Raw genomic sequence first — 110,170 nt, 5'->3', positions numbered from 1 at the left:
CCCTGCGGATCCTGCGCCAGCGAGGTCACCATGGCCACGCTGTCGCTGCCCGCCGGCGGATTGAAGCCCGGCAGCAGGTTCGACAGGTCGGACCAGGAGCCGCCGCCGTCGCGCGACACCGCCAGGTAAGGCTTGTGATTGTGCTTGTCGAAGCCACCGACCACGATCGTGTCCGGGCTGCCGTTCAGGGGCAGGATCGACTTGATGTACGGGTAGGCCTTGTTGCCCTCGACCGGTTCCTGGATCACGAACTTGAAGCTCTTGCCGCCATCTTCGCTGCGCAGCAGGCCGCCCTCGACGCCGACGAACACGCGCTGGCTGTTCGGCAGCGACTCGATGAACTGGATGTTGCGGTTTTCCAGCGCCGGCACGGTGAGCGCCAGCTTGTTCTGGCTGGCCAGGCTGACGCCGTCGGCGCCCAATTGGTAGGCCTCGAGGAAGGCGAAGTCGAGCGGACACTCGCCGCCCACCAGCACGCGGTCGCCGATGATGTGGAAGGCGGTATGGGTGCACATCATGCTGTCGAACTGGCCGCGCATGACTTTCCAGCTGGCGCCGTTGTCGTTCGAACCGAACAGGTTGATGCCGGCGCCGGCGTTGGTGTACAGGCGCGAGCCGACCCCTTTCAGGTCGGTCATCGACAGCGTCGAGCAGCCGTAGTCGAAGCAGGCGCGCAGGCCCTGGTCGCGCGGCGCGAAGCTGGTGGCCTGCGCGGGCATGTTGCAGGTCGAATGCTCCTCGGCGGCCGCGCCGTCGTTCCACGGCTGCATCAGCCAGATGGTGTCGCCGACCAGTTTCAGCTTCGGCGCGCGCACGATGAAGTCGCCGACCGGACCGAGGCCGCAGCTGCCCAGCGCGACCGGGGCCCAGGTCGAATTGCTCGCCAGCGGCAGGCTCGCCTTCAGGACCGCCGTGCCCTCGGTCGCGCTGTTGGCCAGCGAGACATAGGCGCTGCCGCCGCGGAACACGATGCTTTCCATGCCGCGCGCCGTGTTCGAGACGGCATCGATGCGCGACACCGCCGGAATTTCGGGCTGGACGACGACCTCGTCGAGATTGCCGCCGCCGCAGGCGGCCAGGAGCAGCGCGCAGGCGGCCGCGCCGAAGTGAAGTCTGAAGCTGTGACGCATGCATGTCCCCATTGAAAAGAAGGGAGAAATTCTAGGCGTCGCATTCACCGCGTATTGCGCGTTATTGTCGGGAGAATGTAGCGAAACTGTAAGCGCCGGCATCAGCCTCCGTTGCGCTCCACGGTGAGCACCAGCTTGCCCCGGATATGCCCGCGTTCCGCGCGCGCATGCGCCAGGGCCGCGTCCCGTAGCGGGTAGCTGCTGTCGATCGCGACGCGGATCGTGCCGTCGTCCAGCAGGGGAGCAAGCTGCGCGAGCTGGGCGCCGTTCGAGCGCACCTGGGTCGACGAGACCGTGAAGCCCTGGCGCGCCGCCTCTTCCTGTCCCGTGAAGCCCAGCGGGTAGACCGGATACAGCGCGCCTCCTGGTTCCAGCACCTGCAGGAAGCGGCCGGTTGCGGGCCCGCCGACAGTGTCGAGCACCACATCGACGCCGCGCACCTGCTCTTCCACGTTGATCTTCGTGTAGTCGACGATCTCGTCGGCGCCGATCCCGCGCAGGAAGGCTTCGTGGCTGCTGGATGCGACCGCGATCACGCGCGCCCCCTGCGCCTTTGCCACTTGTACGCCGAGGTGGCCGACGCCGCCCGCCGCGCCGTTCACCAGCACCGTCTTTCCCGCAAGTAGAACCGGACGGTGCGGCGTCGGCTGGAAGGGATTCGCTTCCCCATGCCCGAGTTCGACCAGGAACTGCCAGGCCGTGAGCAGGGCCATCGGCGCCGCCGCGGCATGCAGGTGGTCGATGCCGGCGGGCTTGCGCGCCAGGTCGGTGGCCGGCGCCGCGACGTATTCGGCATAGGCGGCGCTGGCGCCGAAGCTCGGAAAGCGCACCATGCCGAACACCGCGTCGCCGACCGCGAAGCCGTCCACCCCGGGGCCGACCGCCTCGACCACGCCCGAGATGTCGGAGCCGGGAATCGCGGGCAGGGGCACCGGCGGGCGCCAGTCGGCCGGCAGGGTGCTGTAGCCGTCGCGCAGGTACCAGTCGGGCGGGTTGATCCCGACGGCGTGCACGCGCACCAGCACTTCGCCGGCTGCAGGCACGGGTTTGGGCGCATCCTCATGGCGCAGAACGTCGGGGCCGCCATGGCTGTGCAGGCGGACGGCTTTCATGGTGTGAACGTCGGACATGACTTTCTCCTTGAATGGAAATCGGGTATCGTTACGGAGCACTGCTCCTTTTATATGGAGCGGTGCTCCATTTAAGTTCCGAATATATGGAGCGGTGCTCCACTTGTCAAGAGAAAGTATGCGGGCAGACGCACGAAAGAATTACGACCAGATCCTGGCGGTGGCGCGCGAGGTGTTCGCGGCCGACGGCGCCGAGGCATCGCTGCGCGACATCGCGCGCAAGGCGGAAGTGGGAATGGGCACCTTGTACCGGCACTTCCCGACCCGGGAAGCCTTGCTGGAAGTGATCCTGCGCGAGCGCTTCGAGGCGCTGGCGGCGAGCGCCGATGCGCCGGCGGATGGGCAGCCGCCCGACGCGGCGTTGCTCGCCTGGCTGCGCGAGATCATCGCCTTCACCCACCAGCACAGCGGCGTGCTGGGCGCGATGGCGGCCGCGATCGACGCCCCGGAATCGGCGCTGCATGCTTCCTGCGTGAGTTTGAAGTCGGCCGGCGCCCGCCTGCTGGCGCGCGCCCAGGCCGCGGGCAAGGCGCGGCCGGACCTGGAAGGCATCGACCTGTTCGCCTTGATCAGCGCAATGGCGTGGCTGTACGACCAGCCGGCGTTCGCGCACCGCGCCGATCACCTGTTCGCGGTGATCACGGGGGCGGTAGTCAAGCAGGGAAAGGCCTGAGTTCTTTCCTGCGCCCGGCGGCCCGCGCTCAGGCGGATTCCGGCTCCCGTTCTTCTTCCATGCGCGCGTCATAGGCCAGCTGGGCCGCGCCGATCGCACGTCCATGGTCCTTGGCCCAGCCCACCAGCGCCACGAAGGGATCCTGCAAGGTCTGTCCGAGCGGGGTGATCGCGTATTCGACCGCCACCGGCGAAGAGGCGATCACGCGCCGGCTGACCAGGCCATTGCGTTCCAGGCGGCGCAGGGCTTCGGTCAAGGCCTTGTGGGTGATCGGGTCGAGGCGCCGCTTGATCGCGTTGAAGCGCGCCGGGTGGGTGCAGATCACGGTGAGGATCAGCACCGACCACTTGTTGGCCACCTGTTCCAGCACGGGGCGGGTCGCATTGATTTCTGCCAGAAGAACGTCGATATCGGGGTTCACCAGGTTTCCTTTCCTATATCTGCGATATACATGGTGCGTAATTGACACCAAATATACGGAATGTATCATCGCTTGTCCACCCACCATCAGGAGCAAGCATGAAACTCGAAGGAAAAACCGCCCTCGTCACGGGCGGCGGCAGTGGCATCGGCCTCGCGATCGCCCGCCGTTTCGCGAACGAAGGCGCACGCGTCTTCATCACCGGACGCAATGCCGCACGCCTGGCGCAGGCAGCCGCGCAGATCGGCGAGCGCGCCCAGGCCATCCCGGGCGACGTTACCAGCAGCGCCGACCTGGACCGCCTGTTCGATACCATCGGCGCCAGCGCCGACAGGCTCGATATCCTGGTCACTTCTTCCGGCGTGGCCGAGCCCGCGACTTTGGAAGAGACCAGCGAGGAGCATTTCGACAAGACCTTCGACCTGAATGTGCGCGGCATGGTATTCACGGTGCAGCGGGCGCTGCGCCGGATGGGGGAGGGAGGTGCGATCGTGCTGGTCGGCTCGATCGCCGGCGAGATCGCGAATCCGGGTTACGGCGTCTATTCGGCGAGCAAGGCGGCGGTGCGCTCGTTCGCGCGCGCCTGGACCCACGAACTGGCCCCGCGCGGCATCCGGGTCAACACCCTGAGCCCGGGGCCGACCGACACCCCGATGTTCGACGGCGTCAGCGAGGAATTCAGGGCCGCCACCAGCGCACGCATTCCCTTCGGACGCCTGGGGCATCCGGACGAGATCGCGGCGGCCGCCCTGTTCCTAGCCAGCGACGAAAGCCGCTACGTGGGCGGCGTGGACCTGACCGTCGATGGCGGACTGGTGTCCTAGTGAATCTCGAAGCCGCGCCAGCCGAGCACGGGTAGCAGCTTCTGGGCGAACTTGTAGGCCGAGACGACCGCCGTCACCGACCCTACCGCCCATTTCGGCCGCGTGATGAACAGGCCGGCAGCCACCCCGCCCACGATCAGCGCCGCCTTCTTGTGGCGGATCGCATACGCGGGAATCAGGCCGAGGGTCTGTGGCGAGGCGAGCTGCTCATACTCGTGCGCCAGCAGGGCGCGCTGGTCGCCGCAGCGGGCGACCAGCGCCTCGCGGCGCGCGGCGAGGCTGGGGGAATCAGACGCCATGTTCCGTTTCCCCCTTGAGCGCGGCGGCGTCCTTGCGCAGCTCGCCCAGCGTGGCCGGCAGGAAGGGCGGACGCGCGGCCAGGCCGGCGCGCAGCTTCGTCACCGCGACCAGGCAGCCCAGCGCGAACAGCACCGTCATGCCGCCCACTGCCGCCAGACGATGGGTGTCCCAGAACAGCACCAGCACGAACAGCACCGCCAGGGCCAGGGTGAACAGGCCCAGCACCGCCGCGGCGGCCGCCCAGGCCAGGTAGCCGAACAGGCGATGCGTGCCTTCCTGGAGCTCGATCGTGGCCAGCTCGATGCGCGTGCGCACCAGGTCGACCAGGTTGGCTCCGAACTGCCGGAGCGCCGCGGTAATCATCTCAGCGACGCGCGATGAGCAGGCCGATCACGACGCCGACCGCGGCGCCCAGGCCCACCGATTTCCACGGATTGTCGTGCACGTATTCGTCGGTGACGCGCGCCGCTTCCTTGGTCTTCTCGACCACGGTCTGCTGGTATTCGGACAGGCCTTCCTTGGCCGCCGAGATGGTCTGCTCGAACTTGGCCTTGGCCGCCTTCAGTTCGTCGCCGGTCAGCTGGCCGCCGCTGCGCAGCCAGGTTTCCGCGTCCTGGATCACGGTCTTCAGGTCGGACAGCAGCTGGTCGCGGGTGCCGGTTTGGGTCGGGATCTTTTCCATCATGGTGGGGGCCTCTTTAGGGTTGAAGGAATGCTTTTTGTGCAATATTACCTGATTGCATAGTCGAGTGCGACACCGCTGAACAGTGCGGCCCCCAGCCAGTTGTTGTGGCGGAAGGCCTTGAAGCAGTCCATGCGGTCGCGTTGGCGGATCAGGGTGTAGTGATACAGGGCCATGCCGGCCGCCACCACGACGCCGCCGACGAACCACCAGCGCAGGCCGAGGTACCAGCCGCATACCAGGTCGATGGCGAGCGCCGCGCCGTAGCACAGCATGACGGCGGCGACGTCGAAGCGCCCGAAGGTGATGGCCGAGGTGCGGATGCCGATCTTGAGGTCGTCGTCGCGGTCCACCATCGCATACTCGGTGTCGTAGGCCACGGCCCAGAACACGTTCGCCGCCAGCAGCCACCAGGCCACCGCCGGCACCGTGTCCTGCACGGCGGCGAAGGCCATCGGGATGCCGAAGCCGAAGGCGATGCCGAGGTAGGCCTGGGGGATCGCGAAGAAGCGCTTGAAATAAGGGTAGGTGCCGGCCACGATCAGGGCCAGCACCGACAGCTGCTTGGTGAGCGCGTTCAGCGGCAGGATCAGGAGGAAAGAGACGAAGGCCAGCACCGCCGCCACCATCACCGCTTCCCAGCCGCGGATCTTGCCGCTGGTGAGCGGGCGGTCCACCGTGCGCTTGACGTGCTTGTCGAAGTCGCGGTCGGCGTAGTCGTTGATGGCGCAGCCGGCGGAGCGCATGAGCGCCGTGCCGACGACGAAGATCGCCAGCACCTGCCAGTCCGGCACGCCGCCGGACGCCATCCACAAGGCCCACAGGGTGGGCCAGAGCAGCAGGAGGATGCCGATCGGCTTGTCGGCACGGATCAGGCGGAAGTAGAGCGCCAGCTTGTTCATGGAATCGTCGCGTCTTGGCAGGCAAGAACTGTTGAGCAGAAGACAGCGATTCTACGGCTTTTGCGGCTGGCGCGCCGTCACGGCAAGCCGTTCAGTTGGCGGGCGTCCTTTCGCGCACGACCGCGTCGGCCGTGATCAGGGCTTCGTTGCCGTCGTGCGTGTGGGTGCCGGGCAGGTTCTCGGTATTCGCGACCAGCCAGTTGGATCCGAAGAAGGAAACGGTGCGCACCTGGTTGCCGCGTGGGCCGGACGGGACTGCCAGGCGGGTCGGGGCGCCTTCGCCGGCCGGCAGGCGCGCCAGCAGGGGCGCACTGGTTTCCGACACGCTTTCGCCGGTCCTGTTCTGGGTGTAGCCGGTGGCGCCGGCCAGCAGCACGCCGCCGTCGGACAGGGGCAGCAAGTCGAGAATGGCGTCGCCACGATCCACATGGATCGTGCGGTAGTGTGCGAGACGCTGGCCGCCGTTGTCCAGGCGCGCGAACCAGCCATCCCAGCCCTCGGGATCGTCGGGACGGTTGAGGCGCACGCGTCCACCCAGCAGCACCGCGTCGCCCGCCCATTTCACCGCATGCAGCTCTCCTTTGGCGCCCAGGTCGAGCGGCACGGTGCGCAGGCGCTGCCCGCCTGGATCGATGGTGGTGAGCAGGACGCCGTGCTGCAAGGTGGCGGGAATGCCGTCGCCGAACCACGCCGCATGCGCCTCGACGGTATCGCCGCGCGGCGAGGCCAGTACGCCGACGGCCATGCGGCCCGCCGCATCCACGTCCATGAAGACCTTCCAGTGATTTTCGACGCCTTCGAAGGGATCGAAGCTGCCGGTGGTCGGCCGCAGCGCCTCGAGGTGGGCGCCCGGTTCGACCAGGGTGCGCCAGCGCTGCCGGAAGGCGCCGGACGCGTAGTCGATCCCGTAGGCGACCACATTGTTGCCGCCGGCGCGGATGACGAGGCCGAGCGCTTCGCCGGAGGGCGCCAGGCGCGCGCCGTCGCGCGTCTTCCAGGGCGCCAGGGCGGTCCGGTCGCGCACCGAGTTCGGGCCGCCGTAGTAGCGGTCGAGCGCGACCTGCGGGTCGGCCAGCTCCCAGGTCGTCAGGGTCTTGCCGGCGGCGTCGATGCGCGCCAGGCGCAGGCGGGCGCCGTCGGACAACACCACGCTGGCCTGGCTCGAGGGATGCAGGGCGAAGTCGGCCAGCGTCCAGCCGGACGGCGGCGTCCAGGTGTACAGGACCTTGCCGGCGCCGTCGAGCGCGCTCAGCGTGCGTTCCATGACCGTCACGTCCATGAAGGCATGCGGCTTTTCCGTCAGCGCCAGCACGGCGCCGGCGTTGGCGCGCAGCTTCAGCACGGTGGCGCCGCTGAAGCGCGCCTCGATCGGCGCGCGCGGCGCCGGCGGGTTCGGGGGCGCGGAACCGCCGTCTTCTCCGCCGCCGCCGCCGCAGGCTGCCAGCAGCAATGCGGCGGCGCAGGCAGCCAGGGTTCGGGGACGGGGAAGGGCAAGGCGGATCGGCATGACGGGCTCGGGAAAAGAGATATGGGCAGTGAAGTGTAAGGACGTCGCGGGCCGCGCTTGTCGGGACTTGTTCACGCATCGGTCATGGAATTGCCCCGGTCTGTCGTGATGTCGTTACATGGACATCTGCATGTCTCAGGAAAAAGTTGCCATTTTGTTGTCACGGAATGGACATCTTCGTTTGTTTTAATGCATCGGCCGCACAGACCGCCGGGATGACCGGCCCCACCCCATACTGGAGATGCACGATGACTGACAAGGACATGTCGCCTGGCCGACGCAATCTGCTCAAGGGCCTCGCCGGCTCGACCGCGCTGCCCTTCGTGGGCGCTTTCGCCGCGCTGCAGGCGCAGCAGGCCGGCGCCGCCAACGGCGCCACCACGCTGGTCGACAGCCCCTACGGCCCGATCGCCCCGGCCAACGACATCACGACCGGCCTGCCGCTGCTGCAGCTGCCGGCCGGCTTTACCTACAAGAGCTTCGGCTGGCGCGGCGACCTCATGACGGACGGCCACGCCTGTCCGGGCGGCCACGACGGCATGGGCGTGGTCCTGTCGCGCAAGGTCGGCCGCAGCACCGAGCTGGTGCTGGTGCGTAACCACGAGATCGGCGGCGTCGCGCCCGCCAACGTGCTGAACGCGAGCGGCGTCTATGATGGCGGCGCGACCAGTACCGGCTCCTCGAACCGCTTCGGCGGCGGCACCACCAACCTGCTGTTCCGCGACGGGAACTGGGTCGGCATGACCCCGAGCCTGGGCGGCACCCAGACCAACTGCGCCGGCGGCATCACGCCCTGGGGCACCTGGCTCAGCTGCGAGGAAGTCGGCTCGGACAGCGTCAGCGCCGGCGGCAAGAAGCACGGCTATGTGTTCGAGGTGCACCCGGACCCGCGCCTCACCACCGGCCAGCCGATCGTCGGCATGGGCCGCTTCGCGCACGAGGCCGCGGCGGTCGACCCGGTCACCGGCATCGTCTACCAGACCGAGGATTCCTCGGGCAAGTCGGGCTTCTACCGCTACGTGCCGGACATCCGCAGCGGCGCGCCGGGCAGCCTGGCGCGCGGCGGCGTGCTGCAGATGGCCAAGGTCAAGGGCGTCAACAACGTCAACCTGGCCAACGTCCCGGTCGACATGAAGTTCGAACTCGAATGGGTGACCATCGCGCGGCCGGACGCCAACCGCGGCGACGCCACGGGGCCCGGCGGCATCCGCATCACCGGCGCCGCCGGCCCCTTCGTGCAGGGCTGGGAGCAGGGCGCGGCGCGCATGAACCGCGGCGAAGGCATCTGGTACGCCGAGGGCAAGATGTACGTGATGGACACCTCGGGCGGCGCGGTGCAGCGCGGCAGCATCTGGGAGCTCGACCTGGTGAGCCAGGTATTGAAGTGCATTTACTCGAGCCCGAGCGTCCTGGTCGGGAATATGGGCGACAACCTGACGGTCAGCCCGCGCAACGCGATCCTGATCTGCGAAGACGCGTCCAGCGCCGCCACCGACCATTTCGGCTTCGGCCAGCGCCTGATGGGCATCACGAGCCTGGGCGACGCCTACATCTTCGCCAAGAACAACGTCAACCTGACGAGCGGCCAATTGTCCGCCGCCGGCAAATCGACCGCGCTCGCCGGCGATGGCCGCGGCAACGAATTCGCCGGCGCCTGCTTCGACCCGACCGGCCGCTACCTGTTCGTCAACATCCAGACCCCGGGCATCACCTTCGCCATCACCGGTCCGTGGGCCAAGGGCCCGCTTTGATCATCATCGGAGAACACCATGAAACTGACTAAACTGTTTGCCTTCGCTGGCGCCCTGACGCTGTCCTGCGCCGCCAATGCCGCCCTGCTGAGCGGCAGCACCGGCTCGAATGCCGTCACCAACTGGAGCAGCGCCGGCGCGGTCGCGTTCGACCTCGACCTGGCGAACTTCAGCGCCACCCGCATCACCTTCACGCTGGAAGAGGACGACCTGCTCGGGCCCCTCAGCTTCGACGCCCTGGTGCGCAACTATGCCGGCGCCGCGCTGAGCCGGTTTACCTTCAGCCTGCAGGGCATCCGCTTCGCCGCGCCCGCCGGCACCGTGACTCCCTCGTTCGGCAGCGTCGGCTCGATCGACAGCGGCGCCGGCGCCGTCGGCATCAGCTTCGCCAGCCCCGAATATGCCGAGTTCCAGTTCGGCGACGTGTTCGGCGACGCGGGCGCCGCCGACTGGCTGCTCGACACCAGCGGCCTGCGCGCCGGCGACACCTTCACCATCAGCGCCACCGTGCCGGAGCCCTCGTCGGCCGCGCTGGTGCTGCCGATGCTGTGCATGGCCGGCCTGATGGCCGCGCGCCGCCGCAAGAAGGACTGAGGTGGCGGAAGGCTTGCCGGTACAATCGGCGTTCTACCGACAAGCCTTCCACACACATGCACATCTGGGTCGATGCCGACGCCTGTCCCGGCGTAATCAAGGACATCCTGTTCCGCGTGGCCGAGCGCCTGCAGATCGAGGTCACGCTGGTGGCGAACCAGTTGATGCGCGTGCCCGGCTCGCGCTTCATCCGCGCATTGCAGGTGCCGTCCGGTCCGGACGTGGCCGATGCCGAGATCGTGGCGCGCGTGCACGCGGGCGACATCGTGGTGACGGGCGATATTCCGCTGGCCGCGCAGGTGCTGGACAAGGGCGGCCTGCCGCTCAATCCGCGCGGCGAGTGGTATACCAAGGATACGATCGCCCAGCAGCTGAGCATGCGCGCCTTCATGGAAGAGCTGCGCAGCGGCGGCGTGGAGACCGGCGGGCCGGCGGCGTTCAGCCAGGCCGACAGCCGGAATTTCGCGAATGCGCTCGATCGCCAGCTCGTGAAGTCACGCCGTTGACGTTCGCATGCCGCGCATTCACGCGGCGGCCTCCAGCGTCACCATCTCGATCCCCGGCAGCTTGCAATCGCTCACCGCCTGCGCCACCGCGTCGATCGCCGCGCGCCGGGTGAAGCTCTTGCGCCACAGGATCACCACGCGCCGCGACGGCGCCGGATCGGAGAAGGGCACGTAGGTCAGCAAGCCGTTCGGGTCCTTCATGTCCGCCACCGAGGCGCGCGGCAGCACGGTCAGGCCGATGCCGCTCGCGACCATGTGGCGGATGGTCTCCAGCGACGAGCCTTCGAAGGTGCGCTGCATGCCGTTGCCGGGCGACGAATAACGCGCCATCTCCGGGCACACTTCGAGCACCTGGTCGCGGAAGCAGTGGCCGGCGCCCAGCAGCAGCATGGTTTCGAGTTTCAGGTCGTCGGCCGGGATTTCCTTGCGCCTGGCCCAGGGGTGCGAGCGCGGCATCGCGACCACGAACGGCTCGTCGTACAGGGTCTGCATCGACATGCCGTGGTCCGGCAGGGGCAGGGCCACGATGGCGGCGTCGAGTTCGCCCTGGCGCAGCAGCTCCAGCAGCTTATGGGTGTAGTTCTCCTGCAGCACCAGCGGCATCTGCGGCACGTTGTCGATCAGGTTCTTCACCAGGGGCGGCAGCAGGTAGGGCCCGATGGTGTAGATCACGCCCAGGCGCAGCGGCCCGGCCAGCGGGTCCTTGTTCTGCTTGGCCAGCTCCTTGATGGCGGCGGTCTGCTCCAGCACGCGCTCGGCCTGGGCCACGATCTGGGCGCCCAGCGGCGTCACCGAGACTTCGGAGCCGCCGCGCTCGAACAGGGTCACGCCGAGCTCGTCCTCGAGCTTCTTGATCGCGACGGACAGGGTGGGTTGGGCTACGAAGCAGGCTTCGGCGGCGTGGCCGAAGTGTTTGGCGCGCGCGACGGCGACGATGTATTTCAGCTCGGTCAGTGTCATAGTTATTTTGCCTGGTTCAGCGCCGATGTATTGACGCAATCCTGACACAATGTTGGCTTTTAGTCAGCCATGATTCCATATTCTATCGAAATCGACCGCGTCGCACTTCATCGACGTCTATATAATTGCCGGGCAGGAAGTTAGCCTGTGTTCTCGCGAGGTAAACCATGTCGTCGACCTTCGGCCCGGCGGAAGCCCAGGCCTATATCCACAAGCTGCTGACGGTGATGCACCACCAGGGCGGCTCCGACCTCTTCATCTCGAGCGACTTCCCGCCCAGCATGAAGTACCAGGGCGCGATGAAGCCGCTGAGCCAGCAGCGCCTGTCCGGCGACGTCACCCGCGCGCTCGCGCTTTCCTTGATGAACGAGCGCCAGCGGCTCGAATTCGAGACCGAGATGGAATGCAATTTCGCGATCTCGCTGCCCGGCGTGTGCCGCTTCCGCGTGAATGTCTTCGTGCAGCAGCAGAGCGTCGGCATGGTGGTGCGCACCATCGCGTCCGAGATCCCGAACTTCGAAAAGCTCGACTTGCCCGAGGTGCTGAAGGACGTCGTGATGACCAAGCGCGGCCTGGTGCTGGTGGTCGGCGGCACCGGTTCCGGCAAGTCCACCACGCTGGCGGCCATGATCGACTATCGCAACAGCAACTCGGCCGGCCACATCATCACGGTGGAAGACCCGGTCGAGTACGTCCACAAGAACAAGAACTGCCTGGTGACGCACCGCGAGGTCGGCGTCGATACCCACTCGTGGCACAACGCCCTCAAGAACACGCTGCGCCAGGCGCCGGACGTGATCCTGATCGGCGAGATCCGCGACACCGAGACCATGGAGCACGCGATCGCCTTCGCCGAGACCGGCCACCTGTGCCTTGGCACGCTGCATGCGAACAATGCCAATCAGACGCTGGATCGCATCATCAACTTCTTCCCCGAAGAGCGCCGCAACCAGCTGCTGATGGACCTGTCGTCGAACCTGCGCGCGGTGGTGTCGCAGCGCCTGATCCGCACCGAGGATGGGAAAGGCCGCAAGGCGGCCATCGAAATCCTCTTGAACACGCCGACCATCAGCGAGATGATCCTGAAGGGGAACTTCCAGAACATCAAGGAGATCATGCACAAGTCGCGGGAGCTGGGCATGTGCACCTTCGACCAGGCCTTGTACGAGCTGTATAACAAGGGCTACATCGGCTACGACGAAGCCATCCGCAATGCCGACTCGGCCAACGGCCTGCGCCTGCAGATCAAGCTGTCGGGCGAGCGCAAGGGGCCGGGCGAGGGCGGCGGCGCCTCGACCGCGCTGTCCATGGCGATCGAGGAAGAACCGAAAGACGACGCAGCACCAACCTGAACTTCTATTTATGCCAGCATTCGAAACCAAGATCTGCACGCGCGCCGAACTGGCGCAGCGTATCGCCGCATTGCCGAAACCGGTGGTGCTGACCAACGGCGTGTTCGACATCCTGCACCGCGGGCACGTGACCTATCTCGCCCAGGCGCGCGAGCTGGGCGGCTCGCTGGTCGTGGCCGCGAACACCGACGCCTCGGTCAAGCGCCTGGGCAAGGGCGACGACCGCCCGCACAACACCCTGGCCGACCGCATGGCGGTGCTGGCGGCGCTGGAATCGGTCAGCCTGGTGGTGGAGTTCGACGAGCCCACCGCGCTGGAAGTGGTGCTGGAGGCGAAGCCGGAAATCTATGCCAAGGGTGGCGACTACGACATGACCGCCATTCCTGAAGGCCAGGCGGTGCTGGCCTACGGCGGCCGCGCGGTGGCGATCGATTTCGAGCATGACCGCTCGACGACCAAACTCGTCGCCAAGATCCGCGGCTGACCGTAGGGTGGGCAATCCTACGCCCACGCGTCCAAGGATATAACGCGTCGCCACAGGGCATCCGTGAGTTGAATGCGTGGGCGGGGACCGCCCACCCTACGACTGCATTTCGGCGCGCACTTGCTGAAGCAGGATCCCCAGCCGATTCAGCCCGCTGCCGTCCTGGCCAGCGCCCCAGAAGTAGTCGACCGGCGAAGCTTCGACCAGAAGCCGGTCGCCGGTCGACAGCAGCAGTTCGCGCGCAGGGCCCTTGGCGAACTTGATGCGCAGGGCGTGGAGCATCACGCTTTCGCGCACTTCGTCCCAGTCGTCCCGGATCGGATGGAGGCGGCTGCGGCCCAGTTCACGCGCATCCTTGGGCGTTGCGGCGCGGCGGATGCGCTCGCGGTGCGCGCCGTCGGAAAATTTCTGGGCCTGGAAGTAGTGCTCCACGGTCGGCCAGTACACGCCGCCGTCTTCCACCCCCGGCGGGCAGAAGTTCGATAGCTCGAACCATGGCATCGACCGCGTATAGAAATACACGGGTTCGAGAGACGGATCGTCCACCGCCGGTTCAGGCCCGCAGCAGCGGATCGAGCGGCTTGCCCGGCTTCGTGCTCGGGAACAGGACGCGCGCCATCTTGCCCGGATCGGCCTTGAACGCTTCCGCGCACACCTGGGCGATCAGCGTGTCCAGCCCCAGCGTCGGACGCAGGTCGCGGCCTTCGTACAGGTCGGCAGGGGCGAGGCCCGGCCAGTCCGCCACCACCCGTCCGCCCTTGACCGCGCCACCGAGCAGCATGGCCGCCGCGCCGGTGCCGTGGTCGGTGCCGCCGGTGCCGTTGGCGGCGGCGGTGCGACCGAATTCGGTGGCGACCAGGATCACGGTCTGGTCCCAGACCGGCCCCAGGCCCTGGCGCAAGCCCGCGACCAGATTGTCGAGGTTGCGCAACTGACCCGCCAGGCGCCCGTTCTGGCCGCTGTGCGTGTCCCAGCCATTGGTCTCGATCATTGCGATGCGCGGGCCGTCGGCGCGGGCCAGGAAGCTGGCGGCCATGCGGCCGGTTTCCTGCGGATTCTGGCGCGCCTGGGCGGCGGCCTCGCCGGCCATGGAGCGGGCGTCCTGGGCCGCGGACCACAGCGCGTGCAGCTGCGCGTCCTGGCCGTAGAGCTGCTCGATGCGCAGCATCAGGTCCTCGTTCGCGTGCGGCAGGTTCGACGGCGCGTAGGAGCTCACTTCGAGCTTGCCGCGCATCGCCATCGGCACCGTGGGCGAGAAGGCGATGCCTTCGCGGCCCTTGCGCGACAAGGAAGCCAGCAGGCGGTTCATCCAGCCATCTTTCAGCGCATACGGCGCCGTGCCGCCGGTCTCCAGCACGTTCTGGCCGTCAAAGTGCGAGCGTTCGCGGTAGGGCGAGGCGACCGCGTGGAAGAAGGTGGCCTGGCCGGCGTCGTACAGGGTCTTCATCTCCGCCAGCGAGGAATGCAGGGCGAAGGTGCCATCGAGCTTGGCCGCCGCATCGAGCCCGATCGCGAGCTCGCCGCGCAGGGAGGCGTAGGCCGGGTCGGCGTAGGGGATCACCGTGTTCAGGCCATCTGCCGCGCCGCGCTGGAGGATGAAGACGAAGCGGCGGCTGGTCGGCGCCTGGGCAAAGGTGATGCGCGGGGCGGCCAGCAGGGCGGCGGCGCCCAGCAGGAAGTGGCGTCGGTTCGTCATCGTCTTACCTCCTCAGGAATTCGGGGCAGGCCAGCAGCAGCGCCAGCGCGGTGGCGGGGCTTTCGGCATTGGCGATCGCGCGTTTCGTCATGTCGCCCAGCGCGCCGGGCAGGACTTGCGGCGCCAGCTGGCGCGCGTCGCGGTTGCCGCCCGCCTGGGCGGCCAGGCGCTGCGCGGTTTCGACGCGCCGCACCAGCGCATCGGGCGCGGCCCAGGCGCCGGCGGTATCGCCGTAGCCGGCGGGCGAGCCCGGCTTCCACACCGGCTGGCCGAGCTGGTTCATCAGGTTGTTGGCCTGGTTGCCCGGCATCTCGCGCCGCCCGAAGGCGCGCATGCTGGAGATCGACCAGTCCCACGGCGACTTGAACTTGCCGCCGCCATCAAGCCAGGCTTCGGGCGACAGCACCAGGGTGCGGTAGACGGAGGGCAGCTCGCCGCCGCTCTTTTGAAAACTGTCGGCCAGGCGCGCGACCAGCGCCGGCGGCGGATCGTCGGCGACGAAGTGGCGCGCCAGTTTCATGGCGATGTGCTGGGCGGTGGCCGGCGCCGCGGCGACGTCGCGCAGGATCGCGCGCGCCTGCTCCTCGCCGCCCTCGGCATAGCTGCGGCCCAGGACCACGCGCTTGCCCGGCTCGTGGGTGCCGGGACGGAAGCGGAACGGGTTGCCCGGCTCCATGCCGTCCGCCGCGCCTTCGCCGGCCACGGTCCAGCCGGTGAGGGCGCGCGCGAATTCGGTGACGTCTTCCTGCGTGTAGCCGCTGCGCACGCCCAGCGTGTGCAGCTCGAGGATCTCGCGCGCCAGGTTTTCGTTCAGGCCCTGCGGCTTGGCGCGGCGCTTGGCGGAGCGCTGTCCGACCTGGCTGGCGGGGCCGACGGAATTGGTCTGGTCGAGGTAGTAAAGCATGGCCGGATGGCGCACCACGGCCAGGAGCATGTCCTCGAAGCGGCCGGTCACGTGCGGCCGGATCGCGTCGGTCTCGAACGCGCCGGCCATCAGCAGCACCTGCTGCTTCTCGGCCGAGATCGCGAAGTGGTTGGCCCAGAAGTGCGCCATCCGCTCCATGAAGGGCGTGCCGCTTTGCAGGGCGCTGGCGGCGCGCGCGCCGACCGCGGCCTGGTAGGTCTCGCGGGCCTGGCGTCCGAAGGCGTCGCGCATGGCCTGGCGCTCCGCCTCGGGCGCGGCGCGCAGGGTGCGCTGCTGCACCGCCCATTCGTGCTGCAGGACGTCGGTGCGCGGCAGTTTCTGCCACGGCGGGGGCAGGGCGTCGTAGGCCTCCAGCTGGGACAGCAGCCAGCGCTGCGGGTCGCCCGGCGGCGTGTCGTCCGGCCTTGCGCCGAGCCCGAAGCGGTTGAGGGCGATGGATTCTTTACTCATGGGCACTCTCTTTGTATGGCCATAGTGTATTCCTTTAGCCGGCCTCAAAAGTTCCAATTATTTTTCAAGATGTAAGTTCAGGATAGACGCCTGACGAGCTGGACGCAATGTTGCGACATTATCACGCATGCCTGCTGGACGGCCGGCGCCGGCTCCTCAGCCGGTTGCCGCTTCCTCGCGCGGGGCGCGTGCGATCCGCAATTCCGAGTCCGCCAGGCGCACGGTCTGGGTCGGATAGGCGAAGCCGATGCCTTCCTGCTCGAAGCGCTCGAACAGGGCGATGTTGATGGCCTGCTGGATGTCCATGTAGACGCCGAAGTCCGGCGTCTGCACGATGTACACCACCTCGAAGTCGAGCGAAGACGCGCCGTAGGACTTGAAGTGGGCGCGGTCGAACTTCGCCTGCGGCTGCGCCTCCACCGCTTCGCGCAGGATGCCCGGGATCGCCAGCAGCTGCTGCTTGCTGATCTCGTAGACCACGCCGATGCCGAACACGATGCGGCGGGTCTGCATGCGCTTGTAGTTGCGGATGCGGCTCTGCAGCAGGTCGCTGTTGGAGAACACGATCTGCTCGCCGCCGAGGCCGCGGATGCGGGTGGTCTTCAGGCCGACGTATTCGACGGTGCCGGAGAAATCGTCGACGGTGATGAAGTCGCCCACCACGAAGGGCTTGTCGAGCACGATCGACAGCGAGGAAAACAGGTCGCCCAGGATGTTCTGCATGGCGAGGGCGACGGCGATACCGCCGATCCCGAGGCTGGCCACCAGGGTGGTGATGTTGACGCCGAAGTTATCCAGGATCATCAGGGCGATGATGGCCCACAGCAGCACCCGCGCCACGAAGCCCAGCGCCGCGGTGGAGGTGGTGCTGGCCGCGTCCTGGCCGCCGCGGCGGACGCGGTAGTAGTGCAGCCAGCCGTGCACCGCGACGTCGCCCCAGCGCGCCATCTGCAGCAGCAGGGCGGCGATCGCCAGGTTGGACAGCATGGCCTCGTTCTTCGCCGGCATCGTCAGCCAGTGCGAACCGGCATACAGGCCCAGCGCCAGCATGAACAGCGGATGGGTGGCCGCCAGCACCTTGGCGGCGAGGTCGTCCAGCCAGGTCGTGGTGTGCGCGGCGAAGGCCGCGATGCGCGTCACCAGCAGCTTCCTGGCCGCATACAGCAGCAGGAAGGCGGCGAGCGCGATGCCGGCGGCAATCGACCAGGCGAGCAGATCGTTATTCCAGAGCGTGTAATTCATCGGTTTCCTTTCTGTCGGGGCGTTCGGCCCAGGCTGCCACAGCCGGCAGTGGGCATGCCGCGCGCCAGCCGGCGGGGCGTGGCGCGAAGTGAAGGTGAGTGCGTGAAGGCGGCGGCTGCCAGGGAAGGGGGGCGGGGAAAGGTGCCGGAAATGTCGCGGCAACGCCACGCTACGTCAAGAAAACAGTGTAGCGGAAATAACATATTCATACAAATTCACATGCATTTTTGGAAATTTGATGAGTGAAGGGATTTTTCTGCCGTTCAGCGCTGGTATCATGCCGGCTGCCCGCGGCCCCGGCCGTCCCGCCCCTTCGCTTCCCGCGAGTACGACATGAGTGAATCCGACAAGACCTTCGCGCCCCAGACCGAGGCGCCCATGACCATTGCACAGCGTTTCAGCCTGCTGCACGACAAGGCCGACGACGACGTCATCGACGCCAGCCTTCGCTCCGGCGTCGAGCTGCGCGGGGCCACGCCCTGGATCCTGATGTTCGCGATCCTGGTGGCCTCGATCGGCCTGAACATCAACTCGCCGGCCGTGATCATCGGCGCCATGCTGATTTCGCCGCTGATGGGGCCGATCACCGGCATCGGCTACGGCATCGGCATCTACGACTTTCCCCTGATCCGGCGCTCGCTGCTGAACCTCGGCATCGCGGCCGCCATCAGTCTCGCGACCTCGACCCTGTACTTCCTGGTCACGCCGCTCGACGAAGCCCAGTCCGAACTGCTGGCGCGCACCACGCCGACCCTGTGGGACGTGCTGATCGCGCTGACCGGCGGCCTGGCCGGCGTCATCGGCATGACCCGGCGCGAGAAATCGAACGTGATCCCCGGCGTGGCGATCGCCACCGCCCTGATGCCGCCGCTGTGCACGGCCGGCTACGGCCTGGCCAACGGCCAGTGGGCGGTGTTCGGCGGCGCCTTCTACCTGTTCTCGATCAACTGCGTCTTCATCGCGGTGTCGACCGTGATCGTCATCGAATTCCTGCGCCTGCCGCACCGCAAGTTCGTCGACAGCGTGGTCGAGCGGCGCGTCAAGCGCACCCTGTGGACGGTGGTGCTGCTGACCGCGCTGCCCAGCATCTACCTGGCGATCCAGCTGGTGGACAACGAGGTGTTCGGCCACCGGGCGCGCCAGTTCGTGCGCGCCGAGTTCGGCGACGCGAACATCCACGTGGTCGACGTCCAGCTCGACCCCCTGCTGCGCCAGGTCGAACTGACCCTGATCGGGCCGCGCATGCCGCAGGCGGCGATCGGGGCGATCGAGAAGCGCCTGTCCGGGGCCGGCCTGGCCGGCGCGCGCCTGGTGGTGCACCAGGCCGAGGACAGCCGGGTCGACGTCGGCGTGCTCAAGGCCGACATCCTGGCCGACATCTACCGCGACACCCAGCAGGGCCTGCGCGACCGCGACGCCACCATCGCCCAGCTGCGCGAGGAGCTGGCCAAGCGCGACGCCCGCCGCGACGCCTGGCGCGAGACCGCCTTCGACATCCGCAACGAATTCGTGGCCCAGTATCCGGCCTGCGCCGAGGTGCTGATGGGCGTGGCCCTGGTGGCCGCGGAAGAGGGCAAGACGGCGGCCGAGGCGCCGCTCCTGACCGCCACCTGCAAGCGCGCGCTGGCGCCGGCCGATGCGCAGCGCGCGCGCACCTGGCTCACGACGCGCACCAAGTCGGCCAGCGCCCAGCTGGTCCTGATCCCGGCGCCGCGCCGGCGCTGACACGCCGGACCGCTACTTGCGCTTGCGCCCGCCGCCGGCGAAGGCTTCGATCTTCCTGGTCGGGCCGGACACGATCAGGAGGTCGGCCGGCAGGATGCGGGTCTCGGGCAGGGCGTGCTGGAAGTCCTCGTTGGCGCGCTTGACCCCGACCACCGTCACCCCGTGGCGCGAGCGCACGTGCGCTTCCGCCAGGGTCTTGTGATGGGTCTCGGCCGGCGCGTTGATCTTGGCGATCGCGAAGCCGTCCTCGAACTCGATGAAGTCCATCATGCGCCCGGTGATCAGGTGGGCCACGCGCGCGCCCATGTCGGCTTCCGGATACACCACGTGGTGGGCGCCGATGCGCTGGGCGATCTGGCCGTGTTCCGGGGTCTTGGCCTTGACCCAGATGTCCTTGATTCCGAGCTCGGTCAGCACCATCAGGGTCATCAGGCTGGCCGACAGGTCGGAGCCGATCGCCACGATGGCGTGCGAGAAATCGGCCACGCCCAGCTGCAGCATGACGTTCTCGTTGGTGGAGTCGGCCTGCACCGCGTGGGTCAGGCGGTCGCCCCAGAACTGCACCAGGTCTTCCTGCTGGTCGATGCCCATGACGTCGTGGCCGAGGCGGATCAGGGACTGGGCCACCGAACCGCCGAAACGTCCCAGGCCGATCACGACCACGCTGTCGCTCGCGGAAAACGCGAACTGCTCTGTAAAGATCCTACCCAACAATTGGATGTTCCTCCGGATAACGGTAAGGCATGCGCCGCTCGCCCAGCACGAGCGAGGTGGCGAGGGTGATGGTGCCGACCCTGCCCATGAACATCAGGAGGGCCAGCAGCAGCTGGCCGGCCACCGGCAGGTCGGGCGTGATGCCGGTCGACAGGCCGGCGCTGCCGAAGGCGGCGATGACCTCGAAGATGATCTCATTGGTCGGCAGGTGGGTCAGGCGCAGCATGATCACGGTGGCCACCGCGACCACCAGGCTGCCCAGCACCAGCACCGTGACGGCCTGGCGCTGCGCCGGCGCGCCGACCCGGCGCCCGAAGGCCTCGGTGTCGGCGTGGCCTTTCGCTTCGGCGATGACCAGCAGCGCCAGCACCGCGATGGTGCCGACCTTGACCCCACCCGCGGTGCCGGCGCTGCCGCCGCCGACGAACATCAGGAAGTAGTGCACCGCCCAGGTCTCGTGGGTCAGCGCCCCGATGTCGACGGTGTTGAAGCCGGCGGTGCGCGCGGCCACCGACATGAACATGCTGTTCAGGAGCTTGTCCGCCAGCGAGAACGGGCCCAGGGTGAGCGCATTGTCCCACTCGAACAGCAGCACGGCGAGGAAGCCGCCGGCCAGCAGGATCGCGCTGCCGCTCAGGGTCAGCTTGGTGTGCAGCGACCAGTGGCGCGGATCGCGCAAGCGGTGGCGCAGGTCGTGCAGCACCGGAAAGCCGATGCCGCCGATGACGATGGCCAGCATCATGGGCAGCAGGATCCAGGCGTCGCCGGCATAACGCACCAGCCCGTCCGCATGGATCGAGAAGCCCGCATTGGTGAAGGCGGACACGCCGTGGAACAGGCCGCTCCAGGCGGCGTCCGCCCACGGCTGGCCGTGGCCGAAGTGCAGCCGCAGCGTCAGCGCCACGGCCAGCGTCAGCTGGCAGGCGGCGGTGACGGCGATCACGACGCGCGCGACGTTGGCGACGTCGCCCAGGCCGAGGCTGCGGCTTTCGGCATGGGTAAACATGCGGCTGCGCAGCCGCGGCGAGCGGTTCACCATCAGGCCGAGCAGGGTGGCCGCCGTCATCAGGCCGATGCCGCCGAGCTGGAACAGCACCAGCAGCGCGACCTGGCCGAACGGCGACCAGTAGGCGCCCGTGTCGACGATCGCCATCCCGGTCACGCACACCGCCGATACCGCGGTGAACAGCGCGACGTTCCAGGGCGCGCCCACGCCTTCGCTGCGCGCCGCCGGCAGCATCAGCAGCAGCGTGCCGGCCACGATCGCGAACAGGAAGGCGAGGGCGACCGCGCGGGCGGGATGGATGACAGTTTTCATGCGCGAGTGTTGACAGTTCCGGATCGATGGCGTCGGGATCGGCCGCGAGCGCGGCGCCCGGGGCTTTCAGCCAGGTGAACCCTAGCACATCCGCGCACCGCCATGCCGCGAGAATCGCCGTCCTGGCGGCGCGCTTGCGCCGCGCATCAGCCGGACTTTCATGCGGCATGGGTGATAATAGACATTATAGTCTAGTTACCCTTGACGGCTACAGGCGGGAGATGCAGTATGGCGACTGGATATAGACATCTTTGTCTATTTCCGGTCCCGAGGAGAAGACGAGATGCAGCACCGCTTCACGATCGCCATCGCCACCCTCGCCGGCGCCGCGTCCGGCCCGGCCCAGGCCTGGCAGCAGACGCCGGCCGCGCCGGCGCCCGCCACCGTCGAGTTCAAGGCCGACGCCGATACCCTGCGTGGGGAAGAACGCCGGGGAGCTCAAGCTGGCCTACGGCGCCGGCGGCGGTGCGCGCACGCCGGCCCTCACGCTGGGCCATTCGGGCAAGAACGGCAAGGCCAGCCACACCGTCGGCGCCACGCTGACCCGGTCCGATCCGACCACCTGGGCGCGCGACCGCGAGCGCGCGCTGGGGCCGGACGGCGCGCTGCGCGAACTGCGCGAAACCAGTTCGGCGTACGAGCGCAGGTTCACCGCCGTGAATGCCAACGCACGCCTGTCCTGGGCCTTCTCCGAGGGCGATAGCCTCAGCTGGCAGAGCTTCTTCAATGACGGCCGCTCGCGCGGCACGGAAGCGAACCGCACCGAGACCTTCGCCGGCCCCGCCTATCCCTACCCGGAGATGCCGGCCCACTTCGCCATCGACAACCGCAGCCTGCGCACCGAGCTGGCGCTGGCCCGGCGGCTGCAGGGAGGCGCAAGGCTCGACGCCAAGCTGGGCGTCAATGCGGCGCGCAGCGAGCGCTTCATCGCACGAGAGGGTTTCCGCGCAGGGCAACTGGTGCTCGACAGCCGCGACGACAGCAGCATCCGCGAGCGGGGCGTCACCAGCACCGGCAAATACCTGGTACCCCTGATCGAAGACCACGCCTTCGCCTTCGGCTGGGACGCCGGCTGCGGGCGCTATCGACAGCGCGACGTGCGGGGCGACTGTGCCCTGGCCGGCGCCGCGGCCGTCGAATTCGACAACGGCTTCGCCGCCACGCTCGACCGCCTCGCCGTATATGCGCAGGACGAGTGGGACGTGCGACCCGGCTGGTCGATCTACCTGGGGGCGCGCTGGGAAGGCGTGCGGATGCACACCACGGGCGACGGTTTCGCGCCGGCCCGCTCGCGCTACCACGTGTTCAGTCCATTGGCGCAGACGGTATGGAAGATCCCCGGCGCCAAGGGCGACCAGCTGCGCCTTGCGCTCACCCGCACCTACCGCGCACCGCCGCCGTCGAACCTGGTGCCGACCCTGTTCCACCAGACCTTCAACACCGAGGTCTCGCCCGACTTCGTCGGCAACCCGGCCTTGAGGCCGGAACTCGCCACCGGCGTCGATGCGGCATGGGAGCATTACTTCGCCACCGGCGGCCTGGTCTCGGTGGGCGCCAGCAGCCGCGCGATCCGCGACTTCATCCGCAGCACCGTCACCTACGACGGCGCGCGCTGGATCTCGGCGCCGATCAACCAGGGCGATGCGCAGGTGCGCAGCCTGTCGGTGGAAGCCAAGCTGCCGTTGAAAACCCTGGGAGTCGACTGGCCGTTGGAAATGCGCGCCAACGCCAGCCGCAACTGGTCGAGCGTGGACGCCGTGCCCGGCCCCGGCAACCGGCTCGACCGCCAGCCGCGCTGGAGCGCCAACCTGGGCGCCGACTACAGCGGCCGCACCATTGCGGGCGGCGCCAGCTTCAGTTTCGCATCCGGCGGCTGGACCCGCAGCTCGGTATTCCAGTCGCGCTATGGCGCGGCGATGCGCGACCTCGAACTGTATGCGCTCTACAAGTTCAGCTCCTTGCGCAGCCTGCGCTTCACGGCCCTGAACCTGCTGGCGCCGGACCGCATCGGCGCCTCGCGCTACGCCGACGCACGTGGATTGCGCGAGAGCGAAACCGTCGGCGCGAGCTATCGGAGCTGGCGCCTGCAATACGAGCAGAAGTTCTCGCCTCGTTGAGAATGTGTACACTTGGGGCCTCTTGAAACGCGACGAGACCCCCGATGCGCATCCTGCTGGCCGAAGACGACACCTCGCTGGGTGAGACCATCCAGGCCTGGCTGCGCCTGGACCAGCACGCGGTCGACTGGGTGCGCCGCGGCGACCTGGCGCAGACAGCCCTCGCCACCCACCACTACGACTGCGTGCTGCTCGACCGTGGCCTGCCGGGCCTGTCGGGCGACGCCTTGCTCGCATCCCTTCGCGCTAGGGGCAATGCGGTGCCGGTCCTCCTGATCACCGCCTTCAATGCATTGGCCGACCGGGTCCAGGGCCTGGACCTGGGAGCCGACGACTACCTCGTGAAACCGTTCGAGCTGGAAGAGATGTCGGCGCGCATCCGGGCCGCGGTACGGCGCGGCGCCAGCCAGGCCAGCAATGTGCTGGCGCACGCCGGCATCGCGCTTGACCTGGAAACGCGCCAGGCCAGCCTGCACGGCGAGCCCGTGGCCCTGACCGCGCGCGAATACCATGTGCTGCTGGCGCTCCTGCAGCGGCGCAGCGCCATCGTCACCCGTGCGCAGATCGAGGAAAGCCTGTACGGCTGGGGCGAGGAGGTCGAGAGCAATGCGATCGAAGTCTACATCCACAACCTGCGCAAGAAGTTCGGCAGCGACAGCATCGTGACGGTGCGCGGGCTCGGTTACAGGCTCAAGGAAGATGGCGCGGGCTGATACCGTCAAACCCTGGTCGCTGCGCCGGCGCCTGCTGGCCGCGATCCTGGCCGCCAGCGCCGTGCTGTGGCTGGCCAGCCTCGGGACGCTGACCACCATCGCCTGGCGCGAAACCGGCGAAGTGTTCGACGATGCGCTCGAAGAGTCGGCCTATATGCTGATGGCGGCCACGACCAGCCTCGATGCGCGCGGCCTGCTGGCGCGCCAGAGTCCCCTGGATGGCGACGAGGTGCGGCGGGTCGACATGCAGTACCAGATCGTCGCCGGCGGACGGGTGGTGCAGCGCACCGCGGATGCGCCGCCGCGGCCCTTCGTGAGCGATTTCGACGACGACCACGGGTTCACGAACCTGATGGTGGACGACGAGCGCTGGCGCGTGTTCGTGGTGCGCGACGAGGCGCGCCGCTTCGAGGTGCAGGTCGGGCAGCGCTTCGACAAACGCTTCGACATCCTGGAAGAACTGGCGGAAGCCCTGTGGCTGCCGGTGCTGGGCTTCCTGCTGCTGCTGGCGCTGGTGGTCTGGTGGCTGACGGGGCGGGTGCTGGCGCCGCTGCGCCGCACGGCCGCCGCGATCGGCGCCAAGACCCCGGACGACCTGGCGCAGGTGGATGCGCAGGGGCAGCCGCGCGAACTGCTGCCGATCGTGGGTGCCTTGAACGACGTGCTGGCGCGCCTGGACGCGGCGCTGCAGGCCGAACGCCGCTTCACGGCCGACGCCGCGCACGAACTGCGCACGCCGCTGGCGGGCCTGCACATGCACGTGCAGCTGCTGCAGCGCCAGCATCCGGAACTGGCCGCATCGTTCCAGAAGCTGCGGACGGATATTGGACGGCTGACGGCGCTGGTCGACAGCCTGCTCACGCTGGCGCGCCTCGATCCGCTGGCGCGTGCGCAGCTGGCCGGGCAGGAGGTGACGTTACGGCCGCTCTTCGATGAGTTGCAGGCCGGGTATGCGCAGGAAGCCGGGCGGCGTGGCATCACCCTGGCGCTGCGCTCCGAGATCGATGCAGTACGGGCAGATCCGCAGATGCTGGGCATCGTGCTGCGCAACCTGATCGGCAATGCGCTGCGCTACTGCCCGGCGGGCAGCCGGGTCGAGGTCGTGGCGGGTCTGCATGGGGGCTGCGCGCGGATCGCCGTGCGCGACGATGGTCCTGGCGTGGACGAGGCCAGCCGGCGGCGGCTGACGGAGCGTTTCTTCCGGGTGCTGGGCCAGGAGGAGGGCGGCAGCGGCCTGGGACTGTCGATCGTACGGCGTATTGCCGAGCTGCATGGTGTGGGGCTGGCCTTCGGGCCGGGGCTGGACGGGCGCGGGCTGGGGGTGACGCTGGATTGGCCATCTTAAGATCGGTTTAATGTCCGCTGGGTGTAATGCTCCCGTTAGCCAATCACACCAAGGAGCCACCATGAAACGCATTCTCCAGATTTCCGCCGTCACCACCCTGCTGGCCGCCTCGGCCTTCGCCGTTGGGCAGACCAGCGGCTATACCGGCCCGTCGACCGGCAAGGCCGCCCCAGCCGCACAGGCCGGCTACACCGGGCCGTCGAGCGTGCCGCTGATGAAGGCGAAAGATCTGCTGGACAAGGGCAAGGACGACCAGGTCGCTCGCCTACAGGGCAAGATCGTCAGCCACAAGGGCGGCGAGGATTACGAATTCGCCGACGCGAGCGGCAAGATTACCGTCGAGATCGACGCCGAGCATTTCCCGGCGGGCGTGACGATCGACCAGAATACCGTGGTCGAGCTGACCGGCGAGTTCGATAAGGAAACGTTCGGGGATTCGACCTTCGAAGTCAAGGGGCTGAAAGTCGTCGGTAAATAATCATGTAGGGTGGGCGCTCCCGCGCCCACGCGTTCAACGACATGATGAATATGCGACGACGCGGTTCATTTGGAATATGAACGCGTGGGCGGAGGACCGCCCACCCTTACGAAAAGCGCTCCGAGCGCTTTGCACGCCAACCCAGCCCGAGCAGGCCGGCCACCAGCATCAGCCAGGTATGCGGCTCCGGCGCCTGCGACATCATGGTCAATTGCGTCTCGCTGGTCCAGTACAGATGCCGCTCGGTCGTCGTGGCCGGATTGAACTCATAGGCATAATGCTGGTCGCCGGTCGTGATCAGGCGGCCGCCGCCGACCCAGCCTTCGGGGTCGATGCCATAGCTGCCGACGCTGAAGTGTAGTCCGCTGTCGGGAGAAAAGGAAAACCCGGTCGCGCCGCAGAAATAATAGGTATTGCTGGTCGGTGCGCAGGCGACATAATCGAGCTCGCCGACCACGAGCGACAGCAGCTCGTCTTTCTCCAGCAGGCCGTCGTTGTCCAGATCATTCCCTTTGAACGATCCGGAAATCACTTCATCAGGCAGGAAGCTGTTCGACACGCTGTCGTAGAAGCCGTTGAAGGAAAATCCCCACGAGATGGGGTCAGCATGGGCAGCGGTGCAGCAAAGCAGCAGGGCGCCGGTGGAAAGCAACTTTTTCATGTGATACCTCGAGCAAATGGCGCCAATCAATGTGTTACGTGACCAGCCTACTCCTGCGCTAGTCAGCTTTGCTGTGCTCCGGCTCACATTTTTGCATTGTGTCTTGATGGCGCAACAATGTAACATTGCTGCGAAGAATGTCCTCTCCCTCACCCGTGGCCTTTGATTGACAAAGCCGCCGGCCTTGGGAAAAATCGCGCCTCCCTTCGAGAGGCCGCCACATGACCATGTTCACGATTTCCCCCATCCCGCCGACGCTGATCCACGGTGCAGTCGAGCTCGAGCATACCGAGGCAGGCGTCCTGCCGCACCGCCTGCCGGTCTGGGCGCGCGCGCAGTGCCGGGATGCGCAGCTGGCGATGGCGCAGTCGCAGCCTTCCGGCGTGCGCCTGGCCTTCCGCACCACGGCCAGCATGGTCGAACTGGTGACCCTGCCCACCAAGCGCCGCTACCGCGCCATGGCGCCGCGGCCGGACGGCGTGGTCGACCTGCTGGTCGACGGCGTCTTGCTGCAGCAAGCCAGCGCGGCGAGCGGCACGATCTTGCACATCGACATGGTGAGCGGCGCGACCACCGTCGAGCCCGGCACACCGCAAACCCTGCGCTTCGCCGACTTGCCGGAGGGCGACAAAATGGTCGAACTCTGGCTCCCGCACGACGAAACCACCGAACTGGTGGCGCTGCATGCGGATGCGCCGATCGCACCCCTGCCGCGCGCGGGCAAGCGCCGCTGGCTGCACCACGGCAGTTCGATCAGCCAGGGTTCAAACGCAACGCACCCCACCGGCATCTGGCCAGCGGTGGCGGCCGGCCGCGCCGGCGTCGATTTGCTCAACCTCGGTTTCGGCGGCAGCGCACTGTTGGACCCGTTCACGGCGCGCACGATCCGCGACCTGGAGGCTGACCTGATCAGTCTCAAGATCGGCATCAACCTGGTGAACCTCGACCTGATGCGCCTGCGCGCCTTTGGTCCGGCGGTGCATGGTTTCCTCGATACGATCCGGGAAGGCCATCCGAGCACGCCCTTGCTGGTGATCTCGCCGGTGTTTTGCCCGATCCATGAAAACAACCCGGGCCCGACGCTGGTCGACGGCAAATCCTTGGCCAAAGGGCAGTTGCGCTTCCGTACGACGGGCACCGAGGCCGAAGTCCGGCAAGGCAAGCTGACGCTGGCCGTCATCCGCGCCCAGCTGGAACAGATCGTGCGCGAACGGGCGCAACACGACGCTGCCATCCACTATCTGGACGGCAGGGAGCTATACGGTGAGCAAGATAATGCGCGCCTGCCGCTGCCGGACGAACTGCACCCCGACGCCGAAGCGCACCGCCTGATCGGCGAACGCTTCCACGACAAGGTCTTCGCCGGCGGCGTGTTCGGCGCGCGGGGCGGAGTTCACGCGCCGCCGGCGTAACCGTTCTGGCGCCAGGCCTCGTACACCACGACCGCCACCGTATTGGAAAGATTCAGGCTGCGGTTGTCGGGCATCATCGGCAGGCGGATGCGCTGGCCGAGTGGGAAGGTCTCGCGCAGGGCCGGGTCGAGGCCGCGCGATTCGGCGCCGAAGACGAACACGTCGCCCGGCTGGAATGCCGCGTCCGCAAACGGCGCGGAGCCGTGGGTGGTGAGCGCGAACATGCGCGCCGGGTCCGGTTTGGCATCCGCCAGGAATGCTTCCCAGTTCTTGTGCACCTTCATGGTCGCATAGTCGTGGTAATCGAGACCGGCGCGGCGCATCTTGGCGTCGTCGAGAGGAAAGCCGAGCGGCTCGATCAGGTGCAATTGCACGCCGGTGTTCGCGCACAGGCGGATGACGTTGCCGGTATTCGGCGGGATTTCCGGTTCGACCAGGACGACGTGGAACAAAATCTTTCTCCTAATGGCTATGCATGGGGCGGGGTGCGGGCGAACACGAAGTTCGTCACGCGCGCCGCGCCGGCGGCTTTCAATACGCCGGCCAGTTCATCGAGTGTGTGGCCACTGGTCATGACGTCGTCCACCACGCCGACATGCCGTCCCGCCAGCGGCAGCTGTCCGTCCGCCAGCGCAAAGGCGCCGCGCACGTTGCGGCGCCGTTCGCCGGGCGCCACCCCCGACTGGGCCGCCGTCTCGAGCACGCGCTCGAGCAGGCGCGGCGCGAGCGGGATGCCGAGTCCTTGCGCCAGCGGGCGCGCCACCTCCAGCGCCTGGTTGTAGCCGCGTTCGACCAGCCTGCGCGGCCCCAGCGGCACCGCGCACAGCAGGTCGGGCAGGGGAGCGCCGCTTGCCAGGGCCGCCTTGCGCAGCCGCGCCGCCATCCAGGGCGCCAGCGCCAGCCGGGCGCTGAATTTCAATCCCAGCACCAGGCTGTCGAGCGGCGCCGCATAGTCGCAGGCGGCGACGGTGGCGTCGAAGGCCGGCGCGTCGGCCAGGCAGGCGCCGCAATGCCGCCCGGTGTCGCCGGCGGCGGCCGGGTTGGCGCAGCAAGGGCAACGCGGACGTCCTCCAGCGGCATAGGCCAGCGAGCAGGCCCGGCACACCGCCGCGTCCTGCACCGCGCCGCACAGCGCGCAGCTGGAGGGCAGCAAGGCCTGCAGCAATAGCCGGGGCAGGGCGCGCAGGCGAGATGTCGGGGAAAGCATGGGCATCGGCTGAACTATGCGCAACCATGTACACTCCGCCATTATCTCATTTGTCCGCTTCACCACCATGGCCGCACCACAATCCCCTTCCAAGATGAGCGCGCCGATCGACCCCGATCGCGTCCGCACCCTGTTCGCCCGCCCGGAGCGCGTCGCCCCGTCCGACTTCCTGCGCCGCGAGATCGCCACCCGCATGCACGAGCGCCTGCAACTCGTGAAGATCCTGCCGAAGCAGGTGCTCGATGCCGGCTGCGGCGCCGGCGCCGACCTCGCCTTGCTGCAGAAGACTTATCCTGCGGCCCAGATCCTCGGCATCGATGCGGCGCCGGCGATGGCGGCCGCCGCCAGGGCGCCGGCCCCGAGCACCCGTTCGCTGAACCAGATGCTCAGCCGTTTGCTGCCGGCCAAGGCCGGCGTCGACATCCTGTGCGGGGACTTCGGCCAGCTGCCCTTCGGGGCGAACTCGCTCGACCTGCTGTGGTCGAACCTGGCGCTGCACTGGCATCCGCAACCCGACCGCGTGTTCGCCGAGTGGCGCCGCGTGCTGCGCGTGGATGGCTTGCTGATGTTCTCGAACTTTGGCCCCGATACTTTCACCGAACTGCGCAGCGCCTTCGCCGCCATGGACGAGACGCCGCACACCTTGCCCTTCGTCGACATGCACGATTTCGGCGACCAGCTGGTGGAGGCGGGCTTTTCCACGCCGGTGATGGACATGGAGCGTATTACCGTCACCTACGATACGGCGGCCAGCCTGCTTGCGGACGTGCGCGCGATCGGCGGCAATCCGCTGGCCACGCGCAGGCAGGGGCTGGTCGGGCGCGCGGCCTGGCAGCGCATGCTCGATGCCCTGGAGGCGGGGCGGCGTCCGGACGGCAAGCTCGGCCTGACCTTCGAGGTCATCTATGGCCACGCCTTCCGTCCGGCGCCACGGGTGACGGCATCCGGCGAAGCCATCGTGCGCTTCCAGCCGCGCAAGCCGGACTGAGCCTGCTTTATTTATGTTGCATTGCACCTACGGAAGAGACATACCCAGGATGCCCCGTTGCTCCCCGGCGGGTGGATTTTCCTTGAATAAAAATTACTGGTTTGGATATAATCAATCGCTATTTTTGTCGCCAAGTAAGAAAAATCGCTGAAAAATCGAGCACTTCGCGGCACAAAATAGAATTGAATTGCAGCATTAGCAGAGCCGCCGGCGACCCCGGCGTGGAGGTTGACCCACCGTTCCGCAGCGCAATTTCGCGGTATTGGTATGTGCCTTTCTGCGAACACGTTTCGGAGCGGCGGCAGTTCGTTCATGGAGCTGCCGACCGTTAAAAATATTTTTATTTTGGGTGGTTGGGGACAACATGACATATGCAACGCGACTTGGGGCCATGCTGTTCGGCCTCGCAGCAACGGCCGGCATCCCAGCATGGGCAGCCGATCCGAACATCACGGGCCGGCCGCAGGAACACCAGTTGAACATGCAGACCCCCGTGAGCGCTGTCGGCCACGACATCTACGACCTGCACAACTGGATGATGATCGTCTGCCTGGTGATCTTCGTCGGCGTGTTCGGTGTCATGTTCTATTCGGTGTTCAAGCACCGCAAGTCGCTCGGCCACAAGCCCGCCACCTTCCACGAATCGACCGCCGTCGAGATCGCCTGGACCATCGTTCCCTTCCTGATCGTCATCGGCATGGCCTTGCCGGCCACCCGCACCGTGGTCGCCCTGAAGGACACCTCGAACGCCGACATCACCATCAAGGCCACCGGCATGCAGTGGAAATGGGGCTACGACTACCTGAACGGCGAAGGCGAAGGCATTTCCTTCCTGTCGAACCTGTCGACCCCGCGCAGCCAGATCGGCCTGCCAGGCGAAGCCGCTACCGAAAAGAAAGGTGAAAATTACCTGCTGGAAGTGGACAACGAGATGGTGGTCCCGGTCGGCAAGAAGATCCGCATGGTGTTCACCGCCAACGACGTGATCCACGCCTGGACCATCCCCGCCTTCGCCATCAAGCAGGACGCCATCCCCGGCTTCGTGCGCGACGGCTGGTTCAAGGCCGACAAGGTCGGCGTCTACCGCGGCAACTGCGTCGAGCTGTGCGGCAAGGACCACGCCTTCATGCCGATCGTCGTGCGCGTCGTCTCCGCCGAGGATTACACTGCCTGGGTGGCCGGCGAGAAGAAGAAAATGGCGGCACTGGCCGACGACCCGAACAAGGTCTGGACCATCGATGAACTGAAGACCCGCGGCGAGCAAGTGTACGCCGCCAACTGCGTGGCTTGCCACCAGGCCAACGGCAAGGGCATCCCGAACGCCTTCGCGTCGCTGGACGGCTCGCCGAACGTGCTGGGCGCCAAGGCGCACCAGATCGAGATCCTGCTCAACGGCCAGGATACCCCGGCCTTCCCGTCGGCAATGCCGGCCTGGAAGCAGCTGTCGGACACCGAGATCGCCGCCGTGATCACCTATACCCGCAACACCTGGTCGAACAAGGCTGCGGAAAACATCGTGCAACCGGCCGAAGTGCTGGCCGCACGCAGCAAGTGATTAGCTCTTCAGCTTCAGGGAAATCGACATGACTACCAGCACCATCGACCACGGCCACGACCACGCGCACGATCACGCTCATGATCATGCGCACGACCATCCGAGCGGCTATCGCCGCTGGCTGTTCGCCACCAACCACAAGGACATCGGCACCCTGTACCTGTGGTTCTCCTTCATCATGCTGCTCTCGGGCGGCGTGCTGGCGCTGATGATCCGCACCGAGCTGTTCGAGCCGGGCCTGCAGTTCTTCCGCCCCGAATTCTTCAACCAATTGACCACCATGCACGGCCTGGTGATGGTGTTCGGCGCGATCATGCCGGCCTTCGTCGGCTTCGCCAACTGGATGCTGCCGCTGCAGGTCGGCGCTTCCGACATGGCCTTCGCGCGCATGAACAACTTCTCGTTCTGGCTGCTGCCGCCGGCCGCGATCCTGCTGGCCGGTTCGTTCTTCTCGCCGGGCGGCGCCACCGCCGCCGGCTGGACCCTGTATGCGCCGCTGTCGACCCAGATGGGCCCGGGCATGGACATGGCGATCTTTGCCATGCACATCATGGGCGCCTCGTCGATCATGGGTTCCATTAACATCATCGTCACCATCCTGAACATGCGCGCACCGGGCATGACCCTGATGAAGATGCCGATGTTCTGCTGGACCTGGCTGATCACCGCCTTCCTCTTGATCGCCGTGATGCCGGTGCTGGCGGGCGCGATCACCATGACCCTGACCGACCGCCACTTCGGCACCTCCTTCTTCAATGCGGCAGGCGGCGGCGACCCGGTGATGTACCAGCACATCTTCTGGTTCTTCGGCCACCCCGAGGTCTACATCATGATTCTGCCGGCCTTCGGCATCGTCTCGCAGATCATCCCGGCCTTTGCCCGCAAGCCCCTGTTCGGCTATGCCTCGATGGTGTACGCGACCGCGTCGATCGCGATCCTCTCCTTCATCGTCTGGGCCCACCACATGTTCACCACCGGCATGCCGGTGACCTCGCAGCTGTTCTTCATGTACGCCACCATGCTGATCTCGGTGCCGACCGGCGTGAAGGTGTTCAACTGGGTCGCCACCATGTGGAAGGGCTCGATGACTTTTGAAACCCCGATGCTGTTCGCGGTCGGCTTCATCTTCGTGTTCACCATGGGCGGCTTCACCGGCCTGATCCTGGCGGTGACCCCGATCGACATCCAGGTGCACGACACCTATTACGTGGTGGCGCACTTCCACTACGTGCTGGTGGCGGGCTCGCTGTTCGCCCTGTTCGCCGGCTATTACTACTGGGCGCCGAAGTGGACCGGCTATATGTACAACGAACTGCGCGGCAAGATCCACTTCTGGCTGTCGCTGGTCACCTTCAACATCACCTTCTTCCCGATGCACTTCCTGGGCCTGGCCGGCATGCCGCGCCGCTATGCGGACTACGCGACCCAGTTCACCGACTTCAACATGATCGTGTCGATCGGCGCCTTCGGCTTCGGCCTGTCGCAGGTCTACTTCCTGTTCGCGGTAGTGCTGCCGAACATCCGCGGCGGCAAGAAGGCGGAAGCCAAGCCATGGGAAGGCGCGGAAGGCCTCGAGTGGACCGTGCCGAGCCCGGCGCCGTTCCACACCTTCGAAACCCCGCCGCTGGTGAAATGATCATGAATCAGGACCCGCGCAAGGCGAGCAACCTCAAGACCGCCCTGGTGCTGGGCGGGATCGCGCTGTTCTTCTTCGCCAGCGTGTTCGTCAAGTTCACGCTGTTGAGCTGAGATGACGCCGATCAGCAGCCGTGTCAGGCGCCTGAACCGCTCCACCCTGGGGAAACTGGTGGTGGTGGCGGTGATGATGTTCGGCTTCGGCTATGCGCTGGTGCCGATGTACCGCCAGATCTGCGAGGTGCTCGGCATCAATGTGCTGACCCAGAAGGGCGACTTCGTCGAGGCGCCGGTGAATTCCCAGATCGACAAGACGAGGAAGATCGTCGTCGAGCTGGACGGCAATGCGCAGGGGCCATGGCGTTTCCGCCCGACCCAGCGCACGATCGAAGTGCACCCGGGCGAACTGGCCACTGTGACCTATGAGGTGGTGAATACCCAGGGCAGGGCGGTCAAGGCGCAGGCGATTCCGAGCTACGCGCCGCAGGCGGCGACGCCGCACTTCATGAAGGTGGAGTGCTTCTGTTTCCGCGAGCAGACCTTGCAGGCGCATGAGGCGCGCCAGATGCCGGTGGTATTCTTCATCGACCCCAAGCTGCCGCGCGAGGTGAAGAACATCACGCTGTCGTACACCTTCTTCGAGATCGGCGGCATGACGAAGACCGCGGCGGCGCCGGCGGGGACGGTGGTGAAGTAAATGAGCGACAACCCGCTCCAGCGCAAGGCCAGTTTCCTGGCCACGATGAAGGCCGTGTTCTGGTCCTTCTTCGGGGTGCGCAAGCGCAGCGATTACGAGAAGGATGCGGCCAACCTGAATCCGGTGCACGTGATCATCGCCGGCCTGATCGGGGCCGCGGTCTTCATTGGATTGATCATGCTGGCGGTGCGGTTCGCGGTAAGCGCATAGAACACGATCGACGTCGCCGCAACTGCGATGCCGATACCTGACACAACGTCGCCCCGGCGCAGGCCGGGGCCCAAGTTTCGCGATTCAGAGTTACCGATAATTCAGAAGAGTTGAGGAGATGAAGATGAGTTCGCCACAAACCGCGCCCCACTATTTCGTACCCGGTCCCTCCCGCTGGCCGATGAGCGCCGGCATGTCGATGCTGGTGACCATGATCGGCGCATCGGCCTGGGTCAACAGCGCCGCCTGGGGCCCCGCCGTGTGCCTGGCCGGCATCGCCGCGATGCTGGTGGTGCTGTATTTCTGGTTCGGCGACGCGATCGGCGAATCCGAATCCGGCATGTACAGCCGCAACATCGACCTGTCCTTCCGCTGGTCGATGAGCTGGTTCATCTTCTCGGAAGTGATGTTCTTCGCCGCCTTCTTCGGTGCGCTGTTCTATGCCCGCGCGATCACCATGCCGTGGCTGTCGGACCTCGACCACAAGATCCTGTGGCCGGACTTCGCGCCGACCTGGGGCAATACCGGCCCGGCCGGCGTGGTCGACGGCTTCCAGACCATGGGCCCGTTCCCGATTCCGACCATCAACACCGCGCTGCTCCTGATGTCGGGCGTCACGCTGACCATCTCGCACCACGCGCTGCGCGCCGGCCACCGCGGCAAGACCGCCTTCTGGCTCGCCGCCACCATCCTGCTGGGCGCGGTCTTCATGGGCTTCCAGGTCTATGAATACATGCACGCCTACCAGGAACTGAACCTGAAGCTGACCTCGGGCATCTACGGCTCGACCTTCTTCATGCTGACCGGCTTCCACGGCTTCCACGTGACCATGGGCGCGATCATGCTGTCGGTGATCCTGTACCGTGTGCTGAAAGGGCACTTCACGGCCGACAACCACTTCGGCTTCGAAGGCGCGGCGTGGTACTGGCACTTCGTGGACGTGGTGTGGCTGGGCTTGTACGTCGTCGTCTACTGGCTGTAGTTGTAGGGTGGGCGGAGGACCGCCCACCCTACGATGAAGCGGCAGGCAAGCAGCCGGTAGAGGCCAGCCCGTTCGTTGGAGATGCAATCCCTTATCGAATACCCGTCGGCGCAATCCACCCCATCTTGTAGGCGCCGAGCAGGCACAGGAACAAGGTGATCGACAAGCCGACCCGCATCGCCAGCGCATGCACGGTGCGGTTGCTCTGGCCCTTGTCGCGCATCAGGAAGAACAGGGCCGAGCCGAGGCTGGCGAGAATCAGGATGAAGGCAATGGCAACAAGCAGTTTCATGGTCGGCCCGGGAAAGGTTGAGGCTTCATTGTAATGCGCTTCCGTTTCCAATTTCGCCTTATTCCATTCATCGCCGCATTGCTTCTTGCCCTGCTGGGTATTGCACTAGGTAACTGGCAACAGGGCAGGGCAGCCCAGAAACTGGCGGTGCAGGAAAAGCTCAGCGCCTTCGCGGCCGCGCCGCCCGTCGCGCTCGGCCCCACCATCACCCCCGCCGCCGCACTCGAATACCGCCGCGTCACCGTCACCGGCGAATTCGTCGCCGGCTGGCCGCTGTTCCTCGCCAACCGCCCGATGGCGGGCCGCTCCGGCTACTACCTCGTGATGCCGTTTAAAATAGCGGGTTCGGGCACACATGTGCTGGTGATGCGCGGCTGGCTGCCGCGCGAAGCGGAATACGGCAAGCTGCCGGCATTCACGACCCCGGGCGGTGTGGTGAGGATCGAAGGCATTGTTGCAAGCTCGGCCGGCCACGTGATGGACATCGGCACGGCTGCGCCCCTGGCGCCGCGCGCCATCGTCCAGAACATCGATCCGGCGGCAATGGCCGGCGCCGCCGGCTTGACGCTGCAGCCCTTCTTCGTGCAGCAGACCGGGCCGGACGTGCCGGGCGAGTCCCTGCTGCGCGCCTGGCCGGCGCCCTCGAGCGGCATCGACAAGCACCGGGGCTATGCCTTCCAGTGGTATGCGCTGGCGGCGATGGCGGTCCTGTTCTTCGTGATCACCGGATTCCGAAGTGGAGCGAAGCGAGGACATGCAGGCAACGACAAACCAGGAACCCACCATGCAGGAAACCGTGAAGCAGGAAGCAGCGATGCAGGACGCAAGCAAGCAGGACGCAACTAAGCAGCCGGCACCCGATCCCGTCCAGGCCCGCAAGCGCGGCCGCTGGAAGCTGTTCGCCGTGCTGCTGGTGTGCGCGGCGCCGATGATCCTGTCCTACCTGACGTATTACGTCATCAAGCCCAGCGGTCGCACCAACTACGGCGCCCTGATCGACCCGCGCACGCGCCCGATCCCGGCCATGGCCAGCACCACCCTCGACGGCCGCCCGGAAACCCTGCAGGCGTACGCCGGCAAGTGGATCATGCTGAAGGTCGGCGGCGGCGAATGCCTGGAGGCCTGCCAGAAGCAGCTGTTCGCCATGCGCCAGTGGCGCCTGATGCAGGGCAAGAACATGGACCGGGTGGAGCGGGTCTGGCTGGTGACGGACGACCAACCGCTCGACACCATGACGATCCGCCAGTACGACGGCATGCACCTGCTGCGCGCTCCAGGCGACGTCGTGGCGAAATGGCTGCCGGCGGAGGGGGGCACCCAGCCGTCCGACCATATCTACCTGATCGACCCGCTCGGCAACCTCATGATGCGCTTCCCGGCCGACCCTGACCCGCGCAAGGTCTACAAGGACATCGCCAAACTGCTCAAGGCATCGGCGATCGGCTGACCGGCGGCCACCGCGCCAATGCACCAATGCACGAATACGCCGGCGCAGCGGCGCAGCGGCTTGGCGGCGCGGCAGCGTATCGGCGCACCAGCGCCGCCGCACATCGGCGCGCCGCTGCCGTGAGAAAATCCTGCCGCCCCACCGATTCACCGTTTCACTGCATCACCTCGGATAAACCATGCAAGCTTCCTCCCTGTTGCAACTCGCCCTGATGGGCATCCTCGTGGCGATCCTGCCGCTCTCGATGGTCTGGATGTCGGCCGACGCCAATAAATTCCGCAAGCTGGTCTGGGTCGCGGTCTTCCTGACCTTCGACCTGATCGTGTTCGGCGGCTTCACCCGCCTCACCGATTCCGGCCTGGGCTGTCCGGACTGGCCGGGCTGCTACGGCATGGCCAACCCCTTCCTGGCGCACGAGCAGATCTCGGCGGCCCAAACGGCCATGCCGACCGGCCCGGTCACCGTCGCCAAGGCCTGGATCGAAATGATCCACCGCTACTTGGCCATGGGCATCGGCGTCATCATCATGGCGCTGCTGTTCACCTCCATCGTCCAGTGGCGCAAGACCAGGATGCAGGCCTTCAAGCCGGCCATCCCGCTCGCGCTGTTCGTCTTCGTCTGCATCCAGGGCGCGTTCGGCGCCTGGACCGTCACCCTCAAGCTGCAGCCGGCGATCGTCACCATCCACCTACTGCTGGGCATGGGCCTGCTCGCGTTGCTGGCCTGGCTCGGCGGACGCGAAGACTTCCTGATGCAGCCGCCGGCGCCCACGACCGACACCGCCGCGCTACGCCGCATCCGCGTCCTCGCCATCCTGGCGGCCGTGGTGATCGCGGCCCAGATCGCGCTCGGCGGGTGGGTAAGCACTAACTATGCGACCCTGGCCTGCGACGAATTCCCCCTGTGCGATGGCTATGTGGTGCCGCCGATGGACTTCGAGCATGGTTTCCACCTGTGGCGCGAACTCGGCAAGACGGCGGCGGGCCACTATCTGCCGTTCTCGGCCCTGGTGGCGATCCACTGGGTGCACCGCAACTTCGCCATCGTCGTCGTGGCGGTGCTCGGCCTGCTGGTATGGCGCGCCTGGCGCCAGCCCTACCTGGCGAAACACGCGCGCCTGCTGGCGCTGGTATTGTTCGTCCAGCTGATGACGGGCGTGGCCACGGTCTACTTCGACTTCCCGCTCGCCATTGCTGTGATGCATAACGCAGGGGCAGCCCTGCTGGTCCTGCTGGCGACCATGTTAAACTACCGGGTGAAGTACCAATTAGACGTGAACCGCGCGAGGTCGGCAGTATGACGAGCCGCGCGATCCGGCCCGCGCAATCGCGTGCCGGCCCAGCCAGCTCCCCATCGATGACGACCCAGACAGCCCTCCACAAGCCTCCGAGCCGCGTTGCCCAATATTGGGCCCTGACCAAACCACGGGTCACGCAGCTGGCCGTGTTTTGCGCGGTGATCGGGATGTTCCTCGCCACCGACGGCTTCCCGGGCTGGCAGGTGCTGGTGGCCGGCACCGCCGGCATCTGGCTGCTGGCCGGCGCCGCCTTTGCCGTGAACTGCCTGGTCGAAGCCGAGATCGACGCCCGCATGGCGCGCACCGCCCGCCGCGCCACCGCGATGGGCGAACTCACCAGCAGCCAGACGATCACCTTCTCGGCGATCATCGGCGGCCTCGGCATGTATGTGCTGTACGCATTCGTCAATCCGCTCACCATGTGGCTGACCTTCGTCACCTTCGTCGGTTACGCCTTCATCTACACCATGCTGCTCAAGCCGGCCACGCCGCAGAACATCGTCATCGGCGGCCTCTCGGGCGCGATGCCGCCGGCCCTCGGCTGGGCCGCCGTCGCCAACGAAGTGCCGATGGAAGCCTGGCTGCTGGTGCTGATCATCTTCGTGTGGACCCCGCCGCACTTCTGGGTGCTGGCCATGTACCGCCGCGACGACTACGCGCGTTCCGGCCTGCCGATGCTGCCGGTCACCCACGGCATGGCATATACCGGCCTGCAGGTCTGGCTGTATACCATCGCGCTGGCCGCGACGACCCTGTTGCCCTGGGCTACCGGCATGAGCGGCCTGATCTACCTGGCCGCCGCCGTGGCCCTCATCATTCCCTACCTGCGCCACTCGTGGCGGGTACACCGCCACTACAGCGACATGGCGGCGCGCAATGCCTTCACCTATTCGATCGTCTACCTGTCGCTGCTGTTCGCCGCCCTACTGGTGGACCATTACTTCAAGTTCTGAGCCATGAAAAAACTCCTGACCGTGCTGGTGATGTCATTGGCCGTGCTGGCCGCCGGCTGCGACAAGCTGGCGAGCAAGCCGCTGGCCTTCAACAACACCGACGTGACCGGTCTGGACTACGCCAAGGGCTTTTCGCTGCTTGATCACACCGGCAAGCCGCGCACCCTGCAGGACTTCCGCGGCAAGCTCGTGGTGCTGTTCTTCGGCTATACCCAGTGCCCTGACGTGTGCCCGACCACGATGGCCGAGATGGCCGCCGTGATGAAGGACCTGGGCCCGGCCAGCAAGGACGTGCAGGTGCTGTTCGTCACGCTCGACCCCGAACGCGACACCCAGGAACTGCTCGCCGCCTACGTGCCGGCCTTCCACCCCTCGTTCATCGGCCTGTACGGCGACAAGGAAGCCACTGCGCGCACGGCCAAGGAATTCAAGGTGTTCTACGCCAAGGTGCCGTCCGGTGACGACCCGAAGAACTACACGGTGGACCACACCGCCGGCAGCTACGTCTTCGACCGCGAAGGCAAGCTGCGCCTGTTCGTCCGCCACGGCAACGGCCCGGGTCCGTTGGCGGCGGACCTGCGCCAACTCTTGTAAGCGACCCGAAGGCAAGCTCTTCCTGAGCCAGCCTTCCTAAGTCATCTTTAACAAGCGTCCTGCTATGATGGTGTAAACACCACTCGACAGGGACGGCATGGAACAACGTCAAGGCAGGAACTACACCCGCATCGCCATTGTCGTCCTGCTGACGCTGGGCTGCCTCTACGTCCTGAAACCCTTCCTGGCAGCGATCCTGTTCGCGGCCTGCGTCGTGATCTCTTCCTGGCCCCTGTACCTGCGCCTGCAGGTGGCGATGCGCGGCCGCCGCACCCTGGCGGCGCTGACCATGACGCTGTCGCTCACCCTGCTCATCATCATCCCGCTGTCGATGGTCGCCTACAACCTGGTGGACGACGTCGCGCGCGGCTTTTCCGAACTGCGGGTGGCGATCGAACACCGCGAACTGCTGCCGCCGGACTGGGTGCGCGAGATCCCGCTGGTCGGCGCATCGATCGACACCTACCTGCGCGAGCTGGTCGCCAGCCGCGAACAGATGGTGGCCCTGGCCCAGCGCATGCTGGAGCCGGCGCGCCGCTACCTGGTCACCGGCGGCCTGGTGCTCGGCACCGGCGTGGTTCAGCTCAGCCTGGCGGCTTTCGTCAGCTTCTTCTTCTACCGCGACGGCAAGGCCCTGCTCGAGGTGGTCAACGTGACCATGCGGCGCGTGATGGGCGAGGGCGCCGATTCGGTCTCGACCACGGTCAGCCAGACCGTGCGCGGCGTCATGTACGGTCTGCTCGGCACCGCACTGGCCCAGGCCCTGGTGGCGGCGATCGGCTTCGCCATCGCGGGCGTGCCGGCGGTGCCGCTGCTGTCGGTGCTGATCTTCATCTCGTCCCTGATCCCGGTCGGCCCGCCCATCATCTGGGGCGGCGCGGCATTCTGGCTGTTCCTGCAGCACGAGACCGGCTGGGCGATCTTCATGGTGGTCTGGGGCACCGTCCTGATCAGCGGCGTCGACAACATCGTGCGCCCGATGCTGATCAGCCGCGGCAGCAGCCTGCCGTTCCTGCTCACCCTGCTCGGGGTGCTGGGCGGCGTGATCGCCTTCGGCTTCGTCGGCATGTTCATCGGGCCGACCCTGCTGGCGGTGGGCTACAGCCTGATGACGGAATGGACGGGGACGCCGGACCGGGTCATCCGGCAGGACCAGAACACGGTCTGAACGGGATTAGCGAGGTATCCGCCGGGCGGAAACGCGTCGACCTCGTTCTGGAATCGCTTGATGGCTTGGCCGGATCGCTCTCCGCCCGAGCCATAGCGGATCCTATTGCTCGTCCTCCGGCCGCAGCGGCGAGTACTGCCAGTCGAAGTCCCGCAGCACGGCGGCCGCTTCCCCATCGCAGTCCGCGCGATAATGATGTTGGTGCGCAAACGCCATCGACGGCAAACCGTGTCCGAACCCCTGTGCGTGCAAGACAGCCTCGAAGGGCTCGAGCGGACCGTAAGCGTGGATCATGTTGTGCCGGTCCCAGACCACGGTCGCATTCTCGCTGAACGAGTGGGCCCAGAGATCGAACCGCGCGTCCGCGCGCAGTAAGCCGGCATGGCGCTCCAGGAAGGCGCGCACATCGGCGAGTTCGAGCTCGGGACTCTGGTAGCGGCCCGCCTCGCCCTCGCCGCGCGGCGTATGCAGCACATAGAGCAGGGCATACGGGCCGCCGACCGCTTCGACTAGGCTTAGCAACACGTTCGGGTCGCCGCCCGGCGCGGTCGCCACCAGGCGTTCGGCGCCGCCAGTGGTGTCCCTGGCACACACGGCCGGATGCGTGTGCTCGACCCATTCACCGCCGACTTGGTGCCACAGTTTTTGCATGCGCATCGGCCGCGGGCAGGATCAGGAGGCGCTTGCCGCGCCATCGAGCGCCGCAATGATGCGCGCCGCCAGGGCCTGCAGTTCGCCGATATCGGCCTGCGCGCTGGCATGCGGCTTCAAGGGCGCGGCCTGCTGGCGAGGCACGATGTGGAAGTGCACGTGCGGCACGGTCTGCCCCGCCGCGGCGCCATTGAACTGGGCCACCATGATGCCGGGCGATCCCAGCGCCGCCTTGACCGCCGCCGCCACCTTCTTGGTGGTGCGGATGCAGGCGGCCGCGCCGTCGTCCGACAGCGCGAACAGCTCCGCCGCCGGCTCCTTCGGCAGCACCAGCACGTGGCCTTCGGCCTGCGGCATGATGTCCATCATCGCGAGCGTGTGCTCGTCCTCGTAGACCTTTACGCAGGGCAGCTCGCCGCGCAGGATGCGGGCAAAGGGGTTGCCGGAATCGTAGTCCATGGGTTTCCTTTCGAAGGTCATGGGGCAGGGGGCGAAGCGAGCAGCAGCTGCTTCATGGTATCGCCGTTGAAGCGCACGAAGTCTTCCACGAACTGGCGGCTTTCCAGCGCAAAGGCGTCAGACCCGCGCCGCGAGGTATAGTTCAGCTTCAGGAACTTGCCGAGGCCGGTCGTCATCAGGATCAGGTGGGTTTGCCGGACGACGCTGCCATCGAGCTGCGCCATGTCGGAGGTGAACGTGCGCATCTCGGCCTTTGCCGCCCTGCCGTCGGCCTCGATCGACGGCGTTCCCGAGGCGATCTCCTTGCCGTTGCTGAACGGCGCCTTGTTGCTCGAGATGATGGTGCCTTGGACGGCAAGTCCGAGCGCTTCCTTGAACGGCGCGCTGTCCACGCCCGTCGGCAGGTTCTTGTGGCCCATATCGTAGACGCAGAGCTGGGCGCGCGCCTCCGGATGCGCGTACAGGACGCAGTAGCCGAGCTTGTCGTCACCGAAGGTCACCATGCGCTGGTAGCCGAGCTGACCCAGCATTTTCGGGAAACGCAGGCCGGTCGCCAGGTCGGCATACGATGCGGCTTCTTGTGCGCCTGCGCCTTGGGCGCTCAGGCAAAGCGCGGCGAGCAGGAAGGCCTGCCGCAGGACATTAGGACGCCGGGCTTTCGTCATGCTTGATTCCGTTTCAAGAGTGAAGAAGGGTGAACATGCAGCAGATCGTAGCCACCGCATCGACTCGCTTGTGCACGCAATGTCATGCCGGACCAGGCCCCAGCACGCTGCGCAGCCGCTCGAAATCGATCGGCTTGGTGAGATGATGGTCGAAGCCGGCGTCGAAGGCGCGCTGGCGGTCCTTTTCCTGGCCCCAGCCGGTGGCCGCGATCAGGCGCATGCCGCGCCCGTGCTCGGTCGCGCGCAGGCGCCGCGCCAGCTCGTAGCCGTTCAGGTCCGGCAGCCCGATGTCGAGCAGCGCGACTTCCGGCGCGAAGTCTTCGATCATGGCCAGCGCCTGCTGGGCGCTGTGGGCGGCGCGCACCTCGCAGCCGAACAGCTCGAGCGCCATCAAGAGCATCTCGGCGGCGTCGGCGTTGTCGTCGACCACCAGGATGCGCGCCGGGACCAGCGCGGCTTGCGCGGCGGGCGCCTCGCACGCCACGGCCTGCGCCAGCGGAAGGCGCACCGTGAAGCAGCTGCCGCAGCCTTCGCCGGGACTATCCGCCGCGATGGTCCCGCCATGCAGCTCGACGATGCCCTTCACCAGCGATAGCCCGATCCCGAGGCCGCCGCGCGAGCGGTGCAGCGCCGGCTCCAGCTGCGAGAACATGTCGAACACCGTCGCCAGCGCATGCGCCGGCAGGCCGATGCCGTTGTCGCGCACCGCCAGCACGGCGTGGCCGTCCTCGATGCCGAGGACGAGTCCGATGCGGCCGCCGTCCGGCGTGTACTTGGCGGCGTTGGTCAGCAGGTTCACCAGCACCTGGTTGATGCGGGTCGGGTCGGCGTCGACCGTGACCGGCCCCGCGGGCAGCGCGAGGTCGAGGCGGTGGCCGGCGTGTTCCATCATGCCGGCGGTGTCGCCGACGGCGGCGCTCGCCAGCAGGCACAGGTCGACCGGCCGGCGCCGCAATTCCATCTTGTCCTGGGTGATGCGCGAGACTTCCATCAGGTCGTCGACCAGGTGGGTCAGGTGGTGCAGCTGGCGGTCGAACACGGACAGCAGGCGCGCGTCCAGGGCGCTGCCGTCCTGCCGGTGCTTGAGCACCTCGACCGCGCTGCGCATCGGCGCCAGCGGATTGCGCAGCTCGTGCGAGAGGGTGGCCAGGAATTCGTCCTTCCTGCGGTCGGCGGCCGACAGGGCGGCGTTCAGGGCCTGCAGCCGGCGCTCGGCCACGCGTTGCGCCACGAGCGCGTCCTCGGCCTCCTTGCGCGCGCTGCGCAGCTCGCGCTCGTAGGACTGGCGCTCCGAGGCCATGAACAGCGCCCATTCGTCGCGCGGCTGGCCGTCCAGCGCGCGCCGCACCACGTTGACCAGCATCGGCAGCCGGGTGCCGTCGCGGTGGCGCAGGTCGATCTGCAGCTCGCCGACCGAGCCGCGCATCTGCAGCAGGGGCTGGCAGTGGGTGTGGTGGAACAGGCGCGCGCCGACCGTCATCAGGTCCTGGATGCGCACGATGCCGGCCAGCTCGTGCGCGCCGAAGCCGAGCCAGCGGCAGGCGGTGGCGTTGGCGCGCAGCAGCAGGCCGTCGGGGGTGCTGAGCAGGAGGCCGCAGGGGGCGTCGTCGTAAAAGGCGTCGGCAGGGAGCGGCGCGCCGTCCATGGCTCAGTGGCGCAGTTCTGCCAGGAAGGCGTCGATGGCGCGCGTGCTGGCGGTGGGGGCGCTCATGTGCGGGCAGTGGCCGATGTTGTCGATCACGTGCAGGACGCTGCGCGGCAGGTGCCGGTGCAGGTAGTCGCCGGCGCTCATCGGCGCGATCAGGTCGTCGCTGCACTGCAGGATCAGGGCCGGGGTGGTTGACAAGGGCAGGTCGGGGCGATGGTCGGACAGGAAGGTCACGCGCGCGAAGTGCCTGGCGATGGTCGGGTCGTTGCGGCAGAAGCTCTCGGTGAGTTCCTCGCGCAGGTCGGGCCGTTCGGGCGCGCCCATGATGGCCGGCGCCAGGCTGCTCGACCAGCCGAGGTAGTTGGCGTCCATGGTCTCGAGCAGTTCCTCGATGTCTTCGCGCTCGAAGCCGCCGATGTAGTCCTCGCCGGCGCGGTCATTGCGCCGGTCATTGATATAGCAGGCCGACGGCGCCACCATGACCTGGGCCGCGAAGCGCTCGGGCGCCTTGATCGTGGCCAGCATGCCGATCATGCTGCTCACCGAGTGGCCGACCAGGATCACCGGGCCGGTGGCGAAGGCGTCGACGATCTCGAGCAGGTCGTCGGCATAGCCGTGCAGGGTGCCGTAGCGTTCGGGGTCGTAGGCGGAAAGGTCGGAGCGGCCGCTTCCGGTCAGGTCGTAGGTGATGACGCGGAAGCGTTCGCGGTAGGCGGGCGCCATGAAGCGCCACATGGTCTGGTCGCAGCCGAAGCCATGGGAGAACACCATGGTCGCTGCACCGCTGCCGCTGACATGTACGCTGTTCCGGACCTGCACGCTCATTTGCCCCTCATGGAGAAGAGGGCAACATGCAACTATCGGTCGTTCCCTCAACGGCTAGTATGCGTCAGCGTTGTTGCAAGCGCAACAACTATATGCGGGTCAGTCGTGGTCCTCGTCCGGCTCCTCGCGCTCGCCGCGCGGATAGACCTTCACCAGCAGGATGCGCGGCCCGTTCATCTTCTTGACCACGATGTCGAACTGCGGGAAGCCGATGCGCTGGCCCTGTTTCGGGATGTCGCCGAGTTTCGCCATCAGGAGGCCGCCGACCGATTCGACGTCGTCCAGGCCCATCTCCTCGTTGTCGATGTCGATCCCGAGCAGGCGTTCGAGCGAGAAGATCGGCAGGCTGGCCTTGCCGATCCAGGTGCCGTCGGCCTGCGCCAGCCAGTCGTTCTCGTTCATGCGGAACTCGTCGCGGATCTCGCCGACCATCGCGCCCAGCAGGTTGTCGAGCGTGATGAAGCCGACCGGGCGCTTGCCCTTCTCGCCGATCAGGGCGAAGTGCGGGGCGCCGCTGCGGAAACGGCGGAAGATGTCCTGGGCCGGGGTGCGCGCGGAGATCGTCTCCACCGGACGCAGGTGCTGGGTGAGATCGGTGATGGCGCGGCCGGCCTGCTGGGCGAAGAACAGGTCCTTCAGGTGGATCACGCCCAGCACCTCTTCGCCCTCTTCGTCGAAGTAGGGGTAGCGCGAGAAGCGGTTGCGGCGCACCGTCTCCATGTTCTCTTCCAGCGAGCGGTTGGCGTACAGGGCGCTGACCTCGTTAATCGGGCGCATCAGGTCGGACACGGCCAGCTGGCTGAAGTCGAGCGACTGGGCCAGGATGTTGCGCTCGGCGTTCGAGAACTTGTCGCCCGGGGTGCTGGTGCGCAGGATCAGCTTGAGTTCCTCGGTCGAGTAGTGGGTCTCGTGCCCGCCGGCGCCCGAAAGGCCGGCGATGCGCAGCACCATGTTGGCGCTGGCGTTGAGCAGCCAGATCGCCGGATACATCGCCCAGTAAAAGGCGTAGAGCGGGATCGCGGTCCACAGGGCCACCGCTTCCGGAATGCGGATCGCCAGCGACTTGGGCGCCAGTTCGCCGACCACGATGTGGAGGAAGGAGATCACCGAGAAGGCGACCACGAAGGAGACGCCGTGGATCAGCTCGGGCGAGGTCACGCCGAGCAGGGCGAATACCGGTTCGAGCAGGCTGGCGAAGGCCGGCTCGCCGACCCAGCCCAGGCCGAGCGAGGCGAGGGTGATGCCGAGCTGGCAGGCGGAGAGATAGGCGTCGAGCTGGTCGTGGACCTTGCCCAGGATGCGGCCGCGCAGGCCGGCCGTCTTGGCGATGGCGCGCACGCGGGTCTTGCGGAGGGTGACGATACTGAATTCGGCGGCGACGTAGAAGCCGTTCAGCGCCACCAGGAACAGGGCGAGAACGACAAATAGAAAGTTTTCCATATCAAGGGTTGAGTTAACAAAAGGCAAAGCCGGCGTCCATTGTACAGCTCAGCCGCCAATCACGATCCCAATACACCCTGGTGAACGGCGGACAGGATGGCCTCGACGGCCGGATGCTTGATCTTGCGTTCGTTCGACACCGCATAGAAATGCTCGCGCACCTGCGGCACCCGCCCGACCAGCATGGCGCCGAACTGTTCTTCCAGGTCGTGCAGCAGCGCCGCCGGCGCGAAGAACAGGCCGAGTCCGCGCCGCCCGAAGGTGTTGAGCAGCGCGTTGTCCTCGAACTCGCCGACCACGTCGGGGCGCACGTGCTGCAGCTCGAACCACTCGTCGATCTTGCCGCGCAGGGCATTATTGCGCGTCGGCAGCAGGAACGGCGCGCCGTTCAGCGAGCGCGGGAAATCCAGTCCCCAGTCCTTCACCAGGGGCGGGGCGCCGACCACGATGGTCTCGCTGTCCGACAGCAGGTGGCTGAACACGCGCAGGGTGGTGCCGGAGCGCACCGCGCGGTCGGTCAGCACCACGTCCAGCTTGTGCAGGGCCAGGTCGGCCAGCAGCTCGTCGAATTCGCCCTCGTAGCAGACCAGGCGCACCGGGCGCGGCAGCTGGGTGGCGATTTCCAGCAGGCGGTAGGCGGTGAGCTTCGGGAGCGAGTCGGAGATGCCGACTGTCAGCCGGGTGCGCGCGCTGTCCGCTTCCGCCAGCGCTTCCTGCATCTGCTCTCCCAAAAGGAAGATCTGGTCGGCATAGTTCAAGGCAAGGCGCCCGGCCTCGGTTAAAGTCAGGCGCCGGCCCTGCTGGGTGAACAGGACCTTGCCCATGGCCTGTTCGAGCTGGGCCAGCTGGGTGCTGACGGTCTGGATCGCCAGGCCCAGGCGTTCGGCGGCGCGGGTGATGCTGCCTTCCTTGGCGACGACCCAGAAGTAGTACAGGTGACGGAAATTCGGGGGACTGTGGTTCATTTCTTCGGTTTTATAGGAGCAATTCTTCGAATATCTTCGCTTTTTTAATACGAGCCGAGACTCTACACTGCGTTGGTCGGTTCAACAACAACGAAGTCAACACTTAAAACTTCAACGAGAGGGAAACACATACATGAAGCACTTTACGTGGTCATTCATCGTGACCGCAGTCTGCATGGCATTGGCAGGCTGGTGGGGTTACGACCATGGCGGCATTGCGGGGATGGTGACGGCGCTCGGCGTCACGGCCATCCTGTCGGTCATGGAAGTCTCGCTGTCCTTCGACAACGCGGTGGTCAACGCCTCGGTGCTCAAGGGCTGGAACGAGTTCTGGCTCAAGCTGTTCCTGGGCCTGGGCATGATCATCGCCGTGTTCGGCATGCGCCTGGTGTTCCCGCTGGTGATCGTCGCCGTCGCGGCCGACCTCGGCATCACCGAAGTCTGGAACCTGGCCCTGACCAACCCGAAGGAATTCTCCTCGCACCTGACCAACCACCACGCTGAAGTGGCGGCCTTCGGCGGCATGTTCCTGCTGCTGGTGTTCCTGAACTTCCTGCTGGACGACGAGAAGGAAGTGCACTGGCTCGGCAATATCGAGCGCAAGCTCGGTTCGCTGGGCAAGGTGTCCTCGATCTCGGTGCTGGTGGCCCTGGGCGCGCTGCTGTACTCGGCCAGCTGGGTGCCGGAAGCGCAGAAGATGGTGGTGCTGGTCGCCGGCCTGTGGGGCATCCTGGTCTACATCGGCGTCGACATGATCTCCAGCCTGCTGGAAAAGAGCGAGTCGGATGAGAACAGCAACGTGGGCAATATGGTCAAGACCGGCGGTATCGGCGGCTTCCTCTACCTCGAAGTGCTGGATGCATCGTTCAGCTTCGACGGCGTGATCGGCGCCTTCGCCATCACCCAGGACGTCGTGATCATCATGCTGGGCCTGGCGATCGGCGCGATGTTCGTGCGTTCGATGACGGTCTACCTGGTGCGCCAGGGCACGCTGGACGAGTTCGTCTACCTGGAGCATGGCGCGCATTACGCGATCGGCATCCTGGCGGTGATCATGCTGGTCAGCATGCACATGCACGTGCCGGAGCTGATCACCGGCGGCGTCGGCGTGGCCTTCATCCTGGCTTCGCTGTGGAGCTCGATCAAGCACAAGAAGCAGCACGCGGCGATCGGCGCGTAAGTTTGACGGCGGGTGGCGATCCCACCCGCCCGCAGGACCGCACGCGGAGCGGCAGAACACCAACTCCGCATGCGTATCACCACGGTGTTCAGGCAGTACCTATTTTTAGGAGAGTCACAATCATGGCAATCAGTCTGCAAAAAGGCGGCAACGTCAACCTGTCGAAAGAAGCTCCGGGCCTCGTCAACCTGAAGGTCGGCCTGGGCTGGGATACCCGCGCCACCGACGGCGCGGCGTTCGACCTCGACGGCGCGGTGTTTCTGCTGAATTCGTCGGGCAAGGTGCGCGCGGATGGCGACTTCATCTTCTACAACAACCTGAAGTCGAGCGACGGCTCGGTGGTCCACTCGGGCGACAACACCACCGGCGCCGGCGACGGCGACGACGAGACCGTCTCGATCGACCTCTCGAAGGTCCCGGCCGACGTCGACAAGGTCGTGCTGGCCGTGACCATTCACGACGCCGAAGCGCGCCGCCAGAACTTCGGCATGGTCGGCAAGGCCTTCATCCGCTGCGTCAACGCGGCCAACAACAGCGAGATCGCACGCTACGACCTGTCGGAAGACAGCTCGACCGAAGCGGCAATGATCTTCGGCGAGGTGTATCGTAACGGCGCCGACTGGAAATTCCGCGCCATCGGCCAGGGCTTCAACGGCGGCCTCGGCCCCCTGGCCCGCAACTACGGCGTCAACGTTTAATCACACGCCCGCAGCCCGTACCGAGGGTGCGGGCAGTACCTGAAAGGAAGTCCAATGCCAGTATTTACCGTGACCGGGGACGTCGATCCCTTCCTGCATGTCTCGATGCGGCGCGGCGAAACCATCTATTGCGAATCGGATGCGATGGTGATGATGGAATCGACGCTCGACCTGAAAGGCAAGATGAAGGGGGGCCTCGGCAGCGCGCTGATGCGCACCTTCGCCAACGGCGAGTCGTTCTTCCAGCAGCACATCGAGGCGACCCGCGGCGACGGCGACTGCCTGCTGTCGCCGACCCTGCCGGGCGCGATGCAGACCATCGACTGCGGTCCGAACCAGTACATCATCAGCGACGGCGCGTTTGTGGCCGCCACCTCGGGCGTGGACCTGAAGGTGCGCACCCAGAGCCTGGGCAACGCGCTGTTCGCCCAGAGCGGCGGCTTCTTCGTCACCGAGACGACCGGCAGCGGCCAGGTGGTGGTGTCGGGCTTCGGCTCGATGTCGATGCTGGAGGTGGAACCGGGCAAGGACGCGATCATCGACAACTCGCACGTGGTCTGCTGGGACAGCGGCCTGCGCTACGAGATCTCGATCACGACCGGCCAGAGCGGCGGCTTCCTGGGTAACCTGATCAACAGCCAGACCAGCGGCGAGGGCATGGTGCTCCGCTTCTCGGGCAAAGGCAAAGTCTACGTATGTTCGCGCAACCGGATGGCATTCAAGGCCTGGATGCAGGCTCCGGCGCGCTAAAAAGGAGAAACAAATATGTCAGTCAATCTGCAGAAGGGCCAGAAGATCTCGCTGGACAAGGAAGCCGGCGGCGGCCTGTCGAAAGTGACCATGGGCCTGGGCTGGGACGTGGCCAAGTCGAAGGGCTTCTTCGGCTTCGGCGGCGGCGCCGGCCAGCCGGTCGACCTCGACGCCTCGGTCGTGATGTTCGACGAATCGAACCGTCCGGTCGACGTGGTGTGGTTCCGCCAACTGAAGAGCAAGGACGGCAGCATCACCCACACCGGCGACAACCGCACCGGCGCGGGTGATGGCGACGACGAGCAGATCATCGTCGAGCTGTCGCGCGTGCCGGCCACCGTGAAGTCGCTGGTGTTCACCGTGAACAGCTTCACCGGCCAGAACTTCTCGACCGTGGAAAACGCCTACTGCCGCCTGATCAACGCCGGCAACAACCAGGAAGTCGCGCGCTTCAACCTGTCGGTGCAGGGCTCGCACACGGCGCAGATCATGGCGAAGCTGTATCGCCATAACGGCGAGTGGAAGATGCATGCGATCGGGGAGAACGGCTCCGGCCGCACCTTCGACGATCTGATGCCGCTGATTACGCCGCATCTGTAAGAAGTGAAGCCGGGCTTGCCCGGCTTTTTTCATGTGCTACAACGGCAGCCAGACGGTGAAGGTGCAGCCGCTGCCGCTTCCCTCGCTGTGGGCATGCACCTCGCCGCCATGCAGTGTCACCAGGGTGCGCACCAGCGCCAGTCCTATTCCCAATCCACCCTGCGAGCGGTCCGGGGTGCGCTCGGCCTGCGTGAACAGGTCGAACACGTGCGGCAGCAGGGCGGCGTCGATGCCGATGCCGTCGTCGACGATGCAGAAGCGCAGGCGCGCGCCGTCCAGGGTCACGCGCAAGCTGATGGTCCCGCCGCGCGGCGTGTACTTGGCGGCGTTGTTGAGCAGGTTGGTCAGCACCTGCACCAGGCGGGTCGGATCGACGTCGACCCGCGCGCTTGCCGCCTCCGGCGCCACCTCGGCCACGAAGGCATGGCCGTGCGTCTCCATCAGGGGGCGCGACTGCTCGACGGCGCTGGCCACCAGGCTGTTGACGACCACCCGGCGCCGCTCCAGCTTGATCAGGCCGCGCGTCACGCGCGAGACGTCCAGCAGGTCGTTGACCAGCGCGGTCATGTGCTTCACCTGGCGCCCGATCACCTCGCTGGAGCGCTTGATGTGTGCGGGGCTGCTGGAGATCCTCAGCACGTCGGCGGCCGCGGATATCGGCGCCAGCGGGTTGCGCAGCTCGTGCGCCAGCATGGCGAGGAATTCGTCCTTGCGCCGGTCCTGCTCGCGCAGCGATTCGTAGAGGCGGGCGTTCTCGAAGCCATTGGTGGCGATCGCGCCCAGCTGCACCAGGATCGCCTCGTCGTCCTCGCTGAAGCCGCCCGGCTTGTCCCAGGCCTCGAGAATGCCGATCTGGCGCCCCTTGCGGCTCACCAGCGGCACCGAAAGCCATTCCGCATCCGGTGAAACGTCAGGATGCGGCTGCGGTTCGGGTCCCAGCGTGATCCGGACGTGTTCGACGCCGATGATGGCGCTGGCTTCGCGGACCAGGGCGTCGCGGATCTCCGCGGCGGAGACCAGGGTATGCAGGGCGCGCGTGGCGCCGGCTACTTTTGCGAGCAGGAGAGCCTGGCGCTGTTCGCGCTCGAGGCGCCCGGCCAGCTCGGTCTGGGCCATGACGATGTCATGGATGTCGCGGTTGGCGCCGATCCACTCGCGCACGGCGCGGTCGTTGCCCAGGATCGGTACGCCCTTGACGGCAGTCCAGCGGTACTCGCCATCGTGGCGGCGCAGGCGGTATTCGGTTTCGTAGACGCCGGCCTCGGCGACAGCGCGCTGGAACGCGGCCATGGTGCGCGCACGGTCGTCCGGATGGATGGCTTCCAGCCAACCGTGCCCCTTGGCGGCTTGCATATCCTGGCCCGTGAAAGCGCACCAGGACGACGACTCTTCGACGATGCCGCCATCCGGCCCCACGGTCCAGATGACCTGCGCGGTCGCCATCACGAGCGAGCGGAAACGCTCCTCGCGCACGCGCAGTGCAGCCTCGGCCTCGATGCGATCCGTAATGTCTTCGTGCATCAGCATCACTTCGAGGATGCGTCCTTCGCCATCCTCGATCGGGTGAGCACGCGCGGTCACCCAGCGCTTGCGGGAAGAGGCGCCGAGTACGCCGACGTCGTAGTGAATGGCTGGAATCTCCACCGATTCGCCGGCGATCGCGCGGCGCAGGAAATCCACAACGCCGCACTTCAGCAGTTGCCGATCCTCTAGCACGTTGTAGCCGCCGCCCAGCACCAGCGCATACAGGTCGCCGCCCGCGTGGATATGCCACAGGTCTTGCCAGGCCTGGTTGACGCGCAAGGTAAAGCCGCGCGGATCGAGAATCTGGATGCTCACGGGCGCCTGCTCGAACAGCTCGCGGAAGCGGACGTCAGGCGTGGCCTGCGGTGGTGGATGGTCTTGCTGTGTCATGGTCGGAGTAGGAGGCGCGCGGAACCGGGCGCTGGCGCATGATGTCACAGAATCAATATTGATGTCGCTCATCCATAGCGCATGGAATCGACGAAGGTTGTTGACGCAGGGACAATTCAAAGGTACTGTATTACTCAATTAATACACACATACGCCATGTCCACCCATACCGCCCAGCTGTTTTCCATCGTGACCGGTTCTTCCGAGCCGATCTACCGCCAACTGGTCGAGCAGGTCCGGCGCTTCGTCCTTGGGGGCCAGCTGGCGGCCGGCGATGAACTGCCCTCGGTGCGCGAAGTCGCGTCGACCCTGGCCGTCAACCCCATGACCGTGTCCAAGGCCTACAGCCTGCTGGAGGCGGAAGGGCTGCTGGCGCGCCGCCGCGGCCTGGGGATGGTGGTGGCGGAGCAGCCGTCCGCCACGGCCAGCAGCCCGGACCGCGCCGAACTGCTGCGTCCCACACTGGAGCGCGCGGCCCGCGAAGCGCGCGAGCTGGAGCTGGACCATGCAACCGTCCTTGCACTTTTCACCCACATCCTGAAGGAACCATCGTGACCGTACCCATCATCCAGATGCGCGACGTCGCCAAATACTTTGGCAGCGCCATCGTCCTGAGCAAGCTCGACTGGGAAGTGACCCAAGGTCAAGTCATCGGCCTGCTGGGCCGCAACGGCGCCGGCAAGTCGACCCTCATGGAATGCCTGCTCGGCCTGCGCGAACTGGACGGCGGCAGCGTGCGCCTGTTCGGCGAGGACGTGGCGACGCTGTCGGAGGCCGCCCGCGCCCGCATCGGCTACGTGCCGCAGAAGTCGAACCTGTTCGAGTGGATGACGCCGCTGCAGCTGCTCGACTACTTCAAGGCCATGTACCCGCGCTGGAACGCGGTCAAGGTCGACGCGCTGCTGGAGCGCTGGGGCTTCGATGCGCTCATGCTGGGCAAACCGATCGGGCGCCTGTCCGGCGGCGAGCAGCAGCGCCTGTCGATCATCCGCGCGCTGGCGCACGACCCGGAACTGCTGGTGCTGGACGAGCCGGTCTCCAGCCTGGACCCGGCCGGCCGCCGCGCTTTTCTGTCCGAGCTGGTGGACGGCGTGATCGAGCGCGGCACCACGGTGGTGTTCTCGACCCACATCCTGACCGACCTGGAACGGGTGGCGCTCGACGTCGCTTTCCTGAAGGGCGGCCGCATCGGGCTGCAAGGGCCGCTCGACGAATTGCTGGAAGGGGCGCGCACTACCAGCGACGGTCGCCGCGCGGAACCGGTCAGCCTGGAAGACCTGTTCATCGAGGTGACGCAATGAACACGCGCATGCAGGATTACCGCCTGTTATGGCGCGCCGCGGTTTCGCATGGCAATCCCTTCAATACCCCGATCGTGCGCTTCGGCGGACTAGTTTTCCTGCTGGCCGGGATGGCGATGCAGTGGAAACGCCATGGGGTTGCCGGGGCTCTGGCTGGCGCCTGCGGCTTGTTCTGCGCCATGCTGCTGATGGTCTGGGCCTATCGCTTCCTGCCGGGAGCGGTGAAGCTGGCCGCGCCTGCCAATGCGAAACTGGTGCCGCGCATGCGTGGGCGTCTGGTCGAGCTGTTCTGTCTCGTCTGGTTCGCCGGCACCGCCGGCATCGTCCTGGCCTCGTTCACCGAAGCCATGCCCGGACTGGTTCTGCTCTGGTGTGTCGCCATCACCCTCGGCAGCGCCCTTGCCGGGGCCGGGCATCCGGCCGGACTGCCGGTGCTGCTCGGCGTCGTCTTCCTATCGGTCTCCGCCGAGAAGTTCTTGCCGGCACTGGGTAGCATGCTGTCCCATCCGGCCAGCCTGGTCCTGGCAGTGCTGCTGTCGGCGGGCCTGGCCGTATTCGTAGCCGGGCTGGTGTTCCCCGAGGGCGGCGAAGGCCACTGGCGCATGGTTGCCCGCCGTGCCAGGATGGCTGACCTGGCCGTCAACCCGGGCGCCGAGCGTGACCGCTTCCCCGGCCTGCGCAGCCGGCGCTGGTACGCAGCCACCCTGCGCCGCGACAGCGCGCGCCGCGACAGCCGCCGGCTGGTGAAGCATGCACTGGGAAGTTCGCATCACGTGGACGAACTGGCGATGGGGCTGGTCATGCTGTCTGTCGTCGTGTTCGTGATCGGCACCTTTATCGGCTGGCAGGTCGGCGAAGAAGTCATCGGCGGGATCGGCTGGCTGATCGCCTGCAGCCTCCTCGCCGTGCCGTTCGCCACCAACCTGCGCCTGACCCAGCTGCTCACCGCCTATACCGGTGAACAGTCGCTGGTGCGCCTGGCCCCGGCGATGCCGTCTTCGGCGCCCGCGTTCAACCGCCACCTGGCGCTGGCGCTGCTGCGCGGCAGCGTCAAGGACTGGGCCCTGGCGGCATGCGCGGCCTTGGCTGTCGCCGCCCTCGGCGGCACGGAGCGCGACAAGCTGGTGAACCTGGCCTGCGTCTGCTGCCAGATGTTGCCGATGGTGGCGGCGCCGCTGCGCAACTACGCGGTGCGCAAGGCGGCTTCGCCGATGCTGCCGATCGTGCTGCTGCTGGCGGCGATCGGGGCGAGCGTGATCGTCGGCGTCGCCGTCGGCGCGGTGTTCGGCACCCCGGTGTTGCCGGTCGCCGCCGTGGTCAGCGTCGGCATCGCGCTGGCCGCCGTCCTGCGCGGCCTGCGCGTGATGGAAGGCGCGCCCTTCGCCTTTCCGGCGGCGCGGATGGACTGACGCGCTTCAGGCCACCGGCGCCGGCGCGGCGGTGGCCGGCTTCCGGCCCAGCACCACGAAGCCGAAGGCGGTCGCGAACACGTACATGGTGACCGAATAGATCGCCGCCGGCAGCATCAGCTGGAAGTCGTCCAGCACCGACAGCGCGACGAAGATCGCCAGGGTCGAATTGTGGATGCCGATCTCGTAGCCGATGGCGATGGCGTTGGCGCGGACCATGCCCAGCAGGCGCGGCACATAGTAGCCCAGGCCCAGGCTGGCGACGTTGAACAGGATGACCGCCAGGCCGATCGAGGCAAACGACGCGGTGATCGCATCCCACTCCTTGGCGATGGCCACCACCGCGAGCGCGCCCAGCACCGCCATCGAGAAACGCTTCATCGGCGTGTCCATGCGCGCGGCGAAGCTCGGCGCGCGGCGTTTCACGACCATGCCGATCGCCACCGGGATCAGGACGATGACGATCACCTCGACCACCTTGGCCGTCTGCATCGGCACCACCTGGCCGCTCTTCGCGAACGTGTCGATGGCGAAGTTGGCGATCAGCGGCAGGCTGACGATCGACAGCACCGTGTTGATCGCGGTGAGCGAGATGTTCATCGCCACGTTGCCGCCGAACAGATGGCTGAACAGGTTGGCCGATACGCCGCCTGGCGACGCCGCCAGCAGCATCAGTCCCACCGCGTACACCGGCGCCACACCGAGCAGCACGATCAGGCCGTAGCAGATCGCCGGCAGCACCAGCGCTTGCAGCACCAGCGCCAGCACCACGGCCTTCGGATGGCCGAGCAGGCGCCGGAAGTCGCCCAGGGTAAGGGACAGGCCCAGGCCGAACATGATCAGCGCCAGGGCGGCGATCAGGAGGGTGGGGAGGAGGGTGATGAAATCGTTCATGCGTGTCTCCAGGTTTTCTTGTTGGCGTGGCGGCACTTGCGGCCGTCTTTACAGTGTAGTGCAACTGTCGCGTGGCCGGCCAACCGACAATTCGCCGCAACGCATCTTGGAGTTGAACGCACGTTCGGCGGAGCGTGTTCCAGTCCACTGGACTGGAACACGCCTACGCTGGGATGGCTTGCGTATGCATGGAAGCGCCGGCGCGGGCGAACGACACGATGCCGCGCCCGCCGTGCTTGGACGCATACAGCGCATCGTCGGCCGCCTGCACCAGGCCTTCGAGGTCGCGCCCATCCAGCGGAAAGGACGCGGCGCCGATGCTGACCCCGACCGCGCCGGCCGCCAGCTGCGGATGCAGCGACGGCGCCAGGGCATGGATCAGGCGCTCGCCGAAGCGCGCCAGCTGGTGGCGCGAGAGCTCGCCCTCGATCAGGATCGCGAATTCGTCGCCGCCCAGGCGCGCCAGGAATTCGCCGCCGCCCAGCAGCGCCTGGAAGCGCACCGCGACCGCCTTGAGCACCTCGTCGCCGACGCCGTGGCCGTGGCTGTCGTTGACGTCCTTGAAGCGGTCCAGGTCCAGCGCCAGCAGGGTGAAGGGCTTGCCGCTGCGCTGGGATTTGGCGAGCAGGCGGCGCGCCCATTTGTCGAAGAAGCGGCGGTTCGGCAGGCCGGTGAGGACGTCGTGCGAGGCTTCCAGCGCCAGGCGCCTGGCCAGCTCGCTGTTGTTGCGCGCGGCCGCCAGCAGCGAGCGCCAGGCCTGCACCGCCATGCAGACCACGGTGGTCAGGATCAGCACCAGGATCACGGCGGCGCGCAGCAGGCGGTCGTTGAAGCCGTCCATGGTCGCGTCGCGCGCGATGCGCAGGCGCTCGACCTCGATGCCGATGATGTCGCGCGCCTGGCGCATCAGGGCCATGCCGTAGCCGGTGCGCACCACGGCCAGCGCCGCCGCGTCATGGCCCTGCCGGCGCAGCTGTACCGTGTGGTCGACCTCGGCCAGCTTGCTTTCGGCGAGCACGCCGAGGGCGCGCAGGTTGCGCAGGAAGTCGGGGTGTTCGTAGCCGGAGCTTGCGGCCAGGCGCAGGCTGTCGCGCACGGCGCCGCGGCCGGCGTGATAGGGCTGGAGGGCGGATACGTCGCCGGTCAGCAGGAAGCCGCGCTGCGCCGTCTCGACGTTCAGGAGGTTGAGCAGCACGTTGCGGAGCTGGATGCGCGCCGTGTCGTTGCGGCGCAGCTCGCCCATCGCGCGGCGCAGGTCGACGACCTCGCTCACGAAAAACACGCTCATCGCGACGATCATCGCGAACGCCAGCGCCAGGGTCGCCCCGCTGCGGCGGAGCGGCAAAGTGGTCGTGGCGTAGGACGGGGACATAAGGGGCGGTGGCAGCGTCGATCGCCGTATGTTAACCCAGCGTAAGTATATTCCTACAAGAACTTAACTTTCAGGCAAGAAAAGTGTAACAAATTGTGTACATTGCCCAACACGCATAGCTTTCAGGCCTTGGCAGCCAGCTGGCGGGCCCGGCGCATCCGGTCGAAGCCGACGGCGAGCAGGATCACCGCCAGCAGGCCGGACAGGATGTCGAGGCCGTCGGGCGCATCCGCTTCCAGCTGCGACCGTTCCGGGTGGGCCGGATCGTAGTAGACCTGGATGCGTTGCCCCTCCGGCATCTGCGCCAGTTTCGCCTCGGCCCCGTTCCTGCTTGCCGAACAGCCCCAGCGCCTGGCGCCGCCCTGGCGGCCGCCGTCGACCGAATAGCGATAGCCGACCCGCACGCACCAGTCGTGCGTCTTGCCGGTGCGCTCGACGATGTCGCTGAACACGACGGTCGCTTCGGCCGTCGGCCAGCGCCGCGTCTCCAGCTTGTCCCAGGCGCGCGAGAGCGCGAACACCAGCACGAGCAGGCCCAGCATCAGGATGCGAAAGCCGATCAGTTTCATGCGCGCCGCGGCCGGCGCGCCAGTCCTTGCGCGAGCCCCCATCAATGCCCCTTGCGCTGCACCAGCGCCGTGCCGACGCCGTGGCGCCTGGCTTCGCTGACGGCGGTGACGGTGCCGTCCGGATTGAACACCAGCGCATTGGCGGCGCCGATTTCTTCCGGCGCCGCTTCCCAGCGGTGCCCGAAGGCTTCGAGCGCGCGCGCCTGGGTGCTGCCGGGGAAGCCCGGTTCGATCGAGGTTGCTTCGCCATTGCGCTGCGACAGGCGCGGCGCGTTCAGGGCCTGGTCCATCGGCATGCCGAGGTCGAGGTGGTTGAAGATGGTCTGCAGCACGGTGGTGATGATGGTCGCGCCGCCCGGGCTGCCGATGGTGAAGGCCGGCTTGCCGTCCTTCAGCGCGATGGTCGGCGCCATGCTCGAGCGCGGCCGCTTGCCGGCTTCCGGCACGTTGGGGTGGGGGCCGCTGAAGTCGAAGTCGGTCATCTCGTTATTCAGGAGGAAGCCGTAGCCCGGCACCACGATGCCGCTGCCGCCCCAGGATTCGATGGTGAAGGTGTAGGACACGATATTGCCGTCCTTGTCCGAGACCGTCAGGTGGGTGGTGTGGGCCGATTCCGCCGGCGGCCGGCCGGGCATGCGAACCGGCGGGCGCGGGCGCAGCGGCACGCTTTCGTCGTTCTGGTAGGCGTAGGGGTCGCCCGCCGCCACCTCGCGCGCGGCGACCTTGCCGATCAGGGTGCGGCGCTGGGCCGCGAATTCCTTGGACAGGATGCCGGCGAGCGGCGCATCGACGTATTCCGGGTCGGCCAGGTAGGCGTTGCGGTCGGCGAAGGCCAGGCGGCTCGCCTCCAGGTAGGTGTGCTCGGCCTGGGCGCGCGGCATGCCGGTGAAATCGAAGCCTTCCAGGATGTTCAGCGCCTCGGCGACGGTCGCGCCGCCGCTGCTGGGCAGCGGCATGCCGTAGATCTCATAGCCGCGGTAGGTGGTGCGCAGCGGCTGGCGGATGCGCGCCTCGTAGTTGGCCAGGTCGGCCAGGGTCATGCGTCCGGCGCGCGCGGTCTTGCCGGGCGCCAGCGGCGGCTTGTTGACGGCGTCGACGATGGCGCGCGCCATCGGGCCTTCGTAGAAGGCCTTGACGCCGCCCGCGGCGATCTCACGGTAGGCCTTCGCCATGCCGGGATTGCGGATCAGGGAGCCCGGCTGGACGGCCTTGCCGTTGCGCAGGTAGAGCGCGCTGGTCGGTGCATAGAGCTGAAATTTTCTTTCATTTTCGGCCGTCAAATGAGAGAAAATTTCAGTGACTTGGTAACCTTTGTCGGCCACCGCGATCGCCGGCGCCAGCACCTGTTTGAAATCCATGCTGCCGTAGCGGCTCAGGGCTTCGTGCCAGCCGCGCACCGTGCCCGGCACGCCGACCGCGGCGCCGCTCGCCACCGCCGTCTCGAAATCGATGGGCTGGCCGTTTTCCAGGAAGGTGTGGGGCGTGAAGCTGCTTGGGGCCGTTTCGCGGTGGTCGATGGTGATGACGCGCTTGTCCTTGGCCAGATAAATGACCATGAAGCCGCCGCCGCCGATGCCGCAGCTGAACGGGTCGGTCACGCCCAGGGTGGCGGCGGCCGCGACCGCCGCGTCGATGGCGTTGCCGCCGCGGTTCAGAATCGCCAGCGCCGATTGCGAGGCTTGCTCGCTGATGGTGGCGACGGCGCCGCCGGTGCCGGTGGCCACCGGCGACTTCGCGGAAGCGGGCGCGGCCGCCAGCACGATGGACAAGGTCAATCCGCAGGCGAGCGCGCTTGCTTTCATGGGTTCCAGCCTTTTAATCGAATGATCGAAGCGCTTATTGCGCGTACATGTTGAAGGTCACCGGGTAGGAACCCGGGGACGAACCGGCCATGCCGCGCGGCGGCGGCGGGGTCAGGTGATCGAGTTCGATGCGCGAGCCGCGCAGCGCCGGCGACATGTAGCCGGGCTGGCCCTGCACCAGATAGAAGGCTTGCGCCACGCCGCCGACGCGCATGGTGAAGCGGTAGGCCAGGCGCCCCGGCCAGATGCAGCGCGCATTGTCCGGGCAGCGGCTGTCTTCCGCGCCTTCGTAGGTGACGCTCAGGCGCTCGGCCAGCGGCAGCGTCTGGTGCGCATTCAGGGTATAGCGCGCCTCGGGCAGGCGCTCCTGCAGGCTGGAGCAGCCGCCCAGCACGACGGCCGCCAGGGCGGCGAGGGTGGACACACGGAGCAGGGGAGGCATCGCTTCATCCTTTGTGTTTTTGATATGCCCATCATAGCAAAGCCGGGTCGCTCCGTCGCGTCCCGTGTCATTTGCGCCGTCATGAATCGAATGTTGGCGAGGTCATAAACCCGTCATATTCGCGGCTTAGACTTTGCCGCGTGGTCAAGAATTGATAACGGCCACCCCCTCAACCAGGAATAGGAATAATAAGCCAATGTTCAAGAAGATCCTCGCCGGCGCAGCCGCTGCGCTCGTAATGTCGACCTCCTTCGCCGCTGACATGACCGGCGCCGGCGCGACCTTCCCGTATCCGATCTACGCCAAGTGGGCCGAGTCGTACAAGGCCGCCACCGGCAACGGCCTGAACTACCAATCGGTCGGCTCGGGCGCCGGCATCAAGCAGATCAAGGCCAAGACCGTCGACTTCGGCGCCTCGGACATGCCGCTGAAAGCGGAAGAACTGGACGAGTCGGGCCTGATGCAGTTCCCGGCCATCATGGGCGGCGTGGTCGCCGTGGTCAACGTCGACGGCGTGCAGCCGGGCCAGCTGAAGCTGACCGGTCCGGTCCTGGCCGACATCTACCTGGGCAAGATCACCAAGTGGAACGCCCAGCCGATCGCCGCCCTGAACCCGGGCGTGAAGCTGCCGGACGCCGACATCACCGTCGTGCACCGCGCCGATTCCTCGGGCACCTCCTTCCTGTGGACCGACTACCTGTCGAAGACCAGCCCGGAGTGGAAGACCAACGTCGGCGCCGGCACCACCGTGAAGTGGGCCGTGGGTGTGGGCGGCAAGGGCAACGAAGGCGTCGCCGCCAACGTGCAGCGCATCAAGGGCGCGATCGGCTACGTCGAGTGGGCCTACGCCAAGAAGAACAAGCTGTCGCACACCCAGCTGAAGAACAAGGACGGCTCCTTCCTGCAGCCTGACGACGACGCCTTCAAGGCGGCCGCCGCCGGCGCCGAATGGACCAAGGCCCCGGGCTTCGGCGTGGTGCTGACCGACCAGGCGGGCAAGGCCAGCTGGCCGATCACCGGCGTGTCGTACATCCTGATGCACAAGACCCAGGCCGACGCAGTCAAAGGCGCCGAAGTGGTGAAGTTCTTCGACTGGGCCTTCAAGAACGGCGCTCCGGCAGCAGCCGAACTCGACTACGTGCCGATGCCGGCATCGGTCGTCAAGCTGGTGCAGGCCAACTGGAAGCAGCAGCTGAAAGACGCTTCGGGCAAGGCGATCTACTGATCTTCCCGATCTCGTAATGCGTAACACGTCCGGCGGCTCTGGCCGCCGGATATTCATTTGGACTCCCACATGACGACGGCTAACACGATCGTTCTCGTGGTCGACGACAAGCCGGCCATCGCGGAACTGCTCAAGTACTCGCTGCACGAGGAAGAGTGGATCTGGCACAGCGTCCCGAGCCTGGCGCACGCCTGGGATTTCATCGGACGTGAGCGCCCCGAACTGCTGCTGCAGGAATCGATGCTGCGCCAGGAAGGCGGCATGCGCCTGCTGGCGCGCCTGCGCGGCGCCGGCGGCCTGCGCGAAAAGCCGGTGATCCTGCTGGCCGCCGACTGCCCGGACGGCGAGCGCGGCGCCCCCGCGCCGGCCCCCGAATTCATCCCCCAGCCGCCGCCCGAGGAAGCCCCCGACGAGCGCCTGCTGCGCTCCGGCCGCCTGGTGCTGGACCCGCTCAGCTGCAGCGTGCGGGTCGGCAGCCACAAGGTCGAGGTGCGCCACGCCGAATACCGGCTGCTGCGTTTTCTCCTGTGCCACCCGGGCCAGGTTTTCTCGCGCGCCCAGTTGCTGGAACAGCTGTGGGAGGCCCACGAATCGCTCGACCAGCGCACGGTGGACGTGCACGTGCTGCGCCTGCGCAAGGCGCTGGGACGGGCCAAGTCGCTGATCAAGACGGTGCGCGGCGCCGGCTACATGCTGTCGCCGGCCTGAGGCCGGTCGGATTCAGACACCGGCGCCGCCGTGGCGCCTGAGCAGCCCGTTCAGGTGCAGGGCACGGACGATCACCCCGTGCGGGACACCCTGTTCCACCAGGATGGCTTCGGCGCGCTGCACGTTGATCATCTGGCTGATCCGGAGCGCCGCGTTGACGTAGGCCGCCATCACATGGCCGCGCCGGCGGCAAGCCGGACGCAGCTGGTCGGACAGGATGCTCATGCACGCATGGTACTGTGTTCCTGTCGGATGCCGTTTTGCCTGGTTTGTCCGTCGCTGGCGGGCAACACAGGGGCAGGGGCGGCTTGCCATCCGGCTCGCCGTCAGTTGATCATCGTCGTCATCGTCCCGACGATGCAGCCGGAACGCAGGATGGCATAGCCGGCTTCGCCCGCCAGGTCCTTCCATGATTGCTGGTCCGAGCTGTACTGGACCAGCTTGTCGCCCTCGCGCATCCTGGATTTGAAGGCGACCCACTTGGCGTTTTCGAATGCGAAGGGCAGCCTTGGCAAATCGTCCCGGATCTTCAGGAAGGCCATGGTTTTTTCCATCTCGGCATCCTCGACTTCCTTGATCGTCAGGGGCGGCGAAACCACATGGCCGCGCGAGAAGGTGGCGCAATGCTTCTTCGCGGCCTGGGCGGACGCCGTCGACGGTGCAAGCACCAGCAATGCCACCAATAGCAGTGCTCTCGTCATATTGGCTCCGGATGCGGCTCGATGAGTGCGATCAGCGCTTCTGCATATTGATCGCCTGCAGCAGCTTGAACGCCTCGCTGTCGATCGCCGGCTGCGCATCGGCCAGTTCCTTGCTCGCCTTGACGTAGGCGGCGCGCTTGCGCTCCTTCTTCTCTTCCGGCGGAACGGCCGCCGTCATGCCCGGCATCACGATCTGCGGGCCGCTGTTGTACTTGTTGTGGATGACCTGCTTGCCGTAGGGCGAGTTGTAGAAGCGGGTCATCTCGGCCGCGGTCTCAGTGGACACCAGCCGCGCCACCGGCGCCGCCAGGCGCTGGTACACCTCGGCCGGCGGGACCCGGTTCAGCTTGTCGAACACCGCCTTGCGCTGCGCCTCGCTCGGATAGCGGCTGCGGCCGGCGACGCTGCGCAGCATTTTTTCGGCCTGCATCGCGGCGAGCAGGTCCTGCACGGCCTTCACGTGCGCGGGGCTGGCGGCGGCGGCCTGGGTTGCGGCGGCAGGGGCGGCGGCGAAGGCGGGAAGGTCGATGGCGGCCAGCGACAGGCCCAGTACGGCGTAGACGGCAAGTTTCATGTTTTCTTTCGAAGGCAGGTGATTGGTTTCAATAATGATGCCACTGAGTCACTGAACATTGCGCACGCAAGCTCATGGCCGCTGGCGGCCGCGGCGCCGCGCGCGCACCCGCCGCCACGCCAGGTAGCCCAGCGTCCCGGTCGCGGCGAAGGGAAGCGCCGAGGCGACGAAGGTGATCAGCATCGCCACGCCCTGCAGCAGGTCGTCGCCGAAATCTTCCAGCGCCCGTTTCACGTTGCCGCGCTGCGCCGCCTTCGCGTGTTCGTGCAGGTTCACCGTCAGCAGTTCGGTATCGACCCGCCGGTGCAGCTGGGCGCGCGCCGTGTCCGCCTTCTCGATCTCGCTCTGCACCTCGGCCAGCTCGCGGTGCAGCTTGATCAGGGCGTCCGGATCGAGCCCGCGCCCGCCGGCCAGCGCCTGCAGCCGGTCGCGGTAGGTGGTCAGCATGCCCAGCTTGCGCTCGGCGTCGCCGATCGGTTCGGCCAGGTCTTCGCCCTTGGTGGACTGCCTCACCATCTTTCCGCGGCCATCCAGGGCGCGCAGGACCCCGTTGACGCCATCGGGGACCACGCGCATGCGGATGGTGGCGTCCGCCGCCTCGCCCGCGAGGATGGTCGTCTCCAGCAAGGTGCAGCCGCGCTGCGGCAGGGCGGTACAGGCCTTCTGGACGGCCTCGGCGACCTGGCGCACCTGGCCGATCGGCACCTCCTGCTCGACCGCATGTTCATACGCGACCCCGGCGGCGCGCTTGTGCTCGACCCGCGTCTCCGCCAGCGCGATGCGGTCGATCTTCGCCCCGTTCCCGCAACCCCCGAGCAGGCCCGTCATCGTCAACAGCACTATCCACCGGCGCATCGTCGCTCCCCCATGATCGTCGTCGCCCATGCTACGGCGATCATGCCCCTCGAAAATACGCGGTTTGTCACAGCGGCGCCCATCCATCCCACATGGCCGTGTCACGACCATGACATGTTTGCTGCGTAGACTTCCCGGCATCTTGCCAAATTGAAATACTACGCATGAACAAGCACCCCGGCCTCGTCTTCTCGCGCACCAACCGCTACCTCGTCGTCGTGTGGCCGGTGCTGGCGCTGCTGCTGTCGGCGGCGCTGTGGATCGCCACGGTGCTGCGCGCCGACGCCGAGCACGAACGCGCCGAAGGCCAGGCGCGCAAGGACGCCAGCGCCTATGCGGAAGCCTACGAGCAGTACATCACGCGCTCGGTGGGCCAGATGGACCAGATCACGATGCAGCTGAAGTTCAGCTGGGAGCACGGGCGCGACGCCGGCCTGATCGACGAATTGCGGCGCAACGGCATGTTTACCGACAGCGCCTTCCGCATGGTGGCGGTGGTCGACAAGAGCGGCATCGTGCGCGCCTCGACCCGGCTGCTCCTGATCGGCAGCGACCTGGCGTCGGCGCCGTATTTCGTCCAGCACCGCAACCACATCTCGACCGCGCTGCGGGTCGGCGCCGCGCCGCCGCGCTTCGGCGAGGGCGGCGACCTGGTGCTGTTCACGCGCCGGCTCGACACGAGCGAGGACGAATTCGACGGCATCGTCCTGATGGCCGTCGACGCGCGCTATTTCACCTCCTTCATCAGCCCCGCGACCATGGGCGCGGGCGGCATGGTGGCGCTGGCCGGAACCGAGAACCGCCTGCGGGTCGAGCAGCGCAGCGATGGCGCCGCCTACCTCGACAAGGGCGCCGCGGTGCTGCCGTTACGGAGCGACCTGTGGGCCAGCGAGCGCGGGGTGCGCAAGGTCGACGGCGAAGGCGGTTTCGCCGACGGCCAGGCGCGCGTGCTGGGCTGGCGCCATTCGACCGTGTACCCGCTGGTGGCGCTGGTCGGCATCTCGCACGGCACCGCCCTCGAGACGGCCGACCTGTACTGGCAGGAGAGCCGCGACCGCGCCATCGTCGCCACCAGCGGCCTGCTGCTGCTCGGCGCGATCGGGGCGGTGCTGGCGCGCCGTTCCCTGCGCCGCGAACGCGAGCAGGAGGAAGTGCAGCGCGCCTACCGCACCGCCACCGAAAGCGGCAACGACGGCTTTTATATGGCGGCCGCGGTGCGGGCGCGCGACGGCGGCATCACGGATTTCCGGATCGTCGACTGCAACGAGCGCGGCGCCTTCTTCTACGGGATGACGCGCGAGCAGCTGGTGGGGTCGAGCCTGGCGCGCATCGACGCCGGCCTGTTCGGCGAAGAGCTGATGGCGACCTACCGCAAGGCGATGGAAGCCGGCTTCTATGAGGACGACCGCCGCATGCCGCTCGATAACCGCCTGAACATCAGCTGGGGCCACCGGCGCCTGGTCCGGGTCGGCAACGGCCTGGCCGTGACCCTGCAGGACATCAGCGAGCGCAAGGAACACGAGTCGCAGCTCGAGCGCATGGCCAACGAGGACGTCCTCACGGGCCTGGCCACCCGCCACGCCTTCCTCAACGCGATGCCGGAGCGGCTGGCCCAGGCGCATGCGAAGAACGAGGGCCTGGCCCTGCTGTTCATCGACCTGGACGAATTCAAGGTGGTCAACGACACCCACGGCCACGCGGTCGGCGACCAGCTCCTGAAGAGCGCCGCGCAGCGCCTGCTGTCGCTGCTGCGTCCGCAGGACAGCGTGGCGCGCTTCGGCGGCGACGAATTCCTGGTGCTGCTGCAGCCGGTCGACGGCGAGCGCCAGGTGGCCTCGGTGGCGGCGCGCATCGTCGAGGCCTTCGGCGTGCCCTTCCTGATCGGCGACGACCTGCATGCGGTCGGTTCCTCGATCGGCATCAGCATGTTCCCGCGCGACGGCCTGGATGCCGAGACCCTGGTGCGCCACAGCGACATCGCGATGTACGCCGGGAAGAACGAGGGCAAGGGCCAGTACCGCTTCTTCGACCCCGCGCTGTCCAACACCCTCAACACCCGTGCGCGTCTGAAGCAGCACATGCTGGAAGCGATCGAGCGCGACCAGTTCACCCTGTACTACCAGCCGCGCGTGGATGCGAGGAGCGGCGAGCTGCTGTCGATGGAGGCCCTGATCCGCTGGCGCCATCCGGAGCTGGGCATCGTCTCGCCGGGCGACTTCATCCCGCTGGCCGAGAGCACCGGCCTGATCGTGCGCATCGGGGAGCTCGTGATCGACAAGGCCTGCGCCCAGCTGGCCGCCTGGCGCGACGCCGGGGTGGCGCTGGTGCCGGTGTCGATCAACGTCTCGCCCAAGCAGTTCCAGCGCGGCGGCGTGCAGCGCCAACTGAGCCGCGCCTTGAGCCGCTGGCGCGTGCCGGCCAGCCTGATCGAGGTCGAGATCACCGAGTCGGCCATGATGGGCGACCAGGAAGACATCCTGGCCGAACTGGCGGCCCTGCGCGCGCTGGGCGTGAAGCTGCACGTCGACGATTTCGGCACCGGCTACTCCTCGCTGTCGCAGCTGCAGCGCCTCAAGATGGACGTGCTGAAGGTCGACCGCGCCTTCACCTCGGAGCTCGGCAACTCGAAGGAGGGCAAGGTATTCTTCCAGGCCATCGTGTCGATGGCGCACGCGCTCGGCATGTCGGTGGTGGCCGAGGGCGTCGAGACCGAGGAACAGCTGGCGATCCTGCGCAAGCTCGATTGCAACGAGGTGCAGGGCTACTACATCGCGCGCCCGGTGCCCTCCGGAGAGATGCTGGAGATGATGCGGCGCCGCTACCTGCTGGCGCAGGGGCCGCTTGCGGAGCAGGGTGTTTCCTCCTAGAATGCGCATACCCGCTGGGAAGCAGCTTCCCGCGCCATGCGGGACGTCCCGCATCCAACTTTCCCAGCATGACCTTCACCGCCCTCGTATTCCTCGCCCTCGCGATGTCGACCGACGCCTTTGCCGCGGCGATCGCCAAGGGCGCGGCCCTGCGCACTCCCACCTTCCCGCAAGCCCTGCGCATCGGCCTGCTGTTCGGCTGCATCGAGACCATCACCCCGGTGCTCGGCTGGGCCCTCGGCTCGCTCGCCGCCGACGCCATCCGCCAGTGGGACCACTGGATCGCCTTCGCGCTGCTGCTCGGCCTGGGCGGGCGCATGATCTGGCTTTCGTTCCAGGATGACGATGAGGAGGAAGAGCAGGGCGGTTCGCAGAACCTGCTGGTGCTGGTCCTGACCGCGGTGGCGACCAGCATCGATGCGGCGGCGGTCGGCGTCGGCCTCGCCTTCGTCGACGTCTCCATCGTGCGCGCGGCGCTGTCGATCGGGGTGGCCACCACCACCATGGTCACCATCGGCGTGCTGCTCGGGCGGCGCCTGGGCGCGGTGGTGGGCCGCAACGCCGAACGCATCGGCGGCGTGGTGCTGGTGCTTGTGGGGACCACGATCCTGATCGAGCACCTGTCGGCCTGACGCTTTTTGCACGCGTGCTATACTGACAGCGTCATGTTGCCCCACTGTATGAGACGATTCTTCGTCATCTTCCTGATCCTGCTGTTCCCCCTGAACGTGTTCGCGCTGTCGATGTCCGCATCCGGCGCGCAGCAGGGCGATGCGGCTGCGCTGGTCATTGAAGACAGCAGCAAGGGCGAGGCCCGGGGCGACGTCGATCCCGACGAGCCGCCCTCGGTGGCCGACCTGCACGACATCGTCAACCACGAATCCTCGCTGCGCCTGGCCGCCTGGCCGGCCGGCGCCCTGCCGCCGCACGATGCGGCGCCACACTCCCACTCTTCTCCGCCGCCCCTCAAGCCGCCCTGCGTCGCCTGAGGCGGGCGCGCACGCCTGCCTTTCCTTCCTCCGACCCGGCAAGCGCCCCCGCGCCTGCCGCCGGCCGCGCGTTCCTGCGCGCCTGTCCGCGGCCCAGACAATTCTCATCAATTCATAAGGTATTCAACATGGAATGGCTATTTGACCCCGGCATCTGGGTGGGCCTGTTCACCCTGGTGTTCCTGGAAATCGTCCTCGGCATCGACAACCTGATCTTCATCGCGATCCTGGCCGACAAGCTGCCACCGCACCAGCGCGACAAGGCGCGCCTGCTCGGCCTGTCGCTGGCGATGGGCATGCGCCTCGGCCTGCTCACCATCGTCTCCTGGCTGGTCACGCTCACCACGCCGCTGTTCTCGCTCGGATCGTTCTCCTTCTCCGGGCGCGACCTGATCCTGCTGATCGGCGGCTTCTTCCTGCTCTTCAAGGCCACCATGGAACTGCACGAGCGCCTGGAGGGCGTGGTGCACACCCAGAGCGGCAACAAGGTCTACGCCAGTTTCGCCGCCGTGGTGGCGCAGATCGTGGTGCTGGACGCCGTGTTCTCGCTCGACGCCGTGATCACCGCGGTCGGCATGGTCGACGAACTGGGCGTCATGATGGCGGCCGTGATCATCTCGATCGGCGTCATGATCCTGGCCTCGAAGCCGCTGACGCGCTTCGTCAACGCGCACCCGACCGTGGTGGTGCTGTGCCTGAGTTTCCTGCTGATGATCGGCCTGAGCCTGGTGGCCGAAGGCCTGGGCTTCCACATCCCGAAGGGCTACCTGTACGCGGCGATCGGCTTCTCGGTGGTGATCGAGACCCTGAACCAGTTCGCGCGCCGTAACTTCCTCAAGAACGAGGCGCGCGTGCCGTTCCGCGAGCGCACCGCCGATTCGGTGCTGCGCCTGCTGGGCAACCGCAAGCGCGTCGCGCCGGAGGAGGGCGAGGCGGCGCCGGCGCCCGAGCTGGAAGCCTTCGCGGTCGAAGAGCGCAATATGGTCAGCGGCGTGCTGACCCTGGCCGACCGTTCGATCCGCTCGATCATGACGCCGCGCGCCGAGATGTCGTGGGTGAACCTGGCGCAGGAGCCCGCGATCATCCTGCAGCAGCTGCAGGAGACCCCGCATAACCAGCTGCCGGTGTGCCGCGGCGACGTCGACCAGGTGGTGGGCGTGGCGCGCACCAAGGACCTGATCGGCGCCCTCCTGACCCGGCGCGCCATCGACGAGACGGACGCCGGCCTGCTGCGCGCCCCCATCGTCCTGCCCGACACCGCCGGCGTGCTGAAGGCCATGGAGACGCTCAAGCGTGCCCACGGCCAGCTGGTGCTGGTGGCCGACGAGTACGGCGTGGTGCAGGGCCTGCTCACGCCGATCGACCTGCTGGAAGCGATCGCCGGCGAATTCCCCGACGAGGACGAGCAGCCGGCGATCCGCCTGCAAGCGCCGGGCAGCTGGGAAGCCGACGGCAGCGCCGACCTGCATCTGCTGGAACAGGTGCTGGAGACCGACATCCTGGTGAAGGATGGCGCCGACTACACCTCGCTGGCCGGCTTCCTGCTGGAGCGCTTCGAGACCCTGCCGGCGCCGGGCGAGGCGATCGAGACCGACGGCCTGCGCTTCGAGGTGCTGGCGGTCGAGGACCGCCGCATCGCGCGGGTGGCGATCCGCCGCCTGGCCGGCGAGCCTGCCGAAGAAACCGAATAAACCATTTTCATCTTCAAGGAATCATCATGAAACGCGTCCTACTTTTCCTGGCAACCAACGTCGCCGTGATGCTGGTGCTGAGCCTGACGGCCAGCCTGCTTGGCGTGAACCGCTTCCTGACCTCGAACGGCCTGAACCTGGGCATGCTGCTGGTGTTCGCCGCCTTGATGGGCTTCGGCGGCGCCTTCATCTCGCTGCTGATGTCGAAACCGATCGCGAAATGGTCGACCGGCGCGCGCGTGATCGCGCAGCCGGCCAACGCCACCGAGCGCTGGCTGGTCGACACCGTCGCGGCGCAGGCGCAGCGCGCCGGCGTCAAGATGCCGGAAGTCGCGGTGTACGAGGGCGAGCCGAACGCCTTCGCGACCGGCGCGACGAAAAACAGCTCGCTGGTGGCGGTGTCCACGGGCCTCCTGCAATCGATGACGCAGGAAGAAGTCGAGGCCGTGCTGGCGCACGAAGTGGCCCACATCGCCAACGGCGACATGGTGACGCTGACCCTGATCCAGGGCGTGGTCAACACCTTCGTCATCTTCCTGGCGCGCATCGTCGGCTATTTCGTCGACAGCATGCTGCGCAAGAACGACGAGGAATCATCAAGCCCCGGCATCGGCTACATGGTGACGGTGATCGTCTGCGAGATCCTGTTCGGCATCCTGGCCTCGATCATCGTGGCCTGGTTCTCGCGCCAGCGCGAATTCCGCGCCGACCGCGGCGCCGCGCAGATCATCGGCCGCCCGCAGCCGATGATCGCCGCGCTGCGCCGCCTGGGCGGCCTGGCCGAGGGCGAACTGCCGAAGAACATGGCCGCCTTCGGCATCTCGGGCAAGGGCGCGCTGGCGCTGTTCTCGAGCCACCCGCCGATCGAATCGCGCATCGCGGCGCTGCAGGCGTAAGGTTAATACGCGAACCGAGTGGGAGGGCGGGAGAGTCGTAGACTGGGCGTCCGTCAATACGATTTTCCTGCCGATGAAGCCATCCACTCTTTTCGTTCTGCTGCTCTCCGCCTGCTGCCTGCCCGCCTGGGCCAGCGTCGATACCTCGCCGAAGCCGGGCGGCGTCTACAAACTCAAGCCCGGCATCTACGTCGCCAGCGACATGGATTGCGGATCGCCGCCGAACGCGGCGATCCGCCGCTACGACGGCAAGGGCATCAGCACCGCCCACACCCGCGCCTGCCGCGCCACCGTGCAGTCCAGGAAGGGCAAGGTGTATACCGTCAGGCAGAGCTGCATCGACGCCGGTTCCGGGCTGGCGCCGCGCTTCACCCAGACCCAGAAGATCAGCGTGCCGGATGCGCTGACCTTCAGCCAGACGATCCGCGGCCACACCACCACCTACCGCTACTGTCCGGTCTACCAGTTGCCGAAGGAGTTGCAGGCGTACGCGCGCTAGCATCCAGCCGGCTTCATTCAGCCCTTGGCCCAAAGACCGTCGCACCGGCGAAGGCCGGTGCCCAATGTCTGCCAGCTTACCCATTGCTGTCGAGCGCATGAGATAAAAGCCGCCAGCTCGCCGCTATCCCCGCCGCGCCGCCTCGATCTTTGCGATATCGATCTTCGTCATCGTCATCATCGCCTCGAACACCCGCTTGGCCACCGCCTGGTCCGGGTCGGCCATCCCGTCGGTGAGTGCGCGCGGCGTGATCTGCCACGACAGGCCCCACTTGTCCTTGCACCAGCCGCAGGCGCTGGGCTGGCCGCCGTTATCGATGATGGCGTTCCACAGGCGGTCGGTTTCCTCCTGGTCGTCGGTCGCGATCTGGAACGAGAATGCTTCGCTGTGGGGGAAGATCGGGCCGCCGTTCAGGCCGATGCAGGGGATGCCGGCCACCGTGAACTCGACGGTCAGGACTTCGCCCTCCTTTCCGGCGGGGTAGTCGCCGGGCGCGCGGCGGACGGCGCCGACCGCGCTGTCGGGGATGGTGGCGGCGTAGAACCGCGCCGCTTCTTCGGCAGTGCCGTTGAACCAGAGGCAAATCGTGTTTTTGGCGACCATGGCGTTCTCCATTGAAGTGAGGGCATATCCAGAAGAAAGACTGCTGCGCACGACAGCATAGCGCATCTGGATTGCAAGATTTGAATTGTTATAATCAACAATCATTTCCATTCGGCGCGCCCCGGTTCGCCTTCCCGCAGGAGACAAGATGGCTACAGGCAGCACGCCGGAAGAGCGCGACGCGCTTCCGCTCGACGAGGCGGGACACGGCCAGAGCGCCGGCGTCCCCGCTGCCGCCACGGTGGAAGGCAACTCCTACAATCCGCTCGGCGACCCCGGCATCCGCCACTGGCAGGCCTCCCACATCTCGAAGCCCGGCTTCGAGGAACGCGGCAACATCTTCTTCGCCGCCATCGAGATGACCCGCATGCCGATGGTGGTCACCGACCCGAACCAGCCGGACAACCCGATCGCGTTCGTCAACCGCGCCTTCCTCGACCTGACACTGTACAAGGAAGAAGAGGTCCTGGGCCGCAACTGCCGCTTCCTGCAGGGCGAGCAGACCGACCCGCACACCGTCGACGAGGTCCGCCGCGCCCTGCGCGAGGAGCGCGCGGTGGCGGTCGACATCCTGAACTACAAGGCCGACGGCAGCGCGTTCTGGAACGGCCTGTTCATCGGCCCCGTGTTCGACGCCGAGGGCAAGCTGCTGTACTGGTTCGCTTCGCAGATGGACATCACGCGCCGCCGCGTCTCCGAACAGTCCTACCTGCAGGCGCAGAAGATGGAAGCGATCGGCCAGCTCACCGCCGGCCTGGCGCACGACTTCAACAACCTGCTGCAGGTGGTGGCCGGCAATCTCGAACTGGCCGGCTCCAGCATGGACGACCGCGAACTGCTCGGGGAGGCCATCGAGCGCGCCCGCCTGGCCAGCGAAAAGGCCGGCAAGCTCACCCAGCAGCTCCTGACCTTCGCGCGCAAGCAGCGGCTGGAGCCGAAGCGCATCAACCTGAATTCGCTGGTGGTCGAGTTCAGCGAGATGCTGGTGCGGACCCTGGGCGACAAGGTCGACCTGCACCTCGACCTGAAGCCCGGCCTGCCGTCCTGCACGCTCGACCCGACCCACATGGAGATGGCGCTGCTGAACGTCCTGATCAACGCGCGCGACGCCATGCCGGACGGCGGCAAGGTGACGGTCGCGACCTCGATCATGGACGACGCCGAGCGCCTCGAGCGCCATCGCTTGGCGCCGGGGCGCTACGTGATGATCTGCGTGATCGACCATGGCGAGGGCATGTCGCCGGAAGTGGTGGCGCGCGCCACCGAACCCTTCTTCACCACCAAGGGCCCGGGCACGGGACTGGGCCTGGCGATGGTGCACGGCTTCGTGCAGCAGTCGCACGGCCGCCTGGATATCGAGAGCACGCAGCAACAGGGCACGACGATCCGCATGATCTTCCCGCAGGCGGCCAAGACCGGCTTCGAGATGATGGCCGAGCGCGCGGGCGGCGACAGCCCGAAGTGGACGCCGGAGGCGATCCTGGGCCGGCGCACCATCCTGGTGGTGGACGACAGCAATGAGGTACGCGAGCTGGCCGAGCAGCAGCTGCGCGGCCTCGGCTACCGGGTGCTGAGCGCGGCCAGCGGCGAAGCGGCGCTCGAGCTGATGGACCGCTACGGCAGCATCGACCTGCTGTTCACCGACATCATCATGCCGGGCGGGATGAACGGCCTGCGCCTGGCCGAACTGGTGCGCGCGCGCCAGCCGGAGGTGCCGGTGCTGCTGGCGACCGGCTACATCGACAGCCTGCCGGCCCCGATCGGCGGCGCCACCACCTTGCCGCTCCTGACCAAACCCTACCGCCTGAACGAGCTCGCCGAGCGCGTGCGCCAGGCGCTCGAGGTCGACCAGCGCCAGCATCCGGCCGCCGGCTTCCAGCACGAAGGATGAGCATGCAGCACGCGCAACACGCACACCACGTTCTCCTGGTGGACGACGAGGAAGCGATCCTCTACGTCTTCCGCAAATACCTGGAGCGCGCCGGCTTCGCCGTGTCGACGGCCGCCGGCGCGATGGAGGCGATCGCCATCTTCGACGCCGGCCACGTCGACGTGCTGGTGACCGACCAGCGCATGCCGGGCATGCAGGGCGACGCCCTGGTCCAGCACCTGCGCGCGGCGCGCCCGAACCTGCCCGCCATTATCGTGACGGCCTACGCGGCCGAGTGCCGTCCGGACCTGCGGAACGTGCCGGTGCTGAACAAGCCGGTGCCGCCGGCCGACCTGGTCACGGCCGTGCAGCGCGCCCTGGCCGCCTAGTCGGCGACAAAAGCACGCACCTGGCGCTCAAAGGCGCCGGGCGCCGTCCACAGGATGAAGTGCGGCGCGTCCGCCACCTCGGCCAGCGTCACCTTGCCGGCCTGGCGCAGCGCCGCGACGTGTTCCATCGCCCCTTCGAAATGGGTCTTCGGGTCCAGCGTCCCATGCAGCACCAGCGTCGGCGGCAGCCAGGCCGGATGGCCGCCGAACCAGGCGTCGCGCGGGTACAGGGGCAGGCCGGATTGCAGCAACAGGCCGGGCAGGGGACTGCTGAACAGCAGTGGGTCTTCTTCCGCTTTCAAAGCCGCGGCGCTCAGGCCGGGCCGCAGGTTGTTCTCGGAGCCGCTGATGATGCCGACCAGCGGGATCGAAGGCGGCGACTGCGGATAGCCGCCGAGCGCGGCGCCGGCATCGAGCAGCCCGGCCGTCACGCGCGCCAGCTCTTCGCCCTTGCCTGCGTCCAGATCGCGCAGCAGATGAGGGATGCGTGCGCGCTGTTCCGGGACGTCGAGCAGACGGCCCATCAGGCGCGGCAGGCTGCCTTCCTTGCCCGGCTGGTGCGCGGCCAGCACGCGCCGGTACAGTGGCTCGACCGCTTCCTGCGCGACCGCGGCGCAGCGCGGGTCGGCGTCGCAGCGCGCCAGCACCTGGCGGCCGACGTCGTCGGTCACGAGGGAGCGGCGGCTCAGGTCCCAGCGCTCGGCGGTCTCCAGCGGCACCAGCGAATCGAGCACCAGGCCCTTGACGGGGAGCTCGCCGATCTGCAGGGCGCGCAGCACCAGCTGGGTGCCGTAGGAGACGCCGTAAACGTAGACCGGCTTGCCGTCGCGGTGGCGCAGGATCAGCCGGCGCAGGTCGTGCGCCGCGTTGGTGATCGTGAACTCGCGGGCGCGCCCGGGCTGCGCGTTCAGCTGCGCGAAACAGCTGCTCCATTCGGCCCCGGCCAGCGCCATGCCGCCCGGGCTGCCGGCCGCTTCCTCGGCGGGGCAGAGGCGGCTGGACAGGCCGGTGCCGCGGTGGTCCGGCGCCATCAGGTCGTAACCGGGGAAGCTGCGACGCAGGCGTTCGATGAAGGGGTAGAAGGAGGCGCCGGATTCGCCGGGGCCGCCGGCGATGAGCCAGACCGTGCCCTTGCTCGGGCCGTGCGCGGGAAGCTTGCGGATGAAGAGCGAGAGCTGTTCACCGCCAGGCGCGGCATGCGACAGCGGCGCGGCTTCGCGGGCGCACAGGCTGCCGGCCAGCGCGGGCTGCGTGCCGGCATCGTCGCAGGGTTGGAAGTTGGCGCTGTGTGCGGCGCCGCTGCACAGAAGGGCGAGCAGCAGCGCTGCGCCGGACAGGAATCGCTTGGGCATTGGCCTTCCTTCGGAAATGGAAAAGGAGGCCAGTGTCCGGATGCCCGCATCGAAGCGCCAGCACCAGGGGACGATTCGACGCTGGGGAGGAACGAGTTGAGGGTTTCAGTTCAGGTCGGAGGCGTCGTGGCGCTCCGGGACCTGCTCGCTCGGTTCGCCGCGCACGCGGTTGACCTTGCGGCCGCGCGCCACGGCGGGACGCGCCGCGATCTCGTCGGCCCAGCGCCGCACGTTCTTGTACTCGTGCACCGACAGGAACTCGCCGGCCTCGTACAGCTCGCCGCGCGCCATGCCGCCGTACCAGGGCCAGATCGCCATGTCGGCGATCGTGTATTCCTCGCCCGCGACGAAGCGGTGGTTCGCCAGCTGGCGTTCGAGCACGTCGAGCTGGCGCTTGGTTTCCATCGCATAGCGGTCGATCGGATACTGCAGCTTTTCGGGCGCATAGGCGTAGAAGTGGCCGAAGCCGCCGCCGACGAAGGGTGCGGAGCCCATCTGCCAGAACAGCCAGTTCATGGTCTCGGCGCGCGCCGGGCCGGAGGGCGGCAGGAAGGCGCCGAACTTCTCGGCCAGGTAGACCAGGATCGAGCCGGATTCGAACACGCGCACGGGTTCCGCGCCGCTGCGGTCGACCAGCGCCGGGATCTTCGAGTTCGGGTTGGCTTCCACGAAGCCGCTGGAGAACTGCGCGCCCTCGTTGATCCTGATGAGCCAGGCGTCGTACTCGGCGCCCTGGTGGCCGAGGGCCAGCAGCTCTTCCAGCATGATGGTCACCTTGACGCCGTTCGGCGTCGCCAGCGAATACAGCTGCAGCGGGTGCTTGCCGACCGGGAGCGCGGCCTCGTGCGTGGGGCCGGCGACGGGACGGTTGATGCTGGCGAAGGCGCCGCCGTTCGATGCGGGCGGGGTCCAGACGGCGGGTGGTACGTAGGGTTCGGTCATCGGGATCTCCTTGAATATGCCGGATGAAAGCGTTCATTCTAGCCAAGGCGGCGCAAATGCGTTTTCGACGGCCTGAAAACGCCGGCTGCCGGCACCGCTTCATGCATGCCGCATCAAAGCGGGCCGGGGTGGATACAGCGGCGGGAAGGCATGCTAGGTTTGACTGTTGAGTTCACCCAGCGGAAGCGCCATGCACGTCGAAGTACCCAAATCCCACTCGTTCAAGGAATTCGCCGGCGAGTACATCATGATCGTCGTAAGCATCCTGACCGCCCTGGCGCTGGAAAACGGCGTGCACCGTTATCACCAGTCGCACAAGGCGCACGAGGCGGCGCGCAATCTCGACGCAAAGATCGCGGTCAACATCGCCGAGGTGCATCAGGAGGTCCTGGATAACGAAGCCGAGATGAAGCGCCTGAAGCACTTGCGGGAGGTGCTGCTGAAGGACATCCAGGCGGGTCTCGGCGACAAGGACACCCTCAACCACGTGATGCGCGAATCGACGAACCGCTTCGACATCAGCTTCAGCGCACCGACGCTGCAGCGCGAAGCATGGGACGTGGCAGTGGCCAACCAGGCGCTCAGCTACATGCCGCAGGATCAGCTGCAGCGCTATGCGAAGGTGTACGCCCGCATGCGCGACATGCAGGCAACGTTCCAGGGCATGACAAATTCCTTCGCCGATCTGCCCGCCGTAGCGGACACGATGAGCAACCTAGAGCTCAAGGAAATCAGTCCGCAAGCCCTGTACCGGACATTCACGCAGATGACGTTCGTGCATGAGTCGAACCTCAACAACATGCGCGCACTCGAGAAGGTGCTGCGCGAAGAACAACGGCACCTGAAGCTGGCCGAGAGCTGAGCCGCCCGGCGCGGCCCGGCAATGAAAAAACCCCGCCGCAGCGGGGTTTCTTGTCGGTGCTGAAGACTTACACGTAAGCCGCCAGCGCGCCCTTCATCTTCTTCAGCGCCGCCGATTCGATCTGGCGGATACGCTCGGCCGACACGCCGAACTCCTCGGCCAGCGTGTGCAGCGTGGCGCCCGAACCGTCGTCGTTGGCCAGCCAGCGCGCTTCGACGATGCGGCGCGAACGCGGGTCGAGCTTGCCGAGCGCGCTCTCCAGGCCTTCGGACTGCAGGCGGTCGACCTGCGCCGCTTCCAGCACCTTGGTCGGCTCCTGCTGCTCCGACGACAGGTAGGCGATCGGCGCAAACTTGTCGTCTTCGTCGTCGGTCGGCGATTCGAGGGCGATGTCGCGGCCCGACAGGCGGGTTTCCATCTCGATCACTTCCTCGCGCTTGACGTCGAGCATCTTCGCCAGCTCGTCGACCTGGCCCGGGGTCATGGTGTCCAGGCTCTGCTTGTTGCTGCGCAGGTTGAAGAACAGCTTGCGCTGGGCCTTGGTCGTCGCGACCTTCACCAGGCGCCAGTTCTTCAGGATGTATTCGTGCATCTCGGCCTTGATCCAGTGCATCGCGTACGAAACGAGACGCACGCCCTGGTTCGGGTCGAAGCGCTTGACGGCCTTCATCAGGCCGATATTGCCTTCCTGGATCAGGTCGGCGTGCGGAAGGCCATAGCCCAGGTAGCCGCGGGCGATCGACACCACAAGGCGCAGGTGCGAGAGCACCAGCTTCTGGGCAGCGTCCAGATCGTTCTGGTCGCGCAGCGACTTGGCCAGCGAAACTTCTTCTTCGTGGGTCAGCATCGGCAGACGGTTGACGGCCGAGATGTAGGCGTCGATGTTACCGAGATTGCCGGTGAAACCCAGGTTGAGGGCACGACTGCCGGCAGGAACCAATGCGGATTGTGCGGACATATTCATTTCCCTTCTAGTAATCTTGCTGCACCCTCACTGTGGCACGGACCCCTGTCGCGCGCCACCAACGTCATACTTTGTTACCGGGTGCTCATCTTGATTTTCACTGTCTTCAGAACATATATTAGCACTCTCCCGAAGTGAGTGCCAGGCAAGCCATCGATTTGCCTGAATCGATTAAGTTTGGCTAAAGTATTGCCTTTAGGAATCAAAATCGTGTCGTCTCTACTGTAGAGCAGACGACCCTGATTTGATTGATTCAGCTCAAAAGTAAACCTGAAAACACTGTAAATCGCCGTAAGGACAGGTTACGGACGCTTGGACGCGGCTTCTGTTGGATGGCGCACGCAGACGCGGCGTGCCCTGTAGGAGGAGGGCTCGTCTGGGCGTAGGGAGGGACGGCTAAGCCGTATATGTGGTGCCTTATTGGCAATTCAAGGGCTGCTTGAACGCGCGCCAGGTGCCGTTGCACCGACAACATCGCGCCGATCAGCCCTAAACCGGCACTAATCGCCAGCAGCCCCGCAATCTCCAGCCCACCCAGCGGCGCCAGCTGGAACTCCGACGCATACAGCCGCGCGAACTCGGCGATCGCCCCATTCAGCGGCGTCAAGGCCAGGGCCACCGCCCCGAGCGCCACCCCACCCGCGCACAGCCCGAGCAGGGCGCCCGTGTAATAGAAGGGCCGGTGGATGAAATTATCGGTCGCCCCCAGCAGCTTCGACACCGCGATCTCTTCCTTCTGCGTCAGTACCTGCAGGCGAATCGTGTTGAACACCACCGCGATTACCACGATGCCGAGCGTGACCGCCAGCAGCAGCAAGGCCAGGCGCAGGATGTTGAGCAGGGCCGCGAGGCGCTTGACCCAGGCCGAGTCGACCTGCACGGCGTCCACGCCAGGCAAGGCGCGCAGCTGTTCGACCATCATGTCGACGTCGTTCGCCGCGCCGCCGCGCGCGAAGCCTTCCAGCTTCATCACATAGCTGTCCGGCAGCGGATTGTCGCCCAGCGTGTCGAGCACGTCGCTCAGGCCGCTCTTTTCCTTCAGCGACGCCAGCGCCTGCTCGCGCGGCACGAAACCGATGTTCGCCTTGCCGCTGGAGGCGACGATGCGGCGGATCTGCGGCGCGATCGCGTTGGCCTGCTCGCGCGTGGCTTCCTGCTGCATGAACAGGCTGATCTCCGGATCGACCGACAGCTGCTCGGACAGCGGCCGCACATTGTCGAGCAGGGTGATGCCGGCGAACGGCAGCATCAGCGCGAACGCGACCACCAGGACGTTGAACAGGAAGCTGCCCGGCGACTTGCGCACGGTGGACAGCGCGCCGCCAAGGGCGAAGCGGTGCTGGCGGATCCACGGGCTCATACGGCGCCTCCGATGAGTTGACCGTGTTCGAGGCGGATTACGCGCGCGCTGGCGCTGTCGAGCACCTGGTCGTCGTGGGTCGAGATCACGCAGGTCACGCCGGCGGCATGGAAGGCGCGCAGGGCGTCGAGCACGCGGTCGGCCGCGGCGCGGTCGAGGTTCGCGGTGGGCTCGTCGGCCAGGATGATCTGCGGACGGTTGACGATGGCGCGCGCCACCGCCACGCGCTGCTGCTCGCCGCCGGACAGTTCCAGCGGCATGGCTTTGGCGCGGTCGAGCAGGCCGACCTTGTCGAGCGCCGCGCGCGCGCGTCCCTCGGCCTGCGCCTTCGGCGCGCCGGTGACGAGCAGGGGCAGCATCACGTTGCCGAGGATGGTGCGGTCGTTGAGCAGGCGCTGGTGCTGGAAGATCAGGCCCAGGTTACGGCGCAGGAAAGGGATGCCGGCCTTCTTGATGCGGCCGATGTCCTGGCCGTTGACGGTCACCACGCCGCTGCTGGGACGCTCGACCGCCGCCACCATCTTCATCAGGGTCGACTTGCCGGCGCCCGAGGGCCCGGCCAGGTAGACCAGTTCGCCTTTGGCGATGTTCAGCGAGACCTCGCGCAGCGCGTAGGCGTCATGGGAATACTGCTTGGAGACGGACTGGAATTCGATCATGTGGGTTCTATTAGCCGAGCAGCGCGGTGACGAATTCTTCGGCGTCGAAGGGCTGCAGGTCGTCCAGCTTTTCTCCCACGCCGATGAAGTAGACCGGCACCGGGCGGGTGCGCGCGATCGCGGCCAGCACGCCGCCCTTGGCGGTGCCATCGAGCTTGGTGATCACCAGGCCGGTCAGCTGCAGCGCGTCATCAAAAGCCTTCACTTGCGCCAGCGCGTTCTGGCCAGTATTGCCGTCGATGACCAGCAAGGTCTCGTGCGGGGCGCCGTCCATGCCCTTGCCGATGACGCGCTTGATCTTCTTGAGTTCTTCCATCAGGTGCAGCTGGGTCGGCAGGCGGCCGGCGGTGTCGACCATGACGACGTCGACGCCGCGCGCCTTGCCCGACTGGACCGCGTCGAACGCGACGGCGGCCGGGTCGCCCGAGGCCTGCGAGATCACGGTGACGTTGTTGCGCTGGCCCCAGACCATCAGCTGTTCGCGCGCGGCGGCGCGGAAGGTGTCGCCGGCGGCCAGCAGCACGGACTGGTCCTCGCGCTGCATGTGCTTGGCGAGCTTGCCGATGGTGGTGGTCTTGCCGGCGCCGTTCACGCCCGAGATCATCATCACGAGCGGCTCGTGGCGGCCGAGTTCGAGGGGCTTCTGCAGCGGCAGCAGGAGTTCGACCATCAGCTCCTTCAGCGCGGCCTTGACGGCGGCGGCGTCGAGCAGCTTGTCTTCCTTGACCTTGCGGCGCAGGGCGTCGAGCAGGTGCTGGGTCGCGTCCATGCCGGCGTCCGACATCAGCAGCGCGGATTCGAGTTCCTCGTACAGGTCCTCGTCGATGCGCGCGCCGACGAACAGCAGCGACAGGTTGTTCGAGGTCTTGGACAGGCCGGCCTTCAGGCGCGCCATCCAGGACTGCTTCTTCTCGGCTTCGGTGGTGGGGCGCTCGGCCGTTTCGGGGAACAGCTCGCCGGCGTCCAGCGCGATCGGCGCCGCGGTGGCGACCGATGCGGGGGCCGGTTCGGGAATCGGCTCCGGCGCGGGGGCGGGCACGTTTGGCGCGACCGGCTCGGGAACGGGGGTTTCCTGCTTCTTACGCTTGAAGAAACTAAACATGGTGTGGTGGCGGATCCTGCGCACAAGCCGGCTGGCGCCGGCGATGAAAAAAGTAGCGAATATTTTACCAGAGCAGCAAGCCGGATCCGCCGTGCCCGGGTATTGACGTTTCAAGATGCGTTCAGGGAACTATCTGTTGCGTTATTGATGAAACCGATAGATTGCTCAACAGTGCTCGTCTGGAAAACGAGTTCGACTTGCGCTAAATTGAACACAGAGAGAAAACCAATAAACAAATGAGATAAACGGGGCACACCGTGAAAATTTCAAATTTCCTGAAGCGCCTCATCCATGGTGACAACGCCACGGATGGCGGCGCTGCGAACCTGCGCAACATTATCGTGTGGGCGTTCATCGCCCTCGTTGCCTTGTTCATGACCACGCCGTCGGGCGAGCCGGTGAGTTTCTTCGACAAGCCGATTCCGATGCCGGCGGAGCTGAATCTCGGCAGTTGACGTCATCGCAGCTGGCGCTTCGATCGATTTGCACCATTTACCAACGTCGCTCCCGCGAAGGCGGGAGCCTGATTTTGCATGGGTTTCGGTAACGCACGCAGAAATTGGGTTCCCGCCTTCGCGGGAAGTCGTAGGCCCCGGTGGGGCGTACGACGGTTTCTAGGGTAACAAACGAAACGAGTCGCGACCAATCAACGGCCTGCCTTCGCCGCTTCCGCATTCTTCCGAATCGTCTCCAGCGTCGCATTCGGCGTAATCAGATTGCCGTCATACCGCAGCTCGATCACCGCCGGCAGCTTCTTCCCGTTCGCGTGCTCCAGCGCGCGCTGCAGCGCCGGCCCGAATTCCCCGGTCTTCTCCACCACCTCGCCATGCCCACCATACGCGCGCGCCAGCGCCGCGAAATCCGGATTGTGCAAGGTGGTGCCCGACACGCGTCCCGGGTAATCGCGCTCCTGGTGCATGCGGATCGTCCCGAACATATTGTTGTTGAAGACCAGGATGATCACCCCCGCGCCGTACTGCACCGCGGTGGCCAGTTCCTGGCCCGTCATCATGAATTCGCCGTCGCCGGCAAAGGTGACGACGGTGCGCTGCGGGTCGATGATCTTGGCCGCGACGCCCGCCGGCACCGCATAGCCCATGGCGCCGTTGGTCGGCGCGAGCTGGGTGCGTTTGCCGCCGTAGCGGTAGAAGCGGTGCGCCCAGGTCGCGTAGTTGCCGGCGCCGTTGGTGATGATGGTGTCGCGTGGGGCCTGCGCCATCAGCTCCTGCACGCACTGCCACAGGTCGAGCGGCGCGCCGCCGTCCTTGAAAATCGGGGGCTGCGCCTGCCATGCCGCCAGGTCGGCCTTCGCTTCCTCGACCGTGCCCGCCCAGCTCGATGCATCGACCGGCGCCATCGCCGCCAGCATCGCGCACACCTGCGGCGCGCCGCTGGCGATCATCAGGTCGGCCTGGTAGACGCTGCCCAGTTCATCGGGATCGGCGTGGATGTGAATGAGCTTCTGGCGCGGCACCGGGGACGACAGCAGCGAATAGCCGCTGGTGGTCATCTCGCCCAGGCGCGGGCCGATCGCGATGACCAGGTCCGCCTCCTTCACGCGTGCGGCCAGCTTCGGGTTGATGCCGATGCCGACATCGCCCACGTAGTTCGGGTGCGCGTTGTCGAGCAGGTCCTGGAAGCGGAAGGTGCAGCCGACCGGCAGGCGGTTGGCTTCGGCGAAGCGGGCCAGGTCGGCGCATGCCTGTTCCGACCACGATCCGCCGCCGAGCAGCACGATCGGGCGCTGCGCTTCCTGCAGCATGCCGCGCAGCTGCGCGATCTGTTCGCTCGATGGCGCGGCCTGCACCGGCTGGTAGCGGCGCGCGTCCGCCACTTCCGCCTTCTTCACCAGCATGTCTTCCGGCAGCGCCAGCACCACCGGGCCGGGACGGCCGCTGGTGGCGACCTGGAAGGCGCGCGCGATGTATTCGGGGATGCGGTCGGCGCGGTCGATCTGCGTGACCCACTTGGCCATCTGGCCGTACATGCGGCGGTAGTCGATTTCCTGGAAGGCTTCGCGGTCGATGAAGTCGCTGCCGACCTGGCCGATGAACAGGATCATCGGGGTCGAGTCCTGGTAGGCGGTGTGCACGCCGATCGAGGCATTGGTGGCGCCGGGGCCGCGGGTGACGAAGCAGATGCCCGGCTTGCCGGTCATCTTGCCGTAGGCTTCGGCCATGAAGGCCGCGCCGCCTTCCTGCCGGTTGATCACGAAACGGATAGCCGAATCGTGCAGCGCATCGAGCACGTCGAGGTAGCTTTCGCCGGGCACGCCGAAGGCGGTGTCCACGCCGTGGATGTGAAGTGCATCGACCAGGATCTGGCCGCCGGTGCGGGAAGGGTGGGTCATGGTGAAGTCGTCCTTGTCAAAGAGGCTCCCGAGATTCTAGGCGAGCGACCCGGGAGCGGCTTTTGAAATGGCGACATCAAATTACAGAAAAGCCAGGTTCGGCTTCGCCGGGGATCGCTCCCCGGACAGCGAGATCAATGCACCGCTTTACCGCGGCGGCGGCTGGAATAACGCATCGAGGCAAGGCCGGCGGCAAGCAGCAGGATGCTGGCCGGTTCCGGCACTGGCGACGGATCGGCGTCCACCGTGTCGAAACCAATGGTGATGTAACCCGAATCCCAGATGCCGTCCCAGTCGGCGAAGTAGTCGTCGAACTCTTCGAAGAATTCCATGCGCAGGATGCCATCGACGCCGACGTCGAACGCAAGGCCCAGTTGAGTCAGATCGGCAAAGCCCGAGTATGTTGCATAACCGGGAAAGTCGTCGCCCAGCCCTGGCGTGAAGAACACACCGGCACTCTGTTTGCTGTTCTCGAACGCCACCACCATTTCGGACAGAAAGCTCGGCTGATCGGCATACAGGCCGAACGCGAATTCGATGCTGGTAATGGTCGAATTAGCGCCGACGTCCAGGTTCAGCACCGTATTGAACGGGCTGCCATACTCGTCCATGCTGTCGATATTGCTGACATCGACTGTCAGCGTCGTCGGAGCCGCGAATACCGACGAACATACGAGAAACGAGAGACCCACGAGCAGTTTATTAAGCGATTTGAACGACATGACAAACCTCCCTAGTTATTGGAACTTTATTGGTATGCAAATACTGTTCCCGCCGGAAAAAGCGGTGTAGATTATTGATTCCTATTAGAAAATTCCTGTTGCATAAACTGTCTTGACGCGTCTGTAAAATTTTTCGACGGAAGGCAAACTGAAAACGCGATATCATCCGGCATGATGTATTTCCTTTAAGAAAAAAGGAGTACGCGATGCGTACCGAGTCCTGGCTGTTGGCGCTGCTGCTGGCGGGGCCACTTGCGGTGTATGCGTCAAACAGCGACGCCGACGCCCGCTGCCGTGCCGACCTGGATGACATCGCCGCCTTCCTGCCGCTCAACGACGCCGGCGCCCGGGATCACCTGGTCAGCCATGGCGACCGGATCGAGCGGGCATTGCGCCAGGCACGCGAGGACGCCGCCCGCGCCGCCGACCCCGGCGCCTGCGATGCGGTGCTACACGCCTATCTCGAAGCGTGGCGGCCGGGGCACCTGAGCGTGTCCCACCTTGGCGCCGTGACTGCCGCCGCCCAGGTCCGGGCAGGGACGGCCGGCGATCCGCGCCTGCCTACCCTCGCCATGCTCGGCAAGGACTCGGTGCTGCTGACCATTCCCAGTTTCAAGGACCCGTATGCCGCGGCGGTGCGGACGCTGTTGACAGACCACCGCGCGCAGCTGGAAACGCACCGCAACTGGATCATCGACGTACGAGATAACGGCGGCGGGGCCGATCTCACCTATGCGCCGCTGCTGCCATGGCTGCTGGATGGAAGCTATTCCGTGCACCGCACCGAGTTCCTGGTCACGCCGGCCAACCTCAAGGCGCAGGAAGACATCTGCCGGCTGACCAGCGAGCAGAAGGCCTGCATGGAGATGATTGGTCCCATCGTCGCGAAGATGCGCGCCGCGCCGAACGCCAGCTTCGTGCTGAGTGGCGACGCGCGCGTGGGCGTTGAAACCATCGGCAAGCGCGAGGCGAAGGCGCCGGCCAAGGTAGCGGTGCTGGTGGACCGCGACTGCGGCGGCACCTGCGAGCAGTTCCTGCTCACGGTGCGCACCGGCTTCCGGGTGAAACTGGTGGGCCGTCCGAGCGCCGGCGTGATCGATGTCGCCAATATGCGTCCGCATCCGCTGTCGTCCGGGCGCGTGCTGAAATACGGGACTTCGCGTTCGACCCGTGCTTCCGACCTGCGCATCGACACCATCGGCATCCAGCCCGACATCCTGCTGCCGCGCCCTGCGGACGAAGCGGGGAAGCGGGCGGAAACCGCGCAGGTGCAGCGCTGGCTCGAGACCGGTTCCTGGCAGTGAGCGTCGCCGTGTCGCCACGGCCCCTGTCGATTGCGGCCGGATGGCGGCCCGCATCGGTTACAATGTCGGCCGTGAAGCAGGCCAGACAGCCGCTGGCCGTCATCTTCGGGTGATGGCGGGAGGAAGGTCCGGACTCCACAGAGCAGGGTGACGGTTAACGGCCGTCCGCTGAAAGCCTGGGTGAAAGCCCGGGTATAAGGCGAGGAACAGGGCCACAGAGACGAGCGTATTCAGTTACGGTGAAACGCGGTAACCTCCACCTGGAGCAATTCCAAATAGGCACGCGTTGATGTTGCTCGCGGAGCGTGCGGGTAGGAAGCTTGAGCGCTGGAGTAATCCAGCGCCTAGAGGAATGGCTGTCATAGGGGCGTCCCGCAAGGGAGACCACTACACAGAATCCGGCCTATCGGCCTGCTTTACACACATACTCTCTCCCGGGTGAGGCTACGATGCAGAAATTCATCCTGGCGCTCGACCAGGGCACCACCAGCTCGCGCGCCATCGTCTTCGACCATGAAGGCATGCCGGTTGCGAGCAGCCAGCACGAATATCCCCAGCATTTCCCGCAGCCCGGCTGGGTCGAGCACGACGCGCTCGACATCTGGCACAGCCAGCTCGCCTGCGCGCGCGAAGCGCTCGCGCAAGCCAATATCGCCGCTTCGCAGGTCGCCGCCATCGGCATCGCCAACCAGCGCGAAACCACCGTGCTGTGGGACCGCGCCAGCGGCGAACCGGTGGCGCGCGCGATCGTCTGGCAGGACCGGCGCACCGCCGGCATCTGCGAGCGCCTGCGCGAAGCGGGGCAGGCGGCCTTCATCCAGGCGCGCACCGGCCTCGAAGTCGACGCCTATTTTTCCGCGACCAAGCTGCAATGGCTGCTGGAGCACGTGCCGGGAGCGCGGGCGCGGGCCGAACGCGGCGAGCTGGCCTTCGGCACCGTCGACAGCTGGCTGGTGTACCGCCTGTGCGGCCGCCACGTCACCGACACCAGCAACGCCGCGCGCACCATGCTCTTCAATATCCACACGCTGCGCTGGGATGAGGAGCTGCTGGCGCTGTTCGGCATTCCGGCGGCCGTGCTGCCCGAGGTCGTCGCCAGTTCGGAAACCGTCGGACTGGCCGGCGAGGAATGGTTCGGCCACGCGATCCCGATTGCCGGCATCGCGGGCGACCAGCAGGCCGCCACCTTCGGCCAGGCCTGCCACCGCAAGGGACTGGTCAAGAACACCTACGGGACCGGCTGCTTCATGCTGATGCACGCGGGCGACGCGGCGCCGGTGTCGCGCAACCGCCTGCTGTCCACGGTCGGCTGGAGCATCGCCGGCCGCACCGACTATGTATTGGAAGGCAGCGTCTTCATGGGCGGCGCCACGGTGCAGTGGCTGCGCGATGGCCTCGGCATCATCCGGCAATCGTCGGATGTCGAGGCGCTGGCCACCAGCGTGCCGGACAGCGGCGGCGTGCTGCTCGTTCCCGCGTTCACCGGCCTGGGCGCGCCGCACTGGGACCCGCACGCGCGCGCCACCATCGTCGGATTGAGCCGCGGGTCGACGGGCGCCCACATCGCGCGCGCCGCGGTCGAGGCGATCGCCTACCAGAGCGCCGAACTCCTGGCGGCAATGCAGAAGGACGCCGACTGCGCCGTCACCGAGATCCGCGCCGACGGCGGCGCCGCGCGCAATGATCTGCTGATGCAGTTCCAGGCCGACCTGCTGGGCGTGCCGGTGGTGCGGCCGCGCGTTCTGGAAACCACGGCGCTGGGCGCGGCCTACCTGGCCGGGCTGGCGGTCGGCTTCTGGGAGTCAAGCGAGGACATCGAACGCCAGTGGCAGGTCGAGCGGCGCTTCGAGCCGGCCATGGATGCGGACCGGCGCGCCTTTCTCATGGGACGCTGGACGCGGGCGGTCGAGCATGCGAAGCTGTGGAGTAGTGACTGACTTGACGGGGAGGGAGGAGCATGGCGAAGAAATACTGGTTCTCGGCGAAACCGCCGGGCAATGGCTGGGGCTGGGGCCCGCCCTTCACCTGGCAGGGGTGGCTGGTGTTTGCCGCTTTCTTCGTCCTCCTGATCGGCGGCGGATTCCATATCACGCCGTACGGCGTGCATTACTACGTGGCCTACACCTGCGCGCTGGCCGGGCTCCTGATGCTGATCTGCTCGCGCAAGGGCGAGCCGCCCGGACGCTTCCCGACCGGCGAGCGCTAGGCCGAAAAGGGGATGTGCAGCTCGCGCCATCCCCGTGCATTTCGCGCCGCCGGCCGGCGCTTCGTCGCAAGCCGGCATCCGCCGATTCGCCGCCCGCTAAAGTTCCCTCACATTCACTTTCTGCGGAGCCGGCCATGCTGTATCAGATCCTCACCCACACCCCCGTCTACGTCTGGGCGATCCTCGCCTTCCTGGTCTACCGCGGCGTGCTCGCGTCCCGCGACCGCGAGCTCACCTTCGGGCGCATGCTGGTGATTCCGGTCCTGATGCTGGCCCTGGCGCTGCAGGCCATCGCCAGCCAGTTCGGCCTCGCCAGCCTGGCGATGCTGGCCTGGACGGTGGGCGCTGGCGCAATCGCGCTGCAGCGCATGCGCTTCGGGTCCAGCCGCGCCGGCGCCGGCGCCGCGCCGGGCACGGTCCGCATCCGCGGCAGCTGGGCGCCGCTGGCCCTGATGCTGGCGATCTTCACGATCAAGTACGTGGTGGCGGTGGCGCTGGCGATCCAGCCTGCGCTGGCGGACCAGCCCGCGTTCGCGCTGGCGGCCTGCGGCCTGCTCGGTCTGTGCAACGGCTCGTTCCTGGGCCAGCTCGCGGCCGATATCGTCGCCAGCCGAAAGATTGGTCTCGAGACGCTGGACGGGATGCGTGTCGAGGCCTAAGAAATAACTTGCAGCGCAGCGTTTTTTAGCCAGGAAGCATAATTCGAGGTACCATCCGCTTCACTACTCGCAGATGCTGGCCACCGGCGTCTGCGCAGCCGCCTCTCCCCTCCGAGCCGCAATTCCAAACAATTAATTCTTCATGGAAAAGTTAATTTCCATTCGTAAACAATTTTGCATCCTCTGACATAGGTCAAGGTATTTATTGTCCATACAAGTGAGGTTGAACCTTCACTGTATTTCCTAAGTGACTGATTTAGGAGACATTTTACGTTGACATCAGGTTAACTCGTACCGCTAAGTCCTTGGTTTCATTAGCAAATTTGGGTTTTCGCGAGAGTGAATTCGCTTGACCACCAATCTTGATTCCAATAAAGTGGGAAACAGTGTGAAAAAGTGTCGAATTGTGGGGGAGTTTACAAACCCCGGGCACTAAAAAAATACCAAGTTGATAACTCTCCAAAGCCAGGTAAATACGTGTTCCAGGGCGCGTCAGCAATCAATCTCGATGCAAAGGGAAGGATGTCGATTCCGGCAAAGCATCGTGACGCCCTTGCGGTCCAGTGCGAGGGCCGGATGACGCTGACCAAGCACCCGCATGGCTGCCTGCTGTTCTTCCCGCGTCCCGTGTGGGAACAGCACCGCGAGCAGATCGCGTCGTGGCCGATGTCGGCCCGTGCGTGGCAGCGCATTTTCCTTGGTAACGCGTGTGATGTCGAGCTGGACAGCGCCGGCCGGGTGCTCATTTCGCCCGAGCTGCGCGCCGCCGTGGGGCTGGAGAAGGAAGTCATGATGCTGGGCATGGGCACCCACTTCGAAATCTGGGATGCCGCCAAGCTCGCCGAGAGCGAAGCCGAAGCCGTGGCCGGCGGCATGCCCGATGTCCTTTCCAATTTCTCCTTCTGAGGCGCCATGACGGAAACAACGACGGTGCCGGCAATGGAGGCATCTGACTACCAGCACCGGACGGTGCTGCTGGACGAAGCGGTCGACGCGCTCAACCTGGTTGGCGAGCGCGCCGGCGGTATCTATATAGACGGCACCTTCGGCCGGGGCGGACACAGCCGCCTGATCCTGTCCAGGCTGGAGGCGCAAGGGCGTCTGATTGCGTTCGACAAGGATCCGCAAGCCATTGCCACCGCCGAAGCGCTGGAAGATTCCCGTTTTACGATCGTACATGACAGTTTTGCCACGATCGCCGACGCGCTTGCCGCGCGCGGCATCGGCCAAGTGGACGGCATTTTGCTGGACCTTGGTATTTCGTCGCCCCAGGTGGACGACGCCACCCGCGGATTCAGTTTCCGCCAGGATGGCCCCCTCGACATGCGCATGGATACCACGCGCGGGATGTCGGCGGCCGAGTGGCTGGCCACCGCGGCGGAACATCAATTGGAAAAGGTGATTAGAGATTATGGAGAAGAGCGGTTTGCTTTCCAGATTGCAAAGGCGATTGTTGCTCGCCGGGCAGTCCAGCCAATTTCGACCACACGAGAGCTTGCCGCAATCGTGGCAGGCGCGGTCAAGACCCGCGAAAAGGGCAAGGATCCGGCAACCCGGACCTTTCAGGCTATCCGGATCTTCATCAATCAGGAGCTTGAAGACCTCGAAGCCGGCCTGAACGCGGCCTACGCCATGCTGGCGCCGGGCGCGCGCATGTCCGTGATCAGCTTCCATTCGCTGGAAGACCGCATGGTCAAGCAGTTCCTGGCCTCCAAGGCCAAGGTCGAGCAGCCGGACCGCCGGCTGCCGATCCGCGCCGTCGACTTGCCGCAGCCGCACATGAAGCTGATCGCCAAGATCAAGCCGTCCGACGCGGAAGTCGAGGCCAACCCGCGCGCCCGCTCGGCGGTGCTGCGGGTGGCTGAACGCATCGGGGACGCGCCATGAGCGGCAAGCTGAACGCGGTGCTGGCGCTGGCCCTGGTCGGCTGCGCGCTCTCGGTGGTGAACGCGCGCTACCAGGCGCGCCACCTGCTGATCGAACTGGAGCGCCTGCAGCAGCAGTCGCGCCAGCTCGAGATCGACTGGGCCCAGCTCCAGCTCGACCAGTCCACGCTCGGCAAGAACGACCGCATCGAACAGATCGCGCGCGCGAACCTGAACATGGCTCCGCTGACCCCGGCCCGCACCCAGTACCTGACGGAAGGGGCGAAATGACGCGCGTCGAACGCCGCACCAATGCCCGCGTCGCGGCGTCCAAGGGCGTGGCCTTTTCCAAGAGCCCGGTGCTGGCCGTGAACGTGCCGAACTGGCGTTCGCGCCTGGTGCTGTTCGTGCTGTTCGCCGCCTTCGCGGCGCTGGGCGTGCGCGCCCTCTGGCTACAGGGCATGTCGACCCAGTTCCTGCAAAAGCAGGGCAAGAGCCGCTACGAGCGCACCCTGGAACTGCCGGCCACGCGCGGCAAGATCACCGACCGCCACGGCGCCGTGCTGGCGTCCTCGCTGCCGGTCAAGGCGGTGTGGGCGATCCCCGAAGACCTGCTCAAGAACCCGGCCGAGAAGATCACGGCGCTGGCGCGCCTGCTCGAGATGCCGGAAGCGGACCTGCGCAAGAAGCTCGATTCGGACCGCACCTTCGTCTACCTGAAACGCCAGGTCGAGATGCCGGTCATCGCCGAGATCGAGAAGCTGAAGATCGACGGCCTCGACACCCGCAAGGAATACAAGCGCTTCTACCCGCAGGGCGAAGTCATGACCCACCTGGTCGGCTTCACCAACGTCGAGGACGTGGGGCAGGAAGGCATCGAGCTGTTCCACCAGAAGGCCCTGATGGGCGTGCCGGGCAGCCGCCGCGTGATCAAGGACCGTCTCGGCCACATCGCCGAGGACCTCGGCATGTTCCGCGAGCCGCACCAGGGCAAGGACCTGACCCTGTCGGTCGACAGCAAGCTGCAGTACATCGCCTTCACAAGCGTGAAGAACGCGGTCGAGAAGTTCAATGCGCAGGCCGGCGGCGCCGTGGTGCTGGATGTGGAGACCGGCGAAGTGCTGGCCATGGCCAACTACCCGACCTACAACCCGAACGACCGCAAGAACCTGACCGGCGCCCAGCTGCGCAACCGCGTCATCACCGACACCTTCGAACCCGGCTCCACCATCAAGCCGGTGACGGTGGCGCTCGGCCTGGAGACCAGGCGCATCACGCCGGAGACCGTGTTCGACACCAATCCCGGCTACATCATGGTGACCGGCAAGCGCATCCGCGACACCCACAACTACGGCGTGCGCAACGTCGGCGGCATCATCCAGAAGTCCTCGAACATCGGCGTGGTCAAGATCTCGCAGATGATCCCGGCCCAGGAAATGTGGGAGATGTACACCAAGCTCGGTTACGGCCAGGCGCCGCGCTTCGGCTTCCCGGGCGCCACCGCCGGCCGCGTGCGTCCCTGGAAATCGTGGAAGCCGATCGAATACGCCAACATGGCCTTCGGCCACGGCCTGTCGGTCTCGCTGCTGCAGATGGCGCGCTCGTACATGATCTTCGCGCGCAACGGCGACATCATTCCGCTGTCGTTCCTGAAGGTGGAAGAAAAGCCGGTCGGCCAGCAGGTGATCTCGGCCAAGACCGCGGCCCAGGTGCGCACCATGCTCGAATCCGTGGTGAGCCCGGAAGGCACGGCCTCGAAGGCGCAGGTGCCGGGCTACCGCGTCGGCGGCAAGACCGGCACCGCCGAAAAGATCGTCAACGGCCGCTACTCGCGCACCGACAACATCGGCTATTTCGTCGGCATCGCCCCGATGTCGAAGCCGCGCTTCATCATCGCCGTCATGATCGACAACCCGCGGGGAGCATTGCGCACCGGCGGCAGCGTGGCCGCGCCGACCGCGGCGGACCTGGCCGCGAACGCCTTGCGGGCCGCGAACGTGCCGCCCGACTCGTCGATCACGGACATCATCATTCCAGCAGAACCCGTGGAGGAGAGCGTCGATGGCGGCTGACCTGATTGAAACCATCGCGTGGATCCGCGCCGCCGCCCAGGGCGGCATTCTCGTTTCCGACTCGCGCCGCGTGAAGCCGGGCGACGTGTTCTTCGCCTATCCGGGTGACGCCGCGGACGGCCGCAAATTCATCGCCGCCGCGATCGCCGCGGGCGCCGCCGCCGTCGTCTACGACGACCAGGGCTACGAGTGGGACCCGGCGCACGGCGTGGCCCACCGCGGCGTGCCGGAGCTGAAAAAACATGCGGGCGCGATCGCCCACGCCGTGCTGGAGCAGCCCGACAGCGGCATGTTCACGGTCGGCGTCACCGGCACCAACGGCAAGACCTCGATCGCGGTATGGACCGGGCAGGCGCTGGCGCGCCTGGGCGAAACCGCCGCCATCGTCGGCACCCTGGGTGTCGGCCTGGTGAAGGGCAAGGCCGAACCGAGTTTTGACGCGACCGGCTACACCACGCCGGACGCGGTGCTGCTGGCCCAGACCCTGGCCGACCTGCGCGCGCAGCACGCCACCGCGCTGGCGATCGAAGTCTCGTCGATCGGCCTGGTGCAGGAACGCACCGCCGGCATGCATTTCGACGTCGCCATCTTCACCAACCTGACCCGCGACCACCTCGACTTCCATGGCGACATGGAGAACTACGAGGCGGCCAAGGTCAAGCTGTTCGAGTGGCCTAGGCTGGGCACTGCCATCGTCAATCTCGACGATCCGGCCGGCCAGCGCCTGGTGGCGCACCTGCGCAAGAACTTCGCGTCCCTGCCGGTCATGGGCTATACGCTCAAGGATGCGGCGGCCATCGAGGGCGTGCACCTGCTGCGCGCGTCGAACATCCGCAGCCGCAACGCCGGCACCGAATTCCAGCTCGATTCGCCGGCCGGTTCGTCGCTCGTGAAGACGGGGCTGGTCGGCCACTTCAACGTCAGCAATGCGCTGGCGGTGCTGGGCGCGCTGCTGGCGCGCGACGTGCCGCTCAAGAACGCGGTCGATGCGGTCGAAGCCCTGCAGCCGGCGCCGGGCCGCATGCAGCAGGTCGGCGGGCAGGATGCGCCGATGGTCGTGATCGATTATGCGCACACGCCGGATGCGCTGGAAAAAACCCTGGCCGCGTTGCGCCAGGTGGCGAGCGAACGCAATGGCCAGCTGTGGTGCGTGTTCGGCTGCGGCGGCGACCGCGACCCGGGCAAGCGTCCGCAGATGGGCGCCATCGCCCAGGCGGCCGACCACGTCCTGGTCACCAGCGACAACCCGCGCAGCGAAGACCCGGCATCCATCATCGCGCAGATCGTGGCCGGCATGGACAAGGAATACCAGGCGGTGGAAGACCGCGCGACCGCGATCCTGCTGGCCGTGAAAAACGCCGGCAAGCAGGACGTCATCCTGCTGGCAGGGAAGGGCCACGAGCCCTACCAGGAAATCAAGGGCAAGAAGATTCCGTTCTCCGATGCCGACCACGCGACGCTCGCATTGAGCGCGCGGCTTACCATGATGAGGACGCATTGATGCGCGGTACCCTGGCACAACTGGTGGGTGCAATCCCCGGCGCGCAGCTCGTGGGCGGCGACGCCGCTTTCGAGGGCGTGTCGACCGACAGCCGCACCGTGGCTGCCGGCGCGCTGTTCGTCGCGCTCAAGGGCGAGACCTTCGATGCGCACAGCTTCCTCGAGCAGGTGGCAAGCCGCGGCGTGGCCGCCGTGGTCGTGCACGCGCTGCCGGAAGGCTGGACGCTGCCGGCCATCGTGGTGCCGGACACCCTGGCGGCGCTGGGCCGCATCGCGAACAGCTGGCGCGTGCAGCATGCGATTCCCGTGATCGGCGTGACCGGTTCGAACGGCAAGACCACGGTCAAGGAGATGATTGCCTCGATCCTGGCCGCCGCCGTCGGCGAGGAGGCGCGCCTGGCGACCCAGGGCAACCTGAATAACGAGATCGGCGTGCCGCTGACCTTGTTCCGCTTGGGCGCGCAGCATCGCGCGGCGGTGATCGAAATGGGCATGAACCATCCGGGCGAGATCGCGCGCCTGGCGGCGATCGCGCAGCCGACGGTTGCCATGGTCAATAACGCGCAGCGCGAGCACCAGGAATTCATGCATACCGTGGAAGCGGTGGCGCGGGAGAACGGGTCGGTACTCGAGGCGCTCGATCAGAACGGCGTCGCGGTGTTCCCGGGTGACGACGAGTATACGGACCTGTGGCGCGGCCTGGCGAAATGCGACGTCCTGACTTTCGGCCTGACTGAGGCGTGCGACATCAGCGCCACCTACACCACCAACGGCTTCGGCAACCAACTGCGCATCACAACGTCATCCCGGCGCAGGCCGGGATCCAAGTCCGATGCGCAGGCGACTGCGGATGCGATCGTGGCGGCGGATGAAGACTTGGGTCCCGGCCTTCGCCGGGACGACGGTCTTGAGGGTGAGAATAATAGGGACGTCAGCGTGACGCTGCAGGCGGCGGGGGAGCACAACGTGCGAAACGCGCTGGCGGCGTTTGCCTCGACGCTGGCTGCGGGTATTCCGGTCGACGCCATCGTGCGCGGCCTGGAAGCCTTTGCCCCCGTGGGCGGCCGCCTGCAGCGCAAGCAGGCGGCGAATGGCGCGACCGTCATCGACGACACCTACAACGCCAACCCGGATTCGATGCGCGCCGCGATCGACGTGCTGGCGGCCTATCCGGCGCCACGCATCCTGGTGGTCGGCGACATGGGCGAAGTCGGCACGCAGGGAAAAGAGTTTCACGAAGAAGTCGGTGCCTACGCCCAGCAGCGTGGCATCGAACACGTGCTCGCCACCGGCGAACTCGCCCGCAGCATGGCGGCGTCGGGAGCACGGCACTACGAGCAGTTCGACGCATTATTGGCAGCACTGGATTCACAACTGGGCGGCAATAGCAATTCGACTGTGCTGGTGAAGGGCTCGCGCTTCATGAAGATGGAGCGCGTGGTCCAGCACCTGACCGGATCAACGGAATTAATCAAAAACCGCAAGGACGCCCACTAACATGCTTCTCTGGCTCGCCCAATACTTCCAGGACTACATCGGTCCCCTGCGCGTCTTCAACTACATCACCTTCCGCGCGGTGTTCGCGACCATCACCGCGATCGCCATCGGCCTGGTATGCGGCCCGGCCGTGATCCGCAAGCTGACCGCGCTGAAGGTCGGCCAGGCGGTGCGCACCTATGGTCCGCAGACCCACCTGGCCAAGCACGGCACCCCGACCATGGGCGGCGTGCTGGTGCTGATCGCGATCGGCATCTCGACCCTGCTGTGGTGCGACCTGTCGAACCGCCTGATCTGGCCGGTGCTGGTGGTGACCATGGGCTTCGGCGCGGTCGGCTGGGTCGACGACTACCGCAAGGTGGTCTACAAGGACCCGGAAGGCATGCGCTCGCGCGAGAAATACTTCTGGATGTCGCTGGTCGGCATCGCCTCGGCCCTGTACCTGGCGTTTTCGGTCTCGGCCTCGAACCCGTGGCAGGTGCTGCAGCTGTTCTACGCCTGGGTGCAGTCGGGCTTCTCGATGACGCTGCCCCCGAAGGCCGACCTGATCGTTCCCTTCTTCAAGTCGATCAGCTACCCGATGGGCGTGTGGGGCTTCATCGCGCTGACCTATTGCGTCATCGTCGGCTCCTCGAACGCGGTCAACTTCACCGACGGCCTGGACGGCCTGGCGATCATGCCGACCGTGATGGTGGGCGGCGCCCTGGGCCTGTTCGCCTACCTCACCGGCAGCGCGACCTTCTCGAAATACCTGCTGATCCCCTACATCCCGGGCGCCGGCGAACTCCTGATTTTCTGCGGCGCGATGGCGGGGGCGGGCCTGGCCTTCCTCTGGTATAACGCGCACCCGGCGCAGATGTTCATGGGCGACGTCGGCGCGCTGGCGCTGGGCGGCGCGCTCGGCACCATCGCCGTCATCGTGCGCCAGGAAATCGTCCTGTTCATCATGGGCGGCGTGTTCGTGGCCGAGACCCTGTCGGTGATCATCCAGGTGACCTGGTTCAAGTACACCAAGAAGCGTTACGGGGCAGGGCGCCGCGTGTTCCTGATGGCGCCGCTGCACCACCATTTCGAACAAAAGGGCTGGAAGGAGACCAAGGTCGTGGTCCGCTTCTGGATCGTGACCATGATGCTGGTCCTGGTCGGTCTCTCCACGCTGAAGCTGCGCTGACAGAATGAACTACGAAGGCAAAACCGCATTGGTGCTGGGCCTGGGCGAATCCGGGCTGGCGATGGCGCAGTGGCTGGCGCGCTGTGGCGCGCGCGTGCGCGTGGCCGACACGCGCACCGAGCCGCAGCGCCTGTTCGCGCTGCGCCAGGCGGTGCCGAACGCGGAATTCGCCGGCGGCGAGTTCGGTGAAAACCTGCTCGACGGCGTCGACTTCGTCGCTGTCAGCCCGGGCCTGGCCCCCGACCGCGAACTGGCCGTGGTCAGCCCGGCCGCACGCGAACGCGCCATTCCGGTGTGGGGCGAGATCGAGCTGTTCGCGCAGGCGCTCGCGCACCTGCGCAGCGAACGTTCCTACAGCCCGAAAGTCATCGCCATCACCGGCACCAACGGCAAGACCACGGTCACCAGCCTGACGGGCCTCTTGTGCCGCCGCGCCGGCCTGTCGACCCGCGTGGCCGGCAACATCAGTCCGGCGGCGCTCGACGTGCTGCGCGAATGCCTGGACGGCCACGACTTGCCGCAGGCCTGGGTGCTGGAGCTGTCCAGCTTCCAGCTGCACACCACCTTCAGCCTGCAGGCCGATGCGGCCACGGTCCTGAACCTGACCCAGGACCACCTCGACTGGCACGGCAGCATGGACGCCTACGCGGCGGACAAGGCGCGCATCTTCGGCGCGGACACGGTGCGCGTGCTGAACCGCGACGATGCGCGTGTGATGCGCATGAAGGCGCTTGAATCGCCGTTCTTCACCTTCGGCACCGGCGAGCCGGCGGAGCCGGACAGCTTCGGCCTGGTCAACGAACGCGGCGTGCTGTGGCTGGCCAATGCGGTGGCGAACGATGACGAGCCGCAGAAAAAACTGAAAAAAGGCGAGGTCGCGCCGCCGGTGGAAGTGACGGTGAACCGCCTGATGCCGGCCGACGCCCTGAAGATCCGCGGCCTGCACAATGCCTCGAACGCGCTGGCCGCGCTGGCCCTGTGCCGCGCCTGCGGCCTGCCGCTGGCGCCGCTCTTGCACGGCCTGCGCGACTACGCGGGCGAGCCGCACCGCGTCGAGCTGGTCGCCAGCATCGACGGCGTCGACTACTACGACGACAGCAAGGGCACCAATGTCGGCGCCACCGTCGCCGCGCTGGAAGGTCTGGGCAAGGCCTTCGCCGGCGAAGACCAGCAGATCCTGCTGATCGCCGGCGGCGACGGCAAGGGCCAGGACTTCGCGCCGCTCGCGCTGCCCGCCTCGCGCTACGTGCGCGCCGTGCTCCTGATCGGCCGCGACGCGCCAAGCGTCAAAGCCGCGATCGAACCGACCGGCGTGCCGGCGTTCGACCTGCCCGGCCTGCCGGAAGCGGTGCGCCGCGCCAGCGGCCTGGCGCGCCCCGGCGACGCGGTGCTGCTGTCGCCCGCTTGCGCCAGCCTCGACATGTTCACCAACTACGCGCACCGCGCGCAGGTGTTCGTCGACGCGGTGCGCGACATCGCGCTGGAACGAGGGCAGGAGATCTGATGGCCTTCCAGATTCCCTTCAAGTTCTCCGGTTCGAGCAGCGATGCTACCATCGCCGCGCGCAGCCGCCCGTCGAAGATGATGGACTACGACCAGCCGCTGGTCTGGGTCACCGTGCTGCTGATGCTGTTCGGCCTGGTGATGGTCTACTCGGCCTCGATCGCGCTGCCGGATTCGCCGAAGTTCGCGTACCTAGCCGACAAGAACGAATACTTCCTGTACCGCCAGGCCATGTACATCATCGTCTCGATGGTGGCGGCGGCCGTGGTGTTCCAGGTGCCGGTCGCGGTGTGGCAGAAGTGGGCGCCGATGCTGTTCATCGGGACGCTGTTCCTGCTGGCCCTGGTGCTGGTGCCGGGCGTCGGCGTCTCGGTCAACGGCGCTCGCCGCTGGCTGCCGCTGAAGGTCATGCAGCTGCAGCCCTCGGAACTGATGAAGATCGCGGCCGTCCTCTACGCCGCCGACTTCACGGTGAGGAAGCAGGAATACATGCACAAGCTGACCAAGGGCTTCCTGCCGATGATGGTGGCGATCGGCCTGGTCGGCATGCTGCTGCTGCTCGAGCCCGACCTCGGCGCCTTTGGCGTGATCGTCTGCATCGCCATGGGCATCCTGTTCCTGGGCGGGATCAACATCGTCTGGTTCGGCGGCATCGGCGCGCTGCTGGTGCTGATCTTCGTGTCGATCATCGCACTGTCGCCGTTCCGCCGCGCGCGCATGTTCGCCTACCTCGACCCCTGGGAAGAGGGCCATGCGCTGGACAAGGCCTATCAATTGACGCACTCCCTGATCGCCTTCGGGCGCGGCGAGTTCTTCGGCGTGGGCCTGGGCGGCAGCGTGGAAAAGCTGTTCTACCTGCCGGAAGCGCACACCGACTTCATCATGGCCGTGATCGGCGAAGAGCTGGGCCTGGCCGGCGTGCTGGTGGTGATCGCCATGTTCTACTGGCTGGTGAAGCGCGCCTTCGACATCGGCCGCCAGGCCATCGCGCTGGACCAGACCTTCGCCGGCTTGGCCGCGAAAGGCATCGGCATCTGGATCGGCGTGCAGACCTTCATCAATATGGGCGTGAACCTGGGCCTGCTGCCGACCAAGGGCCTGACCCTGCCGCTCATGAGTTTCGGCGGCTCGGGCGTGATGTTCAACTGCGTGGGCCTGGCGATCCTGTTGCGGATCGACTACGAGAACCGGGTGCGCATGCGCGGAGGCCGTTCATGAAGAAGCTCATGATCATGGCCGCCGGCACCGGCGGCCACATCTTCCCCGGCATCGCGATCGCGCAGACCATGCGCGCGCGCGGCTGGGAAGTCTCGTGGCTGGGCACCGCCCACGGCATGGAAACCGACCTGGTGCCGAAGGCCGGCATCCCGATGGACAGCATCGACTTCGCCGGCCTGCGCGGCAAGGGTTTGATGCACACGATGAGCGGCGCCTTCAAGATGCTCGGCAGTTTCTGGACCTGCCACCGCATCCTCGGCCGGCGTGCGCCGAATGTGGTGCTGGGCATGGGCGGCTACGTCACGGTGCCGGGCGGATTGACCGCGTACTCGCGCGGCGTGCCGCTGGCCCTGGTGAATGCCGACGCCGCGCTGCTGTTGTCGAACAAGACCCTGGCGCCGGTCGCCCAGCGCGTCCTGTTCGGCTTCCCCGCGGACTTCGGCAAGGCGGCGGGGAAGGCGGTCGTCACCGGCAACCCGGTGCGCCAGCAGATCCTCGACCTGCCGGCGCCCGCCAAGCGTTTCGCGGGCCGCAGCGGCCCGCTGCGCATCCTGGTCGTCGGCGGCAGCCTGGGCGCCAAGGTGCTGAACGACAGCGTGCCGGCGGCGCTGGCGCAGATCGACCCGGCCCTGCGTCCCGTCGTGACCCACCAGTCGGGCAAGAAGAATATCGAGGCCCTGCGCGCGGCCTATGCGCAGGCCGGCGTCACCGCCAACGTGGTCGACTTCATCGACGACATGGCGGCCGCCTATGCGAACGCCGACCTGGTGATCTGCCGCGCCGGCGCGATCACGGTGTCGGAGCTGACCGCGGCCGGCGTGGCCAGCGTGCTGGTGCCGTTCGTGGCCAGCACCACCAGCCACCAGCGCGACAACGCCATCTGGATGCAGGATCAGGGCGCGGCGCTCCACCTGCCGCAGGGCGAACTGAATCCGCAGCGGCTGGCAAGCCTGCTGCAAGCGACCTCGCGCGAAGACTGCCTGCGGATGGCGCAGGCGGCGCACGGCGTCGGCAAGCGTGATGCAAACGAGGCGATCGCTAACGAACTTGAAAGACTGGCAAGCGCATGAAACACAAGATCAAGAACATTCACTTCGTCGGCATCGGCGGCAGCGGCATGAGCGGCATCGCCGAGGTGCTGCTCAACCTGGGCTACAACGTGTCCGGCTCCGACCTGTCGAGCAACGCCGCCAGCCAGCGCCTCGCGGAGCTGGGCGCGCGCGTGTACACCGGCCACTCGGCCGAACACGTGGTCGGCGCCAACGTGCTCGTGACCTCCACCGCCGTCAACGAAGCCAATCCGGAAGTCGTCGCCGCCCGCGCCGCCAAGGTGCCGGTGGTGCCGCGCGCGATCATGCTCGGCGAACTGATGCGCCTGAAGCGCGGCATCGCCATCGCCGGCACCCACGGCAAGACCACCACCACCAGCCTGGTGGCGTCGGTGCTGGCCGCCGGCGGCATGGACCCGACTTTTGTGATCGGCGGCCGCCTGACCGCCGCCGGCGCGAATGCGGCGCTGGGCTCGGGCGAATACATCGTGGCCGAGGCCGACGAGTCGGACGCATCGTTCCTGAACCTGTCGCCGATGATCGAGGTGATCACCAACATCGACGCCGACCACATGGACACCTACGAGCACGACTTCGAGAAGCTGAAGGCCGCGTTCGTGAACTTCACCCACCGCCTGCCGTTCTACGGCCGCGCCATGCTGTGCATCGACGACCCGCACGTGCGCGCCATCCTGCCGCAGGTGACAAAGCCGGTGACGACCTACGGCTTCTCCGAGGAAGCCGAGGTGCGCGCGCTGGACGCCTACGCGGACGGGGTGCAGATGCACTTCACCGTGCGCCAGCAGGGTTACCCGGACGCGAAGTTCACCCTGAACCAGCCCGGCATGCACAATGTGCTGAACGCCTGCTCGGCGATCGCGATCGCGCGCGAGATCGGCATCAGCGACGAAGCGACCAACACCGGTCTGCAGGAATTCCGCGGCGTCGGCCGCCGCTTCACCCGCTACGGCGACGTCGCCATCCCGGGCGGCGGCAGCTTCACCCTGGTGGACGACTTCGGCCACCACCCGGTCGAGACCGAGGTGACCCTGGCCGCCGCGCGCGCCGCCTATCCCGGCCGGCGCCTGGTGCTGGCCTTCCAGCCGCACCGCTATAGCCGCACGCGCGACCTGTTCGAGGACTTCGTGAAAGTGCTGGCGACCCCGGACGTGCTGCTGCTGTCCGAGGTCTACGCCGCCGGCGAGGCGCCGATCGTGGCCGCCGACGGTCGCGCCCTGGCGCGCGCGCTGCGCACCGGCGGCAAGGTGGAACCGATCTTCGTCGAGGCGATCGCCGACATGCCCGCCGCCATCCTGAATGCGGTGCGCGACGGCGACGTCGTCATGACCATGGGCGCCGGCTCGATCAGCGGCGTCCCGCACCAACTGACCAATGCAAAGGCCTGAACCATCGTGAACGCACCAACCACCTCTACCTTCGACCCGGCATCCTTCGGCAAGGTCGGCGTGCTCTTCGGCGGCCGCTCCGCCGAGCGTGACGTGTCGATCATGTCCGGCACCGGCGTGCTCAACGCCCTCAAAAGCCGCGGCGTCGACGCCCACGCTTTCGACCCGGGCACCCAGAGCCTGGCCGAACTGGCCGAGCAAAAATTCGATCGCGTCTTCATCGCGCTGCACGGCCGCTACGGCGAGGACGGCAGCCTGCAGGGCGCGCTCGAGCAGCTCGGCATTCCCTACACCGGCAGCGGCGTGATGGCGTCCAGCATCGGCATGGACAAGATCACGACCAAGAAGATCTGGAAGATGGACGAGATCCCGACCCCGGACTACATGACCATCGACCCCTCGTCCGACCTGGACGAGGTGCTGGTCGCGCTCGGCCTGCCGATGATCGTCAAGCCGCCGCTCGAGGGCTCGACCATCGGCATCACCAAGGTCAGCGCAGCCGGCGAATTGAAAGCCGCCGTCGACGTGGCGCTCGGCTTCGACCCGGTGGTGCTGGCCGAGGAATTCGTCACCGGCCGCGAGTTCACCGTCGCCGTGCTGGGTAGCGGCAAGCTTGCCCGCGCGCTGCCGATCGTCGAGATCGTGGCCCCGGCCGGCAACTACGACTACCAGAACAAGTACTTCACCGACGACACCCAGTACCACTGCCCGGCGCAGCTGGACCCGGCGCTGACCGAAGAGATCCAGCGCCACGCCGTGAACGCCTACCGCGCGCTCGGCTGCGAAGGCTGGGGCCGGATCGACGTGCTGGTGCGCGCCGAAGACCAGCGTCCCTTCCTGCTGGAGGTGAACACCTCGCCGGGCATGACCTCGCACTCGCTGGTGCCGATGGCGGCGCGCGCGGTGGGCATCGGCTACGAAGACCTGTGCCTGGAAATCCTGGCGTCGGCGCGCCTCAAGATGGCGAAACAGGCAAAGGAATAAGAACGCATGTGGCATGACGTCCGCGCCCTCAACGCGACCGCCAGTTCCCTGGTGGCGTTGACGGTGCTCGCCGCTCTCGCGTCCATCGTGTGGTGGCTGTCGCAGCTGCCCATGTTCTCGTTGCGCGCGGTGACGGTGGAAAGCATGTACGAAATCCCGCTGCGCCACGTGAACGAACTCACGGTGCGCAACGGCGTGATCGGCAAGATCCGCGGGAATTTCTTCACCACGGACCTGGAGCAGGTAAGAAACACCTTCGAGATGGTGCCCTGGGTACGGCGCGCCACGGTGCGCCGCGAGTGGCCGAACCAGTTGATCGTCGAAGTCGAGGAACACGAGGCGCTCGGCACCTGGGGCGACGAGCGCCTGCTGTCGGTCAAGGGCGACGTCTTCACCGCCAACCTGGCCGAGGCCGACGACGACCACGAGCTGCCGGCCTTCGACGGTCCCAAGGGCAGCGAGAAGCAGGTGCTGGCGCGCTTCACCGAGCTGCGCACCCTGTTCGCGCCGGTCCAGCTGGCGCCGCAGGCATTGTCGCTGTCGGAGCGCTACGCCTGGACCGTCAAGCTGGACAACGGCATGAGCGTGGCGCTGGGCCGGGAGCAGGACAGCGACACCTTGAAGAAGCGCGTGCAGCGGCTGGTGGGCGTCTACCCGCAGCTGGTCGCGCGCTTGCAGGAAGGCCGGATCGACACGATCGACATGCGCTATGCGAACGGACTGGCGCTGTCCTCGGCGGCGCTGGCGGTGCCGGAAGACGCCAGCAAGCCGGTGAAGCCGGCCAAGAAAAAACCGAACCACCCTAATAAAACAAGCAAGCAAACATAAGCAGGCAACAGCAATGACAAAAGACGCGAAGAACCTGATCGTCGGCCTCGACATCGGCACCTCGAAGGTGGTGGCGGTCGTGGCCGAAGTGATGTCCGACGGACGCCACGAGGTGATCGGCCTCGGTCAGCACGAGTCGAAAGGGTTGAAGAAGGGCGTGGTGGTGAACATCGAGGCCACCGTCGAGTCGATCCAGCGCGCGCTCGAGGAAGCGGAGCTGATGGCCGACTGCAAGATCCGCAACGTCTATGCCGGCATCGCCGGCAGCCATATCCGTTCCTTCAATTCGAGCGGCATGGTGGCGATCAAGGACAAGGAAGTCACCGCCACCGACGTGGCGCGCGTGATCGAGACCGCCAAGGCGGTCAACATCCCGACCGACCAGCAATTGCTGCACACGGTGCCGCAGGAATTTATCGTCGACAACCAGGAAGACGTGCGCGAACCGATCGGCATGAGCGGTATCCGGCTGGAAGTGCGGGTGCACATCGTCACCGGTGCGGTGTCCGCGGTCCAGAATATTGTAAAGTGCGTGCGCCGTTGCGGGCTCGAGGTCTCGGACCTGATCCTGCAGCCGATGGCGTCGGCCGATGCGGTGCTGACGACCGACGAAAAGGAACTGGGCGTGGTCCTGATCGACATCGGCGGCGGCACCACCGACATCGCCGTGTTTTCCGACGGCGCGATCCGCCACACCGCGGTCCTGCCGATCGCGGGCGACCAGATCACCAGCGACATCGCGATGGCCCTGCGCACGCCGACCGGCGAAGCCGAGGACATCAAGATCCGCTACGGCGTGGCCAAGCAGGTGCTGGCCGATCCGGGCGAAACGCTCGAGGTGCCGGGCCTGGGCGACCGCGGACCGCGCGCGCTGTCGCGCCAGGCGCTGGCCGCCGTGATCGAGCCGCGCGTCGAAGAGCTGTTCGCGATGGTGCACACGGTGGTGCGTGAGTCGGGCTACGAAGGCGTGCTGTCGTCGGGCATCGTGCTCACCGGCGGCAGCTCGATCATGCCGGGCATGATCGAGATGGCCGAAGACATCTTCCTCAAACCGGCGCGCCTCGGCACGCCGGACTACCGCGGCCAGCTGGCCGACGTCGTGCGCAGCCCACGCTACGCCACGGTGCTCGGCCTGCTACTGGAAGCGAAGAAACAGTACCTGCGCGGTCACATCGTCACGCGTCAGGATGGTTCGGTGAAAGCAGTCTGGCAACGCATGAAGGAATGGATAGCGGGGAACTTCTGATACGGGTTTAACAAGCAGGGTCACACGCAGCACGCAGGACACGAAATAAGTTAGGTACGGCAGCAACAAAGCGTTCACGGGTCAAGGTTTTTTAAATACAATCGCTACTTCCGGTTTTCAGGGCCTGTCAGGGGCCTGGCATTTCCCTCGAGACCGTCGGCGGCATTTGAATATTGGGAGTCACATCATGGAGTTCGATATGGTCGATAACGCATCACTGGGAACCGTTATCAAAGTCGTGGGCGTCGGCGGCGCAGGCGGCAATGCGGTTCAGCACATGATCAATAAAGGTGTGTCCGGTGTCGAGTTCATCGCCGCAAACACGGATGCGCAGGCACTCGCAGTGTCCGGCGCCAACAACATCATCCAGATCGGCGAATCGGGTCTCGGCGCAGGCATGCGTCCGGAAGTCGGCCGCCAGCTGGCCGAGCAGTCGCGCTCGCGCATCGAAGACGCGCTGCGCGGCGCCCACATGGTCTTCATCGCCGCCGGCATGGGCGGCGGCACCGGCACCGGCGCCGCGCCGATCGTCGCCGAAGTCGCCAAGACCATGGGCGCGCTGACCGTGGCCGTGGTGTCGAAGCCGTTCTCGTACGAGGGCGACAAGTGCATGCAGGTGGCGGAAGCCGGCCTGGAAGAGCTGACCAAGCACGTCGACTCCCTGATCGTGATCCTGAACGAAAAGCTGGAAGACATCTACGAAGACGAGTCGATGCTCGACTGGATGAAGCATGCCGACGACGTCCTGAACAACGCGGTCGCCGGTATCGCCGAGATCATCAACGTCCCGGGCCACATCAACGTCGACTTCAACGACGTGAAGACCATCATGAGCGAGCAGGGCAAGGCCATGATGGGCACCGCGACCGCAGCGGGCGTCGACCGCGCGCGCATCGCCGCCGAACAGGCCGTCGCTTCGCCGCTGCTGGACGGCATCGACCTGTCGGGCGCCAAGGGCGTGCTGGTCAACGTGACCGCGTCGCGTGGCCTGAAAGGTAAAGAGATCAAGGAAGTCATGGCCGCCGTGCGCGCCTTCGCGGCGCCGGACGCCTCGATCGCACAGGGCATCGCCTACGACGACGCGATGGGCGACGAGCTGCGCGTGACCGTGGTCGCAACGGGCCTGGGCAAGAACAAGAAGATGCAGCTGGTGCAGCCGCAGCAGGTGCTGCGCACCGGCACCCACGGCTACAACGCGCCAGTCATGGCGGGCGCCGCGACCGTCACCGGCAACGTCACCATGGGCCACGCCCAGGGCGACGCCATGGGCGGCATGAAGCAGCCGGCCGTGTGGCGCCGCGAGCAGGCATCGGAGCAGGTGCAGGCGATGCAGCGCAATGGCGTGGAGACGTATGACATTCCGGCGTTCCTGCGCAAGCAGGCCGACTGATTGTTCGATAGTCGTTGGATAGTGAAGGGCCGGCGGAAGCTGGCCCTTTTCTTTTGTGCGTCTTGGGAACTCTCCTTGCACCACCAACTCCAGCACGGTTTCAAAGCCAAGGGGAAAAACGGAGGTAACTCGACGCGCCTTCAGCAAAGACCTCCCACATCGGCGATAATTGCCAGATTCTTAAAACACTACAAGGAACCACCATGACCATCCAGATCGGCGACCGCCTGCCGGAAGGCACCCTGTCGGAATTCATCGAGACCGAAACCGCAGGCTGCTCGCTCGGCCCGAACACCTTCGAGGTGAGCGAGCTGGCGAAAGGCAAGAAGATCGTGATCTTCGGCCTGCCCGGCGCCTACACCCCGACCTGCTCGGCCCAGCACGTGCCGGGTTACGTCCAGCACGCCGATGCTTTGCGCGCCAAGGGCGTCGACGAAATCTGGTGCATCTCGGTGAACGACGCCTTCGTGATGGGCGCCTGGGGCCGCGACCAGAAGGCCACCGGCATCGTGCGCATGATGGCCGACGGTAACGCCGCCTACTCGAAGGCCCTGGGCCTGGACGCCGACTTCTCCAAGCACGGCATGGGCACCCGCTCGAAGCGCTACTCGATGCTGGTCGAAGACGGCGTGGTCAAGGCGCTGAACGTCGAGACCGCCGGCTTCGAAGTCTCGAGCGCCGAGAAGATGCTGGAACAACTGGGCTAAGCTGGCCGGCAACCCCACTGCAAACGGCGCCGCGGCGCCGTTTTTCATCCCATGATCATCAACGCCGAAACTCCCGACCAGCCTGAAGTCCGGGCGATGCTGGAACAGCTCGACGCCTATTGCGCGTCCCTGTACCCGGCCGAATCCAATCACCTGATGGACATCGACTCCCTGCTGCAGGGCGACGTCCTGTTCCTGGTCGCGCGCGACGTCGATGGAAAAGCGGTCGGCTGCGCGGCGCTGGTCAACCGCGGCAGCTACGGCGAGGTGAAACGCATGTTCGTCGATACCGCGCGCCGTGGTCTCGGCACCGGCGCCCAGCTGCTCGAGCACCTCGAGATGTTCGCGCGCATGTCCGGCATCCGCGGACTCAAGCTCGAAACCGGCATTCATCAACCGGAAGCGATCCGTTTATACGAGCGCGCCGGCTACCTGCGCGGCGAACCGTTCGGCGACTACAACGCCGATCCCCTGAGCCTGTTCATGGAAAAGAACCTTTGAAGCGACCGAGCGGAAACCTGTACAGCATCTACGCGATGGTGCTGGCCGTGTTCATGTTCGCCATGATGGACACGGTGATGAAGCTGCTCTCGCAGCGCTACCCGGCGATCCAGGTGGCGGCGCTGCGCTCGCTCACTTCGCTCCCGCTCATCATCATCTACGTGGGCATGAAGGCCGGCTACGGCGACATCTTCAGGATCCGCTGGCCATTGCACCTGCTGCGCGCGGTGCTCGGCATCGCGATGCTGAGCTTCTTCGCCTTCGGCATCCGCAAGCTGTCGCTGGCCGAGGCCTACTCCATCTTCTTCATCGCGCCGGCCATCATCACGGCGCTGTCGGTGTGGTTCCTGAAGGAGAAGGTCAACGTGACGCGCTGGATCGCGATCGGCGTCGGCCTGTGCGGCGTGCTGGTGGTGCTGCGTCCGAGCGGGGCGGGCTTCCTCACCATCGGCGGCCTGGCGGTGCTGGGCGCGGCGGCGATGTACGCGATCTCCGCGATCACGGTCGGCGTCCTGGCGCGCACCGACCGCAGCGAATACATGGTGTTCTGGCTGATGGTCATGATGTCGATCGGCGCGACCGCGCTTGCGGCGCCCGGCTGGGTGGCGATGAGCATGAAGGACGCGCCGCTGCTGTTTGGGCTGGCCCTGACCGGCTTTGTCGGCCAGCTGGCGATCACCGAAGCGTTCGCGAAAGGAGACGCATCGAGCGTCGCGCCGTTCGAATACACCGCGCTGGCCTGGGCCGTCGGACTGGACTGGCTGCTGTGGCAGACCCTGCCCGACGGCTGGACGATGGCGGGCGCGGCGATCATCATCGGCAGCGGTATGTATCTGATTCGCCACGAAAAAAGCCATGTGGAGTCGGATCATCCCTAGCCATCGAGCCACGCCCGGCGCGAGAAAAAGCGCTGGGCTATAATCGGCGGATGCTGAAACAACGAACCATCAAACAGGTCGTCCGCACCACTGGTGTCGGCGTCCACTCGGGCACCAAGGTCGAGCTGACCCTGCGTCCGGCGCCCCCGGGCGCCGGCATCACCTTCCGCCGCGTCGACTACGACCCCGTCGTCGCGATCCCGAGCGCGGCCGACGTGGTCGGCGAAACCCGCATGGCTACGGTCCTGATCAAGGACGGCGCGCGCGTCTCCACCGTCGAGCACCTGATGTCGGCCTGCTACGGCCTCGGCATCGACAACCTGGTCGTCGACGTCACCGCCGAAGAGATCCCGATCATGGACGGCTCGGCCGCTTCCTTCGTGTTCCTGCTGCAGCAGGCCGGCCTGGAAGAGCAGGACGCGCCCAAGCGCTTCATCCGCGTGCTCAAGGACGTCGAGATCCGCCAGGGCGAGGGCAAGAACGAGAAATGGGCGCGCTTGTCGCCCTACGACGGCTTCAAGCTCGACTTCTTCATCGAATTCAACCACCCGGCGGTGGACGGCACCATGCAGCGCGCGACGGTCGACTTCAGCGAAGTCTCCTACGTGCACGACGTGGCGCGCGCGCGCACCTTCGGTTTCATGCAGGACGTCGAAACCCTGCGCGGCTTAGGGCTCGCGCGCGGCGGCTCGCTGGAAAACGCGATCGTGATGGACGAGTACCGCATCCTGAACGCGGACGGCCTGCGCTACGAGGACGAGTTCGTGCGCCACAAGATCCTGGATGCGATCGGCGACCTGTACATCGTCGGGCATCCGCTGCTGGCCAGCTATACCGCCCACAAGTCGGGGCACGCGCTCAACAACGAGCTGCTGCGCAAGCTGCTGGCGCAGACGGATGCGTATGAGTGGGTCGAGTTCGATTCGCTGGGGGATGCGCCGCCGTCGTATGTGCGGCAGATGTCGCGGGAGTGGGCGGAAGTCTGATGCGTTCGTGGTGCATGCTGGCGTTAGTGGTGTGCACGCAAAATTAGCCGGAACGACGGTTTTTCGGACGGTGGTTGGAGTTGACGCCGCCTTCTATCACTAGCAGAAGCACGTCGTACGCGCCACTGGCGCCTACGACTTCCGGCGAAGGTGAACTGCCACACAAAAGCTGGACACGTGCGTTATTAGCTTAGGTGTGCTTGATCCTGCATTGAAGCGGGGTCAGGCCGCCCAGAACAGTGCTGATGCGCTTGGTATTGTAATACCGAACATACTCGTGGATTGTGGCCATGAGTTCTGCAGCGTCAGTGAATTTTCGCTTGTGAGTGCACTCAGTCTTGAGCACGGCAAAGAAGCTCTCCATCGATGCATTGTCTAGGCACGTGGCCTTGCGAGACA

113 protein-coding genes, 1 other RNA gene and 1 pseudogene (1 of these 115 cut by a window edge) are annotated in these 110,170 nt (G+C 66.5%); 69 read left to right on the top strand and 46 right to left on the bottom strand.

Annotated features, from left to right (window positions below):
* Both LQ564_RS17770 and LQ564_RS17765 read right to left on the bottom strand, forming a co-directional pair.
* Positions 1 to 1,130: the 5' portion of a WD40/YVTN/BNR-like repeat-containing protein gene (locus LQ564_RS17770; protein WP_231059452.1), read on the bottom strand. Its footprint begins 76 nt before the window's first position; only the first 1,130 of its 1,206 coding nucleotides appear in the window; its start codon is at positions 1,128 to 1,130; its stop codon lies beyond the left edge, outside the window.
* Between the two features lie 101 nt (positions 1,131 to 1,231).
* Positions 1,232 to 2,260: an NADP-dependent oxidoreductase gene (locus LQ564_RS17765; RefSeq protein WP_231059451.1), complete on the bottom strand. Its 1,029-nt coding sequence runs from the start codon at positions 2,258 to 2,260 to the stop codon at positions 1,232 to 1,234.
* Positions 2,261 to 2,378: 118 nt separating this feature from the next.
* Between LQ564_RS17765 and LQ564_RS17760 the strand changes: the two genes are divergently transcribed.
* The gene (locus LQ564_RS17760; protein ID WP_231059450.1) at positions 2,379 to 2,933 is read left to right on the top strand and encodes a TetR/AcrR family transcriptional regulator; all 555 of its coding nucleotides are present in this window, start codon (positions 2,379 to 2,381) and stop codon (positions 2,931 to 2,933) included.
* Between the two features lie 28 nt (positions 2,934 to 2,961).
* Here LQ564_RS17760 and LQ564_RS17755 read toward each other — a convergent pair whose 3' ends face one another.
* Positions 2,962 to 3,354: a winged helix-turn-helix transcriptional regulator gene (locus LQ564_RS17755; RefSeq protein ID WP_231059449.1), complete on the bottom strand. Its 393-nt coding sequence runs from the start codon at positions 3,352 to 3,354 to the stop codon at positions 2,962 to 2,964.
* Positions 3,355 to 3,452: 98 nt separating this feature from the next.
* On the opposite strand from LQ564_RS17755, the gene LQ564_RS17750 reads away from it, so the two are divergent.
* On the top strand, positions 3,453 to 4,178 hold the full coding sequence (locus LQ564_RS17750; RefSeq protein ID WP_231059448.1) for an SDR family NAD(P)-dependent oxidoreductase: 726 nt from the start codon (positions 3,453 to 3,455) through the stop codon (positions 4,176 to 4,178).
* Here LQ564_RS17750 and LQ564_RS17745 read toward each other — a convergent pair.
* The 5 genes from LQ564_RS17745 to LQ564_RS17725 all read right to left on the bottom strand — a co-directional run bounded on the left by LQ564_RS17745 (position 4,175) and on the right by LQ564_RS17725 (position 7,569).
* A complete protein-coding gene (locus LQ564_RS17745; RefSeq protein ID WP_231059447.1) occupies positions 4,175 to 4,477 on the bottom strand; it encodes a hypothetical protein in 303 nt (100 codons plus the stop codon). The two genes, LQ564_RS17750 and LQ564_RS17745, sit on opposite strands and share 4 nt — an antisense overlap.
* The gene (locus LQ564_RS17740) at positions 4,467 to 4,841 is read right to left on the bottom strand and encodes a phage holin family protein (protein WP_231059446.1); all 375 of its coding nucleotides are present in this window, start codon (positions 4,839 to 4,841) and stop codon (positions 4,467 to 4,469) included. The genes LQ564_RS17745 and LQ564_RS17740 overlap by 11 nt, the downstream gene beginning before the upstream one ends.
* A gap of 1 nt (position 4,842) precedes the next feature.
* Complete coding sequence (locus tag LQ564_RS17735; protein WP_231059445.1) at positions 4,843 to 5,163, bottom strand: ElaB/YgaM/YqjD family protein; 321 nt, start codon at positions 5,161 to 5,163, stop codon at positions 4,843 to 4,845.
* Positions 5,164 to 5,207: 44 nt separating this feature from the next.
* Positions 5,208 to 6,062 carry a 4-hydroxybenzoate octaprenyltransferase gene (ubiA, locus tag LQ564_RS17730; protein WP_231059444.1) on the bottom strand — a complete coding sequence of 285 codons (855 nt, stop codon included), beginning with the start codon at positions 6,060 to 6,062 and terminating at the stop codon, positions 5,208 to 5,210.
* A gap of 91 nt (positions 6,063 to 6,153) precedes the next feature.
* Entirely contained in the window at positions 6,154 to 7,569 is a 1,416-nt protein-coding gene (locus LQ564_RS17725) for a hypothetical protein (RefSeq protein ID WP_231059443.1), read from the bottom strand.
* Between the two features lie 248 nt (positions 7,570 to 7,817).
* Between LQ564_RS17725 and LQ564_RS17720 the strand changes: the two genes are divergently transcribed.
* The 3 genes from LQ564_RS17720 to LQ564_RS17710 are packed head-to-tail and all read left to right on the top strand — an operon-like array spanning position 7,818 to position 10,420.
* Positions 7,818 to 9,320: a PhoX family protein gene (locus LQ564_RS17720; RefSeq protein ID WP_231059442.1), complete on the top strand. Its 1,503-nt coding sequence runs from the start codon at positions 7,818 to 7,820 to the stop codon at positions 9,318 to 9,320.
* A gap of 18 nt (positions 9,321 to 9,338) precedes the next feature.
* A complete protein-coding gene (locus LQ564_RS17715; protein WP_231059441.1) occupies positions 9,339 to 9,914 on the top strand; it encodes a PEP-CTERM sorting domain-containing protein in 576 nt (191 codons plus the stop codon).
* A gap of 56 nt (positions 9,915 to 9,970) precedes the next feature.
* Positions 9,971 to 10,420, top strand: a complete 450-nt coding sequence (locus LQ564_RS17710) for a YaiI/YqxD family protein (RefSeq protein WP_231059440.1) — start codon at positions 9,971 to 9,973, stop codon at positions 10,418 to 10,420.
* An 18-nt stretch (positions 10,421 to 10,438) separates the two neighbouring features.
* Here LQ564_RS17710 and LQ564_RS17705 read toward each other — a convergent pair whose 3' ends face one another.
* Positions 10,439 to 11,380 (bottom strand): hydrogen peroxide-inducible genes activator, encoded by a 942-nt coding sequence (locus LQ564_RS17705; RefSeq protein ID WP_231059439.1) that lies wholly within the window; start codon positions 11,378 to 11,380, stop codon positions 10,439 to 10,441.
* A 167-nt stretch (positions 11,381 to 11,547) separates the two neighbouring features.
* On the opposite strand from LQ564_RS17705, the gene LQ564_RS17700 reads away from it, so the two are divergent.
* Together LQ564_RS17700 and LQ564_RS17695 are read left to right on the top strand one after the other, a co-directional pair.
* A complete protein-coding gene (locus tag LQ564_RS17700; protein ID WP_269143592.1) occupies positions 11,548 to 12,732 on the top strand; it encodes a PilT/PilU family type 4a pilus ATPase in 1,185 nt (394 codons plus the stop codon).
* Positions 12,733 to 12,742: 10 nt separating this feature from the next.
* The gene (locus tag LQ564_RS17695; RefSeq protein WP_231059438.1) at positions 12,743 to 13,216 is read left to right on the top strand and encodes an adenylyltransferase/cytidyltransferase family protein; all 474 of its coding nucleotides are present in this window, start codon (positions 12,743 to 12,745) and stop codon (positions 13,214 to 13,216) included.
* A 96-nt stretch (positions 13,217 to 13,312) separates the two neighbouring features.
* On the opposite strand, the gene ybiA is transcribed toward LQ564_RS17695, so the two are convergent.
* The 4 genes from ybiA to LQ564_RS17675 all read right to left on the bottom strand — a co-directional run bounded on the left by ybiA (position 13,313) and on the right by LQ564_RS17675 (position 17,529).
* Complete coding sequence (ybiA, locus tag LQ564_RS17690; protein ID WP_231059437.1) at positions 13,313 to 13,762, bottom strand: riboflavin biosynthesis intermediates N-glycosidase; 450 nt, start codon at positions 13,760 to 13,762, stop codon at positions 13,313 to 13,315.
* 7 nt (positions 13,763 to 13,769) lie between these two features.
* Entirely contained in the window at positions 13,770 to 14,912 is a 1,143-nt protein-coding gene (locus LQ564_RS17685) for a DUF1501 domain-containing protein (RefSeq protein WP_231059436.1), read from the bottom strand.
* 4 nt (positions 14,913 to 14,916) lie between these two features.
* Positions 14,917 to 16,287, bottom strand: coding sequence for a DUF1800 domain-containing protein (locus LQ564_RS17680; protein ID WP_231059435.1), 1,371 nt, complete (start codon positions 16,285 to 16,287; stop codon positions 14,917 to 14,919).
* A gap of 156 nt (positions 16,288 to 16,443) precedes the next feature.
* On the bottom strand, positions 16,444 to 17,529 hold the full coding sequence (locus LQ564_RS17675; RefSeq protein ID WP_231059434.1) for a mechanosensitive ion channel family protein: 1,086 nt from the start codon (positions 17,527 to 17,529) through the stop codon (positions 16,444 to 16,446).
* A gap of 333 nt (positions 17,530 to 17,862) precedes the next feature.
* On the opposite strand from LQ564_RS17675, the gene LQ564_RS17670 reads away from it, so the two are divergent.
* Entirely contained in the window at positions 17,863 to 19,254 is a 1,392-nt protein-coding gene (locus LQ564_RS17670) for a DUF389 domain-containing protein (RefSeq protein WP_231059433.1), read from the top strand.
* Positions 19,255 to 19,266: 12 nt separating this feature from the next.
* Here LQ564_RS17670 and LQ564_RS17665 read toward each other — a convergent pair whose 3' ends face one another.
* Positions 19,267 to 19,965 carry a potassium channel family protein gene (locus tag LQ564_RS17665; protein ID WP_231059432.1) on the bottom strand — a complete coding sequence of 233 codons (699 nt, stop codon included), beginning with the start codon at positions 19,963 to 19,965 and terminating at the stop codon, positions 19,267 to 19,269.
* Entirely contained in the window at positions 19,958 to 21,286 is a 1,329-nt protein-coding gene (locus LQ564_RS17660) for a TrkH family potassium uptake protein (RefSeq protein WP_231059431.1), read from the bottom strand. The genes LQ564_RS17665 and LQ564_RS17660 overlap by 8 nt, the downstream gene beginning before the upstream one ends.
* Before the next feature lie 416 nt (positions 21,287 to 21,702).
* Here LQ564_RS17660 and LQ564_RS17655 point away from each other — a divergent pair, with 416 nt between their 5' ends.
* From LQ564_RS17655 to LQ564_RS17640, 4 genes are all read left to right on the top strand, one after another.
* The gene (locus LQ564_RS17655) at positions 21,703 to 23,403 is read left to right on the top strand and encodes a TonB-dependent receptor plug domain-containing protein (RefSeq protein ID WP_231059430.1); all 1,701 of its coding nucleotides are present in this window, start codon (positions 21,703 to 21,705) and stop codon (positions 23,401 to 23,403) included.
* Positions 23,404 to 23,447: 44 nt separating this feature from the next.
* On the top strand, positions 23,448 to 24,116 hold the full coding sequence (locus LQ564_RS17650) for a response regulator (RefSeq protein WP_231059429.1): 669 nt from the start codon (positions 23,448 to 23,450) through the stop codon (positions 24,114 to 24,116).
* Positions 24,103 to 25,461, top strand: a complete 1,359-nt coding sequence (locus LQ564_RS17645; protein ID WP_231059428.1) for a sensor histidine kinase — start codon at positions 24,103 to 24,105, stop codon at positions 25,459 to 25,461. Before LQ564_RS17650 ends, LQ564_RS17645 begins: the two co-directional genes overlap by 14 nt.
* Before the next feature lie 61 nt (positions 25,462 to 25,522).
* Positions 25,523 to 25,939 carry a YgiW/YdeI family stress tolerance OB fold protein gene (locus tag LQ564_RS17640; RefSeq protein ID WP_231059427.1) on the top strand — a complete coding sequence of 139 codons (417 nt, stop codon included), beginning with the start codon at positions 25,523 to 25,525 and terminating at the stop codon, positions 25,937 to 25,939.
* Between the two features lie 106 nt (positions 25,940 to 26,045).
* Here LQ564_RS17640 and LQ564_RS17635 read toward each other — a convergent pair whose 3' ends face one another.
* Complete coding sequence (locus LQ564_RS17635; protein ID WP_231059426.1) at positions 26,046 to 26,600, bottom strand: PEP-CTERM sorting domain-containing protein; 555 nt, start codon at positions 26,598 to 26,600, stop codon at positions 26,046 to 26,048.
* A gap of 221 nt (positions 26,601 to 26,821) precedes the next feature.
* Here LQ564_RS17635 and LQ564_RS17630 point away from each other — a divergent pair, with 221 nt between their 5' ends.
* A complete protein-coding gene (locus LQ564_RS17630; RefSeq protein WP_231059425.1) occupies positions 26,822 to 28,012 on the top strand; it encodes a GDSL-type esterase/lipase family protein in 1,191 nt (396 codons plus the stop codon).
* On the opposite strand, the gene trmL is transcribed toward LQ564_RS17630, so the two are convergent.
* Both trmL and LQ564_RS17620 read right to left on the bottom strand, forming a co-directional pair.
* On the bottom strand, positions 27,994 to 28,464 hold the full coding sequence (gene trmL, locus LQ564_RS17625; RefSeq protein ID WP_231059424.1) for a tRNA (uridine(34)/cytosine(34)/5-carboxymethylaminomethyluridine(34)-2'-O)-methyltransferase TrmL: 471 nt from the start codon (positions 28,462 to 28,464) through the stop codon (positions 27,994 to 27,996). The two genes, LQ564_RS17630 and trmL, sit on opposite strands and share 19 nt — an antisense overlap.
* A 17-nt stretch (positions 28,465 to 28,481) precedes the next feature.
* Positions 28,482 to 29,219: a ComFC family protein gene (locus tag LQ564_RS17620; protein WP_231059423.1), complete on the bottom strand. Its 738-nt coding sequence runs from the start codon at positions 29,217 to 29,219 to the stop codon at positions 28,482 to 28,484.
* A 67-nt stretch (positions 29,220 to 29,286) separates the two neighbouring features.
* Between LQ564_RS17620 and LQ564_RS17615 the strand changes: the two genes are divergently transcribed.
* From LQ564_RS17615 to LQ564_RS17585, 7 genes are all read left to right on the top strand, one after another.
* Entirely contained in the window at positions 29,287 to 30,207 is a 921-nt protein-coding gene (locus LQ564_RS17615; protein WP_231059422.1) for a methyltransferase domain-containing protein, read from the top strand.
* Positions 30,208 to 30,571: 364 nt separating this feature from the next.
* The gene (gene coxB, locus LQ564_RS17610; protein ID WP_231059421.1) at positions 30,572 to 31,762 is read left to right on the top strand and encodes a cytochrome c oxidase subunit II; all 1,191 of its coding nucleotides are present in this window, start codon (positions 30,572 to 30,574) and stop codon (positions 31,760 to 31,762) included.
* Positions 31,763 to 31,790: 28 nt separating this feature from the next.
* The gene (gene ctaD / locus LQ564_RS17605) at positions 31,791 to 33,398 is read left to right on the top strand and encodes a cytochrome c oxidase subunit I (protein ID WP_231059420.1); all 1,608 of its coding nucleotides are present in this window, start codon (positions 31,791 to 31,793) and stop codon (positions 33,396 to 33,398) included.
* A gap of 2 nt (positions 33,399 to 33,400) precedes the next feature.
* The gene (locus LQ564_RS17600; protein WP_231059419.1) at positions 33,401 to 33,511 is read left to right on the top strand and encodes a cytochrome oxidase small assembly protein; all 111 of its coding nucleotides are present in this window, start codon (positions 33,401 to 33,403) and stop codon (positions 33,509 to 33,511) included.
* Position 33,512: 1 nt separating this feature from the next.
* Positions 33,513 to 34,094 carry a cytochrome c oxidase assembly protein gene (locus LQ564_RS17595; RefSeq protein ID WP_231059418.1) on the top strand — a complete coding sequence of 194 codons (582 nt, stop codon included), beginning with the start codon at positions 33,513 to 33,515 and terminating at the stop codon, positions 34,092 to 34,094.
* A complete protein-coding gene (locus tag LQ564_RS17590; RefSeq protein ID WP_231059417.1) occupies positions 34,095 to 34,304 on the top strand; it encodes a DUF2970 domain-containing protein in 210 nt (69 codons plus the stop codon).
* Between the two features lie 124 nt (positions 34,305 to 34,428).
* On the top strand, positions 34,429 to 35,286 hold the full coding sequence (locus LQ564_RS17585; RefSeq protein WP_231059416.1) for a cytochrome c oxidase subunit 3: 858 nt from the start codon (positions 34,429 to 34,431) through the stop codon (positions 35,284 to 35,286).
* Between the two features lie 91 nt (positions 35,287 to 35,377).
* Here the strand turns inward: LQ564_RS17585 and LQ564_RS17580 are convergent, their stop codons facing one another.
* On the bottom strand, positions 35,378 to 35,578 hold the full coding sequence (locus LQ564_RS17580) for a twin transmembrane helix small protein (RefSeq protein WP_231059415.1): 201 nt from the start codon (positions 35,576 to 35,578) through the stop codon (positions 35,378 to 35,380).
* Between the two features lie 33 nt (positions 35,579 to 35,611).
* Between LQ564_RS17580 and LQ564_RS17575 the strand changes: the two genes are divergently transcribed.
* From LQ564_RS17575 to LQ564_RS17550, 6 genes are all read left to right on the top strand, one after another.
* A complete protein-coding gene (locus tag LQ564_RS17575; RefSeq protein WP_231059414.1) occupies positions 35,612 to 36,424 on the top strand; it encodes an SURF1 family protein in 813 nt (270 codons plus the stop codon).
* On the top strand, positions 36,393 to 37,025 hold the full coding sequence (locus tag LQ564_RS17570; RefSeq protein WP_231059633.1) for an SCO family protein: 633 nt from the start codon (positions 36,393 to 36,395) through the stop codon (positions 37,023 to 37,025). The genes LQ564_RS17575 and LQ564_RS17570 overlap by 32 nt, the downstream gene beginning before the upstream one ends.
* A 178-nt stretch (positions 37,026 to 37,203) precedes the next feature.
* Complete coding sequence (locus LQ564_RS17565) at positions 37,204 to 38,325, top strand: COX15/CtaA family protein (RefSeq protein WP_231059413.1); 1,122 nt, start codon at positions 37,204 to 37,206, stop codon at positions 38,323 to 38,325.
* A gap of 56 nt (positions 38,326 to 38,381) precedes the next feature.
* A complete protein-coding gene (gene cyoE, locus LQ564_RS17560) occupies positions 38,382 to 39,275 on the top strand; it encodes a heme o synthase (RefSeq protein WP_231059412.1) in 894 nt (297 codons plus the stop codon).
* Positions 39,276 to 39,278: 3 nt separating this feature from the next.
* Positions 39,279 to 39,869 carry an SCO family protein gene (locus LQ564_RS17555; RefSeq protein WP_231059411.1) on the top strand — a complete coding sequence of 197 codons (591 nt, stop codon included), beginning with the start codon at positions 39,279 to 39,281 and terminating at the stop codon, positions 39,867 to 39,869.
* 97 nt (positions 39,870 to 39,966) lie between these two features.
* Positions 39,967 to 41,037 carry an AI-2E family transporter gene (locus LQ564_RS17550; RefSeq protein WP_231059410.1) on the top strand — a complete coding sequence of 357 codons (1,071 nt, stop codon included), beginning with the start codon at positions 39,967 to 39,969 and terminating at the stop codon, positions 41,035 to 41,037.
* A 102-nt stretch (positions 41,038 to 41,139) separates the two neighbouring features.
* Here the strand turns inward: LQ564_RS17550 and LQ564_RS17545 are convergent, their stop codons facing one another.
* From LQ564_RS17545 to LQ564_RS17515, 7 genes are all read right to left on the bottom strand, one after another.
* Complete coding sequence (locus LQ564_RS17545; protein ID WP_231059409.1) at positions 41,140 to 41,688, bottom strand: hypothetical protein; 549 nt, start codon at positions 41,686 to 41,688, stop codon at positions 41,140 to 41,142.
* Positions 41,689 to 41,709: 21 nt separating this feature from the next.
* Positions 41,710 to 42,147: an HIT family protein gene (locus LQ564_RS17540; RefSeq protein WP_231059408.1), complete on the bottom strand. Its 438-nt coding sequence runs from the start codon at positions 42,145 to 42,147 to the stop codon at positions 41,710 to 41,712.
* Between the two features lie 17 nt (positions 42,148 to 42,164).
* Positions 42,165 to 42,812, bottom strand: a complete 648-nt coding sequence (locus LQ564_RS17535) for a hypothetical protein (RefSeq protein WP_231059407.1) — start codon at positions 42,810 to 42,812, stop codon at positions 42,165 to 42,167.
* A gap of 82 nt (positions 42,813 to 42,894) precedes the next feature.
* Positions 42,895 to 44,457: a hybrid sensor histidine kinase/response regulator gene (locus tag LQ564_RS17530; RefSeq protein ID WP_231059406.1), complete on the bottom strand. Its 1,563-nt coding sequence runs from the start codon at positions 44,455 to 44,457 to the stop codon at positions 42,895 to 42,897.
* A 3-nt stretch (positions 44,458 to 44,460) separates the two neighbouring features.
* Positions 44,461 to 45,285, bottom strand: coding sequence for an alpha/beta fold hydrolase (locus LQ564_RS17525; RefSeq protein ID WP_231059405.1), 825 nt, complete (start codon positions 45,283 to 45,285; stop codon positions 44,461 to 44,463).
* A gap of 99 nt (positions 45,286 to 45,384) precedes the next feature.
* Complete coding sequence (locus LQ564_RS17520; protein ID WP_231059404.1) at positions 45,385 to 46,725, bottom strand: hemolysin family protein; 1,341 nt, start codon at positions 46,723 to 46,725, stop codon at positions 45,385 to 45,387.
* 59 nt (positions 46,726 to 46,784) lie between these two features.
* A complete protein-coding gene (locus tag LQ564_RS17515) occupies positions 46,785 to 47,690 on the bottom strand; it encodes a LysR family transcriptional regulator (protein WP_231059403.1) in 906 nt (301 codons plus the stop codon).
* A gap of 133 nt (positions 47,691 to 47,823) precedes the next feature.
* Here LQ564_RS17515 and LQ564_RS17510 point away from each other — a divergent pair, with 133 nt between their 5' ends.
* The 4 genes from LQ564_RS17510 (at position 47,824) to LQ564_RS17495 (ending at position 50,918) form a co-directional block, all read left to right on the top strand.
* Positions 47,824 to 48,870 carry a DUF475 domain-containing protein gene (locus tag LQ564_RS17510; protein ID WP_231059402.1) on the top strand — a complete coding sequence of 349 codons (1,047 nt, stop codon included), beginning with the start codon at positions 47,824 to 47,826 and terminating at the stop codon, positions 48,868 to 48,870.
* 122 nt (positions 48,871 to 48,992) lie between these two features.
* Positions 48,993 to 49,568 (top strand): TerD family protein, encoded by a 576-nt coding sequence (locus LQ564_RS17505; protein ID WP_231059401.1) that lies wholly within the window; start codon positions 48,993 to 48,995, stop codon positions 49,566 to 49,568.
* Positions 49,569 to 49,622: 54 nt separating this feature from the next.
* A complete protein-coding gene (locus LQ564_RS17500; protein ID WP_159696373.1) occupies positions 49,623 to 50,318 on the top strand; it encodes a TIGR00266 family protein in 696 nt (231 codons plus the stop codon).
* A 15-nt stretch (positions 50,319 to 50,333) separates the two neighbouring features.
* Complete coding sequence (locus LQ564_RS17495; protein ID WP_231059400.1) at positions 50,334 to 50,918, top strand: TerD family protein; 585 nt, start codon at positions 50,334 to 50,336, stop codon at positions 50,916 to 50,918.
* 36 nt (positions 50,919 to 50,954) lie between these two features.
* Here the strand turns inward: LQ564_RS17495 and LQ564_RS17490 are convergent, their stop codons facing one another.
* On the bottom strand, positions 50,955 to 52,832 hold the full coding sequence (locus LQ564_RS17490; protein ID WP_231059399.1) for a sensor histidine kinase: 1,878 nt from the start codon (positions 52,830 to 52,832) through the stop codon (positions 50,955 to 50,957).
* Between the two features lie 156 nt (positions 52,833 to 52,988).
* Here LQ564_RS17490 and LQ564_RS17485 point away from each other — a divergent pair, with 156 nt between their 5' ends.
* Genes LQ564_RS17485 through LQ564_RS17475 form a run of 3 tightly spaced genes read left to right on the top strand, consistent with a single transcriptional unit; the run spans position 52,989 to position 55,542 of the window.
* On the top strand, positions 52,989 to 53,387 hold the full coding sequence (locus tag LQ564_RS17485) for a GntR family transcriptional regulator (RefSeq protein ID WP_231059398.1): 399 nt from the start codon (positions 52,989 to 52,991) through the stop codon (positions 53,385 to 53,387).
* Positions 53,384 to 54,133: an ABC transporter ATP-binding protein gene (locus LQ564_RS17480; RefSeq protein ID WP_231059397.1), complete on the top strand. Its 750-nt coding sequence runs from the start codon at positions 53,384 to 53,386 to the stop codon at positions 54,131 to 54,133. The genes LQ564_RS17485 and LQ564_RS17480 overlap by 4 nt, the downstream gene beginning before the upstream one ends.
* A complete protein-coding gene (locus LQ564_RS17475) occupies positions 54,130 to 55,542 on the top strand; it encodes a hypothetical protein (protein WP_231059396.1) in 1,413 nt (470 codons plus the stop codon). Before LQ564_RS17480 ends, LQ564_RS17475 begins: the two co-directional genes overlap by 4 nt.
* A 6-nt stretch (positions 55,543 to 55,548) precedes the next feature.
* Here LQ564_RS17475 and LQ564_RS17470 read toward each other — a convergent pair whose 3' ends face one another.
* The 5 genes from LQ564_RS17470 to LQ564_RS17450 all read right to left on the bottom strand — a co-directional run bounded on the left by LQ564_RS17470 (position 55,549) and on the right by LQ564_RS17450 (position 60,621).
* Positions 55,549 to 56,436 carry a bile acid:sodium symporter family protein gene (locus tag LQ564_RS17470; RefSeq protein ID WP_231059395.1) on the bottom strand — a complete coding sequence of 296 codons (888 nt, stop codon included), beginning with the start codon at positions 56,434 to 56,436 and terminating at the stop codon, positions 55,549 to 55,551.
* 163 nt (positions 56,437 to 56,599) lie between these two features.
* Complete coding sequence (locus tag LQ564_RS17465; protein WP_231059394.1) at positions 56,600 to 57,781, bottom strand: GGDEF domain-containing protein; 1,182 nt, start codon at positions 57,779 to 57,781, stop codon at positions 56,600 to 56,602.
* A 149-nt stretch (positions 57,782 to 57,930) separates the two neighbouring features.
* The gene (locus tag LQ564_RS17460) at positions 57,931 to 58,377 is read right to left on the bottom strand and encodes a DUF3592 domain-containing protein (protein WP_231059393.1); all 447 of its coding nucleotides are present in this window, start codon (positions 58,375 to 58,377) and stop codon (positions 57,931 to 57,933) included.
* A 41-nt stretch (positions 58,378 to 58,418) separates the two neighbouring features.
* Positions 58,419 to 60,179 carry a gamma-glutamyltransferase gene (ggt, locus tag LQ564_RS17455; protein ID WP_231059392.1) on the bottom strand — a complete coding sequence of 587 codons (1,761 nt, stop codon included), beginning with the start codon at positions 60,177 to 60,179 and terminating at the stop codon, positions 58,419 to 58,421.
* Between the two features lie 34 nt (positions 60,180 to 60,213).
* Positions 60,214 to 60,621, bottom strand: coding sequence for a hypothetical protein (locus tag LQ564_RS17450; RefSeq protein ID WP_231059391.1), 408 nt, complete (start codon positions 60,619 to 60,621; stop codon positions 60,214 to 60,216).
* A 196-nt stretch (positions 60,622 to 60,817) separates the two neighbouring features.
* Between LQ564_RS17450 and pstS the strand changes: the two genes are divergently transcribed.
* Complete coding sequence (gene pstS / locus LQ564_RS17445; RefSeq protein ID WP_231059390.1) at positions 60,818 to 61,846, top strand: phosphate ABC transporter substrate-binding protein PstS; 1,029 nt, start codon at positions 60,818 to 60,820, stop codon at positions 61,844 to 61,846.
* Positions 61,847 to 61,915: 69 nt separating this feature from the next.
* Complete coding sequence (locus LQ564_RS17440; RefSeq protein WP_231059389.1) at positions 61,916 to 62,554, top strand: winged helix-turn-helix transcriptional regulator; 639 nt, start codon at positions 61,916 to 61,918, stop codon at positions 62,552 to 62,554.
* A 12-nt stretch (positions 62,555 to 62,566) separates the two neighbouring features.
* On the opposite strand, the gene LQ564_RS17435 is transcribed toward LQ564_RS17440, so the two are convergent.
* From LQ564_RS17435 to LQ564_RS17420, 4 genes are all read right to left on the bottom strand, one after another.
* Positions 62,567 to 62,779 (bottom strand): hypothetical protein, encoded by a 213-nt coding sequence (locus tag LQ564_RS17435; protein WP_231059388.1) that lies wholly within the window; start codon positions 62,777 to 62,779, stop codon positions 62,567 to 62,569.
* 101 nt (positions 62,780 to 62,880) lie between these two features.
* Entirely contained in the window at positions 62,881 to 63,255 is a 375-nt protein-coding gene (locus LQ564_RS17430; protein WP_231059387.1) for a hypothetical protein, read from the bottom strand.
* A gap of 31 nt (positions 63,256 to 63,286) precedes the next feature.
* Positions 63,287 to 63,829 (bottom strand): hypothetical protein, encoded by a 543-nt coding sequence (locus tag LQ564_RS17425; protein ID WP_231059386.1) that lies wholly within the window; start codon positions 63,827 to 63,829, stop codon positions 63,287 to 63,289.
* Positions 63,830 to 63,901: 72 nt separating this feature from the next.
* Positions 63,902 to 64,684, bottom strand: a complete 783-nt coding sequence (locus LQ564_RS17420; RefSeq protein WP_231059385.1) for a DUF4349 domain-containing protein — start codon at positions 64,682 to 64,684, stop codon at positions 63,902 to 63,904.
* A 164-nt stretch (positions 64,685 to 64,848) separates the two neighbouring features.
* On the opposite strand from LQ564_RS17420, the gene LQ564_RS17415 reads away from it, so the two are divergent.
* From LQ564_RS17415 to LQ564_RS17390, 6 genes are all read left to right on the top strand, one after another.
* On the top strand, positions 64,849 to 67,551 hold the full coding sequence (locus LQ564_RS17415) for a bifunctional diguanylate cyclase/phosphodiesterase (RefSeq protein WP_231059384.1): 2,703 nt from the start codon (positions 64,849 to 64,851) through the stop codon (positions 67,549 to 67,551).
* 68 nt (positions 67,552 to 67,619) lie between these two features.
* Positions 67,620 to 68,183, top strand: a complete 564-nt coding sequence (locus tag LQ564_RS17410) for a manganese efflux pump MntP (protein WP_231059383.1) — start codon at positions 67,620 to 67,622, stop codon at positions 68,181 to 68,183.
* A 48-nt stretch (positions 68,184 to 68,231) separates the two neighbouring features.
* A complete protein-coding gene (locus LQ564_RS17405) occupies positions 68,232 to 68,540 on the top strand; it encodes a hypothetical protein (RefSeq protein ID WP_231059382.1) in 309 nt (102 codons plus the stop codon).
* Positions 68,541 to 68,668: 128 nt separating this feature from the next.
* Positions 68,669 to 70,231, top strand: a complete 1,563-nt coding sequence (locus tag LQ564_RS17400) for a TerC family protein (RefSeq protein WP_231059381.1) — start codon at positions 68,669 to 68,671, stop codon at positions 70,229 to 70,231.
* A 26-nt stretch (positions 70,232 to 70,257) separates the two neighbouring features.
* Positions 70,258 to 71,127: a protease HtpX gene (gene htpX / locus LQ564_RS17395; protein ID WP_231059380.1), complete on the top strand. Its 870-nt coding sequence runs from the start codon at positions 70,258 to 70,260 to the stop codon at positions 71,125 to 71,127.
* Between the two features lie 73 nt (positions 71,128 to 71,200).
* Positions 71,201 to 71,626, top strand: a complete 426-nt coding sequence (locus tag LQ564_RS17390; protein ID WP_231059379.1) for a hypothetical protein — start codon at positions 71,201 to 71,203, stop codon at positions 71,624 to 71,626.
* Between the two features lie 123 nt (positions 71,627 to 71,749).
* On the opposite strand, the gene LQ564_RS17385 is transcribed toward LQ564_RS17390, so the two are convergent.
* Positions 71,750 to 72,229, bottom strand: a complete 480-nt coding sequence (locus LQ564_RS17385; RefSeq protein WP_231059378.1) for a VOC family protein — start codon at positions 72,227 to 72,229, stop codon at positions 71,750 to 71,752.
* A gap of 148 nt (positions 72,230 to 72,377) precedes the next feature.
* Here LQ564_RS17385 and LQ564_RS17380 point away from each other — a divergent pair, with 148 nt between their 5' ends.
* A complete protein-coding gene (locus LQ564_RS17380; protein WP_231059377.1) occupies positions 72,378 to 74,120 on the top strand; it encodes a histidine kinase famiy protein in 1,743 nt (580 codons plus the stop codon).
* A gap of 2 nt (positions 74,121 to 74,122) precedes the next feature.
* Positions 74,123 to 74,488, top strand: coding sequence for a response regulator (locus LQ564_RS17375; protein ID WP_231059376.1), 366 nt, complete (start codon positions 74,123 to 74,125; stop codon positions 74,486 to 74,488).
* Here LQ564_RS17375 and LQ564_RS17370 read toward each other — a convergent pair.
* A complete protein-coding gene (locus LQ564_RS17370; protein WP_231059375.1) occupies positions 74,485 to 75,840 on the bottom strand; it encodes an alpha/beta fold hydrolase in 1,356 nt (451 codons plus the stop codon). The two genes, LQ564_RS17375 and LQ564_RS17370, sit on opposite strands and share 4 nt — an antisense overlap.
* A 105-nt stretch (positions 75,841 to 75,945) precedes the next feature.
* A complete protein-coding gene (gene yghU / locus LQ564_RS17365; protein WP_231059374.1) occupies positions 75,946 to 76,782 on the bottom strand; it encodes a glutathione-dependent disulfide-bond oxidoreductase in 837 nt (278 codons plus the stop codon).
* A 190-nt stretch (positions 76,783 to 76,972) separates the two neighbouring features.
* On the opposite strand from yghU, the gene LQ564_RS17360 reads away from it, so the two are divergent.
* Positions 76,973 to 77,644 (top strand): hypothetical protein, encoded by a 672-nt coding sequence (locus tag LQ564_RS17360; RefSeq protein ID WP_231059373.1) that lies wholly within the window; start codon positions 76,973 to 76,975, stop codon positions 77,642 to 77,644.
* 67 nt (positions 77,645 to 77,711) lie between these two features.
* On the opposite strand, the gene rpoH is transcribed toward LQ564_RS17360, so the two are convergent.
* From rpoH to ftsY, 4 genes and pseudogenes are all read right to left on the bottom strand, one after another.
* Positions 77,712 to 78,602: an RNA polymerase sigma factor RpoH gene (gene rpoH, locus LQ564_RS17355; RefSeq protein ID WP_231059372.1), complete on the bottom strand. Its 891-nt coding sequence runs from the start codon at positions 78,600 to 78,602 to the stop codon at positions 77,712 to 77,714.
* 448 nt (positions 78,603 to 79,050) lie between these two features.
* A pseudogene (ftsX, locus tag LQ564_RS17350) lies at positions 79,051 to 79,968 on the bottom strand (permease-like cell division protein FtsX); the annotation flags it as partial.
* On the bottom strand, positions 79,965 to 80,627 hold the full coding sequence (locus tag LQ564_RS17345) for a cell division ATP-binding protein FtsE (RefSeq protein WP_231059371.1): 663 nt from the start codon (positions 80,625 to 80,627) through the stop codon (positions 79,965 to 79,967). The pseudogene ftsX and the gene LQ564_RS17345, both read right to left, overlap by 4 nt.
* A gap of 10 nt (positions 80,628 to 80,637) precedes the next feature.
* Positions 80,638 to 81,729 (bottom strand): signal recognition particle-docking protein FtsY, encoded by a 1,092-nt coding sequence (gene ftsY / locus LQ564_RS17340; RefSeq protein ID WP_231059370.1) that lies wholly within the window; start codon positions 81,727 to 81,729, stop codon positions 80,638 to 80,640.
* A gap of 257 nt (positions 81,730 to 81,986) precedes the next feature.
* Here ftsY and LQ564_RS17335 point away from each other — a divergent pair, with 257 nt between their 5' ends.
* Positions 81,987 to 82,184, top strand: a complete 198-nt coding sequence (locus LQ564_RS17335; RefSeq protein WP_231059369.1) for a hypothetical protein — start codon at positions 81,987 to 81,989, stop codon at positions 82,182 to 82,184.
* Positions 82,185 to 82,375: 191 nt separating this feature from the next.
* On the opposite strand, the gene LQ564_RS17330 is transcribed toward LQ564_RS17335, so the two are convergent.
* Together LQ564_RS17330 and LQ564_RS17325 are read right to left on the bottom strand one after the other, a co-directional pair.
* Positions 82,376 to 84,079 (bottom strand): thiamine pyrophosphate-binding protein, encoded by a 1,704-nt coding sequence (locus LQ564_RS17330; protein WP_231059368.1) that lies wholly within the window; start codon positions 84,077 to 84,079, stop codon positions 82,376 to 82,378.
* 134 nt (positions 84,080 to 84,213) lie between these two features.
* Positions 84,214 to 84,801: a PEP-CTERM sorting domain-containing protein gene (locus LQ564_RS17325; protein ID WP_231059367.1), complete on the bottom strand. Its 588-nt coding sequence runs from the start codon at positions 84,799 to 84,801 to the stop codon at positions 84,214 to 84,216.
* Between the two features lie 206 nt (positions 84,802 to 85,007).
* On the opposite strand from LQ564_RS17325, the gene LQ564_RS17320 reads away from it, so the two are divergent.
* The 24 genes from LQ564_RS17320 (at position 85,008) to lpxC (ending at position 109,771) form a co-directional block, all read left to right on the top strand.
* Entirely contained in the window at positions 85,008 to 86,105 is a 1,098-nt protein-coding gene (locus tag LQ564_RS17320) for a S41 family peptidase (protein ID WP_231059366.1), read from the top strand.
* Between the two features lie 73 nt (positions 86,106 to 86,178).
* An RNA gene (gene rnpB / locus LQ564_RS17315) (RNase P RNA component class A) lies at positions 86,179 to 86,527 on the top strand.
* A 27-nt stretch (positions 86,528 to 86,554) separates the two neighbouring features.
* Entirely contained in the window at positions 86,555 to 88,042 is a 1,488-nt protein-coding gene (gene glpK / locus LQ564_RS17310; RefSeq protein ID WP_231059365.1) for a glycerol kinase GlpK, read from the top strand.
* 20 nt (positions 88,043 to 88,062) lie between these two features.
* Entirely contained in the window at positions 88,063 to 88,311 is a 249-nt protein-coding gene (locus LQ564_RS17305; protein WP_231059364.1) for a hypothetical protein, read from the top strand.
* A 134-nt stretch (positions 88,312 to 88,445) separates the two neighbouring features.
* Positions 88,446 to 88,970 (top strand): DUF6622 family protein, encoded by a 525-nt coding sequence (locus LQ564_RS17300; RefSeq protein WP_231059363.1) that lies wholly within the window; start codon positions 88,446 to 88,448, stop codon positions 88,968 to 88,970.
* 477 nt (positions 88,971 to 89,447) lie between these two features.
* Entirely contained in the window at positions 89,448 to 89,876 is a 429-nt protein-coding gene (gene mraZ, locus LQ564_RS17295; protein WP_159696337.1) for a division/cell wall cluster transcriptional repressor MraZ, read from the top strand.
* A 6-nt stretch (positions 89,877 to 89,882) separates the two neighbouring features.
* A complete protein-coding gene (rsmH, locus tag LQ564_RS17290) occupies positions 89,883 to 90,857 on the top strand; it encodes a 16S rRNA (cytosine(1402)-N(4))-methyltransferase RsmH (protein ID WP_231059362.1) in 975 nt (324 codons plus the stop codon).
* Positions 90,854 to 91,126, top strand: a complete 273-nt coding sequence (ftsL, locus tag LQ564_RS17285; protein ID WP_231059361.1) for a cell division protein FtsL — start codon at positions 90,854 to 90,856, stop codon at positions 91,124 to 91,126. Before rsmH ends, ftsL begins: the two co-directional genes overlap by 4 nt.
* Positions 91,123 to 92,907, top strand: coding sequence for a peptidoglycan D,D-transpeptidase FtsI family protein (locus LQ564_RS17280; RefSeq protein WP_231059360.1), 1,785 nt, complete (start codon positions 91,123 to 91,125; stop codon positions 92,905 to 92,907). Before ftsL ends, LQ564_RS17280 begins: the two co-directional genes overlap by 4 nt.
* Complete coding sequence (locus LQ564_RS17275) at positions 92,897 to 94,408, top strand: UDP-N-acetylmuramoyl-L-alanyl-D-glutamate--2,6-diaminopimelate ligase (protein ID WP_231059359.1); 1,512 nt, start codon at positions 92,897 to 92,899, stop codon at positions 94,406 to 94,408. The genes LQ564_RS17280 and LQ564_RS17275 overlap by 11 nt, the downstream gene beginning before the upstream one ends.
* On the top strand, positions 94,408 to 95,904 hold the full coding sequence (locus LQ564_RS17270) for a UDP-N-acetylmuramoyl-tripeptide--D-alanyl-D-alanine ligase (RefSeq protein WP_231059358.1): 1,497 nt from the start codon (positions 94,408 to 94,410) through the stop codon (positions 95,902 to 95,904). The genes LQ564_RS17275 and LQ564_RS17270 overlap by 1 nt, the downstream gene beginning before the upstream one ends.
* A 1-nt stretch (position 95,905) precedes the next feature.
* Positions 95,906 to 97,075, top strand: a complete 1,170-nt coding sequence (gene mraY, locus LQ564_RS17265) for a phospho-N-acetylmuramoyl-pentapeptide-transferase (RefSeq protein WP_231059357.1) — start codon at positions 95,906 to 95,908, stop codon at positions 97,073 to 97,075.
* A 4-nt stretch (positions 97,076 to 97,079) separates the two neighbouring features.
* Positions 97,080 to 98,579 (top strand): UDP-N-acetylmuramoyl-L-alanine--D-glutamate ligase, encoded by a 1,500-nt coding sequence (murD, locus tag LQ564_RS17260; RefSeq protein WP_231059356.1) that lies wholly within the window; start codon positions 97,080 to 97,082, stop codon positions 98,577 to 98,579.
* Positions 98,579 to 99,796 (top strand): putative lipid II flippase FtsW, encoded by a 1,218-nt coding sequence (gene ftsW / locus LQ564_RS17255; RefSeq protein WP_231059355.1) that lies wholly within the window; start codon positions 98,579 to 98,581, stop codon positions 99,794 to 99,796. The genes murD and ftsW overlap by 1 nt, the downstream gene beginning before the upstream one ends.
* Positions 99,793 to 100,866 carry an undecaprenyldiphospho-muramoylpentapeptide beta-N-acetylglucosaminyltransferase gene (murG, locus tag LQ564_RS17250; protein WP_231059354.1) on the top strand — a complete coding sequence of 358 codons (1,074 nt, stop codon included), beginning with the start codon at positions 99,793 to 99,795 and terminating at the stop codon, positions 100,864 to 100,866. Before ftsW ends, murG begins: the two co-directional genes overlap by 4 nt.
* Complete coding sequence (gene murC, locus LQ564_RS17245; RefSeq protein ID WP_231059353.1) at positions 100,863 to 102,251, top strand: UDP-N-acetylmuramate--L-alanine ligase; 1,389 nt, start codon at positions 100,863 to 100,865, stop codon at positions 102,249 to 102,251. The genes murG and murC overlap by 4 nt, the downstream gene beginning before the upstream one ends.
* Positions 102,252 to 102,257: 6 nt before the next feature.
* The gene (locus LQ564_RS17240; RefSeq protein ID WP_231059352.1) at positions 102,258 to 103,235 is read left to right on the top strand and encodes a D-alanine--D-alanine ligase; all 978 of its coding nucleotides are present in this window, start codon (positions 102,258 to 102,260) and stop codon (positions 103,233 to 103,235) included.
* 6 nt (positions 103,236 to 103,241) lie between these two features.
* The gene (locus LQ564_RS17235; RefSeq protein ID WP_231059351.1) at positions 103,242 to 104,063 is read left to right on the top strand and encodes a cell division protein FtsQ/DivIB; all 822 of its coding nucleotides are present in this window, start codon (positions 103,242 to 103,244) and stop codon (positions 104,061 to 104,063) included.
* Between the two features lie 13 nt (positions 104,064 to 104,076).
* A complete protein-coding gene (gene ftsA, locus LQ564_RS17230) occupies positions 104,077 to 105,309 on the top strand; it encodes a cell division protein FtsA (RefSeq protein WP_231059350.1) in 1,233 nt (410 codons plus the stop codon).
* A 187-nt stretch (positions 105,310 to 105,496) separates the two neighbouring features.
* Positions 105,497 to 106,699, top strand: coding sequence for a cell division protein FtsZ (gene ftsZ / locus LQ564_RS17225; RefSeq protein WP_231059349.1), 1,203 nt, complete (start codon positions 105,497 to 105,499; stop codon positions 106,697 to 106,699).
* A gap of 203 nt (positions 106,700 to 106,902) precedes the next feature.
* A complete protein-coding gene (locus LQ564_RS17220; RefSeq protein ID WP_231059348.1) occupies positions 106,903 to 107,406 on the top strand; it encodes a peroxiredoxin in 504 nt (167 codons plus the stop codon).
* Positions 107,407 to 107,457: 51 nt separating this feature from the next.
* Entirely contained in the window at positions 107,458 to 107,907 is a 450-nt protein-coding gene (locus tag LQ564_RS17215; protein WP_231059347.1) for a GNAT family N-acetyltransferase, read from the top strand.
* Positions 107,908 to 107,942: 35 nt separating this feature from the next.
* Positions 107,943 to 108,785 carry a DMT family transporter gene (locus LQ564_RS17210; protein WP_231059632.1) on the top strand — a complete coding sequence of 281 codons (843 nt, stop codon included), beginning with the start codon at positions 107,943 to 107,945 and terminating at the stop codon, positions 108,783 to 108,785.
* 50 nt (positions 108,786 to 108,835) lie between these two features.
* A complete protein-coding gene (lpxC, locus tag LQ564_RS17205) occupies positions 108,836 to 109,771 on the top strand; it encodes a UDP-3-O-acyl-N-acetylglucosamine deacetylase (protein ID WP_231059346.1) in 936 nt (311 codons plus the stop codon).
* A 190-nt stretch (positions 109,772 to 109,961) separates the two neighbouring features.
* Here lpxC and LQ564_RS17200 read toward each other — a convergent pair.
* Positions 109,962 to 110,170, bottom strand: a 209-nt coding sequence (locus LQ564_RS17200; RefSeq protein WP_231059345.1) for an IS3 family transposase, incomplete at its 5' end; no start/stop codon positions are given.

This window comes from Massilia phyllostachyos (genome assembly GCF_021044825.1).
GTDB lineage: Bacteria > Pseudomonadota > Gammaproteobacteria > Burkholderiales > Burkholderiaceae_D > Telluria > Telluria phyllostachyos.
Note: the sequence above shows the minus strand (reverse complement) of the source record. Positions and strands in the feature narration are given on the sequence as shown.

Excerpts from the sequence above, each read along its gene's own strand:
- LQ564_RS17765 (WP_231059451.1), bottom strand. The coding sequence starts at position 2,260 with ATGTCCGACGTTCACACCATGAAAGCCGTCCGCCTGCACAGCCATGGC.
- LQ564_RS17760 (WP_231059450.1), top strand. The coding sequence starts at position 2,379 with ATGCGGGCAGACGCACGAAAGAATTACGACCAGATCCTGGCGGTGGCG.
- LQ564_RS17750 (WP_231059448.1), top strand. The coding sequence starts at position 3,453 with ATGAAACTCGAAGGAAAAACCGCCCTCGTCACGGGCGGCGGCAGTGGC.
- LQ564_RS17745 (WP_231059447.1), bottom strand. The coding sequence starts at position 4,477 with ATGGCGTCTGATTCCCCCAGCCTCGCCGCGCGCCGCGAGGCGCTGGTC.
- LQ564_RS17740 (WP_231059446.1), bottom strand. The coding sequence starts at position 4,841 with ATGATTACCGCGGCGCTCCGGCAGTTCGGAGCCAACCTGGTCGACCTG.
- LQ564_RS17735 (WP_231059445.1), bottom strand. The coding sequence starts at position 5,163 with ATGATGGAAAAGATCCCGACCCAAACCGGCACCCGCGACCAGCTGCTG.
- ubiA (WP_231059444.1), bottom strand. The coding sequence starts at position 6,062 with ATGAACAAGCTGGCGCTCTACTTCCGCCTGATCCGTGCCGACAAGCCG.
- LQ564_RS17725 (WP_231059443.1), bottom strand. The coding sequence starts at position 7,569 with ATGCCGATCCGCCTTGCCCTTCCCCGTCCCCGAACCCTGGCTGCCTGC.
- LQ564_RS17720 (WP_231059442.1), top strand. The coding sequence starts at position 7,818 with ATGACTGACAAGGACATGTCGCCTGGCCGACGCAATCTGCTCAAGGGC.
- LQ564_RS17715 (WP_231059441.1), top strand. The coding sequence starts at position 9,339 with ATGAAACTGACTAAACTGTTTGCCTTCGCTGGCGCCCTGACGCTGTCC.
- LQ564_RS17710 (WP_231059440.1), top strand. The coding sequence starts at position 9,971 with ATGCACATCTGGGTCGATGCCGACGCCTGTCCCGGCGTAATCAAGGAC.
- LQ564_RS17705 (WP_231059439.1), bottom strand. The coding sequence starts at position 11,380 with ATGACACTGACCGAGCTGAAATACATCGTCGCCGTCGCGCGCGCCAAA.
- LQ564_RS17700 (WP_269143592.1), top strand. The coding sequence starts at position 11,548 with ATGTCGTCGACCTTCGGCCCGGCGGAAGCCCAGGCCTATATCCACAAG.
- LQ564_RS17695 (WP_231059438.1), top strand. The coding sequence starts at position 12,743 with ATGCCAGCATTCGAAACCAAGATCTGCACGCGCGCCGAACTGGCGCAG.
- LQ564_RS17685 (WP_231059436.1), bottom strand. The coding sequence starts at position 14,912 with ATGACGAACCGACGCCACTTCCTGCTGGGCGCCGCCGCCCTGCTGGCC.
- LQ564_RS17680 (WP_231059435.1), bottom strand. The coding sequence starts at position 16,287 with ATGAGTAAAGAATCCATCGCCCTCAACCGCTTCGGGCTCGGCGCAAGG.
- LQ564_RS17675 (WP_231059434.1), bottom strand. The coding sequence starts at position 17,529 with ATGAATTACACGCTCTGGAATAACGATCTGCTCGCCTGGTCGATTGCC.
- LQ564_RS17670 (WP_231059433.1), top strand. The coding sequence starts at position 17,863 with ATGAGTGAATCCGACAAGACCTTCGCGCCCCAGACCGAGGCGCCCATG.
- LQ564_RS17660 (WP_231059431.1), bottom strand. The coding sequence starts at position 21,286 with ATGAAAACTGTCATCCATCCCGCCCGCGCGGTCGCCCTCGCCTTCCTG.
- LQ564_RS17650 (WP_231059429.1), top strand. The coding sequence starts at position 23,448 with ATGCGCATCCTGCTGGCCGAAGACGACACCTCGCTGGGTGAGACCATC.
- LQ564_RS17645 (WP_231059428.1), top strand. The coding sequence starts at position 24,103 with ATGGCGCGGGCTGATACCGTCAAACCCTGGTCGCTGCGCCGGCGCCTG.
- LQ564_RS17640 (WP_231059427.1), top strand. The coding sequence starts at position 25,523 with ATGAAACGCATTCTCCAGATTTCCGCCGTCACCACCCTGCTGGCCGCC.
- LQ564_RS17635 (WP_231059426.1), bottom strand. The coding sequence starts at position 26,600 with ATGAAAAAGTTGCTTTCCACCGGCGCCCTGCTGCTTTGCTGCACCGCT.
- LQ564_RS17630 (WP_231059425.1), top strand. The coding sequence starts at position 26,822 with ATGACCATGTTCACGATTTCCCCCATCCCGCCGACGCTGATCCACGGT.
- LQ564_RS17620 (WP_231059423.1), bottom strand. The coding sequence starts at position 29,219 with ATGCTTTCCCCGACATCTCGCCTGCGCGCCCTGCCCCGGCTATTGCTG.
- LQ564_RS17615 (WP_231059422.1), top strand. The coding sequence starts at position 29,287 with ATGGCCGCACCACAATCCCCTTCCAAGATGAGCGCGCCGATCGACCCC.
- coxB (WP_231059421.1), top strand. The coding sequence starts at position 30,572 with ATGACATATGCAACGCGACTTGGGGCCATGCTGTTCGGCCTCGCAGCA.
- ctaD (WP_231059420.1), top strand. The coding sequence starts at position 31,791 with ATGACTACCAGCACCATCGACCACGGCCACGACCACGCGCACGATCAC.
- LQ564_RS17600 (WP_231059419.1), top strand. The coding sequence starts at position 33,401 with ATGAATCAGGACCCGCGCAAGGCGAGCAACCTCAAGACCGCCCTGGTG.
- LQ564_RS17595 (WP_231059418.1), top strand. The coding sequence starts at position 33,513 with ATGACGCCGATCAGCAGCCGTGTCAGGCGCCTGAACCGCTCCACCCTG.
- LQ564_RS17590 (WP_231059417.1), top strand. The coding sequence starts at position 34,095 with ATGAGCGACAACCCGCTCCAGCGCAAGGCCAGTTTCCTGGCCACGATG.
- LQ564_RS17585 (WP_231059416.1), top strand. The coding sequence starts at position 34,429 with ATGAGTTCGCCACAAACCGCGCCCCACTATTTCGTACCCGGTCCCTCC.
- LQ564_RS17580 (WP_231059415.1), bottom strand. The coding sequence starts at position 35,578 with ATGAAACTGCTTGTTGCCATTGCCTTCATCCTGATTCTCGCCAGCCTC.
- LQ564_RS17575 (WP_231059414.1), top strand. The coding sequence starts at position 35,612 with ATGCGCTTCCGTTTCCAATTTCGCCTTATTCCATTCATCGCCGCATTG.
- LQ564_RS17570 (WP_231059633.1), top strand. The coding sequence starts at position 36,393 with ATGCAGGACGCAAGCAAGCAGGACGCAACTAAGCAGCCGGCACCCGAT.
- LQ564_RS17565 (WP_231059413.1), top strand. The coding sequence starts at position 37,204 with ATGCAAGCTTCCTCCCTGTTGCAACTCGCCCTGATGGGCATCCTCGTG.
- cyoE (WP_231059412.1), top strand. The coding sequence starts at position 38,382 with ATGACGACCCAGACAGCCCTCCACAAGCCTCCGAGCCGCGTTGCCCAA.
- LQ564_RS17555 (WP_231059411.1), top strand. The coding sequence starts at position 39,279 with ATGAAAAAACTCCTGACCGTGCTGGTGATGTCATTGGCCGTGCTGGCC.
- LQ564_RS17550 (WP_231059410.1), top strand. The coding sequence starts at position 39,967 with ATGGAACAACGTCAAGGCAGGAACTACACCCGCATCGCCATTGTCGTC.
- LQ564_RS17545 (WP_231059409.1), bottom strand. The coding sequence starts at position 41,688 with ATGCAAAAACTGTGGCACCAAGTCGGCGGTGAATGGGTCGAGCACACG.
- LQ564_RS17540 (WP_231059408.1), bottom strand. The coding sequence starts at position 42,147 with ATGGACTACGATTCCGGCAACCCCTTTGCCCGCATCCTGCGCGGCGAG.
- LQ564_RS17535 (WP_231059407.1), bottom strand. The coding sequence starts at position 42,812 with ATGACGAAAGCCCGGCGTCCTAATGTCCTGCGGCAGGCCTTCCTGCTC.
- LQ564_RS17530 (WP_231059406.1), bottom strand. The coding sequence starts at position 44,457 with ATGGACGGCGCGCCGCTCCCTGCCGACGCCTTTTACGACGACGCCCCC.
- LQ564_RS17525 (WP_231059405.1), bottom strand. The coding sequence starts at position 45,285 with ATGAGCGTGCAGGTCCGGAACAGCGTACATGTCAGCGGCAGCGGTGCA.
- LQ564_RS17520 (WP_231059404.1), bottom strand. The coding sequence starts at position 46,725 with ATGGAAAACTTTCTATTTGTCGTTCTCGCCCTGTTCCTGGTGGCGCTG.
- LQ564_RS17515 (WP_231059403.1), bottom strand. The coding sequence starts at position 47,690 with ATGAACCACAGTCCCCCGAATTTCCGTCACCTGTACTACTTCTGGGTC.
- LQ564_RS17510 (WP_231059402.1), top strand. The coding sequence starts at position 47,824 with ATGAAGCACTTTACGTGGTCATTCATCGTGACCGCAGTCTGCATGGCA.
- LQ564_RS17505 (WP_231059401.1), top strand. The coding sequence starts at position 48,993 with ATGGCAATCAGTCTGCAAAAAGGCGGCAACGTCAACCTGTCGAAAGAA.
- LQ564_RS17500 (WP_159696373.1), top strand. The coding sequence starts at position 49,623 with ATGCCAGTATTTACCGTGACCGGGGACGTCGATCCCTTCCTGCATGTC.
- LQ564_RS17495 (WP_231059400.1), top strand. The coding sequence starts at position 50,334 with ATGTCAGTCAATCTGCAGAAGGGCCAGAAGATCTCGCTGGACAAGGAA.
- LQ564_RS17490 (WP_231059399.1), bottom strand. The coding sequence starts at position 52,832 with ATGACACAGCAAGACCATCCACCACCGCAGGCCACGCCTGACGTCCGC.
- LQ564_RS17485 (WP_231059398.1), top strand. The coding sequence starts at position 52,989 with ATGTCCACCCATACCGCCCAGCTGTTTTCCATCGTGACCGGTTCTTCC.
- LQ564_RS17475 (WP_231059396.1), top strand. The coding sequence starts at position 54,130 with ATGAACACGCGCATGCAGGATTACCGCCTGTTATGGCGCGCCGCGGTT.
- LQ564_RS17470 (WP_231059395.1), bottom strand. The coding sequence starts at position 56,436 with ATGAACGATTTCATCACCCTCCTCCCCACCCTCCTGATCGCCGCCCTG.
- LQ564_RS17460 (WP_231059393.1), bottom strand. The coding sequence starts at position 58,377 with ATGAAACTGATCGGCTTTCGCATCCTGATGCTGGGCCTGCTCGTGCTG.
- ggt (WP_231059392.1), bottom strand. The coding sequence starts at position 60,179 with ATGAAAGCAAGCGCGCTCGCCTGCGGATTGACCTTGTCCATCGTGCTG.
- LQ564_RS17450 (WP_231059391.1), bottom strand. The coding sequence starts at position 60,621 with ATGCCTCCCCTGCTCCGTGTGTCCACCCTCGCCGCCCTGGCGGCCGTC.
- pstS (WP_231059390.1), top strand. The coding sequence starts at position 60,818 with ATGTTCAAGAAGATCCTCGCCGGCGCAGCCGCTGCGCTCGTAATGTCG.
- LQ564_RS17440 (WP_231059389.1), top strand. The coding sequence starts at position 61,916 with ATGACGACGGCTAACACGATCGTTCTCGTGGTCGACGACAAGCCGGCC.
- LQ564_RS17435 (WP_231059388.1), bottom strand. The coding sequence starts at position 62,779 with ATGAGCATCCTGTCCGACCAGCTGCGTCCGGCTTGCCGCCGGCGCGGC.
- LQ564_RS17430 (WP_231059387.1), bottom strand. The coding sequence starts at position 63,255 with ATGACGAGAGCACTGCTATTGGTGGCATTGCTGGTGCTTGCACCGTCG.
- LQ564_RS17425 (WP_231059386.1), bottom strand. The coding sequence starts at position 63,829 with ATGAAACTTGCCGTCTACGCCGTACTGGGCCTGTCGCTGGCCGCCATC.
- LQ564_RS17420 (WP_231059385.1), bottom strand. The coding sequence starts at position 64,684 with ATGCGCCGGTGGATAGTGCTGTTGACGATGACGGGCCTGCTCGGGGGT.
- LQ564_RS17415 (WP_231059384.1), top strand. The coding sequence starts at position 64,849 with ATGAACAAGCACCCCGGCCTCGTCTTCTCGCGCACCAACCGCTACCTC.
- LQ564_RS17410 (WP_231059383.1), top strand. The coding sequence starts at position 67,620 with ATGACCTTCACCGCCCTCGTATTCCTCGCCCTCGCGATGTCGACCGAC.
- LQ564_RS17405 (WP_231059382.1), top strand. The coding sequence starts at position 68,232 with ATGAGACGATTCTTCGTCATCTTCCTGATCCTGCTGTTCCCCCTGAAC.
- LQ564_RS17400 (WP_231059381.1), top strand. The coding sequence starts at position 68,669 with ATGGAATGGCTATTTGACCCCGGCATCTGGGTGGGCCTGTTCACCCTG.
- htpX (WP_231059380.1), top strand. The coding sequence starts at position 70,258 with ATGAAACGCGTCCTACTTTTCCTGGCAACCAACGTCGCCGTGATGCTG.
- LQ564_RS17390 (WP_231059379.1), top strand. The coding sequence starts at position 71,201 with ATGAAGCCATCCACTCTTTTCGTTCTGCTGCTCTCCGCCTGCTGCCTG.
- LQ564_RS17385 (WP_231059378.1), bottom strand. The coding sequence starts at position 72,229 with ATGGTCGCCAAAAACACGATTTGCCTCTGGTTCAACGGCACTGCCGAA.
- LQ564_RS17380 (WP_231059377.1), top strand. The coding sequence starts at position 72,378 with ATGGCTACAGGCAGCACGCCGGAAGAGCGCGACGCGCTTCCGCTCGAC.
- LQ564_RS17375 (WP_231059376.1), top strand. The coding sequence starts at position 74,123 with ATGCAGCACGCGCAACACGCACACCACGTTCTCCTGGTGGACGACGAG.
- LQ564_RS17370 (WP_231059375.1), bottom strand. The coding sequence starts at position 75,840 with ATGCCCAAGCGATTCCTGTCCGGCGCAGCGCTGCTGCTCGCCCTTCTG.
- yghU (WP_231059374.1), bottom strand. The coding sequence starts at position 76,782 with ATGACCGAACCCTACGTACCACCCGCCGTCTGGACCCCGCCCGCATCG.
- LQ564_RS17360 (WP_231059373.1), top strand. The coding sequence starts at position 76,973 with ATGCACGTCGAAGTACCCAAATCCCACTCGTTCAAGGAATTCGCCGGC.
- rpoH (WP_231059372.1), bottom strand. The coding sequence starts at position 78,602 with ATGTCCGCACAATCCGCATTGGTTCCTGCCGGCAGTCGTGCCCTCAAC.
- LQ564_RS17345 (WP_231059371.1), bottom strand. The coding sequence starts at position 80,627 with ATGATCGAATTCCAGTCCGTCTCCAAGCAGTATTCCCATGACGCCTAC.
- ftsY (WP_231059370.1), bottom strand. The coding sequence starts at position 81,729 with ATGTTTAGTTTCTTCAAGCGTAAGAAGCAGGAAACCCCCGTTCCCGAG.
- LQ564_RS17330 (WP_231059368.1), bottom strand. The coding sequence starts at position 84,079 with ATGACCCACCCTTCCCGCACCGGCGGCCAGATCCTGGTCGATGCACTT.
- LQ564_RS17325 (WP_231059367.1), bottom strand. The coding sequence starts at position 84,801 with ATGTCGTTCAAATCGCTTAATAAACTGCTCGTGGGTCTCTCGTTTCTC.
- LQ564_RS17320 (WP_231059366.1), top strand. The coding sequence starts at position 85,008 with ATGCGTACCGAGTCCTGGCTGTTGGCGCTGCTGCTGGCGGGGCCACTT.
- glpK (WP_231059365.1), top strand. The coding sequence starts at position 86,555 with ATGCAGAAATTCATCCTGGCGCTCGACCAGGGCACCACCAGCTCGCGC.
- LQ564_RS17305 (WP_231059364.1), top strand. The coding sequence starts at position 88,063 with ATGGCGAAGAAATACTGGTTCTCGGCGAAACCGCCGGGCAATGGCTGG.
- LQ564_RS17300 (WP_231059363.1), top strand. The coding sequence starts at position 88,446 with ATGCTGTATCAGATCCTCACCCACACCCCCGTCTACGTCTGGGCGATC.
- rsmH (WP_231059362.1), top strand. The coding sequence starts at position 89,883 with ATGACGGAAACAACGACGGTGCCGGCAATGGAGGCATCTGACTACCAG.
- ftsL (WP_231059361.1), top strand. The coding sequence starts at position 90,854 with ATGAGCGGCAAGCTGAACGCGGTGCTGGCGCTGGCCCTGGTCGGCTGC.
- LQ564_RS17280 (WP_231059360.1), top strand. The coding sequence starts at position 91,123 with ATGACGCGCGTCGAACGCCGCACCAATGCCCGCGTCGCGGCGTCCAAG.
- LQ564_RS17275 (WP_231059359.1), top strand. The coding sequence starts at position 92,897 with ATGGCGGCTGACCTGATTGAAACCATCGCGTGGATCCGCGCCGCCGCC.
- LQ564_RS17270 (WP_231059358.1), top strand. The coding sequence starts at position 94,408 with ATGCGCGGTACCCTGGCACAACTGGTGGGTGCAATCCCCGGCGCGCAG.
- mraY (WP_231059357.1), top strand. The coding sequence starts at position 95,906 with ATGCTTCTCTGGCTCGCCCAATACTTCCAGGACTACATCGGTCCCCTG.
- murD (WP_231059356.1), top strand. The coding sequence starts at position 97,080 with ATGAACTACGAAGGCAAAACCGCATTGGTGCTGGGCCTGGGCGAATCC.
- ftsW (WP_231059355.1), top strand. The coding sequence starts at position 98,579 with ATGGCCTTCCAGATTCCCTTCAAGTTCTCCGGTTCGAGCAGCGATGCT.
- murG (WP_231059354.1), top strand. The coding sequence starts at position 99,793 with ATGAAGAAGCTCATGATCATGGCCGCCGGCACCGGCGGCCACATCTTC.
- murC (WP_231059353.1), top strand. The coding sequence starts at position 100,863 with ATGAAACACAAGATCAAGAACATTCACTTCGTCGGCATCGGCGGCAGC.
- LQ564_RS17235 (WP_231059351.1), top strand. The coding sequence starts at position 103,242 with ATGTGGCATGACGTCCGCGCCCTCAACGCGACCGCCAGTTCCCTGGTG.
- ftsA (WP_231059350.1), top strand. The coding sequence starts at position 104,077 with ATGACAAAAGACGCGAAGAACCTGATCGTCGGCCTCGACATCGGCACC.
- ftsZ (WP_231059349.1), top strand. The coding sequence starts at position 105,497 with ATGGAGTTCGATATGGTCGATAACGCATCACTGGGAACCGTTATCAAA.
- LQ564_RS17220 (WP_231059348.1), top strand. The coding sequence starts at position 106,903 with ATGACCATCCAGATCGGCGACCGCCTGCCGGAAGGCACCCTGTCGGAA.
- LQ564_RS17215 (WP_231059347.1), top strand. The coding sequence starts at position 107,458 with ATGATCATCAACGCCGAAACTCCCGACCAGCCTGAAGTCCGGGCGATG.
- LQ564_RS17210 (WP_231059632.1), top strand. The coding sequence starts at position 107,943 with ATGGTGCTGGCCGTGTTCATGTTCGCCATGATGGACACGGTGATGAAG.
- lpxC (WP_231059346.1), top strand. The coding sequence starts at position 108,836 with ATGCTGAAACAACGAACCATCAAACAGGTCGTCCGCACCACTGGTGTC.